Annotated in this window: 123 protein-coding genes, 5 pseudogenes, 1 riboswitch and 1 other annotated feature (1 of these 130 cut by a window edge); of the genes and pseudogenes, 92 read left to right on the top strand and 36 right to left on the bottom strand. The window is 37.3% G+C overall.

From position 1 onward, the window contains the following. The 4 genes from SB773_RS02900 to SB773_RS02885 all read left to right on the top strand — a co-directional run. Positions 1-167 carry the 3' portion of a helix-turn-helix transcriptional regulator gene (locus tag SB773_RS02900; protein ID WP_002067963.1) on the top strand. Its footprint begins 79 nt before the window's first position, so only the last 167 of its 246 coding nucleotides appear in the window; its start codon lies off the left edge, out of view; its stop codon occupies positions 165-167. Next, positions 157-864, top strand: coding sequence for a DUF3169 family protein (locus SB773_RS02895; protein WP_410588774.1), 708 nt, complete (start codon positions 157-159; stop codon positions 862-864). The genes SB773_RS02900 and SB773_RS02895 overlap by 11 nt, the downstream gene beginning before the upstream one ends. A gap of 42 nt (positions 865-906) precedes the next feature. After that, positions 907-1,959 (top strand): site-2 protease family protein, encoded by a 1,053-nt coding sequence (locus SB773_RS02890; RefSeq protein WP_410588772.1) that lies wholly within the window; start codon positions 907-909, stop codon positions 1,957-1,959. Between the two features lie 85 nt (positions 1,960-2,044). Beyond that, the gene (locus SB773_RS02885) at positions 2,045-2,185 is read left to right on the top strand and encodes a DUF3985 family protein (RefSeq protein WP_080784442.1); all 141 of its coding nucleotides are present in this window, start codon (positions 2,045-2,047) and stop codon (positions 2,183-2,185) included. A gap of 962 nt (positions 2,186-3,147) precedes the next feature. On the opposite strand, the pseudogene SB773_RS02880 reads toward SB773_RS02885, so the two are convergent. Continuing rightward, a pseudogene (locus SB773_RS02880) lies at positions 3,148-4,543 on the bottom strand (IS4 family transposase). 181 nt (positions 4,544-4,724) lie between these two features. Between SB773_RS02880 and SB773_RS02875 the strand changes: the two are divergent. After that, positions 4,725-5,264 carry a helicase gene (locus tag SB773_RS02875; RefSeq protein ID WP_410588501.1) on the top strand — a complete coding sequence of 180 codons (540 nt, stop codon included), beginning with the start codon at positions 4,725-4,727 and terminating at the stop codon, positions 5,262-5,264. Between the two features lie 280 nt (positions 5,265-5,544). On the opposite strand, the gene SB773_RS02870 is transcribed toward SB773_RS02875, so the two are convergent. Together SB773_RS02870 and SB773_RS02865 are read right to left on the bottom strand one after the other, a co-directional pair. After that, on the bottom strand, positions 5,545-5,931 hold the full coding sequence (locus SB773_RS02870; RefSeq protein ID WP_002192344.1) for a DUF3938 domain-containing protein: 387 nt from the start codon (positions 5,929-5,931) through the stop codon (positions 5,545-5,547). 341 nt (positions 5,932-6,272) lie between these two features. Then, on the bottom strand, positions 6,273-7,166 hold the full coding sequence (locus tag SB773_RS02865) for a YitT family protein (protein WP_410588499.1): 894 nt from the start codon (positions 7,164-7,166) through the stop codon (positions 6,273-6,275). Positions 7,167-7,440: 274 nt separating this feature from the next. Between SB773_RS02865 and SB773_RS02860 the strand changes: the two genes are divergently transcribed. The 3 genes from SB773_RS02860 (at position 7,441) to SB773_RS02850 (ending at position 9,628) form a co-directional block, all read left to right on the top strand. Further along, positions 7,441-7,725 carry a hypothetical protein gene (locus SB773_RS02860; protein WP_002015967.1) on the top strand — a complete coding sequence of 95 codons (285 nt, stop codon included), beginning with the start codon at positions 7,441-7,443 and terminating at the stop codon, positions 7,723-7,725. Positions 7,726-7,753: 28 nt separating this feature from the next. Next, the gene (gene yidC, locus SB773_RS02855; protein WP_002015966.1) at positions 7,754-8,536 is read left to right on the top strand and encodes a membrane protein insertase YidC; all 783 of its coding nucleotides are present in this window, start codon (positions 7,754-7,756) and stop codon (positions 8,534-8,536) included. 129 nt (positions 8,537-8,665) lie between these two features. Next, the gene (locus SB773_RS02850) at positions 8,666-9,628 is read left to right on the top strand and encodes a hypothetical protein (protein ID WP_410588496.1); all 963 of its coding nucleotides are present in this window, start codon (positions 8,666-8,668) and stop codon (positions 9,626-9,628) included. Between the two features lie 90 nt (positions 9,629-9,718). Here SB773_RS02850 and SB773_RS02845 read toward each other — a convergent pair whose 3' ends face one another. Further along, complete coding sequence (locus tag SB773_RS02845) at positions 9,719-9,946, bottom strand: hypothetical protein (RefSeq protein ID WP_002015964.1); 228 nt, start codon at positions 9,944-9,946, stop codon at positions 9,719-9,721. 165 nt (positions 9,947-10,111) lie between these two features. Then, positions 10,112-10,348 (top strand) — a binding site (T-box leader). A 65-nt stretch (positions 10,349-10,413) separates the two neighbouring features. On the opposite strand from SB773_RS02845, the gene SB773_RS02840 reads away from it, so the two are divergent. Together SB773_RS02840 and SB773_RS02835 are read left to right on the top strand one after the other, a co-directional pair. After that, a complete protein-coding gene (locus tag SB773_RS02840; RefSeq protein ID WP_002015963.1) occupies positions 10,414-11,727 on the top strand; it encodes an APC family permease in 1,314 nt (437 codons plus the stop codon). A gap of 110 nt (positions 11,728-11,837) precedes the next feature. Beyond that, positions 11,838-13,022, top strand: a complete 1,185-nt coding sequence (locus SB773_RS02835) for an MFS transporter (protein WP_113769703.1) — start codon at positions 11,838-11,840, stop codon at positions 13,020-13,022. A gap of 431 nt (positions 13,023-13,453) precedes the next feature. Here SB773_RS02835 and SB773_RS02830 read toward each other — a convergent pair whose 3' ends face one another. Continuing rightward, positions 13,454-14,212 (bottom strand): TrmB family transcriptional regulator, encoded by a 759-nt coding sequence (locus tag SB773_RS02830; RefSeq protein ID WP_016121009.1) that lies wholly within the window; start codon positions 14,210-14,212, stop codon positions 13,454-13,456. A gap of 208 nt (positions 14,213-14,420) precedes the next feature. Between SB773_RS02830 and SB773_RS02825 the strand changes: the two genes are divergently transcribed. From SB773_RS02825 to SB773_RS02810, 4 genes are all read left to right on the top strand, one after another. After that, positions 14,421-16,421: a methyl-accepting chemotaxis protein gene (locus SB773_RS02825; RefSeq protein WP_410588492.1), complete on the top strand. Its 2,001-nt coding sequence runs from the start codon at positions 14,421-14,423 to the stop codon at positions 16,419-16,421. Positions 16,422-16,498: 77 nt separating this feature from the next. Then, positions 16,499-16,801, top strand: coding sequence for an MTH1187 family thiamine-binding protein (locus SB773_RS02820; protein ID WP_002089423.1), 303 nt, complete (start codon positions 16,499-16,501; stop codon positions 16,799-16,801). 48 nt (positions 16,802-16,849) lie between these two features. Next, on the top strand, positions 16,850-17,095 hold the full coding sequence (locus tag SB773_RS02815; protein WP_001290599.1) for a YusU family protein: 246 nt from the start codon (positions 16,850-16,852) through the stop codon (positions 17,093-17,095). A 310-nt stretch (positions 17,096-17,405) separates the two neighbouring features. After that, the gene (locus SB773_RS02810) at positions 17,406-18,323 is read left to right on the top strand and encodes a proline dehydrogenase family protein (protein WP_002015957.1); all 918 of its coding nucleotides are present in this window, start codon (positions 17,406-17,408) and stop codon (positions 18,321-18,323) included. Between the two features lie 22 nt (positions 18,324-18,345). Here the strand turns inward: SB773_RS02810 and SB773_RS02805 are convergent, their stop codons facing one another. Together SB773_RS02805 and SB773_RS02800 are read right to left on the bottom strand one after the other, a co-directional pair. Then, complete coding sequence (locus SB773_RS02805; protein ID WP_410588489.1) at positions 18,346-19,185, bottom strand: D-alanyl-D-alanine carboxypeptidase family protein; 840 nt, start codon at positions 19,183-19,185, stop codon at positions 18,346-18,348. Between the two features lie 97 nt (positions 19,186-19,282). Further along, complete coding sequence (locus SB773_RS02800; RefSeq protein WP_002034611.1) at positions 19,283-19,429, bottom strand: YuzL family protein; 147 nt, start codon at positions 19,427-19,429, stop codon at positions 19,283-19,285. Positions 19,430-19,666: 237 nt separating this feature from the next. Here SB773_RS02800 and SB773_RS02795 point away from each other — a divergent pair, with 237 nt between their 5' ends. From SB773_RS02795 to SB773_RS02755, 9 genes and pseudogenes are all read left to right on the top strand, one after another. Beyond that, a complete protein-coding gene (locus SB773_RS02795) occupies positions 19,667-22,048 on the top strand; it encodes a 3-hydroxyacyl-CoA dehydrogenase/enoyl-CoA hydratase family protein (protein WP_410588487.1) in 2,382 nt (793 codons plus the stop codon). A gap of 21 nt (positions 22,049-22,069) precedes the next feature. Continuing rightward, complete coding sequence (locus tag SB773_RS02790; protein WP_001206340.1) at positions 22,070-23,242, top strand: acetyl-CoA C-acetyltransferase; 1,173 nt, start codon at positions 22,070-22,072, stop codon at positions 23,240-23,242. Positions 23,243-23,383: 141 nt separating this feature from the next. After that, positions 23,384-25,168 (top strand): acyl-CoA dehydrogenase family protein, encoded by a 1,785-nt coding sequence (locus SB773_RS02785; protein WP_002145035.1) that lies wholly within the window; start codon positions 23,384-23,386, stop codon positions 25,166-25,168. Positions 25,169-25,285: 117 nt separating this feature from the next. Beyond that, a complete protein-coding gene (locus tag SB773_RS02780) occupies positions 25,286-26,008 on the top strand; it encodes an MBL fold metallo-hydrolase (protein WP_410588484.1) in 723 nt (240 codons plus the stop codon). Between the two features lie 400 nt (positions 26,009-26,408). Then, positions 26,409-27,022: pseudogene (locus SB773_RS02775) on the top strand (CPBP family intramembrane glutamic endopeptidase); the annotation flags it as partial. Positions 27,023-27,174: 152 nt separating this feature from the next. Continuing rightward, a complete protein-coding gene (locus SB773_RS02770; protein WP_002112687.1) occupies positions 27,175-27,360 on the top strand; it encodes a hypothetical protein in 186 nt (61 codons plus the stop codon). Positions 27,361-27,373: 13 nt separating this feature from the next. Continuing rightward, complete coding sequence (locus SB773_RS02765) at positions 27,374-27,622, top strand: spore coat protein (protein ID WP_002015950.1); 249 nt, start codon at positions 27,374-27,376, stop codon at positions 27,620-27,622. A gap of 247 nt (positions 27,623-27,869) precedes the next feature. Continuing rightward, positions 27,870-28,820 (top strand): L-lactate dehydrogenase, encoded by a 951-nt coding sequence (locus SB773_RS02760; protein WP_410588481.1) that lies wholly within the window; start codon positions 27,870-27,872, stop codon positions 28,818-28,820. Between the two features lie 22 nt (positions 28,821-28,842). Continuing rightward, positions 28,843-29,856 carry a PTS sugar transporter subunit IIC gene (locus SB773_RS02755; protein WP_002089394.1) on the top strand — a complete coding sequence of 338 codons (1,014 nt, stop codon included), beginning with the start codon at positions 28,843-28,845 and terminating at the stop codon, positions 29,854-29,856. 53 nt (positions 29,857-29,909) lie between these two features. Here the strand turns inward: SB773_RS02755 and SB773_RS02750 are convergent, their stop codons facing one another. Then, positions 29,910-30,557, bottom strand: a complete 648-nt coding sequence (locus tag SB773_RS02750) for a phosphatase PAP2 family protein (RefSeq protein ID WP_131246973.1) — start codon at positions 30,555-30,557, stop codon at positions 29,910-29,912. A 144-nt stretch (positions 30,558-30,701) separates the two neighbouring features. On the opposite strand from SB773_RS02750, the gene SB773_RS02745 reads away from it, so the two are divergent. From SB773_RS02745 to sufB, 15 genes are all read left to right on the top strand, one after another. Beyond that, positions 30,702-31,229 carry a hypothetical protein gene (locus SB773_RS02745; protein ID WP_060749348.1) on the top strand — a complete coding sequence of 176 codons (528 nt, stop codon included), beginning with the start codon at positions 30,702-30,704 and terminating at the stop codon, positions 31,227-31,229. Positions 31,230-31,877: 648 nt separating this feature from the next. Then, complete coding sequence (locus SB773_RS02740; RefSeq protein WP_060749347.1) at positions 31,878-32,243, top strand: arsenate reductase family protein; 366 nt, start codon at positions 31,878-31,880, stop codon at positions 32,241-32,243. 41 nt (positions 32,244-32,284) lie between these two features. Beyond that, positions 32,285-32,668 carry a glycine cleavage system protein GcvH gene (gcvH, locus tag SB773_RS02735; protein ID WP_000026895.1) on the top strand — a complete coding sequence of 128 codons (384 nt, stop codon included), beginning with the start codon at positions 32,285-32,287 and terminating at the stop codon, positions 32,666-32,668. A gap of 860 nt (positions 32,669-33,528) precedes the next feature. Then, positions 33,529-33,873 carry a toprim domain-containing protein gene (locus tag SB773_RS02730; RefSeq protein WP_000640865.1) on the top strand — a complete coding sequence of 115 codons (345 nt, stop codon included), beginning with the start codon at positions 33,529-33,531 and terminating at the stop codon, positions 33,871-33,873. A gap of 3 nt (positions 33,874-33,876) precedes the next feature. After that, positions 33,877-34,185 (top strand): thioredoxin family protein, encoded by a 309-nt coding sequence (locus SB773_RS02725; RefSeq protein ID WP_002015940.1) that lies wholly within the window; start codon positions 33,877-33,879, stop codon positions 34,183-34,185. 152 nt (positions 34,186-34,337) lie between these two features. After that, a complete protein-coding gene (locus SB773_RS02720; protein ID WP_002015939.1) occupies positions 34,338-34,682 on the top strand; it encodes a hypothetical protein in 345 nt (114 codons plus the stop codon). Between the two features lie 125 nt (positions 34,683-34,807). After that, positions 34,808-34,915, top strand: a riboswitch (SAM riboswitch). Positions 34,916-35,225: 310 nt separating this feature from the next. After that, a complete protein-coding gene (locus SB773_RS02715; protein ID WP_002015938.1) occupies positions 35,226-36,251 on the top strand; it encodes a methionine ABC transporter ATP-binding protein in 1,026 nt (341 codons plus the stop codon). Further along, a complete protein-coding gene (locus tag SB773_RS02710) occupies positions 36,244-36,909 on the top strand; it encodes a methionine ABC transporter permease (protein ID WP_002129754.1) in 666 nt (221 codons plus the stop codon). The genes SB773_RS02715 and SB773_RS02710 overlap by 8 nt, the downstream gene beginning before the upstream one ends. Positions 36,910-36,931: 22 nt before the next feature. Further along, positions 36,932-37,744 carry a methionine ABC transporter substrate-binding lipoprotein MetQ gene (gene metQ, locus SB773_RS02705; RefSeq protein ID WP_044439212.1) on the top strand — a complete coding sequence of 271 codons (813 nt, stop codon included), beginning with the start codon at positions 36,932-36,934 and terminating at the stop codon, positions 37,742-37,744. Between the two features lie 70 nt (positions 37,745-37,814). Next, positions 37,815-38,621 (top strand): methionine ABC transporter substrate-binding lipoprotein MetQ, encoded by an 807-nt coding sequence (gene metQ / locus SB773_RS02700; RefSeq protein WP_410588475.1) that lies wholly within the window; start codon positions 37,815-37,817, stop codon positions 38,619-38,621. 237 nt (positions 38,622-38,858) lie between these two features. Then, entirely contained in the window at positions 38,859-39,644 is a 786-nt protein-coding gene (gene sufC / locus SB773_RS02695; RefSeq protein ID WP_002034576.1) for a Fe-S cluster assembly ATPase SufC, read from the top strand. Positions 39,645-39,659: 15 nt separating this feature from the next. Further along, complete coding sequence (gene sufD, locus SB773_RS02690; protein WP_193652092.1) at positions 39,660-40,952, top strand: Fe-S cluster assembly protein SufD; 1,293 nt, start codon at positions 39,660-39,662, stop codon at positions 40,950-40,952. Next, on the top strand, positions 40,952-42,172 hold the full coding sequence (gene sufS / locus SB773_RS02685) for a cysteine desulfurase SufS (RefSeq protein ID WP_410588472.1): 1,221 nt from the start codon (positions 40,952-40,954) through the stop codon (positions 42,170-42,172). Before sufD ends, sufS begins: the two co-directional genes overlap by 1 nt. Further along, a complete protein-coding gene (gene sufU / locus SB773_RS02680) occupies positions 42,162-42,593 on the top strand; it encodes a Fe-S cluster assembly sulfur transfer protein SufU (RefSeq protein ID WP_002089369.1) in 432 nt (143 codons plus the stop codon). The genes sufS and sufU overlap by 11 nt, the downstream gene beginning before the upstream one ends. Positions 42,594-42,641: 48 nt before the next feature. Beyond that, positions 42,642-44,039 carry a Fe-S cluster assembly protein SufB gene (sufB, locus tag SB773_RS02675; protein ID WP_002015928.1) on the top strand — a complete coding sequence of 466 codons (1,398 nt, stop codon included), beginning with the start codon at positions 42,642-42,644 and terminating at the stop codon, positions 44,037-44,039. Positions 44,040-44,366: 327 nt separating this feature from the next. Here sufB and SB773_RS02670 read toward each other — a convergent pair whose 3' ends face one another. After that, positions 44,367-45,113, bottom strand: coding sequence for a VanZ family protein (locus tag SB773_RS02670; RefSeq protein ID WP_410588469.1), 747 nt, complete (start codon positions 45,111-45,113; stop codon positions 44,367-44,369). Then, positions 45,113-45,442: a PadR family transcriptional regulator gene (locus tag SB773_RS02665; RefSeq protein WP_410588467.1), complete on the bottom strand. Its 330-nt coding sequence runs from the start codon at positions 45,440-45,442 to the stop codon at positions 45,113-45,115. Before SB773_RS02665 ends, SB773_RS02670 begins: the two co-directional genes overlap by 1 nt. A gap of 364 nt (positions 45,443-45,806) precedes the next feature. On the opposite strand from SB773_RS02665, the gene SB773_RS02660 reads away from it, so the two are divergent. From SB773_RS02660 to yunB, 3 genes are all read left to right on the top strand, one after another. Further along, positions 45,807-47,204, top strand: a complete 1,398-nt coding sequence (locus tag SB773_RS02660; RefSeq protein ID WP_410588465.1) for a bifunctional metallophosphatase/5'-nucleotidase — start codon at positions 45,807-45,809, stop codon at positions 47,202-47,204. 65 nt (positions 47,205-47,269) lie between these two features. Next, complete coding sequence (locus SB773_RS02655) at positions 47,270-47,572, top strand: YunC family protein (RefSeq protein WP_002015926.1); 303 nt, start codon at positions 47,270-47,272, stop codon at positions 47,570-47,572. Positions 47,573-47,627: 55 nt separating this feature from the next. After that, entirely contained in the window at positions 47,628-48,359 is a 732-nt protein-coding gene (gene yunB / locus SB773_RS02650; protein ID WP_088291923.1) for a sporulation protein YunB, read from the top strand. 37 nt (positions 48,360-48,396) lie between these two features. Here yunB and SB773_RS02645 read toward each other — a convergent pair whose 3' ends face one another. After that, positions 48,397-49,380 (bottom strand): M23 family metallopeptidase, encoded by a 984-nt coding sequence (locus SB773_RS02645; protein WP_341026032.1) that lies wholly within the window; start codon positions 49,378-49,380, stop codon positions 48,397-48,399. 189 nt (positions 49,381-49,569) lie between these two features. Here SB773_RS02645 and lipA point away from each other — a divergent pair, with 189 nt between their 5' ends. Beyond that, positions 49,570-50,466, top strand: coding sequence for a lipoyl synthase (gene lipA / locus SB773_RS02640; protein ID WP_002034580.1), 897 nt, complete (start codon positions 49,570-49,572; stop codon positions 50,464-50,466). Positions 50,467-50,486: 20 nt separating this feature from the next. On the opposite strand, the gene SB773_RS02635 is transcribed toward lipA, so the two are convergent. Together SB773_RS02635 and SB773_RS02630 are read right to left on the bottom strand one after the other, a co-directional pair. Then, positions 50,487-50,966 (bottom strand): YbaK/EbsC family protein, encoded by a 480-nt coding sequence (locus SB773_RS02635; RefSeq protein WP_002184734.1) that lies wholly within the window; start codon positions 50,964-50,966, stop codon positions 50,487-50,489. Between the two features lie 74 nt (positions 50,967-51,040). After that, entirely contained in the window at positions 51,041-51,595 is a 555-nt protein-coding gene (locus SB773_RS02630) for a histidine phosphatase family protein (protein ID WP_131246967.1), read from the bottom strand. 133 nt (positions 51,596-51,728) lie between these two features. Between SB773_RS02630 and SB773_RS02625 the strand changes: the two are divergent. After that, positions 51,729-52,040 (top strand): annotated as a pseudogene (locus tag SB773_RS02625) (hypothetical protein); the annotation flags it as partial. Positions 52,041-52,341: 301 nt separating this feature from the next. Here SB773_RS02625 and SB773_RS02620 read toward each other — a convergent pair. Further along, positions 52,342-53,157, bottom strand: coding sequence for a YhfC family intramembrane metalloprotease (locus SB773_RS02620; protein WP_410588461.1), 816 nt, complete (start codon positions 53,155-53,157; stop codon positions 52,342-52,344). Positions 53,158-53,256: 99 nt separating this feature from the next. Here SB773_RS02620 and SB773_RS02615 point away from each other — a divergent pair, with 99 nt between their 5' ends. Beyond that, positions 53,257-53,988 carry a MerR family transcriptional regulator gene (locus tag SB773_RS02615; protein WP_410588459.1) on the top strand — a complete coding sequence of 244 codons (732 nt, stop codon included), beginning with the start codon at positions 53,257-53,259 and terminating at the stop codon, positions 53,986-53,988. Positions 53,989-54,016: 28 nt separating this feature from the next. Here SB773_RS02615 and SB773_RS02610 read toward each other — a convergent pair whose 3' ends face one another. Then, entirely contained in the window at positions 54,017-54,604 is a 588-nt protein-coding gene (locus tag SB773_RS02610) for a YhcN/YlaJ family sporulation lipoprotein (protein WP_410588457.1), read from the bottom strand. A gap of 118 nt (positions 54,605-54,722) precedes the next feature. On the opposite strand from SB773_RS02610, the gene SB773_RS02605 reads away from it, so the two are divergent. Continuing rightward, positions 54,723-55,025, top strand: a complete 303-nt coding sequence (locus SB773_RS02605) for a YutD family protein (protein WP_410588455.1) — start codon at positions 54,723-54,725, stop codon at positions 55,023-55,025. 43 nt (positions 55,026-55,068) lie between these two features. On the opposite strand, the gene SB773_RS02600 is transcribed toward SB773_RS02605, so the two are convergent. Further along, entirely contained in the window at positions 55,069-55,527 is a 459-nt protein-coding gene (locus SB773_RS02600; protein ID WP_410588453.1) for an Hsp15 family protein, read from the bottom strand. A gap of 200 nt (positions 55,528-55,727) precedes the next feature. Here SB773_RS02600 and SB773_RS02595 point away from each other — a divergent pair. Both SB773_RS02595 and SB773_RS02590 read left to right on the top strand, forming a co-directional pair. Then, positions 55,728-55,917 (top strand): annotated as a pseudogene (locus tag SB773_RS02595) (transposase); the annotation flags it as partial. A 9-nt stretch (positions 55,918-55,926) separates the two neighbouring features. After that, positions 55,927-57,006 (top strand): RNA-guided endonuclease InsQ/TnpB family protein, encoded by a 1,080-nt coding sequence (locus tag SB773_RS02590; RefSeq protein WP_060749335.1) that lies wholly within the window; start codon positions 55,927-55,929, stop codon positions 57,004-57,006. Positions 57,007-57,298: 292 nt separating this feature from the next. On the opposite strand, the gene SB773_RS02585 is transcribed toward SB773_RS02590, so the two are convergent. Together SB773_RS02585 and glpX are read right to left on the bottom strand one after the other, a co-directional pair. Continuing rightward, on the bottom strand, positions 57,299-57,565 hold the full coding sequence (locus tag SB773_RS02585; protein ID WP_060749334.1) for a DUF3055 domain-containing protein: 267 nt from the start codon (positions 57,563-57,565) through the stop codon (positions 57,299-57,301). A gap of 16 nt (positions 57,566-57,581) precedes the next feature. Continuing rightward, the gene (gene glpX / locus SB773_RS02580) at positions 57,582-58,553 is read right to left on the bottom strand and encodes a class II fructose-bisphosphatase (RefSeq protein ID WP_002166523.1); all 972 of its coding nucleotides are present in this window, start codon (positions 58,551-58,553) and stop codon (positions 57,582-57,584) included. Positions 58,554-58,700: 147 nt separating this feature from the next. Between glpX and SB773_RS02575 the strand changes: the two genes are divergently transcribed. The 4 genes from SB773_RS02575 to SB773_RS02560 all read left to right on the top strand — a co-directional run bounded on the left by SB773_RS02575 (position 58,701) and on the right by SB773_RS02560 (position 61,369). Next, entirely contained in the window at positions 58,701-59,141 is a 441-nt protein-coding gene (locus tag SB773_RS02575) for a DUF86 domain-containing protein (protein WP_410588450.1), read from the top strand. A 78-nt stretch (positions 59,142-59,219) separates the two neighbouring features. Then, on the top strand, positions 59,220-59,852 hold the full coding sequence (locus SB773_RS02570) for a helix-turn-helix transcriptional regulator (RefSeq protein ID WP_410588448.1): 633 nt from the start codon (positions 59,220-59,222) through the stop codon (positions 59,850-59,852). A gap of 107 nt (positions 59,853-59,959) precedes the next feature. Next, the gene (locus tag SB773_RS02565; protein ID WP_410588446.1) at positions 59,960-60,724 is read left to right on the top strand and encodes a TIGR01457 family HAD-type hydrolase; all 765 of its coding nucleotides are present in this window, start codon (positions 59,960-59,962) and stop codon (positions 60,722-60,724) included. Positions 60,725-60,838: 114 nt separating this feature from the next. Further along, positions 60,839-61,369: a hypothetical protein gene (locus SB773_RS02560; protein WP_060749330.1), complete on the top strand. Its 531-nt coding sequence runs from the start codon at positions 60,839-60,841 to the stop codon at positions 61,367-61,369. Between the two features lie 32 nt (positions 61,370-61,401). Here the strand turns inward: SB773_RS02560 and SB773_RS02555 are convergent, their stop codons facing one another. After that, positions 61,402-61,983 (bottom strand): NAD(P)H-dependent oxidoreductase, encoded by a 582-nt coding sequence (locus tag SB773_RS02555; RefSeq protein WP_410588443.1) that lies wholly within the window; start codon positions 61,981-61,983, stop codon positions 61,402-61,404. Positions 61,984-62,185: 202 nt separating this feature from the next. On the opposite strand from SB773_RS02555, the gene SB773_RS02550 reads away from it, so the two are divergent. The 3 genes from SB773_RS02550 (at position 62,186) to SB773_RS02540 (ending at position 66,531) form a co-directional block, all read left to right on the top strand. Next, complete coding sequence (locus SB773_RS02550; protein WP_002129726.1) at positions 62,186-62,974, top strand: ABC transporter ATP-binding protein; 789 nt, start codon at positions 62,186-62,188, stop codon at positions 62,972-62,974. Further along, positions 62,958-65,531 carry an FtsX-like permease family protein gene (locus SB773_RS02545; protein WP_410588441.1) on the top strand — a complete coding sequence of 858 codons (2,574 nt, stop codon included), beginning with the start codon at positions 62,958-62,960 and terminating at the stop codon, positions 65,529-65,531. The genes SB773_RS02550 and SB773_RS02545 overlap by 17 nt, the downstream gene beginning before the upstream one ends. A 520-nt stretch (positions 65,532-66,051) precedes the next feature. Next, entirely contained in the window at positions 66,052-66,531 is a 480-nt protein-coding gene (locus SB773_RS02540) for a GNAT family N-acetyltransferase (protein ID WP_002015903.1), read from the top strand. Between the two features lie 19 nt (positions 66,532-66,550). Here the strand turns inward: SB773_RS02540 and SB773_RS02535 are convergent, their stop codons facing one another. After that, positions 66,551-67,042, bottom strand: a complete 492-nt coding sequence (locus SB773_RS02535) for a phosphatidylglycerophosphatase A family protein (protein ID WP_002015902.1) — start codon at positions 67,040-67,042, stop codon at positions 66,551-66,553. A gap of 120 nt (positions 67,043-67,162) precedes the next feature. Here SB773_RS02535 and yutH point away from each other — a divergent pair, with 120 nt between their 5' ends. Then, positions 67,163-68,164, top strand: coding sequence for a spore coat putative kinase YutH (gene yutH, locus SB773_RS02530; protein ID WP_002089339.1), 1,002 nt, complete (start codon positions 67,163-67,165; stop codon positions 68,162-68,164). A gap of 59 nt (positions 68,165-68,223) precedes the next feature. Here the strand turns inward: yutH and SB773_RS02525 are convergent, their stop codons facing one another. Beyond that, on the bottom strand, positions 68,224-68,439 hold the full coding sequence (locus SB773_RS02525) for a hypothetical protein (RefSeq protein ID WP_001137788.1): 216 nt from the start codon (positions 68,437-68,439) through the stop codon (positions 68,224-68,226). 312 nt (positions 68,440-68,751) lie between these two features. After that, complete coding sequence (locus SB773_RS02520; RefSeq protein ID WP_000431159.1) at positions 68,752-68,988, bottom strand: NifU family protein; 237 nt, start codon at positions 68,986-68,988, stop codon at positions 68,752-68,754. A 206-nt stretch (positions 68,989-69,194) separates the two neighbouring features. On the opposite strand from SB773_RS02520, the gene SB773_RS02515 reads away from it, so the two are divergent. Then, a complete protein-coding gene (locus tag SB773_RS02515) occupies positions 69,195-69,503 on the top strand; it encodes a YuzD family protein (RefSeq protein ID WP_000248586.1) in 309 nt (102 codons plus the stop codon). Between the two features lie 51 nt (positions 69,504-69,554). After that, complete coding sequence (locus tag SB773_RS02510) at positions 69,555-70,349, top strand: nucleotidyltransferase domain-containing protein (protein ID WP_410588437.1); 795 nt, start codon at positions 69,555-69,557, stop codon at positions 70,347-70,349. A gap of 348 nt (positions 70,350-70,697) precedes the next feature. Here SB773_RS02510 and SB773_RS02505 read toward each other — a convergent pair whose 3' ends face one another. Next, positions 70,698-71,174, bottom strand: coding sequence for an SMI1/KNR4 family protein (locus tag SB773_RS02505; RefSeq protein WP_328010042.1), 477 nt, complete (start codon positions 71,172-71,174; stop codon positions 70,698-70,700). Between the two features lie 88 nt (positions 71,175-71,262). Here SB773_RS02505 and SB773_RS02500 point away from each other — a divergent pair, with 88 nt between their 5' ends. The 4 genes from SB773_RS02500 to phnA all read left to right on the top strand — a co-directional run bounded on the left by SB773_RS02500 (position 71,263) and on the right by phnA (position 74,376). Next, the gene (locus SB773_RS02500; protein ID WP_410588435.1) at positions 71,263-71,634 is read left to right on the top strand and encodes a hypothetical protein; all 372 of its coding nucleotides are present in this window, start codon (positions 71,263-71,265) and stop codon (positions 71,632-71,634) included. Positions 71,635-71,767: 133 nt separating this feature from the next. Next, positions 71,768-72,706 (top strand): Rpn family recombination-promoting nuclease/putative transposase, encoded by a 939-nt coding sequence (locus SB773_RS02495; protein ID WP_410588433.1) that lies wholly within the window; start codon positions 71,768-71,770, stop codon positions 72,704-72,706. A 273-nt stretch (positions 72,707-72,979) separates the two neighbouring features. Further along, positions 72,980-73,753, top strand: coding sequence for a DUF2628 domain-containing protein (locus tag SB773_RS02490; protein WP_410588431.1), 774 nt, complete (start codon positions 72,980-72,982; stop codon positions 73,751-73,753). Positions 73,754-74,034: 281 nt separating this feature from the next. Next, positions 74,035-74,376 carry an alkylphosphonate utilization operon protein PhnA gene (phnA, locus tag SB773_RS02485; RefSeq protein WP_002089332.1) on the top strand — a complete coding sequence of 114 codons (342 nt, stop codon included), beginning with the start codon at positions 74,035-74,037 and terminating at the stop codon, positions 74,374-74,376. 50 nt (positions 74,377-74,426) lie between these two features. On the opposite strand, the gene SB773_RS02480 is transcribed toward phnA, so the two are convergent. From SB773_RS02480 to SB773_RS02470, 3 genes are all read right to left on the bottom strand, one after another. Beyond that, complete coding sequence (locus SB773_RS02480) at positions 74,427-75,221, bottom strand: ABC transporter permease (protein ID WP_002089330.1); 795 nt, start codon at positions 75,219-75,221, stop codon at positions 74,427-74,429. Then, positions 75,205-75,864 carry an ABC transporter ATP-binding protein gene (locus SB773_RS02475; protein ID WP_131246954.1) on the bottom strand — a complete coding sequence of 220 codons (660 nt, stop codon included), beginning with the start codon at positions 75,862-75,864 and terminating at the stop codon, positions 75,205-75,207. The genes SB773_RS02480 and SB773_RS02475 overlap by 17 nt, the downstream gene beginning before the upstream one ends. Before the next feature lie 263 nt (positions 75,865-76,127). Beyond that, entirely contained in the window at positions 76,128-77,198 is a 1,071-nt protein-coding gene (locus SB773_RS02470; protein WP_002192372.1) for an NAD(P)/FAD-dependent oxidoreductase, read from the bottom strand. A 428-nt stretch (positions 77,199-77,626) separates the two neighbouring features. Between SB773_RS02470 and SB773_RS02465 the strand changes: the two genes are divergently transcribed. The 9 genes from SB773_RS02465 (at position 77,627) to SB773_RS02425 (ending at position 83,619) form a co-directional block, all read left to right on the top strand. Beyond that, complete coding sequence (locus SB773_RS02465) at positions 77,627-77,866, top strand: YuzB family protein (RefSeq protein ID WP_002015892.1); 240 nt, start codon at positions 77,627-77,629, stop codon at positions 77,864-77,866. 329 nt (positions 77,867-78,195) lie between these two features. Beyond that, on the top strand, positions 78,196-79,062 hold the full coding sequence (dapF, locus tag SB773_RS02460; protein WP_002015893.1) for a diaminopimelate epimerase: 867 nt from the start codon (positions 78,196-78,198) through the stop codon (positions 79,060-79,062). Positions 79,063-79,103: 41 nt separating this feature from the next. Continuing rightward, positions 79,104-79,457: a HesB/IscA family protein gene (locus SB773_RS02455; protein WP_002034566.1), complete on the top strand. Its 354-nt coding sequence runs from the start codon at positions 79,104-79,106 to the stop codon at positions 79,455-79,457. Between the two features lie 37 nt (positions 79,458-79,494). After that, a complete protein-coding gene (locus SB773_RS02450) occupies positions 79,495-79,620 on the top strand; it encodes a hypothetical protein (RefSeq protein WP_410588426.1) in 126 nt (41 codons plus the stop codon). Between the two features lie 15 nt (positions 79,621-79,635). Beyond that, positions 79,636-80,661: a tyrosine-type recombinase/integrase gene (locus SB773_RS02445; RefSeq protein ID WP_410588424.1), complete on the top strand. Its 1,026-nt coding sequence runs from the start codon at positions 79,636-79,638 to the stop codon at positions 80,659-80,661. A 705-nt stretch (positions 80,662-81,366) separates the two neighbouring features. Next, positions 81,367-81,945, top strand: a complete 579-nt coding sequence (locus tag SB773_RS02440; RefSeq protein WP_410588422.1) for a hypothetical protein — start codon at positions 81,367-81,369, stop codon at positions 81,943-81,945. A 77-nt stretch (positions 81,946-82,022) separates the two neighbouring features. After that, a complete protein-coding gene (locus SB773_RS02435) occupies positions 82,023-82,340 on the top strand; it encodes a hypothetical protein (protein ID WP_410588420.1) in 318 nt (105 codons plus the stop codon). A gap of 13 nt (positions 82,341-82,353) precedes the next feature. After that, a complete protein-coding gene (locus SB773_RS02430; protein ID WP_410588418.1) occupies positions 82,354-82,533 on the top strand; it encodes a hypothetical protein in 180 nt (59 codons plus the stop codon). An 831-nt stretch (positions 82,534-83,364) separates the two neighbouring features. Continuing rightward, a complete protein-coding gene (locus SB773_RS02425; protein ID WP_410588416.1) occupies positions 83,365-83,619 on the top strand; it encodes a hypothetical protein in 255 nt (84 codons plus the stop codon). 288 nt (positions 83,620-83,907) lie between these two features. On the opposite strand, the gene SB773_RS02420 is transcribed toward SB773_RS02425, so the two are convergent. Beyond that, entirely contained in the window at positions 83,908-84,459 is a 552-nt protein-coding gene (locus tag SB773_RS02420; RefSeq protein WP_016136002.1) for a tyrosine-type recombinase/integrase, read from the bottom strand. Between the two features lie 1,604 nt (positions 84,460-86,063). Here SB773_RS02420 and SB773_RS02415 point away from each other — a divergent pair. The 12 genes and pseudogenes from SB773_RS02415 to SB773_RS02360 all read left to right on the top strand — a co-directional run bounded on the left by SB773_RS02415 (position 86,064) and on the right by SB773_RS02360 (position 95,760). Beyond that, the gene (locus SB773_RS02415) at positions 86,064-86,969 is read left to right on the top strand and encodes a hypothetical protein (protein ID WP_410588414.1); all 906 of its coding nucleotides are present in this window, start codon (positions 86,064-86,066) and stop codon (positions 86,967-86,969) included. A 400-nt stretch (positions 86,970-87,369) separates the two neighbouring features. Further along, positions 87,370-87,609, top strand: coding sequence for a hypothetical protein (locus SB773_RS02410; protein ID WP_410588412.1), 240 nt, complete (start codon positions 87,370-87,372; stop codon positions 87,607-87,609). Beyond that, positions 87,606-87,881: a helix-turn-helix domain-containing protein gene (locus tag SB773_RS02405; protein ID WP_016106257.1), complete on the top strand. Its 276-nt coding sequence runs from the start codon at positions 87,606-87,608 to the stop codon at positions 87,879-87,881. The genes SB773_RS02410 and SB773_RS02405 overlap by 4 nt, the downstream gene beginning before the upstream one ends. Positions 87,882-88,092: 211 nt before the next feature. Beyond that, positions 88,093-88,368, top strand: coding sequence for a helix-turn-helix domain-containing protein (locus SB773_RS02400; RefSeq protein ID WP_002184901.1), 276 nt, complete (start codon positions 88,093-88,095; stop codon positions 88,366-88,368). After that, positions 88,365-88,904: a hypothetical protein gene (locus SB773_RS02395; protein ID WP_149190944.1), complete on the top strand. Its 540-nt coding sequence runs from the start codon at positions 88,365-88,367 to the stop codon at positions 88,902-88,904. Before SB773_RS02400 ends, SB773_RS02395 begins: the two co-directional genes overlap by 4 nt. A 69-nt stretch (positions 88,905-88,973) precedes the next feature. Then, on the top strand, positions 88,974-89,753 hold the full coding sequence (locus SB773_RS02390) for a hypothetical protein (protein ID WP_215560743.1): 780 nt from the start codon (positions 88,974-88,976) through the stop codon (positions 89,751-89,753). A 170-nt stretch (positions 89,754-89,923) separates the two neighbouring features. Further along, complete coding sequence (locus SB773_RS02385; RefSeq protein WP_410588408.1) at positions 89,924-90,154, top strand: hypothetical protein; 231 nt, start codon at positions 89,924-89,926, stop codon at positions 90,152-90,154. Positions 90,155-90,250: 96 nt separating this feature from the next. Further along, positions 90,251-93,625, top strand: coding sequence for a phage tail tape measure protein (locus tag SB773_RS02380; RefSeq protein WP_410588406.1), 3,375 nt, complete (start codon positions 90,251-90,253; stop codon positions 93,623-93,625). A gap of 149 nt (positions 93,626-93,774) precedes the next feature. Then, positions 93,775-94,359 (top strand): CopG family transcriptional regulator, encoded by a 585-nt coding sequence (locus tag SB773_RS02375; RefSeq protein ID WP_410588404.1) that lies wholly within the window; start codon positions 93,775-93,777, stop codon positions 94,357-94,359. Positions 94,360-94,786: 427 nt separating this feature from the next. Beyond that, positions 94,787-94,879: pseudogene (locus SB773_RS02370) on the top strand (iron-sulfur cluster assembly accessory protein); the annotation flags it as partial. A 164-nt stretch (positions 94,880-95,043) separates the two neighbouring features. Beyond that, positions 95,044-95,223 (top strand): hypothetical protein, encoded by a 180-nt coding sequence (locus tag SB773_RS02365; protein ID WP_410588769.1) that lies wholly within the window; start codon positions 95,044-95,046, stop codon positions 95,221-95,223. A gap of 183 nt (positions 95,224-95,406) precedes the next feature. Then, positions 95,407-95,760: a YxeA family protein gene (locus SB773_RS02360; RefSeq protein WP_410588402.1), complete on the top strand. Its 354-nt coding sequence runs from the start codon at positions 95,407-95,409 to the stop codon at positions 95,758-95,760. A 28-nt stretch (positions 95,761-95,788) separates the two neighbouring features. Here the strand turns inward: SB773_RS02360 and SB773_RS02355 are convergent, their stop codons facing one another. After that, complete coding sequence (locus SB773_RS02355) at positions 95,789-96,250, bottom strand: 2-thiouracil desulfurase family protein (protein WP_088033137.1); 462 nt, start codon at positions 96,248-96,250, stop codon at positions 95,789-95,791. A 231-nt stretch (positions 96,251-96,481) separates the two neighbouring features. Between SB773_RS02355 and SB773_RS02350 the strand changes: the two genes are divergently transcribed. Next, a complete protein-coding gene (locus SB773_RS02350) occupies positions 96,482-97,363 on the top strand; it encodes a helix-turn-helix domain-containing protein (protein ID WP_410588400.1) in 882 nt (293 codons plus the stop codon). A 17-nt stretch (positions 97,364-97,380) separates the two neighbouring features. Here SB773_RS02350 and SB773_RS02345 read toward each other — a convergent pair whose 3' ends face one another. From SB773_RS02345 to SB773_RS02335, 3 genes are all read right to left on the bottom strand, one after another. Beyond that, positions 97,381-98,628, bottom strand: coding sequence for an MFS transporter (locus SB773_RS02345; RefSeq protein WP_002015879.1), 1,248 nt, complete (start codon positions 98,626-98,628; stop codon positions 97,381-97,383). 285 nt (positions 98,629-98,913) lie between these two features. After that, on the bottom strand, positions 98,914-99,390 hold the full coding sequence (locus SB773_RS02340) for a GyrI-like domain-containing protein (RefSeq protein WP_002191058.1): 477 nt from the start codon (positions 99,388-99,390) through the stop codon (positions 98,914-98,916). 178 nt (positions 99,391-99,568) lie between these two features. Further along, positions 99,569-100,558, bottom strand: a complete 990-nt coding sequence (locus tag SB773_RS02335; RefSeq protein ID WP_044439138.1) for an NAD(P)/FAD-dependent oxidoreductase — start codon at positions 100,556-100,558, stop codon at positions 99,569-99,571. A gap of 464 nt (positions 100,559-101,022) precedes the next feature. Between SB773_RS02335 and SB773_RS02330 the strand changes: the two genes are divergently transcribed. From SB773_RS02330 to pepA, 5 genes are all read left to right on the top strand, one after another. Then, positions 101,023-102,231 carry an NAD(P)/FAD-dependent oxidoreductase gene (locus tag SB773_RS02330; protein ID WP_002067919.1) on the top strand — a complete coding sequence of 403 codons (1,209 nt, stop codon included), beginning with the start codon at positions 101,023-101,025 and terminating at the stop codon, positions 102,229-102,231. A 120-nt stretch (positions 102,232-102,351) separates the two neighbouring features. Further along, positions 102,352-102,858: an NUDIX hydrolase gene (locus SB773_RS02325; RefSeq protein ID WP_002015875.1), complete on the top strand. Its 507-nt coding sequence runs from the start codon at positions 102,352-102,354 to the stop codon at positions 102,856-102,858. After that, complete coding sequence (locus tag SB773_RS02320; protein WP_002089308.1) at positions 102,855-103,172, top strand: YuiB family protein; 318 nt, start codon at positions 102,855-102,857, stop codon at positions 103,170-103,172. The genes SB773_RS02325 and SB773_RS02320 overlap by 4 nt, the downstream gene beginning before the upstream one ends. An 86-nt stretch (positions 103,173-103,258) precedes the next feature. Continuing rightward, a complete protein-coding gene (locus SB773_RS02315) occupies positions 103,259-103,885 on the top strand; it encodes a 3D domain-containing protein (RefSeq protein ID WP_002089307.1) in 627 nt (208 codons plus the stop codon). Positions 103,886-104,194: 309 nt separating this feature from the next. Beyond that, entirely contained in the window at positions 104,195-105,679 is a 1,485-nt protein-coding gene (gene pepA / locus SB773_RS02310) for a cytosol aminopeptidase (RefSeq protein WP_060749314.1), read from the top strand. A 168-nt stretch (positions 105,680-105,847) separates the two neighbouring features. Here the strand turns inward: pepA and cdaS are convergent, their stop codons facing one another. Next, positions 105,848-106,453: a sporulation-specific diadenylate cyclase CdaS gene (cdaS, locus tag SB773_RS02305; RefSeq protein WP_002067925.1), complete on the bottom strand. Its 606-nt coding sequence runs from the start codon at positions 106,451-106,453 to the stop codon at positions 105,848-105,850. Between the two features lie 143 nt (positions 106,454-106,596). On the opposite strand from cdaS, the gene SB773_RS02300 reads away from it, so the two are divergent. Together SB773_RS02300 and galU are read left to right on the top strand one after the other, a co-directional pair. Beyond that, on the top strand, positions 106,597-108,321 hold the full coding sequence (locus tag SB773_RS02300) for a phospho-sugar mutase (RefSeq protein ID WP_410588395.1): 1,725 nt from the start codon (positions 106,597-106,599) through the stop codon (positions 108,319-108,321). A 152-nt stretch (positions 108,322-108,473) separates the two neighbouring features. Then, complete coding sequence (galU, locus tag SB773_RS02295) at positions 108,474-109,361, top strand: UTP--glucose-1-phosphate uridylyltransferase GalU (RefSeq protein WP_060749312.1); 888 nt, start codon at positions 108,474-108,476, stop codon at positions 109,359-109,361. 45 nt (positions 109,362-109,406) lie between these two features. On the opposite strand, the gene SB773_RS02290 is transcribed toward galU, so the two are convergent. Then, positions 109,407-110,000, bottom strand: coding sequence for a biotin transporter BioY (locus SB773_RS02290; protein WP_002191054.1), 594 nt, complete (start codon positions 109,998-110,000; stop codon positions 109,407-109,409). Between the two features lie 50 nt (positions 110,001-110,050). Next, entirely contained in the window at positions 110,051-110,794 is a 744-nt protein-coding gene (locus SB773_RS02285; protein ID WP_016120983.1) for a DUF3298 and DUF4163 domain-containing protein, read from the bottom strand. A gap of 96 nt (positions 110,795-110,890) precedes the next feature. Here SB773_RS02285 and SB773_RS02280 point away from each other — a divergent pair, with 96 nt between their 5' ends. Next, positions 110,891-111,274: a hotdog fold thioesterase gene (locus SB773_RS02280; protein ID WP_002145111.1), complete on the top strand. Its 384-nt coding sequence runs from the start codon at positions 110,891-110,893 to the stop codon at positions 111,272-111,274. A 190-nt stretch (positions 111,275-111,464) separates the two neighbouring features. Here SB773_RS02280 and SB773_RS02275 read toward each other — a convergent pair whose 3' ends face one another. Together SB773_RS02275 and SB773_RS02270 are read right to left on the bottom strand one after the other, a co-directional pair. Then, a complete protein-coding gene (locus tag SB773_RS02275) occupies positions 111,465-112,841 on the bottom strand; it encodes a glycine--tRNA ligase (RefSeq protein WP_002015863.1) in 1,377 nt (458 codons plus the stop codon). A gap of 345 nt (positions 112,842-113,186) precedes the next feature. Beyond that, complete coding sequence (locus SB773_RS02270; RefSeq protein ID WP_410588391.1) at positions 113,187-113,900, bottom strand: DNA alkylation repair protein; 714 nt, start codon at positions 113,898-113,900, stop codon at positions 113,187-113,189. A 118-nt stretch (positions 113,901-114,018) separates the two neighbouring features. Here SB773_RS02270 and SB773_RS02265 point away from each other — a divergent pair, with 118 nt between their 5' ends. Further along, on the top strand, positions 114,019-114,486 hold the full coding sequence (locus tag SB773_RS02265; protein WP_002034556.1) for a hypothetical protein: 468 nt from the start codon (positions 114,019-114,021) through the stop codon (positions 114,484-114,486). The last annotated feature ends 163 nt before the right edge of the window (positions 114,487-114,649 follow it).

Here is a 114,649-nt window from a genome sequence, read left to right as displayed (position 1 = left end):
TAGGGAAAGCGATTGGCTCATCACGGCAAACCATTAGTTTAATTGAGCGCGGAGATTATGCACCATCTATTGTGTTATCGCTAAAAATCGCACAAATTTTTGGAGCGCCGGTGGAGGAGATATTTATGTTGGTGGAGGGGGAAGAGGACGATGAAGATGAAGAGTAAACGAAAAAAACAATTTGATTTTGTGGGGAAAATAGTATTAAGTATGATGGGTGGCTTTTTAACATCTTATATAGCTTTAAATTTACTCTCGAATGAACCGAGAAAATTATCATCTAATACATTTATAGGTGTATGTACTATTTTTGGAATCTTAATGATGTACTACACTTGGAAGAATACACGTATGTTAGCGGAGGCACGCGATGAAGAAGAGAGCGTACAAGGCAGAAAATTAGGCATTATAAGTATATATTTACGTGTAGGTGATATAGTTACGCAGGCATGGTTTGTATATGCAGTTATTACATGTAGACGTGCACTGTTACAGGATACAAATGTGTCATTTGCAGTGTGGAATTTAGTAGCTTCTATTGTCTGTTTAACTATTGTAGTGGTTATCGGGCTCATAACAAAAAATCGTTATAATAAGCTATATCCTGAACAAGGTGTAACATATATGGAATCTATGAAAATGTGGACGAAAAACGCAGATGAAGGATTAAAGCACATTGTGCATGAGGCTGGATATAAAGCATATGAATTTACGAATACAATATTGGCATATGTATGGTGGGCTGCCGTTATATATACAGCGGCTAGTGATATCGATTTTGTATTAATTGGCTTAATCTCATTTATTTGGATATTGCATCTCGGAAAATTCATGTACGAAATGCAGAGAAAAATGATTTATTAAGGGGAGAAAAAGGTGGATATTTTAAGAAGGCCAGCTGGTTCCATGACGGCGGCGCTAGTTCTGTCCATTTTATACGGAGTAATTCGAACTGGGAAATTAGAAGTAATGTTGAATATATGGGCAGTATTTGGAATTGTATTATTAGTGTTAGCCATTCATGAGCTAGGGCACGTAGTATTTGGTTTGATAGGTGGTTTGAATTTTAAATTTATGACAGTAGGACCTATCACTGTTCAAAAAGAAAAGGGGAAATTACGCATTCGAGAAAATAAATTATGGGCGTACTTTGGTGGCGTGGTGATGTTAGCACCGTCTTCTATAGAGACACCGAACCTTTCAAAGAAATGGGCGTGGATGACTTTAGGCGGACCAATTATGAGTTTATTATTCGGTATTACTTCAGGTTACATATACATGGTGAGCTATTATCAATATCTTTTATATTTTTCCGTTTTCCACTTTGTGATTTTTGTAGTTACAATCGTGCCGATAAAAGGAACGCTTCTGAGTGATGGCATGCAATTTCTCATTTTAATTAAAGATGATGAAAAAGCTAAGCAACATTTATATACGATTCAAATATCGAGTGAGTTATTTAGTTATAAAAGACCGAAAGATTGGGATGAGAGATTAGTAGAACTTAGTGAGGAAAAATTAAAAGAGGATAAAAGTATAAGAGAGATAATGAGCGGACTTATGCTCGTCTTTTATGCCCGAGCTGATCAAAAGGGAATAGAAAGAGCGATACCGTATATAGAACAAATTGTTCAGCTATCTGTAACGAAGGAAAATAGATTTTTCGTTGGTAGTTTTCATAGTTGGTATCTTTTATATAAAGCTCTTTATCAGATGGATAGCCTTTCTCTGCAAGAAGCAAAGGAACATGCAAAGGCCATTACCAAAATGGATTTAAACGGATATTACCGTACACAAGGAATTATTAAATATTTAGAGGACGATATGGAAGCTTCCCGCTTTTATATGAAGAAAGCTGATAAAGAATTGGAGAGTGCTGAGAAGAGTGGAATGGGATATTTACAAGTAGAGAGAGAATGGTTTGAGCAGCTACAGGCGAGGGTATCTTACGATGGGTGAGGTATCCTCTTTTTTATATGTCATCTTATCCGATTTCATAAAAAACGAAGTACAGGTAGAATAAAAGAGATAGGAGGAGATACATATGGAAATTTTATCGATTATTTTGATAGTCTTGCTCATTTATGCTGTTTTTAAAGTGGCGTATGTAGCATTAAAGGTACTCGCGATCCTATTAATTATCTTTTTAATCGTTGAGTTCGGCAGTAAGTTACTTGGGGGATAGGCATGTTGTGCGTTTTGAGTGTCGAACCGTCGATATAATGAAAAAATCGCTGATATAAGTGGAGAAACGATCGATATATTTTAAAAATCGTTGATATATTTAATTGAATACTAAGTGGGGTATATGGGAAAGAAGTTGCCGTGGAGGTAACTTCTTTTTATTTTGGTGATGGGGTATGAACACATCGCTATCAAGCTAATATTTTTAATTACCCCCATAACGAAAATTTTATGCATCGTTGACTATTGATAATGATACGTTATGTTAACCGATCATGTATGGAATATACAGGGATTTATAACTTGATATAGAACATAAAAGGAGGAGTTTATACTGTAAATAAGGAGACATACATGATGTGGTGAATCTTTACACCCTTATTATAGTAAACGTTTATATATATATATAATGATGTATTTTAATATGAAATATTGCATTTTTATACATTTAGACCTCTATTAGTCATCTCTTAATGGTATCATAGCGAGGTGAGAGTCTTCAAGGGTTCTCCTTAATAGGAGGAAACGATATATGGAAAGAGTGCAATCGATTGACAGTAATATGAAACTCAAGAGCTGGGGTAAACAGGTACTAGCTGTAGGCGGAATGTTAGGGTTCTGCTACTTGGTGTTATATGTTTTCAGTTTCTTAGTTGTTATATAAATACTATACAACTACACTAGTGGGGTCTTGCCTACAGAGGTAAGGCTCTTTTGTTGTACCTGAGGTAAACATACTATACACAATACCTCTCAAGATTTTCGGATTACCCTGTATGGTGCCTTGTTCCTCAGATGGTACAAATATAGGTTGATGGGCATGTGGCGGTACCCCATCGCTATCAAGCTAAGCTCATACAACGTCAATTATAGTAGAGAGTGTTTCTTTTTTCTAAAGGTTATGTGTAAGGAATTTAAAGATTTGCATACGAAATAAACCCTAGCGGGTTTCATTTTTTTGAATTAAGCCGCTTGATTATCAGACATGGTACAATTGTAAACGACACCTAATATATCAAAGACTGTTTTTTTCTCATATCGATGAAATTTTCTCCCGTTTTGCTGTAGGAGATTGAACAGGCGAAGTAACACCTTTGATAGCTCTTGGGTGTTTTTTTTGTATAGTTTGGAATAGAAGAAGGAAATAGTCTTTAATCATATATATGGCTTTATACTCACTAAGCTCTCGTTTTTTCTTCATGAGGAGCAATTGGCGCATTTGAAACATGATAGAAGAACAGAGTAGAATGGCAATCAATTGACCATATAAATGGCACTCCAATCGTTCTTGTTTTATCTTTTTACAATGATGGATTTGAAAGAATGACTTCCACGTTTTAAATAAAATTTCGATTTGCCAACGCAAAGAATACCAGTCATGTACATGTCCCATCGGGACAATATCTGTAGGGGTGTTTGTCATATATACATTGATACCACTGAGTCGTTTACTACGAGGAGAATACTTCATTCCTTTCTTTTTTTCTCTTACAGCTTGATCTTGTAATCGTTTTTGTTGCTGTTGTTTTGTTAATCGATGAACAATTACACGAGCTGGCACTTTATCAATCATTCCTACATAAGTATCAGCTATTTCACATGTTTTTCCTGGTTGAAGGGAGTTCATTAACGTCTCCATATCTATCTGTATATACTCTGTACCTTTCTTAATTCTTCCATCTTGAAAATAATCAGGGTTAGGATTTTTTTGATAAATACGCGTATTCGACTTGATACGAGAGATATAGTAGGCCTCTTTATCTTGTATATATTGAAGGTCTTTTAAATGAAAATAACCTAAATCTCGGATACATAAATCATTCGCTGTCACAGTTGGGGCACACAGAGAGCCGTAAGTGCGATCATGTTGTTTACCTGGTCCTGTATGAATATGGAGGAATTGTCCACTTAAAAGGTCATATTCAAGTTGAATTTTTACACCAGCCTTATGGCTACAACCTCCTGCACCAGGATAAACCGATGAAAATACATCTGGAAGTTGAAATGCAGTGGAATCTAAGATACGAATACGCTTAAAAATAGAAGTAAATGAAGAAGAAAACAACCTAGATGAAGATAATTTTTGGTTCAGAAGTTTAGCTAATACTTGTTGTAGAAACTGCACGGCTGCGGCATTAAATCGTTGATTTAGTCCTTCTGTTGATGCTTCTAAACAACTACATAACTGGATTAAGGAAGTTTTTGCTATCCATACGCATAAAGCTACTAAATCTTGTGCTTGATACTTACTTGTTCGCTGTACAAACCCAACATCCCTAGCTAGATTCTGTAAGATATTTGGGGATAAAAAATTCTGAATCTCCTGTGCAAATAGTTGTAACTCGTCAGATATCGACATATAAAAACACCATCCTTTCCTATGATTCTACAGAAAGAATAGCGTATTTTTTCATTTTAAGAAAGTTTAGTTTTGTTAGCTTAATAGCGATGGGTCTTTACTCCAACAAGGGGATTTATGGAAAATTGTAGAATGTATTAATTTTAAATTCTTATACCCAATTTTTTAGGAGTGACTACAAATGCGAATATACCCTGATTGTCCAATTATTACTAGAACAGTAGAGGTTGGCGGACTTACGAAATCACAGCTTATTCAGAAATTGCAACAATACTCCATTTTGATGAATGAGTATGGAGAAAGACTGCTAGCTGATGATAAATTTACGACTTCTAATACAAAGTACAGCCTGCAGACCGTTGAACTAACCGTTATAGACCTTGGCTTTCCTGATGGAGCTACTACGGCTCATCTCTTTAAAAGAGCGAGCGAACTTGGTTTGGAATTGTGTCCGCTTGAGCTGGGACCTCAACTAAGATTGGAGTATCTGGAACAGCCTGAAGGTTATTTGGGGAATGCCTCACAACAACATCAAGCTCCATCTGGCTCCATCACAATAGCATCGGAAATATTAACTAAAGACGATGATTTTCCGAAAGGCTTTTATCTTAGACGAATTAATGGCGTGTTGTGGCTACGCGGATACATCGCTGACCATCTGCACGTTTGGAAGCCTGAAGACCACTTTATCTTTGTCAAACAAAAAAATTTTAAGAAGTGAGAAATCATGAGAAACTTACCTGCTTTTGTTCAACTAAAGGGGGGCTTTACTTCATGAGACCGTCGTTAGACGGTCTTTTTTATTGTCCTTGTTTTTAGGAATCACCATATCACCATCAAGCTAAGAAAAGCAAATACCTCAAAACAAAAAAATAAGCTTTTTTTGTTACAAGTTAATACAAAATTTCGTTCTGGGGGTACTATAAAATATTAGCTTGATAGCAATGGGGTATGAACAGGAAAGAAGAGGAAACAAAAAAGCTGGAAGAATATCTTCCAGCCTACGAGTTACTTTCAATTTGACGACCATTTTCTTCTTCGTGGTCTTGTAGTAGGTTGAATACATCTGCTAGGCAGAATGCGATAAACCAAGTCCATAGACCGTGGAAGAAAGCTGAGCTTAATTGAAGTGGTAATGTATAGTTTGTCATTGAGTAGGAAATACATCCACCAACGATTCCGATCATTGTTAATAACATTGTTTTTTGAGCATTTTCTTCTGGATTGAAGAGGAAGAAAATGTATCCGCCTAAAATTGAAGCGCTTACAAGGGTTTCGATTCCATTAAAAATGATATTCTCTCCAAGCTCTGTGTTTGTCCAGAAACAGATCACGCCGCCGACGATCGCAAATAGGACAGCTAGTGTGTATCGTATATATTGATTCATATGTTCATCTCCTTATGTAATAAGATGATTTGGAAGTCAAAAAGGTAGGTATAGTATATTGAAGTGAATTTTAGTTGTACGTATCTTTTATAAAAAGATCAGTGAAGAATAACTAAGATGATCGGTTTTTTTTAAACCGTTACGTGTATGGTGTCTGAAATATACCCGACTGCTCGTTTCTTTTTGCTTATAAAAATAAGAGAAACTTCCAAGTCTATATACTCTTTTTTGTAAGTCTAGTTTTATTATAACATATTTAGTGATACAATAATAGAATTATCTGATTTTGTAATAAGTGTAAAAAATAAAAAGCGCAAGGAATTGTAGTTCCTTGCGCTTTTTTATATACGTTTGAAACGGCCGACAATTTCAACTGTTTCAGTAATGTTCATAAATGCTTTATTATCCACTTGGCGGATAATACGTTTCATTTCGCCCAACTCGTAGCGAGTTACGACAGTGTAGATCATTTTTTTCTTATGGTTTGTATAGCCGCCGACAGCATCTACCATTGTTACGCCACGTATGCCGTGATGTAATAGTGAGCTTTTTATTTCCTCACCTTTTTCTGTAATTGTCATTATCGTTAATTTAATATGTTTTGTATGCACGGCATCAATTACTTTGCTGACTACAAACCGACTAATTAACGTATAAAGCGTAATATCCCATCCGAAAATAAATCCTGCTGCAACAAGTAAGATTAAGTTGAATCCAAAGATGATTGCTCCAATTGAAACATCGCGATGTTTCGCTACAATCAATCCAACAACATCAAAACCACCTGTTGAAGAAGCAAATCGGAATATGATTCCTGAGGCAGCACCGCAGATGACACCACCGAATACAGAAGACAGTAAAATATCGTCTGAAACTTGGTGTACTGGGATAATGTTCATCGCTAAAGATGATACAGCCACAAAGTATGCCGTTAAAAAGGTTGTCTTCTTTCCTAAGTAAAAGTGACTAAAAATAAGAAGTGGAATGTTTAGTAAAAAGATAAGTGCTCCGATATTGTAGTGCATTAAATAACCGATAATCATCCCTACACCAGCGAACCCACCGCTAATCATATTATGCGGGATAAAAAACATATTCATAGAAATTGCATACAAAATAGAAGCTATAAAAATAACAACTAACTGTATGATAAATTCTAAATGAAATGTTTTAGCTGCTGGGAAGGATAAAAAGGCGGTGTCGGGAACGTAATCGGCGTCTCCTAGTTGACCCATAGTATGTTTCATCTCCATATTCATTTTTGATTACAAGAAGAGAATAAAGCTTTTTTCAAAAACTGGCAATAGTTTTATTATAATGCAAAAATTTTATAAATTTCTAACAAATTAAACCTATTCAAAGATACGTGTGAATATACTAAAGAAAGCGAATACATTGGTTTTCTAGCATAATTTTTTGAGAAAATATGCAAAAAAACTTTTGAGAACAAAAGGAAATAGAGAATGTTTGCTGAATATGCTAAAATGACTTTATTAAGGATGTGAAGCGATGGAATTTTTATTGCAGGATGCAATTCTATATATATCGTTTGTAACGACAGCGCTTTGTGTATTAGAAGTCTTTTTTCTTGCTAACGTTTCTCGCTTTGTGCGTCAGCAAGCATCGAGCGGTAGACAGAGAGCTTTTAAACTAGTAGATACGTGTGAAGAGGGTACAAGAAATGTACCGCTATTTTCTATTTTTTATAAATATGGAATGATTCGTTCTGTCCGCAGACAAGAATCGAGTGGAGAGAGTGACGAGGTAGGTCCGTATACACCAATGTTTCGCTAATTAATTACGAAACATTGGAGGAATGAACATGTTAAAATCATACCGAGCTAGGCTCATTAGTTTATCATTATTACTTGTTTTTGTTTTATCTGGCTGCAGCAATGCAGGTACAATTGATTCACATAGTACGGGAATTTGGAACCATTATTTCGTATATCCAATCTCATTTATGATTCAATTTGTTGCTCATCATATACCTGGAGCTAGCTTCGGGATTGCCATCATTATCATGACGCTCGTTATTCGTTCAGCAATGATTCCATTAGCTGTTTCGCAATATCGTAGCCAAGCGAAAATGAAAAAAATGCAACCTGAATTACAGAAGCTGAAACAGAAATACGGTGATGTGGGTAAAGATCTTGAAAAACAAAAGCAGTATCAAAAAGAAATGTCAGAACTAATGAAATCAGGCGGTTGGAATCCGTTAGCTGGGTGCTGGCCAATCTTTATACAAATGCCGATTTTCTCTGCTTTGTATTATGCCATTAGCCGAACTGAAGAGATTCGTACATCTTCATTTTTATGGGTGAACCTAGGACATGCAGATCCATATCATATATTACCGATTATCGCAGCGTTAACAACATTTATTCAAATGAAGGTGTTCCAATCAAATGTAACGCCTGGAGAACAAGTTCAAATGCTGAAAATACAGCAAATTATGATGCCTGCAATGATTCTATTTATGGGATTTGCGGCGCCATCAGGACTTGTGCTGTATTGGATTACAGGTAATTTATTTACAATGACGCAAACAATTGTATTAAGAAAAGTAATGGAACGTGAAGAATTACAATTACAAAAAGCTTAGAAAAACGCCGCTCGTGATGAGCGGTGTTTTTTATTTAAATCGTTAAGGAAATTTTAAGAAACCAACATTACTATTGGCATTGTATACGAAAGTGTACATGCTTTAGAACTATGAAGGAGGAAATTTCCTATGAAGAAGAAAACAGTTGGGTATTTAGTAATTGCAGGTGCTCTATCATTTGGAATTGTAGGAGGAGCTGGTATACCAGCGTTTGCGGCAACGAATACCCCGGCGGCTGAGCAGCCTACAAAAACTGCGAAGAAGGATTTAGATGAAGCAACAAAACAAAAAGTAAAAACAATTATGGATGATACAAAGAAACAGTTAGAGGGATTAGGTGTGAAATTGCCAGAGAAGGGTAAGCACAAGGAAATGTTTGCAGGACTAGATGATCAGGCGAAAGAAAAAGCAAAGTCGATTTTAGAACAAGAGAAGTCCGGAAAATTAACACGTGAACAAGCGCAAGAGGAATTAACAAAGTTAGGTGTGAAATTGCCAGAGAAGGGTAAGCACAAAGATATATTCGCGAATTTAGATGAGGCGACAAAAGAAAAAGCGAAGTCCATTTTTGAGCAAGAAAAGTCCGGAGCATTAACGCATGAGCAAGTGAAAGAGAAATTGAAAGAATTAGGCGTAACGCTTCCAGAGAAAGGGAAGCACGGTGACATGTTCGCGGATTTAGATGAGGCGACAAAAGAAAAAGCGGAAGCAATTTTGAAGAAAGAAAAGTCTGGAACACTAACTCGTGAGCAAGCGAAAGCGAAGTTGAAAGAACTAGGTGTGAAATTCCCAGAGAAAGGGAAGCACGGTGATATGTTCGCGAATCTAGATGAGGCGACAAAAGAAAAAGCGAAGTCCATTTTTGAGCAAGAAAAGTCCGGGAAATTAACTCGCGAGCAAGCGAAAGAAGAATTGACAAAACTAGGTGTGAATCTTCCAGAGAAAGGGAAGCATGAAGACATCTTTGCAAACTTAGATGAGGCGACAAAAGAAAAAGCGAAAGCGATTCTAGAAAAGGAAAAGAAACAATTAGCAGATTTAAATGTGGATCTTCCAAATCATAAATTTTTTATGAAAAAAGATGATAAATAATTGAACTATGTAGTATCTTTCGTGTGGGCAACCGAAAGGTACATACGACAAATGCGAGGACCGATTTCTGTAAGCAGAAATCGGTCCCTTTTAATGATTCATTGAAATTCTTTTCATTGTTAGTATGTATCCAAAGATGCAGTAGAAGATTGCAAAACCGATAAACACTTCAGTATATTGGTATTTACCTAATACGTAGAAGGAAGCAGCTGGTATAATAGCTACCGCTAAAATGCTATAACCAGGATACTTATATCGATACATGATAGCGAATATAAAAGAAAGAACCGTAGCGATGATACAAAAAATAGCAATCATTATTAGTACACCTCCTACATGAATTATACCATTTTTAGGGAATTAGAGAAGTGTCGGAACTTCTGTTATAATATAAGAAGAGAAATGTTTCTTATGTTATATAAAAAATATATTGATTTTTTATAACAATTCAATATAATGGGAAACAACTACAAAATTCGACATCAAGAAGTGATGATGAGGATATGATCAGTTTTTTACGATTATCAGAGAGGGAGGCCTTTGGCTGTGAGCTTCCTAATACGGGAAAATCGATTACCACCTCTGAACTGCAGCAGTGAACGGATATCTAGTAATTGCATGCCGGCAAAAACCGTTATTTAGACTTGAGAAATTGGTGAAGTGTGTCACTTTACTAATTGAAACAAGGGTGGAACCACGAATACAACACTCGTCCCTTTTTTAGGGAGGAGTGTTTTTTTATTTCATTTTTGCATCACACTAGAATTGGAAGGAGGATACGCAGCATGCATCATGATGAGAAAAACAAAATTGGTTTAACAGTAGCACTTTCTATCGTAGTAGGAACTATTATTGGGTCTGGTGTGTTTATGAAACCAGGGAGCGTATTAGATTACTCAGGGAGTTCTAATATGGCTATTCTTGCTTGGGTAATTGGTGGTCTGTTGACGTTAGCAAGTGGTTTAACAGTAGCTGAAATTGGAGCGCAAATTCCGAAAAATGGTGGGTTGTATACGTATTTAGAGGAGATTTACGGAAGTTTTTGGGGGTATTTATCTGGCTGGATGCAAACAATTGTTTATGGACCAGCTATTATTGGAACGTTAGGTTTATATTTTAGTTCTTTAATGATCAATTTTTTCTATTTAGATAAAGTCTGGAATTTACCAATCGCAATTGGAACAGTTGTGTTCCTAGGCGTTATAAATAGTTTGGGAACAAAATATGGGGGCATCGTCCAAACGGTTACGACAGTTGGGAAGATGATTCCAATTATATTAATTGTTGTGCTAGGGTTTTGGAAAGGGAATAGTGATATCTTCAACGTAGTTGTACCGATATCAGAAAATCAAAGTATCGGGATGGCAATTTTAGCAACTTTATTTGCCTATGATGGCTGGATTTTACTTGCTTCTATTGGCGGAGAAATGAAGAATCCAACAAAGTTATTACCAAAGGCAATGACAGTTGGGATTTTAATTGTAACAGCTGCTTACGTATTAATTAACTTAGCGTTACTAAATGTATTACCAGCAGCGAAAATTGTAGCCCTTGGAGAAAACGCAACGGCGACAGCTGCGGGAATGTTACTTGGAGAATATGGCGGGAAAATTATTAGTATCGGTATTATCATTTCTATTTTCGGTTGTTTAAATGGAAAGATTTTAACATTCCCACGTATTCCGATGTCGATGGCAGAGCGTGGACACCTTCCGTTTTCTAAGTTTATTGCAAAAGAAAATTCGAGATTTAAAACACCAGCAAATGCGATTACTGTTGAAATCATATTAGGAATTATTTTAATGATTATTAGTGATCCGAATAAGCTATCCGAGATTTCCGTATTCATTATTTATATTTTCTATGTAATGACATTTATAGGTGTCTTCATTTTAAGAAAACGTAACAAGAATAAAGAGCGTGCATACAGTGTACCGTTATTCCCAATCGTACCAATCGTCGCGATTTTAGGATCATTGTTTGTACTTGGAAGTGCTATTATTAACGATCCGGTAAGTTGCTTCTTATCAATTGGAATTGTATTTACTGGACTTCCGGTATATTGGTACTTAAATAAGAAGAAAGAAACTGGAGTTTAATGATTGAAGGGCAGGCGTATTATACGCCTGCTTTTTTGCTGTAAAAAAATTTGTACTTGCGTCCACTTTCTCTTTTGGTTACTATAATGGTAGTAACCAAAAGAGAAAGTGTGGGGAAAGGCTTGAATTTTCGTGTATATATTTTAGCTATTGCGGCTTTCGTAGTCGGAACGGTTGAGCTAATTATAGGAGGAACGCTTGATTTAGTTGCTAATGATTTAGGTGTATCGATTAGTGCAGCTGGTCAGCTTATTACAATATTTTCAGTAGTATTTGCTCTATCGGGGCCAGTTTTATTAGCATTAACAGGCAAGTTTGAAAGAAAGAAATTGTATGTTGTGGCATTATCAATTTTCTTAATTGGAAATATCATTTCGGCATTTAGTGTGAATTACGAGATGTTAATGTTCTCGAGAGTAATTTGTGCAGCGAGTGGTTCGCTTATTATTGCACTATCGGTAACACTTGCTTCTAGTGTAGTAGAGCCGCATTTTCGTGCGCGTGCAATTGGAATCATTTTCATGGGTATTAGTGGATCACTCGTACTTGGAGTACCGCTAGGTCTTGTGCTCGGAAATGCATATGGATGGCGTGCACCATTTGTATTAATTTCGGTATTAACAGTTATAGCAATCGCTTGTATTTCATTATTTTTAACGAAAGTACCACCGACATCAGTACTATCGATAAGAGAACAAATTGCTACGTTAAAGGATAAAAAAATTGTAAGCGCACAGTTAACATCATTTTTATTTTTAACAGGTCATTTAACGCTATACGCATATTTAACACCGTTTTTAAAAGATGTGATGCATGTTGAAGCAAATTGGATTAGTGTGTTTTACTTCATTTTCGGAATTGCAGCGGTACTTGGAGGTGGCCTTGGCGGCTGGCTTGCTGATAAATGGGGATCGAAGAAAAGTATTATTTCCATCATTATCGTATTTGCATGTGCAATCTTTATGTTGCCGATGATGACATTCTCATTCCCGCTCTTCATTATTATGATGGGGCTTTGGAGTATGCTAAGCTGGGCAATTTCGCCAGCACAGCAAAACTATTTAATTGAAATTGCGCCAGAATCAGCTGGTATTCAGCAAGGTTTAAATAACTCTGCACTTCATTTAGGAATTGCACTTGGCTCAACAGTGGGCGGAGTTGTTATTGAGAAATCATCTGTTATATATAACGCTTGGGTAGGCGGCGTTTTCATTATATTGGCACTGCTTTGTGCGATTTTCTCTATTACGAGAGGACGTTCGAATCAGCTTACAAAAGAAGAATCTATCATTTGATAGGTTCTTTTTTGTGTGAAAAATTGCAGGGGTTAGTAGAGAAATGGAGAAGGGAGTATATAGCGAGGTGATAGTATATGGAGTCTAATTTTTCAATTATTGGTTTTCTAATTTCTTTAGTCCCATTATTTCTTATTATTTTTGTATTTAGATGGATTCGTTTCATCTATCAAAATTCTGAGAAACAAGTAGAGCAAAATGAGAAGATTATTGAGCTTTTGATGGAGATAAAGGAGCAAAAAAAATCGTAAAATGAATGTTCTGTATTTACAAATCAAAACCATCCGAAAAACCAACTACATAAAATTGAATTAGCGAAAGCGTAAAAAAGAGCTGTACCAAATGAGTATGTAAAACTCCGTTTGGTACAGCTTTTTTTGTATAAAAAATTATATTATCTATTCAAATGGTAGAATCGATTTTGGGATTTGTTAATACCTCAACTTCATCAACAATTCCTTAATTTCCTCATCCTGCATAAAGAGATCATGGTGCTTCTCTGTAATCTTCGCAAGTGCAACGTCATGATAGAAGAACTCCGTAAAGAACTTCACGAAAGGTTGTGACATTGTTTTCATCGCTTGCCATGATTCTTGCTCTACACCAGCAAATAAAATTTCACGATCGTCAACGATGAGTAGTAAATAACGCTCTAATGCGTTAGGTTCTTGAGCTGGGATTAAAAAATGCATGTTTTCTAAGTCAGTTTCCACTTTTCCAACTATGAGGGACTCGACTTGGACGCCTTGTTTTTCTTTTTGTTCTAGTAAAGGAAGATATTCTAAAAGGGTATCGTTCCATGCGGAGATGCGTATGGATTCTTTCGCATCTTCTATAAGTTGCCTACTTTGTACTTTAATAGAAGACTGCATTTTTAAACTCCAAACGCGGTCATCTGTAAATGACTTTTTAGAAATATTATTTTCAAGTTCTTTAATATTAGATTGGAATTCTGTCGTTAACTTTTCAATTGCTAGCTTGAGTGGTAATGCTGTATACAATTTTTTCTTTTCAGAAACAGAATCCATTACCATCCCTTTATCAATGAGTCGTGCTAACACTTCGTATATTTTTGCTTTTGGAACACCTGAATGTTTAACGATAGTTGTTGCATCTAATGGGTCATTGCTTGATACGACAACTTCATAAGCTTGGCTTTCATATTGTGAGAAACCGAATTTTTGTAGCATAGTTCCCTCCGAACGAATGAGATTATATGTTAAGGATAATGAACTATTTGTTTTTACACAAGTGTTGAGATAACAAGTAAGTTGATTGAAATGAGAATAAATTTCAATTTTTTAAACTATATGGATTGAGCTTTCTGATTTATCTATTATACTTAATATAGTGATTAATACGATTGAATTTCACCGAGAAGGGGATGCTTGAGGGAATATGTTGAGAAGTTTACGTTTAAAAATTGCAGTAGTATTTTCGGTACTTATTTCTATGATGTTTGTAATATTAGGTACAGCTGTGTATCAATTGCAAAAAGAGAAAGAAACGCACTCATTAGACCAGTATTCTGAAAATACGATGGATCTTGTGACAGAGCAGTTAACTGCATTTATGCAGCGAATTGAAGAAGATATGGGTCATTATGGATCTCATGATGATATTCAAAACATGCTACAAGATGGGGTTACTCCAGAAGAGGAGAGTTTTATTTTAAAGGAATTTTCAAGGTTTAAAAAGAATCATCCTGATATTTTAGATGTCTACATTGGGACGAAAGATAAAAAAACGTTGAGTGCAAATCTTGCAGATGGTGGGACAGTTCCAGAAGGATATGATCCGACGAGTCGCCCTTGGTATAAAGCGTCAGAAGCAGCTACAGAATCGACTATTTGGGGAGAACCACAATATGAAATCGCGACGGGTAAGTTAAGTATTGGAGTTTCAAAAGCCATTGTCGGACAAGATGGTTCTGTGTTAGGTGTTGTAGCAATGGATGTATCACTAGGAACGATTCAAAAGCTACTCCATAATATTCAATATAATAATGGCGGAGAAATGTTTGTTATAAATGATAAAAATGTTGCCATTGTGTACCCGGAGAAAGTAGGAAAAGATGTTTCGAAAGAACCACTTGTTAAAAGTTTAAATAAAGATGAAACGAAATTTGCGGCGGCGACATTAGGTGGAAAAGATGTAGTAGCTTATAGTCAATTGTTTGATAAGATGAAATGGAAAATCGGGATTGTATATCCGAAAGAGTCCATTGATAACTTACTAATAGAAACAAGAAATACAGTTATTATAATGGCATGTATAAGTTTATTGATTGGAATATTAGCTTCATATGTATTCTCAAGAAGATTAGCAAGACCATTACAACTATTAACAAATCACGTTCAAAAAGTAGCGGAAGGTGATTTAACACTACAAATGAAGGTGACAAGTAAAGATGAGGTTGGTATGCTTACGACTCACTTTAATGATATGGTTGAGCAAATGAATGAAATGGTAAGTAAAATTAAAAATAGTGTATCGACAGTACAGAAATCGACTCACAATCTGCATTATTTAACGAATGAAACTGTAGCAGCTAGTAGAGAAGTATCAGGTGCAATGGATGATGTGAGCGGAGGAGCGTCCACTCTTGCTAATAGTGTAGATGAAGTTTCAGAACAGCTCGAGAATATGGCGCAGTCAGTGGAACAAATGAATAACTCCGTTGGTGAAATAAAAGGAGTGGCTGGCAAAGCTGAAGAGGCATCTAAGCAAGGATTAAATACGATGCGTAATTTAGTTCGTACAAGAGAACAATCATCTTCTATCGTTGTTCATACGGAAGAAGCGTCCGGTAAGTTAGAGCAAAGGGTTGGATCGATTCAAAATGTGGTAGAACTTATAAAAGGTCTTTCGGATCAAACGAATTTACTGGCTTTAAACGCTTCAATTGAAGCAGCACGTGCAGGTGAGCAAGGTAAGGGCTTTGCTGTTGTTGCTGAAGAGGTTCGGAAATTAGCTGAACAATCAAAAGAGGCAACGGGTGAGATTACAATAATGATTAGAGATGTGCAGTTAGAAGTAAAACGAGTTGTAGAAGTTGTAAGTAAATTGAAAGACATTGCGGATATACAAAATAAAGTTACGACAGAGGCGGAGACAGAATTCCGCACAATTATGTCAGTTGTAAATACTATTAGTACCTCAGTTGAAAAAATTGTAGAAGAGGTAAATAATATAGGTCACGAGCAAGAAGAAATTACAGAAGTTATGCAAACAATTGCTAGCACGAGTCAAGAGAGTGCAGCTGTTTCTGAAGAGGTAAATGCAGCAACTGAGTCACAAGTGAATCATTTAGAAAAAGTAGCTCATACGATGGAAAGTTTGACAGAGAATATGCAGGACTTAGAAAGATTGGTTGAGCAGTTTAAAGTAGAAGAGTAACGTATTAGTAAAATGATGAGAATTTCGGTAAAATAGACAATGGATATATAAGAAGCAGTAATAGGAGGAAGATTATTATGGCAATTGTTGATGTATCGATTATTCCAGTAGGAACAGGTAATCCAAGTGTTAGTGAATATGTAGCAGAAGTACAAAAGGTACTAGAGAAAAATGCTGATCGCGTGAAGTATCAATTAACACCGATGAATACAGTAATTGAAGGAGATCTTCCTGTCATTTTAGAAGTCATTCAACAAATGCATGAAGTTCCATACACGAAAGGTGCACAGCGCGTTGCGACAACAATTCGTATCGATGATCGCCGTGATAAAGTAAGTACGATGGAGAAGAAATTAAACTCTGTTCAATCAAAATTATAAGAAAAAGCAGCGATCTTCGCTGCTTTTTTCATATAGGAGGAAAATAAGATGAGTGAAAAGTTTAATGAGCAGTTTGATGGCTTGCTAGAGAAATACACGGAACTATTACTTGGAGAGAGCAACGAAGAGCGAAAAGAGCAGGTACAGAAATGGGCACTTTATTCTTATATGGCTAAGACGATGCCAGCTTTAGTGAAACATTGGAATGAGACGTATCCAGATGCAAAAGAAGAGATGGTACAGTTAATTACAAATATTAAAAAGCTGAATGATGAGAAGCGAAATGAGAAGTAAGAAGGCTTGAGAAAATGTTACCTCAAGTTTTTGTTATTAATATCCTCATATAATTTAGATGAAATATAAATGGTTTTGTGAGCATGTCGAATATTTTCGGCATGCTCATTTTTTCCCTAGTAAACTCGTTTTTTCTGAATGTCGAAAAATATTTTCTTCATATTTAGAAACGAGAATATAGGGTTTTAAATGTTTTGATAGTATTTTATAAATTATCTAAATAATTATTTGTATCAAATAATTTTAAACAATGATATAATTTCGAAGAGGGGTAAAAAACAGATAAATCATAGTCGTAGGGGTGAATTACATGGAACAATTAATGCGAAATTCGTTTCTTTTCTTGTCTAAAAATAAAGCGCTAACAAAACTGGCTAAAAAGTACGGTTTACGCTTTGGTGCAGGTCGTTTCGTCGCAGGGGAGACGATTGAATTAGCGACAGCTGCAATTAAAGCATTAAATAAGCAAGGGCTTTGTGTAACAATCGATTATTTGGGTGAATTCGTTGATAACGAAGCGGAAGCAAATGAAATGGCTAGCGAATCAATTGAAGCGATTCGTGCAATTGGAAGAGAAGGTCTTAATTCACAGCTTTCTTTAAAGATGACTTCTATGGGGTTAGATATCTCTGACGAAATCGTAATGAACAATATGCGCCGTATTTTAGAAGCTGCGAAAGAAAATGGTGTGTTTATTACAATTGATATGGAAGATTATACGCGCTGCGGAAAAACAATTGATATCTTTAAACAATTAAAATCTGAATACGATAATATTGGTACTGTTATTCAAGCTTATTTATATCGTACAGAAAAAGATATTGAAGATTTAAACGCTTACAATCCTAATTTACGTCTTGTAAAAGGGGCCTATAAAGAACCTGAAGAAGTAGCGTTCCCGGAAAAGAAAGATGTAGATGACAATTATAAAAAAATTATTAAAATGCACTTATTAAATGGAAATTACACTGCAATTGCTTCACATGACGAAGCGATTATTGAATATACGAAAAAACTTGCGGAAGAACACAATATTCCAAGGGATCAATTTGAATTCCAAATGTTATTTGGTATTCGTACAGAGCGTCAACTTGAGCTAGTAAAAGAAGGTTACAAAATGCGCGTTTACGTGCCTTATGGAAACGACTGGTATGGCTATTTCATGCGCCGTCTAGCAGAGCGCCCAGCAAACGTTGCGTTCGTATTAAAAGGTATGATCAAAAAATAACCAAGGAGAAAATTCTCCTTGGTTATTTTAATTGCTGAAATGCATAGTGTGCCATCTTCTTCGTATCAGGGTATAGCTGCGCGCGAGTAGAAGATAATACGACATTGATGACGTGTTTACCGTCTTTTTCATCAACAGTTACGACTGTATAGTTTCCGAGTGCAGATAAACCGCTTTTACTTCCAATTGCATATGGATCGTCATATAGTTCTTCCCGTCCATAGTTTGCAATTTTTGGAGAACGCTCTGAAGTATGTAGTGTTGTATGTATTGAATTCATATATTCTAAAACGATTGGATACTTTAATGCTTCTTTCGTAATAATAGCAATGTCATAAGGTGATACTTTATTTCCAAGTGCATCAGCACCACTTGCGTTTTTGAAAGTCGCATGCTTTGTACCAAGTTCCTTCGCTCTAGCATTCATCATTTTTACAAACTCTGCTTTTGATCCTGCAATATGTTCAGCGATTGACTCAGCGATTGGGTCTGCACTAATAATAAGCATAAGTTTTAACGCCTCATCACGTTTTAACTTTTCACCCGCGCGAAGCTTAATCTTCTTACTTTGACTTTCCGTTTTAATCGCATTCTCTGTAACCGTAATTTCCTCATCTTCTTTTACATTCTCTAGTAAGAGAAGAGTCGTCATCATTTTGGCTATACTAGCCGGATAAGAGCGTTCATCTTCACGTTTTCCATACAAAATTTTCCCTGTGTCTGCATCGATTGTAATCCCATATTGACCAGTAATGTTAGGTTGATCTACTCTTACATCTTTTTGCCTTTGCGCGTAAGAAAAGAAAATCATCCCTGTAAATAACGTGGCGATCATTACAATCATAATTATTGTTCGTTTCATCGTCGTTCCCTCTTTTGTTTTCCATATGTACAAATAAATTGGGCAGAAAAAGCAGCCATTAATCATTATGCCACGTTCTCTGCCCAAAAATATAGCGTTATTTTTCGCCCATATTATGCTTCTTATATTGTTGGTTATTACTTTGACGCCCTTTTTCAACACCGTGATTATGCGGACCTGCATTTCCAGTTACGCTTGCTGCGCTAATTCCAGCTTTTGAAGGGTTCTTCTTAAGTTTTGCCATATATATTCCTCCAGTTTCGTCAGATTATAAAAAGGGAAAGTGCATTTTAATGAAGAAAATACACATGTATAGCATAGCCAAATGAAAGAAATATATTTATTTCAGAAAATTTTATCAATAAATATATTGCGAAAATTCAAACTGTATCATATATTTATTAGTAGAGGCTCACTCATTGATTGCGACTTATGTCGAAAAATTGAATGAGCATTCATTCAAGAATAGGGGGAGAAATGGATGTTCCAAATTAAAAAGGCTGCTGTTCTAGGTTCAGGCGTAATGGGTTCAGGAATTGCGGCACACTTAGCTAATATTGGTATTCCGACATTATTGCTTGATATTGTACCACCGGCGCTTACGAAAGAAGAAGAAGCGAAGGGACTTACATTAGAACATAAAAGTGTGAGAAATCGTTTTAGTAATACGGCTTTGCAAAAACTAGTAAAGCAAAAACCAGCTCCTCTGACAGTGAAAGGTAATCTAGCACTGATTGAAGCAGGAAACTTTGAAGATGATCTTGAGCGTCTTGCTGATGTAGATTGGATTATTGAAGTAGTTGTTGAAAACTTAGATGTTAAAAAGACACTATTTGAAAAAGTAGATGCTGTTCGTAAACCTGGCTCAATTGTGAGCTCAAATACATCAGGCATTTCCGTTGAAAAAATGGCAGAAGGTCGTTCAGACGACTTCCAGAAACACTTCTTAGGAACACACTTTTTTAACCCACCACGATATTTAAAACTTCTAGAGGTAATACCGACGAAAGAAACTGATCCACAAGTATTAAGCTTCATGAAACTATTTGGCGAAGACGTTCTTGGAAAAGGCGTTGTTATCGCAAAAGACACACCAAACTTTATTGGAAACCGTATCGGTACGTATGGATTGCTTGTAACATTACAAGAAATGATTAAGCGTGGCTATAGCATTGGAGAAGTTGACTCTGTAACAGGTCCATTAATTGGTCGTCCGAAGAGCGCAACGTTCCGCACATTAGATGTTGTTGGTTTAGATACATTTGTACACGTTGCAAATAACGTATATGAAAATGTACAAGAAGAAGAGCGTGATGTATTTAAAGTACCTGCTTTCATGCATGACATGCTTGATAAAAAATGGCTTGGAAGTAAAACTGGTCAAGGTTTCTTCTTAAAACAAGGAAAAGAAATTTTAGAATTAAATCCTGAAACGATGGAATACGAAGCGCGCAAAAAATTAAAAGCTGCATCCGTAGAGTTAAGTAAACAAGAAAAAGGATTAGCGAATAAATTGAAAGCGCTTGTATACGCAAAAGATCGTGCAGGAGAGTTACTATGGAACATTATTACACCAACTCTTTTATACTCTGCAAAACTTCATAAAGAAATTGCTGACGATATCGTTGCAATTGACCAAGCGATGAAATGGGGCTTCGGCTGGGAGCAAGGACCATTCGAAATTTGGGATGCAATTGGCGTTGAAAAGTCCGTTCAAAAGATGGAAGAAAACGGTGCAGTTGTTCCGACTTGGGTGAAAGAAATGGTAGAGAAAGGTTTCACTACTTTCTACAAACATGATAACGGAGATAGCTACTATTACGATAATGGCGAATATAAGCTAATCGAACGTAATAAAAAGGCAATTTCTCTTAAGCAATTAAAAGCGAAAAATGGCGTATTAAAGAAAAATAGCGGAGCGAGCTTAATTGATTTAGGTGACGGCATCCTTTGCTTAGAATTCCATTCGAAGAGCAATGCAATCGGTATGGATATTACGCAAATGATTAACTACGCTGTTGATGAAGTAGAAAAGAATTATAAAGGTCTTGTTATCGGTAACCAATCGAAGAACTTCTGCGTTGGTGCGAACCTAGCAATGATCTTAATGGAAGCGCAAGATGACAACTACTTTGAAATTGAGTTGGTTGTGAAGAACTTCCAAGATGCAATGACGAAAATTAAATACTCTTCTAAGCCAGTTGTAGCAGCACCATACGGTATGACGCTTGGTGGAGGTACAGAAGTTTGCTTACCAGCAGCGAGCATTCAAGCTTCTAGTGAAACGTATATGGGCTTAGTAGAAGTTGGTGTTGGCTTAATCCCTGGCGGAGGCGGTAATAAAGAGCTATACATTAAACACTTAAATAAAATGCCAAACGGTGTAGAGTTTGATCTGCAAAAAGTTGCGAATAAAGTATTCGAATCTGTAGCGATGGCGAAAGTTTCTACATCAGCACAAGAAGCTGTATCGAATAACTTCTTAGGCGATAAAGACGGTATTAGTGTGAATGGTGATCACTTACTATATGATGCGAAACAAAAAGCACTTGCTTTATATGAAGCTGGCTATAAAGCACCAATCCGTAAAAAGATACCAGTTGTTGGTGAAACAGGATATGCAACTCTTGTACTTGGTGCAGAAGCAATGCACTTATCAGGTTACATTTCTGAACATGATCTTCACATTGCGAAGAAACTTGCATATGTCATCGCGGGCGGAAAAGTGCCGTACGGAACAGAAGTTGATGAGCAGTATTTATTAGATGTAGAACGTGAAGCATTTATTAGCTTAGTAAGTGAGATGAAATCACAAGCAAGAATGCAGCACATGCTTGTAAAAGGAAAACCATTACGTAACTAATAACGAGGGGAGATATCGTTCATGAGAGAAGCTGTCATTGTTGCGGGAGCAAGAACACCAATTGGAAAAGCAAAGAGGGGTTCATTAAAAACAGTTCGTCCTGACGATCTAGGGGCGTTAGTAGTAAAGGAAACATTAAAGCGTGCGAATTATGAAGGACCAATCGATGATTTAATTTTCGGTTGTGCGATGCCAGAAGCAGAGCAAGGGTTAAATATGGCTCGTAATATCGGCGGACTAGCAGGACTTTCTTACGATGTTCCAGCTATTACAATTAACCGTTACTGTTCTTCAGGGTTACAAAGTATTGCTTACGGAGCGGAGCGCATTATGCTTGGTCACTCGGAAGCTGTATTATCAGGCGGAGCGGAATCAATGAGTTTAGTTCCGATGATGGGACACGTTGTTCGTCCAAATAGTCGCCTTGTTGAAGCAGCTCCAGAATATTATATGGGTATGGGACATACAGCAGAGCAAGTTGCTGTGAAATATGGAATTTCTCGTGAAGAACAAGATGCATTTGCAGTAAGAAGTCATCAACGTGCTGCGAAAGCATTAGCTGCAGGGAACTTTGCTGATGAAACAGTATCTGTAGATGTAACGTTACGTACTGTTGGATCAAACAATAAACTGCAAGAAGAAACAATCATTTTCGCACAAGACGAAGGTGTAAGAGCAGAAACGTCGCTAGACATTTTAGGTAAATTACGTCCAGCATTTAACGTTCGCGGTTCTGTAACAGCTGGTAACTCTTCACAAATGAGCGACGGTGCAGCATCTGTACTATTAATGGATCGTGAAAAAGCAGTGAGCGATGGCATGAAGCCACTTGCAAAATTCCGTTCATTCGCAGTAGCTGGAGTACCACCAGAAGTAATGGGAATCGGCCCAATTGCTGCAATTCCGAAAGCGTTAAAATTAGCTGGTTTAGAGCTATCTGATATCGGTCTATTTGAACTAAATGAAGCATTCGCTTCTCAATCTATCCAAGTTATTCGTGAACTTGGTTTAGATGAAGAAAAAGTAAACGTAAACGGTGGTGCAATCGCACTTGGACATCCACTTGGCTGTACAGGAGCAAAACTAACACTATCTCTTATTCACGAAATGAAACGCCGCAACCAACAATTCGGTATCGTAACAATGTGTATCGGCGGCGGAATGGGAGCAGCGGGAGTGTTTGAATTACTATAAAAAAAGTGTAAGCGGCTCGCTCAGAACAAGAGGACGCTAAAGCAAAGAATGGAAGCAACAAACGGGTATAAAAAAAATTGAGAGCCAGCTTCTTGCAAAAAGAAAGAAGCGGCTCATGAAAATATGAAGGAGGAAATTTTCATGGAAAAAACAGTAGGAAATGCGGTTAAAGGCGGTAGCTTTTTAGTAGAGGAAATTACAATTGATCAAGTGTTTACGCCAGAAGATTTTTCATCTGAGCATAAAATGATTGCAAAAACGACAGAGGACTTTATCGTAAATGAAGTTCTTCCAGAGCTTGAATATTTAGAGCAACACGAGTTTGATCGTTCTGTTCGTCTTTTAAAAGAAGCTGGTGAACTTGGTTTACTAGGCGCTGACGTACCAGAAGAGTACGGCGGAATTGGTCTTGATAAAGTAAGCTCAGCGTTAATCGCAGAGAAATTCTCGCGCGCTGGTGGTTTTGCAATTACTCACGGTGCTCACGTTGGTATCGGATCTTTACCAATCGTATTATTCGGTAACGAAGAGCAAAAGAAAAAATATTTACCACTACTTGCAACTGGTGAAAAATTAGCTGCATATGCATTAACTGAGCCAGGTTCAGGATCTGACGCATTAGGTGCAAAAACAACGGCACGTTTAAATGCTGAAGGTACACATTACGTATTAAACGGTGAAAAACAATGGATTACAAACTCTGCATTCGCTGACGTATTTATCGTATACGCAAAAATAGATGGTGAGCACTTCTCAGCATTTATCGTAGAGAAAGAATACGCTGGTGTATCTACAAGCCCAGAAGAAAAGAAAATGGGTATTAAATGTTCTTCAACTCGTACGTTAATTTTAGAAGATGCATTAGTACCGAAAGAAAACTTACTTGGTGAAATCGGTAAAGGCCATATTATCGCGTTCAACATTTTAAATATCGGCCGTTATAAATTAGGTGTTGGTACAGTTGGATCTGCGAAACGTGCAGTAGAAATTTCAGCACAATATGCAAACCAACGTCAACAGTTCAAACAACCAATTGCTCGCTTCCCATTAATTCAAGAGAAACTTGCGAATATGGCAGCGAAAACATATGCAGCTGAAAGCTCTGTATATCGTACAGTAGGTTTATTCGAAAGCCGTATGAGCACATTATCTGAAGAAGAAGTAAAAGACGGTAAAGCAGTAGCAGCTTCTATCGCTGAATATGCAATCGAGTGCTCTTTAAATAAAGTATTCGGTTCTGAAGTGTTAGATTATACAGTAGATGAAGGTGTTCAAATTCATGGTGGTTACGGATTTATGGCAGAGTACGAGATTGAAAGAATGTACCGCGATTCTCGTATTAACCGTATTTTCGAAGGCACGAACGAAATTAACCGCCTAATCGTACCAGGTACGTTCTTACGTAAAGCGATGAAAGGTGAATTACCATTACTACAAAAAGCACAAAAATTACAAGAAGAGTTAATGATGATGATGCCAGAAGAAGTAGGCGATGAGCCATTAGCACTTCAAAAATATTTAGTAAAGAACGCGAAGAAAATTGGTTTAATGGTAGCTGGATTAGCTGCTCAAAAATACGGTAAAGCATTAGATAAAGAGCAAGAAATTCTTGTGAATATCGCTGACATCGTAAGCAATCTTTACGCAATGGAATCAGCTCTTCTTCGTACAGAAAAAGCAATTAAAACAACTGGTCTTGAAAAGAATAAACAAAAAGTGTTATACACTGAAGTATTCTGCCAAGAAGCATTCAACGAAATCGAAGCGGATGCGAAAGAAACACTTATCGCAGTTGAAAATGGCGACATGCTGCGCATGATGTTATCGTCATTACGCAAACTAACACGCCACACACCACTTAACGTAATTCCGAAGAAACGTGAAATCGCTGCGAAAATTTTAGAAGATGAGCGTTATACAGTTTAATAGATGAAAGAGAACCAGTGGCCGGTTGGCTGCTGGTTTTTTTATTGATGGATTCTTGAAAAGGGCTGTTTTACATATGTATTTGTAAACAGCTCTTTTTTAATGGAGGTAGAGGAGATGAAAGTAATAAAAGTAGGAACAGTTCATCAAATCGCATTTTTACCGCGTTTATTTCCAATCAACTGTTATTTTGTTGAGGAGGAAAAGGGATTAACTTTAATTGATGCAGCTTTACCATTTTGTGCAAAGAAGATTTTAGAAGCAGCTCGAAAAATAGGAAAACCGATTACGAATATTATTATTACTCATGCTCATGATGACCATATAGGAGCGCTCGATGCAATAAAACAAGAATTGCCGGATGTTCCGGTCTATATTTCTAATAGAGATGCTCGTTTACTTGAAGGAGATATGGAGCTGCAAAAGGGAGAACGAAACACGCCGATAAAAGTGGGGGTGTCAAAAAAGATAAAGACGATTCCAGATATTCTTCTTCAAGAGGGAGATAAAATTGGTTCTCTTGTAGCGATTGGAGCTCCAGGCCATACACCAGGATCAATGGCGTTTTTAGACACGAGAAATGATGCACTCATTGTTGGAGATGCATTTCAAACGAGAGGTGGAGTGGCGGTAGCAGGGCAATTAAATTGGCTTTTTCCGTTTCCTATGTTTGGTACTTGGGATGCAGAAGTTTCATTAACAAGTGCTCAGAAATTGCTGGATTATAAGCCTTCTATATTGGCGACAGGGCATGGGAAGATGATTAAAGATCCATTACCGCAAATGCAACGGGCGATTGAAGATGCAAAGCGGAATTTAACAAGGAAGAGCCTCAAATAATTTAGAGGCTCTTTTTGTTTTGCTAGATGATATTATTTTGCGGGTTTTAAAAATGTGTATATGGCTAAGGAAAAGCAAACGAAAATAAATGCGATAGGATCTTGATATGGATTAGGTTCAGAGCCCTTCTGGATTTCTGTAAGGAAGTCATGTGTTTTCATGTTCATTTCTCCTTTAATTAATAAGTTTTATATGATGCGAGGGTTATGGTGGATAGATAAGAAATTTTTGAAATTTCATCTAATAATTATTCTATAGTAATCTAATTCAACTATAGAATACAAAGCTTTCATGATATGTAAAATTGCATATTATTCTTTTTGGAAATTTTTTTATATTATCTATATATTTGTATTAAGGGTTTTTTGTTAAGATAAATGAAAACAAATGGAGGAATAGTATGAGTAAAACAGTATTAGACGCGTATAATGCGGAAAGAGAAGTAGATAACATAACATATAAAAATCTAGTTGTAATGATTGCAAGCATTCTAGGGTTCTCACTCTTAGGGGGATTATTTCTTGCTTTAGCTCTTGGAATTTTTGGAGAAGAGGTATTACGTGCTAATTTAGAGGGATATTATTTATTTCTATTTGATGCAGCTGTTGTTACTATTGTTTTATTTGCTTATAAACCAGTGCTTCATTTTATTAAGAACATTTGGGATGTATCTGTTTTAAAAAATGGGAAAACCTACTTGTATTTATTAATAGGTTTTATCGTCATTGCATTAACTCAGTATGTAATGTTAGAGTTGTTTAGCTTTGAAAGTGCAGAGCAGCAACGAGATCAATTAGGGGGAGAGACACTTCAAAATAGTTTGATACAAAGCAGTATATATGTGTTAAGTGTTGCTATAATTACACCAGTTAAAGAAGAGGTTTATATAGAGGTATTTTGTATCGGTTTTTTGAAAAGAAATATAGCTTTCTAGTTGGTATCATTAGTTCTTCCTTCATTTTTGGGATTCTTCATGGTGGTTTTCCAATTACGGCAATGATGATGGGGATTGTGTCTCCATGAAATTGAATCAATATTTTGCATAAAAGATGAATGGCCTAGCTATTCATCTTTTATTTTGTTTATAAGTAGGAAAAGTTAATGCATACAAACCAAAAAGAACCAAATACTAATGACGAATGAACAAAGAAAGGCAGGTATGATCTATGCAAAATTTAACAGAGCTTGAAGTGGAAAATTTACGTCATTTAATTGGTGGTCATGCGACGATTATTAACAAATTGGACCAGTATGCACAGGCTTGTACAGATCCAGAGTTGAAACAAATGCTACAAAAGGATGCACAAGATGCACGAAATACGAAACAGCAATTAATGACTTTTCTAGGATAGGAGGAAGAGAGAAATGAATGAAAAAGATATGGTAAATGATTATTTAGCAGGGTTAAACTCAAGTTTAACAAGTTATGCAAATTATATTTCTCAGTCTGATAATGAACAGTTACATCAAACGTTAATTCAAATTCGTAATCAAGATGAGATGCGTCAACGTAATATGTATGAATATGCAAAGCAAAAGAGTTATTACAAACCGGCAGCGCCTGCTAATCCAATGATTGTACAGCAATTGAAAAGTCAATTAAGTGCGGAATAGTGTGATGAAAAAAACGAGCGAATGGATTCGCTCGTTTTTTTGTTTGGTATATGTCAATAAATACATAAAAAATATTTTTCCGGTTGTAACCAATATGACGAAAATGTAATATGACAATTCACAAAAAGGACAAAAACTTTGCTCAATATTTCACAAAGTATCCATGGTTTCTATCGTGAGAACCTCTATAATTAGGGGTGTAAAGAACGAAAGAAATAGACTACATGATCAATTAGGAGAGATTGCTATGAAAAGAAATACAAGAAAAATTGCAATTATCGGTACTGGATTAGTTGGATCAAGTTGTGCATATTCCATTGTAAATCAAGGCATTTGCGAAGAGCTATTGTTAATTGATATAAATCATGAACGTGCAGTTGGAGAAGCAATGGATTTATCGCACTGCATTAACTTTACAAATACAAGAACAAAAGTATATGCAGGAAGCTATGAAGAATGCAAAGATATGGACATTGTTATTATTACAGCAGGACCAGCGCCGAAGCCTGGACAAAGTCGTTTAGACACTTTAGGAGCCAGCGCTAAGATTATGGAGGGTGTTGTTGGCGGCGTAATGGAAAGTGGATTTGATGGCATTTTCTTACTCGCATCGAACCCAGTTGACATTATTACATATCAAGTGTGGAAGCTATCTGGATTACCTAGAAATCGTGTGATTGGTACAGGTACATCACTAGATTCTTCTCGCTTAAGAACAATTTTATCTGAAATGTTACATGTAGACCCTCGTAGTATTCATGGGTATTCATTAGGAGAACATGGTGATTCTCAAATGGTTGCTTGGTCTCACGTAACTGTTGGTGGAAAACCGATTTTACAAATTTTAGAAGAGAAAAAAGACCAATTTGGTGAAATAGATTTAGATGAAATTGTTGAGAAGACTGCAAAAGCTGGATGGGAAATTTATAAGCGCAAAGGAACTACTTATTACGGAATCGGAAATTCTTTAGCTTATATTGCTCGCTCAATTTTCAATGATGATCACCGTGTTATCGCTGTTTCAGCTATTTTAGATGGTGAATATGGCGAATACGATATTTGTACAGGAGTACCAGCAATTATTACTAGAGATGGTATAAGAGAAGTGGTAGAACTAAACTTATCAGAAGATGAAGAAAGTCGCTTTGCAAAATCAAACGATGTTTTACGCGATTATATGAAAACAATTGGTTACTAAATTATAGGAGAAGGTGAAACAAATGAAGGAATATATAATGTCTCGTGTGTTTAAAGCTTCTGCCGGAATCGCACAGGGTATTTTCGTATCCCTTGGAATTGGTTTACTGATCGAAAATATAGGAAGAATTGTTGATATACCATTACTTATTACAATCGGAGTTGTTGCAAAATCACTTATGGCACCAGCAATTGGAGCCGGGATTGCCTTTATGCTCGGTGCAAACGGACTCGTAATTTTCTCAGCGATGGTAGCTGGAGCAATTGGAGCTGGTTCAATTTCAATTACTGAAGCTGGTCTTATCATTAAAACAGGTGAACCAATCGGTGCATTATTAACAGCGACTTTAGCAGTTTATATTGGTAAACGATTAAGTGGAAAAACTGCTTTAGATATGATGCTCGTTCCATTTGCAGCAATATTAGGTTCTGGTTTAGTCGGTATTTGGTTAGCTCAAAATATTAGCCCAGTTTTAAATACAGTTGGAGCATTCATTAAAGATAGTTCAGCTGGTAGCCCGTTTATCGCTTCTATCGTGATTGCTGTAGTTTGGGGATTGTTACTTATCTCTCCAGCTTCATCAGCTGCGTTAGCAATAGCACTTAGTTTAGACGGCGTTGCAGGCGGTGCAGCACTTGCAGGATGTGTTGCTCAATTTATCGGATTCTCTGTTATTTCAGCGAAAGAAAATAATTTAGGTGGCATATTAGCTCAGGCACTTTGTACTCCAAAAGTGCAGTTACCGAACATTACTAAAAATCCAATGATTCTCGTCCCAACTGTCGTCGCCAGTGCAATAGTTGGCCCAGTATCGGCACTAATTTTCCAACTGGAAGCAGGAAAAGAAATTGCAGGTCTTGGATTAAGCTCTCTTATCGCACCAATTAATTTAATTTCCAGCCAAGGGTGGGAAGTTGTCCCAGCGATGGTAATCACTTATATCATCATTCCAGTAGCTGTTTCTTATATACTGTACATTGCTCTTAAAAAAGCAGGTCGTATTCATTCTGGTGACATGACTGTACCACAATCTTAATTTGAAAATCTCCTTAATATAGAGAAAAGCAGACTGAAGCCACAGTCTGCTTTTTACATTTTTTGATTTTGTTTTACTGGAACACGTACGGTTTCTTTTGCTAATAACAACTGAACGCCGAAGTAAAGTACGCTTGCAAGCGTCATTCCAGAAACTGCATCTACAAAGGCATGCTGCTTCGTAAATAATGTTGATAAAATAATAAGCGTACCGAAGAAAGTAAGGATGTAATATTCCAAAGTATGCTGTTCTCTACGCTTAAAGGCAGCTAACATAATTACAAATGTCGTAAGGACATGAATGCTTGGGAAGCAGTTTACTGGATGATCAATACTATAAATATAGCGGACTAGTTCGGAAAATACATCTGTTCCAACGACGGTTGGGCGTGGTACAGTTGTCTGCCAAAAAAAATAAATCGAAAAACAAGCAAGTTTTCCAAGAATTACACTACTTAAAGTGACATAATATTGCTTTCGATCAGCAAAACAGTAATAAATAAGTGCACCGTATAAGTATGGAAACCAAAGTAAGTAAGGAATAATAAATGCTTTCACAAATGGAATCCAATCATCTACTACAGTTGTGACATCTACTGCGTGAACAGTAGATTTATTTAATACATCGTAAAGGGGACTTACGAGTACGAGTAGAAGTATATAACTTAACGGAAGAAGAGATGAAAGTTTAAATTTCTTCATGATAATCTCCTATGTTTTAGTAATGTAAATAAATTCAATTGATTATAATATAGAAAATCCAATTGGGCTATCGATTTTACTTACATTTTCTTGAATTCACCTTACATTTTTGTCACTTGACTTAAAAGAGGGGGAGGGTGCTATATGAAGCGTTCACTGTATTTCTTAGTTTTTATATTGTTATGCCTAGTGAGTACTGGGTGTGCAAAGGATAAAGAAGGAGAGAATTTAGAATATAACGGGAGAGCACTCGTCATTGGAGTTGTTGGTGAAAAGCCGAAAGATACATTTAGAAATATAAAGTTTGAAAACGTGAAGTTAGAAGAACTGAAAAAGGAATCTGGAGCAGTAGATGGTTTTCTAATAATGAAAGAGCACTTTCAAGAAGCTTCGAAAGAGCAGTATAAAGATTTATTTTTATCGTTAAAGAAACCAGTGTTTTTTATTGGCTTACAAGATAAATCATATTCGACTTTTATTACAAAAAATATAGAGTATAACAGTGCACCAAAAGATGTAAATGCTATGTATGCGCAAGGTTTTGCAAATATTGGAAGTGGCGAAGGGCAACAATGGGGAGTAGGTTTATCGAATGGTGGAAATACAGAAGAAAGTATTCATAATATGTATATAGTAGTGTTTCAAACCATTTCGGACTATTTAAGTCGATGATGAAGGAGCCTGTAAAAGGGCTTCTTATTTTTTAAATAAAGTGAAACTTTAATCAGTGGGGGTTTTGTCCATCCACACTGATTATTAGACCGCACCAATCAGGCTTTTACGGGCAGTTATCTCCCACCTAACTTCCTCGCATTTGCCGAATTTCGAGGTGGGAGTCTTACTGCCCGTTAATGCGGGATAAACGTTTGTTTAAGATATATGTTCGGTATAGAAAATCATGTATTCCAAAGGTGATATAGAAAAACATGAAATTAATCAAACGTTTGTTTAAGAGGTATGTTCGGTATGGAAGAATTCATGTATTCCAAAGGTTGGGGTAGAAAAACATGAAATTAATCAAACGTTTGTTTAAGGTATATGTTCGGTATAAAAGAATCTACGTATTCCGAAGGTTGAGGTAGAAAAATATGAAATTAATCAAACGTTTGTTTAAGATATATGTTCGGCATGGGATGAGAAAAAATTTTTAAAAAATTATATATTTATTTTTTCTTAATAAATGGCGGAAAAATAAGAAAAATTAGCAGGATTATTAAAAATTATCACGAAATAAGTAAAAGTTTAGCGAATAATCGTTTGAAATAATAAAATGTTTTCTATATGATAAAGGTAAAGGTTAGTAAAAAAGTAGGTGAATTTATGACAGTAACATTTTATTCATATCCAAAATGTGGCACATGTCAAAAAGCAAAGAAATGGTTTGAGGCAAACGATGTAGCATATGAGATGATTCATATTGTTGAAAATCCACCGTCAAAAGAAGATTTACGTAATTTACATGAGAAAAGTGAATTACCATTAAAAAAATTCTTTAATACAAGTGGAATGCGTTACCGCGAACTTGGTTTAAAAGATAAGTTAAAGGATGCAAGCGAAGAAGAAATGTATGAGCTTTTAGCATCTGATGGCATGTTAATTAAACGTCCAATTGTAACAGATGGAACGAGTGTAACACTTGGTTTTAACGAAGAGCAGTTTGAAAGTGTGTGGAAAAAGTACCAATAAGGTATTTTTACATAATTAATACATTCACTGGAGGTACAGTCATGAGCATTCCAAATAATTTACGTTACTCTGAAGAACACGAATGGGTAAAAACAGAAGGTAATGCGGTTGTTATCGGTATTACTCATTTTGCGCAAGGTGAGTTAGGCGATATCGTATTCGTTGAACTTCCTGAAGTAGGTGCAACAATCCAAGCTGACGAGCCATTCGGAAGCGTAGAATCTGTTAAAACAGTTTCTGAATTATACGCACCTGTAAGTGGTAAAGTTGTAGCAGTAAACGAAGAATTAAGTGACCAACCAGAACTAGTTAACGAATCTCCATACGAGGGTGCATGGATGGTTAAAGTTGAACTTTCTGATGCAAGCCAAGTTGAGAAGTTATTAACTGCAGAAAAATATGCAGAAATGACAAACCAAGACTAATTATAGTCGAAGAAAAGGACAGCCTTTGTGCTGTCCTTTTTTATGTTGTGTACATAATGAATTTAAAAACATATATATTAATTATTATGTAGGAGAACGTTTTTGAAAAACTTTTTTCATGGAGGCTTCATGCTGAGCGAGCCGCTTGCGCTTTTCATTGTCTAGCTCCACCTCCTAGCCCTTCACGTCTAAGAACCTTCCGTACGAGAAGACAAAAAGCGTCTTCTGTACGAAAGAACCTTAGCCAACAGGGCTAAACAGTCGGTTCCGCTTTTCTTTATTGTCCAGCTCCAGCGGCTAGATTGTTCGGTGGCTTCGCGTCTTCCTGTGAGGCAAAAGGCGCCTTTACGTCAGAAGCTCCATCCCCCTCACAATCTGAGCGAGCCGCTTGCGCTTTTCTTTGTGATCCAGCTCCAGCGGCTAGAACAGTCGGTCATTTCACTCCTTCACTTGAGGCAAAAAGCGCCTCTAGTTCAGGGGTTCCAATGCCCTCTTGTTCTGAGCGAGCCGCTTCCGCTTTTCATTGTCTAGCTCCACCTCCTAGCCCTTCATGGCTAAGGTTCTTCCGTACGAGAAGACAAAAAGCGTCTTCTGTACGAAAGAACCTTAGCCAACAGGGCTAAACAGTCGGTTCCGCTTTTCTTTATTGTCCAGCTTCAGCGGCTAGATTGTTCGGTGGCTTCGCTTCTTCCTACAAGGCAAAAAGCGCCTTTACGTCAGAAGCTCCATCCCCCTCACAATCTGAGCAAGCCGCTTCCGCTTTTCTTTTGCAAAAATAAACAGGAAACAACATGAAAATAACGAATATACTATATACTAAGTTAAAGGTTGTATAGTATATGGTGATCGGGTGATGACATATGATTTATGTGGAAAAAGTCATTATTGTAGAAGGTAAATCGGATAGAAGAAAGATTGAATCTATTATTCGTGAACCAGTGGAAATTGTTTGTACAAATGGTACAATTGGTTTGTCGAAAATGGATGAGCTCATTGATCAATTTTTTGATAAGGACGTATATGTGCTAGTGGATGCTGATGATGCAGGAGAAAAGTTAAGGAAACAATTCCGAAAAGAATTTCCGCAAGCAGAGCATATTTATATTGATCGCTCGTATCGCGAGGTGGCGACTGCACCTTCTTCACATTTAGCAAATGTATTATGGGGAGCAGACATTGACGTTTATACAGAATATTTACGGTAAGGAATGATAGAAGTGATTGATTGGACAGGTGCCGAAGCTACAGCCCTAATAGGAAATGAAGAAAAAACAGTGTTATATGTGTATACACCAATGTGTGGAACATGCCAATTGGCAAAGAAGATGTTAACGGTCGTTGAGATGACGATTGAAGATTTGAAAATTGGAATGTTAGATTTAAATTATGCCCCGCATTTAGCGAAAGAGTATGGGATAGAAAGTGTACCGTGTTTACTTATTTTTGAAAATGGGACACTGATGAAGAAAATATATGCATTTCATTCGGTTGAATATTTATATACGGAATTAAAGTAGGCGGCAAAGTTTTTGCCGCCTCGACATATTTCTCGGGAAATATGTCGACATGCGTGATAGATACAGTATTTGTCGAGCGAAAATAACAGGATTGCCCTTTAATAAGAGGGAATGGTATGTAATAGAAAGTGATATGAGGGATGTGGTTTAGGATGAAATTATATTCTTTGCTTCAATCATTTGTAAATTACGCTAATGGTCAATATCATTTAGAACCGCTTTTAAGGCAAGGAGAAAGAACTGTTAATTTTCGTTTTGGAGATGAATGCTGTTCGTTACAAATTTCAAGAGATTATATAGAACTTTTGAAAGAGGCGAGAGGAACGGAACAAATCGTTTGTTTAGAGGAAGAGGATGTACAAAAATTAGTGACTGGAAATATGAGGTTGCAAAAGTTAATGAGTGATGGACGGGTACAATATTCTGGAACGTATCGAACGATGTTATTAGTTGAATCGATGTTTCATATATGTAAACCGATGTCAGTCGGAGCTTAAAATTCTGAAGTTTCTTTTTTTACGAAAATTTCTGTTGACAGCGCGTGTGGATATTGATACAATTCAATTCATAAAATATAGACAATTTCATAAATTTTAAATCAGACGAAAATTTAATCTGATTTCTCTTATTAAGAGAGGTGGAGGGACTGTGCCCTGTGAAGCCCGGCAACCGTCAACTTATGTTGAAATGGTGCCAATTCCTGCAAAGCAAATGCTTTGAGAGATGAGAGAGAGGGATAATGTTGTTATATACGCATATAAACCTTTCTGCTTCTCTAGAAGCGGAAAGGTTTTTTGTCGTTTGAATGCGGAGGACATTCAAATAATAAGAGGAGCTATAACGATGGACTACACGCATGAAAAATAAAAAAATTGCAGAGTCTATCCAAATTTTTATGAAATCCAGCTCCAGCGGCTAGAATGTTCGATGGCTTCGCTTCTTCCTATGAGGCAAAAAGCGCCTCATAGGAAGAAGCTCCATCCACTTCACATTCTAAACGAGCCGCCTACGCTTTTTAAACAAAAATAGGGGTGAACATCATGATCTTATTAGAAAATGTAAAGAAAATATATAAGGCAAAAAGCGGTGATGTCACTGCTGTAGATAACGCCAACTTAAAAGTAGATAAGGGTGAAATATTTGGTGTTATTGGATATAGTGGCGCTGGGAAAAGTTCGTTAATTAGATTGTTTAATCAGTTAGAGAAACCAACTTCTGGCCAAATTACAATTGCGAATCGTGTGATTTCAGCGATTACTGGAAATGAACTTCGTAAGGCAAGACAAGAAATTGGAATGATTTTTCAGCATTTCAACTTACTTTGGTCACGAACTGTGCGTGAAAATATCGCATTCCCACTTGAAATTGCAGGTGTCGATAAGGCGGAGAGAAGAAAACGTGTCGATGAGTTAATTCATCTTGTTGGATTAGAAGGAAGAGGAGACGCGTACCCATCTCAGCTAAGTGGTGGACAAAAGCAGCGCGTCGGGATTGCAAGAGCGTTAGCAAATAATCCACAAGTACTTTTATGTGATGAAGCAACGTCAGCTCTTGATCCGGAAACGACAGATCAAATTTTAGATTTATTGTTAGATATTAATAAGCGTCTCGGCTTAACAATTGTATTGATTACGCATGAGATGCACGTTATTCGCAAAATTTGTAATCGAGTTGCTGTAATGGAGAAAGGGAAGATCGTAGAAACGGGTCCAGTACTTGACGTATTCCGTAATCCACAGCAAGACATTACAAAACGATTTGTACAGCAGTTAACTGATTCTGAAGATACAAATGAAACGATTGAAAGTTTAATAGAAAAGTATCCAGATGGAAAAGTAATTCGTTTGCAGTTTGTCGGTGAAGCGGTAGAAAGACCGGTACTTCAAAGGTTAATGCAGCGCGGTGATATAGAAGTTAGCATTTTGCAAGGAAATATCGCGCAAACGAATAACGGATCTTACGGAAGTTTAGTCGTTCATTTAAATGGTGAAGAAACAGCGATCCAGCAAGCAATAGAAGGGATTCATCAAGATCAAGTAGAGCTGGAGGTGATTGCACATGGATAAGTTAATCGCAAATATTGATTGGAATCAAATGTTAGAAGCAACTGGTGAAACGTTATATATGACGGCAATCGCAGCGCTTGCCACATTTGTTTTAGGACTTATTTTAGGATTATTACTCTTTATGACAGCGAAAGATAATTTATGGGAAAATAAAGCGATTAATACGGTGATTGGAGCGTTCGTAAACATTTTCCGTTCTATACCGTTCATCATTTTAATTATTTTATTAATCCCATTCACAAAGATTCTTCTTGGAACAATTCTCGGAGCGAGTGCAGCGCTGCCAGCTTTAATTATTGGAGCGGCACCATTTTACGCGAGAATGGTTGAAATCGCGCTTCGCGAGATTGATAAAGGTGTAATTGAAGCTTCAAAAGCAATGGGAGCAAAAACAAGCACAATCATTTTGAAAGTATTAATTCCAGAATCGTTACCAGCTTTAGTATCTGGTATTACGGTAACGACAATTGCTTTAGTAGGCTATACAGCAATGGCAGGTGTTGTTGGTGCTGGTGGCCTTGGAACACTTGCTTATTTAGAAGGGTTCCAGCGAGGAAATAACGATGTAACAATCGTTGCGACAATTTGTGTATTACTCGTTGTATTTTTAATTCAGTGGATTGGTGATAGTTTAACGACTCGAATAGATAAAAGATAATGAAAACAGGGGGATATTTCAAATGAAAAAATTATTACTTACAGCACTTATTTCAACTTCAATTTTTGGGTTAGCTGCTTGTGGCGGGAAAGATAAAGATGAAAAGAAACTTGTTGTTGGTGCTTCTAACGTACCGCACGCTGAAATTTTAGAAAAGGCAAAACCGTTACTTGAGAAAAAAGGAATTGAGTTAGAGATTAAAAAATTCCAAGACTACGTGTTACCGAATAAATCGTTAGCAGATAAAGAATTAGATGCAAACTACTTCCAGCACATTCCTTATTTAGAAAAAGAGATTAAAGATAAGAAATATGATTTTGAAATAGCAGGAAAAATTCATTTAGAACCGATTGGTGTGTATTCTCAAAAATATAAGAGCTTAAAAGAACTTCCAAACGGGGCGACAATTATTATGAGTAATTCTGTTACTGATCATGGTCGTGGTTTAGCAATTTTACAAAAAGAAGGCATTTTAAAAATTAAAGACGGAGTAGAGCCAGTTAAAGCAACTCCAAAAGATATTGCGGATAATCCGAAAAACTTAAAATTCAAAACAGATATCGAGCCGGGTCTATTGCCACAAGTGTATAACAATAAAGAAGGCGACGCTGTTCTAATTAATTCTAACTATGCAATTGATGCGAAATTAAACCCAGAAAAAGATGCAATTGCAATTGAAGGCGATGATTCTCCATACGCAAACGTAGTAGCTGTTCGTAAAGGCGATAAAGATAAAAAAGAGATTAAAGCTCTTATAGAAGTACTGCATTCTAAAGAAATTGAAGACTTTATTACTAAAGAATATAAAGGGGCAGTTGTTCCTGTAAAAGAATAATTGCGGAAAAAGGGCTGGTGTATGCCGGTCTTTTTTTACTACATAACTATAGGGGAGAAGGGGACATCATATGAAAAAGATTATATTGTCAGTTGTTACAGCATTATCTGTATTTACATTAGCCGCTTGCGGGGGGAAAGAGGAGAATAAGCTTGTTGTTGGAGCTTCTAACGTGCCGCACTCTGTTATTTTAGAGAAAGCACAGCCGATATTAGAGAAAAAGGGTATTAAATTAGAGATTAAAAAATTTCAGGACTATGTTCTGCCGAATAAAGCGTTAGCGGATAAAGAAATTGATGCGAACTACTTCCAGCACATTCCTTACTTAGATAAAGAAATTCAAGAAAAGGGATATAAAATTGTAAACGCAGGAAAAATCCATTTAGAGCCAATGGGCATTTATTCTAAGAAATATAAAAGTTTAAAAGAACTTCCAGATGGTGGAACAGTTATTATGAGTAATAACGTAGCGGAGCGTGGCCGTATGCTCGCATTGTTACAAAAAGGCGGCGTTATTAAATTAAAAGACGGTGTAGATGTTGTTAAAGCAACAGTAAAAGATGTTGTAGAAAATCCGAAAAATTTAAAGTTTAAAACAGATGTAGAACCTGGACTTTCACCGAAGCTGTACGAAAACAATGAAGGTGATGCTTTATTTATTAATTCAAACTATGCAATTGATGCGAAATTAAATCCAACAAAGGATGCAATTGCAATTGAAGGATCAGACTCTCCTTATGCAAATATTATCGCAGTTCGTAAAGGTGACGAGAAGAAAAAAGAAATTAAAGAGTTAGTAGACGTATTGCATTCAAAAGAAATTCAAGACTTTATCAATAAAGAATATAAAGGTGCTGTACTTCCAGTAAATGAATAGGTGCTGGGAAGGACTGGGAATAATCCAGTCCTTTTTTCTTTATATATATAAGAAGAAAGGTGTATCATAAGAGGATGTAAAGGAAATACTTATATACATTTGTGAAAAAATTGTTACATTTTCTTAGTGTTTGCGATATCATTTTATTTGATATAAGATTAGAATGAGAATAAAATGAGAATATGAACGTTTTAGTAATTTTTAAAATGTATATATAGGATTAATGGAGGTATTGAGATGGCTGGTTCTACATTAACGGTTAAAGACTTACACGTATCAATCGATGGCAAAGAAATTTTAAAAGGTGTAAACCTTGAAGTAAAAGGTGGAGAAATCCACGCAATTATGGGACCTAACGGAACAGGTAAATCAACTTTATCTTCTGCGATTATGGGTCACCCAAAGTATGAAGTAACAGAAGGTAGCATCATCATCGACGGTGAAGATGTATTAGAAATGGAAGTAGATGAGCGTGCGCTAGCAGGTCTATTCTTAGCAATGCAATATCCAAGTGAAATTAGCGGAGTAACAAACGCGGACTTCTTACGTTCTGCAATTAATGCACGTCGTGAAGAAGGCGATGAAATTTCTCTTATGAAATTTATCCGTACTTTAGATAAAAACATGGAATTCCTAGAAATGGATCCAGAAATGGCACAACGTTACTTAAACGAAGGTTTCTCTGGTGGAGAGAAAAAACGTAACGAAATTCTTCAATTAATGATGATTGAGCCAAAAATCGCAATCTTAGATGAAATCGACTCAGGTCTTGATATCGATGCATTAAAAGTTGTATCTAAAGGTATTAACCAAATGCGCGGCGAAGAGTTCGGCTGCCTAATGATTACGCATTACCAACGTTTATTAAACTACATCACTCCAGACTTCGTTCACGTTATGATGAACGGTCGTATCGTTAAATCTGGTGGCCCTGAGCTTGCACAACGTCTAGAAGCTGAAGGTTACGACTGGATTAAAAAAGAATTAGGTATTGAAGACGAAACAGCAGAGCAAGAAGCGTAAGAGAGGAGCATAAACATGACAATCGGTACATTACCTTTCGATCAAGAAACAATCCGTCAGCGCGCAAGCGAAGTAAACGAAGCTGCTTGGTTGACTGAGTTCCGCTTACAAGCTCTTGCACAAGCAACTGAACTTCCAATGCCAACGCCTGATAAAACGAAAATTGAAAAATGGGACTTTATCGGAAAAGGCGACGCTGCTAAGCAAGAGCCTGTAAGTTCTTTAACAGAGCTTCCAGAAGCAGTGAAAAACTTAATCGATGAAAATAACAGCGTATTAGTACAACGTACTGGTACAACTGCGTTCGTTTCTTTAGCAGACGAAGCAAAAGAAAAAGGTGTTATTTTTACAGACATCGTAACAGCTGCGACAGAGCATGCTGAACTAGTACAAAAGTACTTAATGAAAGACGGCGTGAAGGTAGACGAGCATCGTCTAACTGCACTTCATGCTGCATTAATCAACGGTGGTGCATTCGTATATGTTCCGAAAAACGTTGTTCTTGAAACTCCACTTCAAGCTGTATTCTTAGTAGACGGCGAAGAAGCTAACGTATATAACCACGTATTATTCGTAGCTGATGCGAACAGTACTGCAACATATGTAGAAAACTACGTTGCAAATGAAAATGCTAAAGGTATTGCAAATATCGTAGCAGAAGTAATCGTGGAACAAGGCGCACAAGTGAAATTCGGTGCGGTTGATCTATTAGCAAAAGAAGTAACAACTTACGTTAACCGCCGCGGCATTGTTGGACGCGACGGCCGTATTGATTGGGCTCTAGGCCTTATGAATGACGGAAACACAATCTCAGAGAACGTTACGAACTTAATGGGCGACGGTTCATATGCTGATACAAAAACAGTAACAATTGGCCGTGGTAACCAAACACAAAACTTTACAACTAAAGTTGTTCACTTCGGTAAACACTCTGAAGGTTGGATTTTAAAACACGGAGTACAAAAAGATAGTGCAACATCTATCTTTAACGGAATTGGTAAGATTGAACACGGTGCATCTAAATCAAATGCACAACAATCTTCTCGCGTTCTTATGTTAGATGAGAAAGCTCGCGGTGATGCAAACCCAATTCTTTTAATTGATGAAGATGATGTAATGGCAGGTCACGCAGCTTCAGTAGGCCGCGTAGATCCATACCAATTATACTACTTGATGAGCCGTGGGATTCCAAAACGCGAAGCGGAACGTTTAGTCATCCATGGATTCTTAGCACCTGTAGTAAATGAGCTTCCAATTGAAGGAGTAAAGGCACAGCTTGTTGAGGTAATTGAAAGGAAAGTTCGCTAATGAATATTCATGAAATACGCAAACAGTTTCCAATTCTTAATCAAAAAGTGAACGGCAAACAACTTGTTTATTTCGATAGTGCAGCAACTTCTCAAAAACCAATTCAAGTCATTGAAACGTTAGAACGTTACTATAAAGAATATAATTCTAACGTGCATCGCGGTGTTCATACGCTCGGTACGAAAGCTACCGACGCGTATGAAGGTGCACGTGAGAAAGTTCGCAAGTTTATTAATGCGAAATCAATGGAAGAGATTATTTTCACGCGCGGAACGACAACTGCATTAAATACAGTAGCAGCTAGTTATGGTCTTGATAATGTAAAAGAAGGCGATGAAATTGTCATCTCTTACATGGAGCACCATAGTAACATCATTCCGTGGCAACAAGTTGCGAAGAAAACTGGTGCAACTTTAAAATACCTTCCGCTTCAACTAGACGGTACAATTTCTTTAGAAGATGTTCGTCAAACAGTTACACCGAATACAAAAATCGTTTCTATCATGCACGTTTCTAACGTACTTGGAACGATTAACCCTGTAAAAGAAATCGGAGCAATCGCACATGAAAACGGTGCAATCATGATCGTTGATGGAGCACAAAGTGCACCTCATATGAAAGTGGATGTACAAGATTTAAACTGTGATTTCTACGCATTATCTGCTCATAAGATGTGCGGACCAACAGGTGTCGGCGTATTATATGGTAAGAAAGAATTGCTAAACAATATGGAACCAATTGAATTTGGTGGTGAAATGATTGATTTCGTAGACTTACAAGAGTCTACTTGGAAAGAGCTTCCGTGGAAGTTCGAAGCAGGTACACCGATTATCGGTAATGCAATCGGACTTGGTGCGGCAATTGATTTCCTAGAAGAAATCGGTCTTCATAATATTGAAAAGCATGAACATGAATTAGCGCAATACGCTTTAGAGAGACTATCAGAAGTAGATGGCGTTACAATTTATGGTCCAAAGCATCGCGCTGGTCTAGTTACATTTAATATTGAAGACGTACATCCTCACGATGTAGCAACTGTATTAGATGTAGAAGGCATTGCGGTTCGCGCAGGACATCACTGTGCACAACCGCTTATGAAGTGGCTAAAAGCTTCTTCTACAGCACGTGCGAGCTTCTATTTATATAATACAAAAGAAGAAATTGATACATTTGTTGAATCACTAATCAAGACAAAGGAGTATTTCACAAATGTCATTTAATAATTTAGATACGTTATATCGTCAAGTTATTATGGATCATTATAAAAATCCTCGTAACCATGGCGTGTTAGAAGATAGTGTTACCGTTAACTTGAACAATCCAACTTGTGGCGATCGTATTCAACTTACGATGAAAGTAGAAGAGGGTATTGTACAAGAAGCGAAGTTTGAAGGCGAAGGATGTTCAATTTCAATGTCTTCAGCTTCAATGATGACACAAGCAGTAAAAGGAAAGAAAATTGAAGAGGCCCTTAAGCTTTCTAAAATTTTCTCTGACATGATGCTAGGAAAAGAGTATGATGACAGCATTGATTTAGGAGATATTGAAGCATTACAAGGCGTATGCAAGTTCCCGGCACGTATTAAATGTGCAACATTAGCGTGGAAAGCGTTAGAAAAGGGCTTAAACGAAGATAAGTAATGTTAAAGGTTCCTAAAAACGAGGTTATATAAGGAGGGACACACCAACATGGCGAAGCAACTGCCAGATATCGGCGATTATAAATATGGTTTCAAGGATAAAGACGTTTCGATTTTCCGTGCTGGACGCGGTTTAACAAAAGAAATCGTTGAAGAGATTTCACGTATGAAAGAAGAACCACAGTGGATGTTAGACTTCCGTTTAAAATCACTGGATAAGTTCTATGAAATGCCAATGCCACAATGGGGCGGCGACTTAAACGACTTAGATTTCGATGAAATTACGTACTACGTAAAACCATCTGAGAAATCTGAGAAGTCTTGGGATGAAGTACCTGAGGAAATTAAAGCGACATTTGATAAATTAGGTATTCCTGAAGCTGAGCAAAAATATTTAGCTGGTGTATCTGCACAGTACGAATCTGAAGTTGTATACCACAACATGAAAGAAGACCTAGAAGATCTAGGAGTCGTCTTCAAAGATACAGATAGCGCATTAAAAGAGAACGAAGATATTTTCCGTGAGCATTTCGGAAAAGTAATCCCGCCAACAGACAACAAATTCTCTGCATTAAACTCTGCAGTTTGGTCTGGTGGATCATTCATCTACGTTCCAAAAGGTATTAAAGTTGATACACCACTTCAAGCGTATTTCCGTATTAACTCTGAAAATATGGGACAATTCGAGCGTACGCTTATCATCGTAGACGAAGGCGCACACGTACACTACGTAGAAGGTTGTACAGCACCTGTTTACACGACTAACTCACTTCATAGTGCGGTAGTAGAAATCATCATTAAAAAAGATGCATATTGCCGTTATACAACAATCCAAAACTGGGCGAACAACGTATACAACCTAGTTACAAAACGTGCGGTTTGTGAAGAAAACGCAACGATGGAATGGATTGACGGTAACATCGGATCTAAATTAACGATGAAATACCCAGCAGTTATCTTAAAAGGCGAAGGCGCTCGTGGTTTAACATTATCTATCGCGATTGCTGGTAAAGGCCAACACCAAGATGCTGGTGCGAAAATGATTCACTTAGCACCAAACACGTCTTCAACAATCGTTTCTAAATCGATTGCGAAGCATGGTGGTAAAGTAACTTACCGTGGTATCGTACAATTCGGACCAAAAGCGAAAAACTCTCGCTCTAACATCGAGTGTGACACGTTAATCATGGATAACCAATCTACATCTGATACAATTCCTTACAACGAAATCAAAAACGATTACGTTTCACTTGAGCACGAAGCGAAAGTATCTAAAGTATCAGAAGAACAATTATTCTACCTAATGAGCCGCGGTATTTCTGAGCAAGAAGCTACAGAAATGATCGTAATGGGCTTCATCGAGCCATTCACTCGCGAACTTCCAATGGAATACGCAGTTGAAATGAACCGCCTAATCAAGTTTGAGATGGAAGGTTCTATTGGTTAAATAGAAATGCGGAGCCGACTGTTCAGACCCGTTGGCTAAGGTTCTTTCGCACAGAAGATGCTTTTATCTTCTGGTGCGGAAGGTTCTTAGACATGAGGGTCTAGGAGGCGAAGCTGGACAGTATTTAAAGTGGAAGCGGCTCGTTCAGAATGTGAGGGGGATGGAGCTTCTGACGTAGAGGCGCTTTTTGCCTCATAGGAAGAAGTGAAGCCACCGAACATTCTAGCCGCTGGAACTGGATAATATATGTATGAAGAAAGCGCCCTGCTGTGCAGGGCGCTTTTTTATGTTGTGCTGGGTTCAGGGCAGGCTGGGATACCCCCGAACCTAAATCGTATCTACCTTATCCACAGATTTAATACGCTCCCAAATATGTTTCATCCCAATGAAGGAACCATATCCAATTAAAGCACCTAGCATATTCAATATGATGTCATCAATATCAAAAACACCAGTAAAAGTAAGGAGTTGTAACGATTCAATTAATAAAATAAACTTAATGAAAATTTTAGACGCCATTTTTACATTGTTAATTTGTTTAAATAATAAAGGTAGTAGGAATCCGAATGGGATAAATATGATGACGTTTCCTAATGTATTCATAAGTACGATGTCTATATTATAAGGATCTAGTAGATGTGTTAGATCGAATCCACTTAAATAGCGGATTGTACTTTTGAGCGGGATTAAGTTTATTAACCCACCGTGTATAGAATGCCAGTCACCTGTTTCAAAGAAGTACTTCAGATTACCAAAGTAAAAAGCTGGCCTCCCGAGCAACAGTTTAAATAATAAAACAAATGAATACGGTAAAAATAATCCCCAACCAATCCACTGTACATATTTTTGCGTAGAAGATTGCATCGCTTTTTCAATTTCAGTTCCTAAAGTAGAGGCTTCTCCGAAGTTTTGAATGGCTAATGTAGTAGCTTCTTCTTCAGATTTTCCTTGATCGAGAAATTCTTGTTTTAAACTTGTAAGATGATCGTAAATTTCGAAGTAAAGTTCGTCTCTATCAGATTGGGATAGGTTTGTTTTTTGAACGATACTCTTTATGTATTCTTCAATTGTCATTAATTTAAAGCTCCTTTCTGACAAGTTTTAATAAGAGCTGTAACTGAATCCCACGCTGTTAGTTTTTCTTCTAAAATTTTCTTGCCGCTCGTAGTAATGCGATAAAATTTTCGTTTCATACCAGTTTCAGATTCACCCCAGTAGGAATTGATTAAATCCTTTTGTTCCAAGCGCTTAAGTGCTGGATAGAGTGTACCTTGGCTCATCGTGTATAGATCATTGCTGTTTTCTTTTAGCCTTTGAATAATTTCATAGCCGTACGTATCGTGCTGTTTAATGATGGAGAGAAGTAAAATATCAATACTTCCTTTTAATATCTCTTTATCCATTTTATGGTTCACCACCTTATGATGAGATTGTAACACGACATATGTCGTGTTACAAGGTATATGTGTAGGATAATACTCATCTAGGAGGCAGCAAAAAGCTCTTCGCCAATCCATCCAACAAACTTCCTGACAAATAGGTCCCCACCACCGACTACAAAGAAAATCCTCTTCCAACTAATCCACAGATTATAAAAAATAAAGTTTTCCATATTAAAAGGGCAATCTTTGGCTTTTTCTTATAATGCGAGTACAATGTAGAATAGCAAGAAAAGACGAAAAGTATTTACAGGATTATTGCGTACGTATAGCGTAAATGGCAGTAAGGAACTGAGAGGAGGTTTTTTCTCTGAATATAAATAAAGAAATGATCATCCACCTTTATCATACAAACGATATACATAGTCATTTTGAAAATTGGCCGCAAATTTCTCGGTTTGTACGAGGGGAGAAAAAGCGAAGACAGGAAGCGGGAGAGACTGTTTTAACTGTGGATATTGGCGATCATGTGGATCGTTTTCATAGTATTTCGGAAGCGACAAATGGACTTGGGAATACAAAATTATTAAATGAGGCGTTATATGATTATGTAACGATCGGAAATAATGAAGGAATTACGTTAGCGAAAGAGCATTTGAATCGTCTATATGATGATGCTGGTTTTGAGGTGCTTGTAGCGAATTTATTTGAAAAAGAAGGTGTACGTCCGGCGTGGGCGCAGCCTTATAAATTACATACAACGACAGATGGGATTACGATTGCCTTTATTGGATTAACGGTAGCTTATCCAGAGTTTTATCATATGTTAGACTGGCATATTGAAGATCCAATCATCCATTTAGAGTCTATTTTAGAAGAAGTTAAGGATACAGCTCATATTACTGTTGTGCTTTCTCATCTTGGAAAAAGTATGGATGAGTATATGGCGGAGCATTATGATATAGATGTTATTTTAGGGGCACATACGCATCATTTATTTGAGCGCGGTGTTCTTGTGGATAATACTTTGCTTTGCTGTTGTGAAAAGTGGGGACATTACGTCGGTCACGTTCAGCTTACTGTGGATAAAGAGACGAAGAGACTGTTGAAAAAAGACGGTAGAGCGATTAAGACAGAACGGTTAGGTGCTTATAGCGAGCCGTTATCCACAATTGAAATGCTAAAGGAAGAAAGTAAACAGATAATGGCTGAGCCTGTCGTTCATTTAAAAGAATCATTGCCGGTCGATTGGTTTAAGGAGACGCCATTTTCTCATATGTTGGCAAGTGCACTTAAAGAGTGGTGTAATGCGGATGTTGGGATGGTGAACGCTGGTGTACTACTTGAGGGATTAAATGAAGGTGTTGTGACGCGCGGAGATATTCATCGGATTTGTCCACATCCAATTAATCCATGTATGTTAAAAGTACCAGGGAAAACGTTAAGAGAAGTTATTTTGAAAGCGCGCCGCCCGAATATGGAGAATCTTGAGGTGAAAGGATTCGGATTTCGTGGAAAAGTAATGGGGAAAATGATTTACGATGGTTTGGAAGTGATTCCAGATACGATTCCAGGGAATAAAATTTTACTAGAAGATGTATTGATTAACGGCGAATCGCTGGAATTAGACCGGATATATACGGTAGGAACGATTGATATGTTTACATTCGGATACTTATACCCAGAGCTATCCACACTTTCTGACAAACAATATTATATGCCGGAATTGCTTAGAGATGTACTAACAGACATGTTGATAACTTATACATCTTCAGTCAAACTATAGGCTAGTTAACTTGTAACACTCATTTTTCTCTTGTCATAAAGATAAGAAAGAGAGGAGTGTGAACTATGGTTAATGTAGAGCCAATTATAATTGATAACTATACGTTCATTGCTGTTAGCGTAAAACTTCCAAAGACAAATTTGCTAGCTGTAATGAGCGATAAAGGATATATTATGTGCGGTGCTTTAGATGTAGGTCTTCTAAATGAGAAGTTAGGTGATCGAGGAATTATTGCTGGCCGTGCGGTTGGTGTAAGAACGATTGAACAACTTCTTGAAGCACCGCTGGAATCAGTAACGACTGGAGCCGAAGCTTTAGGTATTCCGGTAGGCACAATCGGAAAAGATGCACTATTAAAAATGAGATAAGCATATATCATCCCTCTTTCTTGCATAGAAATAATATAAGAAGGAGGGTTTTCTTATGGGCATATTTCGTTCGAAAAATTCGCGGTTTCGAAGGGGACCGATTTCCTTTCGGTATATACTGCTTATTTCATTTATTATTTTTATCGTAATGGTAGTTCAAGGTTTATGGATTGTAAATAAAAGTATTCAGCCAACGTTAATTAAGTATGGGGAAACAGAGACTCATAAAATGGCAACAGCAGTTATGACGAAAGCGGTAAAAGACCGGATTAATGAAGGGTTTGATGTAGATTCATTAATGAAAGTACAAACGGATAGGAACGGGAAAGTATCTACAATTGATTTAAATACAAAACAAGTAAATGAAATATTAACATCGACTACTGCATACATAGAAAAATATTTACAACAAGTAGAAAAAGGGGATACGAAAGCACTTGGTATTTTTGAAGAGAATGGGGTATCTATGTCAGTTCCTTTTGGGCGCATAACTGATAATGCGCTTCTTGGTAATATAGGACCAGATATTCCGATTAATTTTACGCCAATTGGTCATGTGAATACGGATATTAAACAATTAGTTGAGCCGCAAGGAATTAATAATACGGCGATCAAAATTATTATGGAAGTGGAAGTGACGTTACAAGTTATGATTCCGTTACGCACGAAAGAAATTAAGGTGAAGCAAAACATTCCGATTGCAACGCGCATCGTTCAAGGTGAGGTGCCTACTTATTACGGAAGTGGCGGAGTTGTTGTACCAGATAAAAAGAAAACGGATAGTTAGCGAATATAAAAAAAATAACTGTAGCAATTTGCTACGGTTATTTTTTTGTATTTGCTCGTTCTTTTCGTTCCCAAAGGCTTAAATGCATGTATGGATCGAAAGCCCATTCTGTATAGCCATTGTCTTTATACATGCCGAAATGTAAGTGAGGCGGGAACTTTCCAGCTGTACCAGGAGGACCGTAGCCGGTACTACCGACAAATCCGATTACTTTTCCTGGTTCGACAATTTGTCCGAGCTGTATTTCTTTAGAGAACCCGCCTAAATGAGCGTAATAGTGGTAATTATTATGAAGGTCACGAATACCAATGCGCCATCCACCAAGGCGATTCCATCCTTTTGTTTCAATAACGCCATAGCAAGTTGATCGTACTGGTACGCCATATCCAGCAAAAATATCGGTTCCTTCATGAATCCTCCTGCCGCCAAAGCTTCTACCAGCACCGAAAGTACTACGATAGCTATGGTCACTGCGAATCGGGAGAGGGAAAGCATTACCTTCTAAATTAATGCGTCCATAATGTTTATAAATTCGGGCGTATTCTGTAATTAATTCAACTGTTTTTGCACGTCTATAATATTCCCAAAGCATAATGTTAATACGGTCTTCCGACGTTCCTTGTTTCTTTAAAATAGTTGCTGCTGTATGCAGAAGATCACGGTCGTTATTTGCATTTGCAAATCCATCTTTGTCACCATCTAAACCCATTCCGCCAAATAGAGAAATTGTATGGGGGAGAGTATCATTACTATTAACAGGTCCAGCCCATATTTCAGGTTTGAAATAAAGGGAAATGATGGCATCTGGTTTTTTCGGAATATTTTTTCTGACGCTCCGTATGTTTCTTTCGTATTGATCCATTGCGGCTAAGTAATACCACGGAATACCGGAAGATTGCTCAGTTTCTTTATATAGTGCCATGCGCTTTTCATATATGCTTTGCTGATTATCTTCACCGTAAGCGATGTTTTGGTGGAGAAGAAAGCAAATCGAAAGCAAAAGAGAAATTTTTCGAAGCATGAAATAGACTCCTTTCACAACATCACTCTTTTTAGTGTGGGATATACGGAGTATTTCATTATAGGGAACGATTGGAAAAAATCTTAGAATCTTCATTTGAGCAAATCGCTTTCATACGTTAGAATAGATATGTTACATTGAAAGAAGCGAACACGGTAAACTATTTCATATTGTGCGGAGTTGATAACCATGACAAAACAAACAGAGTATAAGCGCAAGCCCGAATGGTTGAAAATTAAGTTAAACACGAATGAAAACTATACAGGCTTAAAGAAAATGATGCGTTCTAAGAATCTTCATACAGTTTGTGAAGAGGCGAAATGTCCGAATATTCATGAATGCTGGGCTGTAAGGAAAACAGCAACATTTATGATCTTAGGTGCGGTTTGTACACGTGCTTGTCGTTTTTGTGCGGTTAAAACAGGCTTACCAACTGAGCTTGATTTACAAGAGCCAGAACGCGTAGCAGATTCTGTAGTACAAATGGGCTTAAAGCACGTTGTTATAACAGCGGTTGCACGTGATGATTTAAAGGACGGCGGAGCAGCTGTTTTTGCTGAAACAGTACGCGCTGTACGTCGTGAAAATCCATTCACGTCTATCGAAGTATTACCATCTGATATGGGTGGGGTAGAAGAAAACTTAAAAATGTTAATGGATGCAAAACCAGATATTTTGAACCATAACATTGAAACAGTACGTCGATTATCTAACCGAGTTCGCGCTAGAGCAAAATATGACCGTTCATTAGAGTTTTTACGTCGAGCAAAAGAAATGCAGCCTGATATTCCAACTAAATCGAGCATTATGCTGGGCTTAGGTGAAACGAGAGAAGATTTAATTGAAGCAATGGATGACTTACGTGCAAACAATGTGGATATTTTAACTCTTGGACAATACCTACAACCATCTAAGAAGCATTTACCAGTTATTAAATATTATCCACCAGCAGAATTTGCAGAGCTAAAAGAAATTGCACTTAGCAAAGGATTTAGCCACTGTGAAGCTGGTCCACTTGTACGTTCTTCTTATCATGCGGACGAGCAAGTACGTTCTGCAAAAGAAAAAACAGCAGAAGCGAAATAATGAAAAAAGAGAGCTAATCATTAGCTCTCTTTTTTCTTATACTCTAAAACTTTATTTTGACATGTGGATAAAATCTTTTTTAATTCCTCTGTGGATAATTCAATTGTAAATTCAGGTACACCAGGTGTAATTAAAATTTTATCGTAAGTATAAATTGAACTGTCCACAATAATCGTTACATTTTGTGAATAACCGAAAGGAGCTACACATCCAGGAGTGCAACCAGTCTCTTCTCTTAGCTCATTAGGAGAACAGAGAGATAAGCTCTCTCCTGTTATTTCCTTCATCTCTCCTCGGTTGAGGCGAGTGCCTTCTAACGTAAAGAATACGTAATGCTCCCCGGATTTTGATTTTAAAAATAAGCTTTTACTTGGAGTGCCTTGCAAACCAAGTCTTTCACGAACGATACGATCTGTTTCATAGTCAAGTACTGGTTCGTGTTCAAATTTTTCATAAGAAGCATTTGTTTTATGTAGTAAAGAAAGTACATCTTCATACATATGGAATGATACCCCTCTCTATTGTTAATACAGTCTCTTCTCGTGGCGTCAACTGAGTGTTTTGGAAAGGGATACTACTTGGACGATGCTTCCCATAATCGTTTTATGAAACTTTGTTCATCGATTGTAATTTCGTAAACATCAGGATTCGTTAAAGTTCTCCATTCACTAAAGCCGATCGTACGATCAAAGTGCTTTAAAATGAGCGTAAGTAAGTTTCCATGTGTAACGAGTAGTGTTGTAGTATGGTTTAACTTTAAAACGTCTTGGATAAGCGATATAGCACGGTCCGTTGCTTGTTTTGTTGACTCTCCGCCTGAAAAGGCAATATCTATGTTTGTAAAAGTAGATTCTAGTTTTTGCATCCAATCATCCATCGGAACGTTGCTTAATATACGTTCAGCTAATCGTTCATCCTCTTCGATAGATAGGTTAGCTTGAATGGAATAGGGCCGAATGGAATCGATAGCTCGGACAAATGGGCTCGAAATAATATGATCTATTTGTAGCTGATTTTCTAAGAGGAATGCAGCAAGGGTGTTAGCTTGATCTTTTCCGGCAAACGTTAATTCGGCATCACGTTTTTGTCCAGTTGCGGAACAATGTCGTATTACAATAATTTTCTTCATAATTCATCCCCATCTTTCAAGTTGACGCTATATACTTCGACAAATGTGGAAAAAATTCCTTTTTATTGGAAACGGAATAGTGATCTAAGTATGTGGAAAAGTAATGTGGATAATGAAAATTTGAGGTGCAATTATGAAAAAAATGATATGCATTGTATTCAGTATTTGTTTTCTCGCGCAATTGTCCACAACATATGCACAATCAAATCAAAAATTAGACTATCCGAGCAATCGAAATAAGCCATTTGTGAGTGAGGATGTGTTTTACGAACAGTTAGATAAAAAGGTGTATAAAGAATATAAAAATGCAGCATATAGTGTTCGGAAAAAGATTTTATTTAAAGAAGTGCCCGATGAAGAATTTTCTTTCAGACAAAAAACAGCCGTGGGTTGTCGGAGTAGCGTGGTGTTTCAAGATTTTTTTATTCACCCTGATCGCCAAGTTTACCCCGCATTAACGGGCAGTAAGACTCCCACCTCAAAATTCAGTTTTAAAGAAAAGTAGTTAAATGGGAGATCAACTGCCCGTAAAAGCCCGATTGGTTCAACTAATAATCAGTGGATAAACCCCCACTGATTAAAGTTTCACTTTATTTTTTTGCTTCCTTTTCTCAAAATGAAGCAGAAGAGTTTCATAAGTACATCGTTATAGATGCGGAAACAAAGAGGGAGCTGCAAGGGGGGAAAAGTTATCATCACTACGAAAATCCATATAAAAAATAACCCACCAACTGGTGGGTTATTTTTTACTCTGGCACACTTACTAATTTCGCTTTCATTTTACGAATAAGAATGAAACCACCAATCGCGAAGAGAAGAGTAATTCCTTCTGCAACAAAGATGTTAATTGTTTTTGTTTGGTAAAGTGCCGCGAAAAAGTCTACAAATGCGTGGAATAATATAGCGTAAACAAGGAAAATATATTTCTTCTGTTTTACAGCGTATAAGACAAGCATTGTGAAGGCAATTTGCAATACAAGAGCCATAATTCTTTCCAAGCTGCCAAGGAAGTATAAATAAGCAGGTTGTTCTATTAACATATCCTTTACAAGATTTAATTGTGGTAGTTTTTCTGCCATTTGAGCGAAGCTACCATTGTTAATAGCATTAGCGAATATAATTGTCTGCAATGCAGAGAATCCGCCAACTAAAATGGATTCAATCCCGCCATGACCAATTCCATAAGCGAAGCCATCTTTATATTCTAGATATTTTTTTAGTAGGAAGAAGAAGGCAACGAAGCGTCCTAATTCTTCAAAAATACCAGCAGTTAGTCCGCCATAAATTGCAAAGACATACGGATTTTCTAAAAATGGAGCGATTGCTGGATTACCACGCATAAATAGGTGGAACGGTGTTTCGAGAATTTGGGTAAATCCAATAAAGATAAGAACACCAACGCCGACCACTTTCCAATTAATATTATATTTTTTACGGAAATAAACGAGTACAATAATTGGGACCAGAACCGAAACAACGAGTTGAAATATGATACTGGCAATTACAATATTTGAAACCATACTTTCACCGCTTTCTAATATATGTACATATCTATTATGCATGAAATATGGGAGAGATGAAACTTTTAGAGATAAATGAATTTACTTATTGACTCTAACGTTGCGTCATACTTTATTGTATGTACTAAGGGGGAGATACACATGACAATGAAGGTAAAAGAAGTAGCTAATTTAGTTGGAATTAGTGTGCGCACACTGCATCATTACGATGAAATTGGGTTATTAACCCCAGACGAGACGACAGAGTCTGGATATCGTCTGTATTCCAATGAAAATTTAGAGACACTGCAGCAAATTTTATTTTTTAAAGAACTAGACTTCCCTTTGAAGAAGATTAAAGAAATTATCATGAGTCCATCATTTGACCACAAAGAAGCACTACAGCTTCATAAGAAAATGCTTCTTGAAAAGCGTGCCAGGTTAGATAAAGTGATAGCGACGATTAATAAAACAATTCAGCATACAAAAGGAGAGATTGATATGACGAATAAAGAGAAATTTGAAGGATTTGATTTTAGTCATAACCCGTACGAAGAAGAAGCACGTGAACGATGGGGAGATGAGGCTGTAGATAAAGCGAATAAAACAGCGAAGGGGATGTCTAAAGAGAAACAGGAGGAGTTTAATAATATTTACAGAAATCTAGCAACACTTCGAAATGGAGCACCGGATTCTAAAGAGGCGCAATCCGCAATCGGGGTATGGTACGATTACTTGCAAAACTTCGGTGAATATTCATTAGAGGCCTTTAAGGGACTCGGTCAAATGTATGTTGCTGATGAGCGTTTTACGAAAAATATTGATAAGTTTGGTGAAGGTTTAGCGCAGTTTATGTGTGATGCGATGGAGGTTTATGCGGATCGTAAGGAATAGTAAAAAGGTGGAGGTTTTCTCCACCTTTTTATTTTTTAATCATATCATTCAAAGTTTGATCCCCCGTATTGTTCAAATGAGGATTATCGCTCATTTCACGTTTTAACATATCAAGACTTTGTTCATATTCTTTATCGTTTAAGCTACCAGATTGAAGACCTTGAATTTGAGAAATCAACTTTTGGTTTGTTGATACATATGCTTTATAATAGCGAGGAACGATGGACAAAGCAGTTTTATATACTTGATCTGTTACGAGTTTCGGATCCGTTGTGTTTGCACGGTATACAACGAACACTTCGTCGTCGGTAACGAGTGTAGCGGCATTGGTGACGTCAGGAAGTTTGACTGTCATGCTTGTAATCATTTCAGCGACTTTCTCACGGTTAATGGCGCCTACTTGTTTGTTAGATACTTCATGTTTTTGTTTAGATGAATAGCCCACCCTTGTGAGCCGTGTATTTGTATTTTCCGTATGATACATGTCGTTTTTATTGGAAACAAGAACACGACTTCCTTCTTCACGCTCCATTTCGGCTTTATTAGTTGATTGGCAGCCTGCAAATAAGGAAAGAGAGAGAAGAGAGAGAAGAGAGAGTATAATTTGTTTTTTCACGATGTAGCACCTCCTTCTCCATAGCATGCACTAATTTTCAATTTTTTGTATTTGAAATTGTTGGTTGTTATGCTTTGTGATACGATAAAAAGAAGAATGCTTAGAGAGGAAGTTCATAATGGAGCAAAAGCAAGAGAGTCATACTACGGTGAGCGTTAATAATGTTCAGTACGAAGTAATTAAAAACTTTCGTGACGGTTTTAGTGAAGAAGCACTTAAAGAGCGCTATGCAGAAATTTTAAATAAATATGATTATATCGTTGGAGACTGGGGTTATGAGCAACTTAGATTGCGCGGATTCTTTGATGATAGTAATCAACGTTCGACATATGATACGAAAATTAGTACTTTATCAGAGTATTTATACGAGTACTGTAACTTCGGTTGTGCACACTTTGTATTACGAAAAGTGAAGAAATGAAAAAATCCTCTTACGATTGTAAGAGGATTTTTTTTATACTCGCTCACAAACAAATCGAAATATGATCGCCTTCAGAAAGTATTGCGTTTGGTTTCATTTGTTGTCGGTTCAATTGGATATGCCCATTTTTAATTTTATCCACAATGATAGTTCGGCTCCAATCTGAAATATATGTGGATAGCACTTTATCAATCCGGTGGGAACCGAAAACTATGTCTAATACGATCGTTATTTCGGCTATACCACTTTCTTTGTATTGTGTAATGGAAATGGTAGTACTTGTTTCCGTTTGTTCTTGCTGAGTCATATCGACAGTTTCGACGTGATCAGTAAATGATTTATAAATATGAAGTTTTTGATTCCACGTATGATCTTTCGGACATTTATAAATTGCAAATCCGTATATGTTTTTTCCGTTTGCGTTATGCCTGCGAATATTCGTATCAGTAAAAAGGGTAGTGTGTCTGCAATTTTTATAGCCCTTTCTGAACGAGTAGCCCATCTTTTTTAGGTATGGATTTAAAGTGAGGTTGGATACGGATTACTACTATGAAATCGTTTAAGTATCCAAAGTATATTTCTTAGAGCTTTTTTGTTATGATTTTTCGGAAATAACTGATAAATTATAAGTATGGTTAATGATTAGAGAAGAATGAAAACAATCGTATCATTTTGTATTTTGTAAATGATACAGAAGAAAGGTTTTTTAATATACTATCAACACTTAGTCCTGTTGATGCAATGGCAAATATAACACAGCGTTTGAGAGAAGGATCCTCTTATCTTCATGTAGTTGCAAAGTTTATGGACACGTTCCTTTTTTATTTCTCCTGCTGGAAATGTATCCAATGAGATAATCAAACAGTGTGTTGAAAATCAAAAAACAAGGGGGATGAAACGTATGTCACAAACCCTAACAGTAAAAGTGAAATTGATTCCAACAAAAGAACAAATCCGTTTATTGGAACAAAGTAGTCACGAATATATCAAAGTTATTAATACACTTGTATCGGAAATGGTTGAAGCAAAGAAAAGCACGAAAAAAAGTACGAAAGATATTGAAGCGAATATTCCAAGTGCGGTGAAGAATCAAGCAATCAAAGACGCGAAAAGTTTATTTGTTACAAAAGTAAAGAAAAGTAAGTATAAAATCATTCCGATTCTAAAGAAACCTGTTTGTGTATGGAACAATCAAAATTATTCATTTGATTCCAATTATATTTCAGTCCCGCTGATGATAAATGGAAAGTCAACTCGTTTAAAGGTACGTGCTTTATTAATCGATAAAAACAATCGCAATTTGGATTTGTTAACACATAAGTTAGGTACACTTCGTATCACAAAGAAATCGGATAAGTGGAGTGCCCAAATATCTGTTACGCTTCCTAGAAGTGAAAAAGCAGGTACGAAAATTTTAGGAGTAGACTTAGGTCTCAAAGTCCCCGCGGTAGCGATCACAGATAATGACAAGATTCGTTTCTTTGGGAATGGTAGGCAAAACAAATATAGGAAGCGTAAGTTTCGTAGTGCTCGTAAGAAGTTAGGAAGAGACAAAAAGGTGAATGCTATCCGGCGATTTAATGATAAAGAACAAAGATGGATGCAAGATAAAGATCACAAAATAAGTCGTGAAATCATTGATTTTGCGATAGAGAATCATATTTCTGTCATTCGATTAGAAAAACTAACGAATATAAGACAGACGGCAAGAACAAGCCGTAAAAACGAAAAAAATCTACATACTTGGTCATTCTATCGTTTGTCACAATTTATTGCGTATAAAGCGACATTAGCCGGTATTAAGATTGAATATGTGGATCCAGCTTATACAAGTCAAAGTTGTCCAAAATGCGCTGAAAAGAATAAGGCACAAGACAGAAAATACAAGTGTTCATGTGGGTTTGAGACACATCGTGATATCGTTGGGGCGATGAATATTCGTTACGCAACTGTGATTGATGGTAACAGTCAATCAGCCTAAGCACCTATATGGTCTGGTTTAGGAGGGGCAATGAGATGCCCTCATCTTGAAGACTGTTCAAAACAGAAATGGACTGCGAACGTTTAGTCATTCAAGAATCCCACCCGTAACTCCGTAAGGATTCGGGCTTGAGATTTTAGTCATGGGAGTCTCAAAAAGTAAATGTTGGCATACGTAGATAACGTCCTTTCTATCCAAATAGATTTGTTCATAAGTATAACATATAAGATTGAAAATTCGAAATATAAATTGTAAAAAAACACCAGCTAAAATAGCTGGTGCACCAGATAAATTATATAAGTTCAAATAAAAATGAGCGTAATTCTTCTGCAATTTCTTCAGACATCGAAAATGCATGCTCTAAGTAGCCTTGTTCATTTAAATCGTCAGGACCGATGATAGCAAATTTGTTGCTTTGCATATCAAGGACTATTGTTTTACCGTAATGACGATCGGAGTATAGAAGCGCTAAATCATGACGCTCATTTTCCCCCAAAAAGCTAACGAAACGCGTTTTTGTAGCGACTGTATCGTCGTACAGAAAGAAACGTTCTTCCATACACATGGCTCCTTTATTAAATATCTAAGTTTAAGTGTGGTTTATGATCTAAATGGTGATGCGTTTTAATGAAACGTACTGTTCTTGTTTTGTAACGCATTACGATAGAATATGTTTCAGCTAAATCTCCGCCAAGGAATTTCACGCCGTCTAATAATTCACCAGCAGATACACCTGTTGCTGAGAAGATTGCATCATCACCAGATACTAAGTCATCTAACATAAGAAGTTGACGAGGATCTTCTAATCCCATTTCACGACAACGAGCTTCTTCTTCTTCGTTCATTGGAACTAAGCGAGCTTGCATTTCACCTTCAAGGCATTTTAATGCTGCTGCAGAAATAACGCCTTCTGGAGCTCCGCCAATACCTACGAATAAGTCGATACCTGTTCCAGGTAAAGCTGTTGCGATTGATGCACCAACATCTCCATCACCAAATAGTTTTACGCGTGCACCTTTTGCACGAACACGGTCAATAATATCTTGATGACGTTCACGTTCTTGGATGATAACCGTTAGGTCACGAATTTTTTTATTGTTTGCTTCTGCTACAATATCAATTGTTTTTTCAATTGGATCATCTAAGCTAATTTTACCAGCTGCTTTTGGACCAACCGCGATTTTTTCCATGTACATATCCGGAGCATGAAGAAGGTTTCCTTTATCCGCGATTGCAATAACTGCCATTGCATTTGCAAGACCTTTTGCAACGATGTTTGTGCCTTCTAATGGGTCAACGGCGATATCTACTTCTGGACCGTTACCTGTTCCTAGTTCTTCACCAATATATAACATCGGTGCTTCATCAAGTTCTCCTTCACCAATTACAACTGTACCTGCCATGTTTACTGAATCGAACATATCACGCATAGCTGTAGTTGCTGCATCATCTGCTTCGTTTTTCTTTCCGCGGCCCATCCACTGTGCGGATGCTAAGGCTGCTGCTTCTGTTACACGGACAATTTCTAGTGCGAGTTCACGTTCCAAGGTTGCATTCCTCCAATTTCAAAAATCATACAAATATAACTATAACAAATAACGAGGAAAAGGTGAATTCGAAAAATTGTCGATTTTTTCAGAAGAAAGCGTTACAATTAAAATGTAAATGCTTTAATTTCCAGGTAGGTGACATTCATGTACTTCGTAGACAGAAAAAAAATAGAACAAATGCTAGTATGTTTAGAACGAGCAACAAATACATTTCAAGAGAAAAAGACATATGAAACCGAGTTTGAATTTTATGCATTAGAGCGCATGGCGCATCTTATTATCGATTGTATATTAGATGTAGGGAATGCGATGATTGATGGATTTATTATGCGCGATCCAGGAAGTTACGAAGATATTATTGATATTTTAATGGACGAGAGAGTTATAAGTGGAGAAGAGGGAGCGTATATTAAAGAAATTATTCTTCTTCGAAAAATGCTTACGCAAGATTATATTCAAATGAATCATGATGAATTATATAAGACGATTCAAAAACATATCGCGGTGGTAGAGAAATACCCAGCGAATATTTACAGTTATTTAGAAAAGGAATTAGGACCTGTATCTGCATTTGTACCAGAATAATTGTGCTTATAAGATCCCCGGGAATTCTTTTGGGGATCTTATATTGTATATGAGAAAGAAAAGGGAGAAGGGTGAGCTATGGGGGAAGCACGTACGACGAAAGAAGAGATTGTACAATTGTTGAAGGTAAAGGGCGAGCATACTGTAGCAGAATTAGCCGAAGTTTTAGAAATTACGGAAATGGCAATCCGAAGGCATTTAAGTAATCTTGAGAGAGATGAGCTAATTTATTCAAAGATGGTAAGACAGCATGTTGGACGACCAACATATTTGTATGGATTAAGTCAAAAGGGAGAAGATACATTCCCGAAAGAATATAAGCAGTTTGCTATTGAAATATTAGATGATTTAGCTCGAATGGGCGATGAAAAAATACTTCGTTACGTTTTACAAGCGAGAACGAAACGAATGGAAGAGCAGTTGCAAAAGAAGATAAGTAATCAAAGCAATTTAGCGTATAAAGTACAGGAAGTAGCTGCTATGCAAGAGAAAAATGGTTATATGGTTCAAATAAAAAGGGATGGGGAACGCTCTTTCATACTTGAAAAGCAAAACTGTCCGTTAAAGGAAATAGCGGAGAAATTCCCGCAAGTGTGTGAGGATGAAAAAGATATGTACAAGCGGTTATTTACAGGTGCAAATGTGAAGGCGTTAACGAACATTTGCGTGGGCGATTGTAATTGTTCGTACCAAATAAAAGAGAAAAAATGAACGTTATGGGACGCTTTAAGGTAAAGCGTTTTTTTCTTTTGAAAAAGGGGTTAATATAAGAGTGGTATGATAGGTGAGAACGTTAGCATAGAAGGAGAGACAAACAGATGTATAAAGGCTATTTAATTGACTTAGACGGTACGATGTATCGCGGAGAAGAACAAATTGAAGAAGCAAGCGACTTCGTAAAAGCGTTAGGAGAAAGAGGTATTCCATATTTATTTGTTACGAATAACTCAACTCGTAAACCAGAACAAGTTGCAGAAAAACTTGTTCGTTTCGATATTCCAGCGAAAGCGGAGCAAGTATTCACAACGAGCATGGCTACAGCGAACTTTATTTATGAGCGCAAACAAGATGCAACTGTATATATGATTGGTGAAGAGGGCTTACACGCTGCTCTTGTGGAAAAGGGATTTGAACTTGTGGATGAAAATCCTGATTTCGTCATTGTTGGTTTAGATCGCGATATCACATATGAAAAATTAGCAAAAGCATGTCTTGCTGTGCGTAACGGTGCAACGTTTATTTCAACAAATGGGGATATCGCAATTCCAACTGAGCGCGGATTATTACCAGGTAACGGTTCATTAACATCAGTTGTTGCAGTATCAACAGGTGTGGACCCAATCTTTATTGGTAAACCAGAATCAATCATTATGGAACAAGCGTTAAACGTGCTTGGCATAGGAAAAGAAGAAGCTTTAATGGTTGGGGATAACTACGATACAGATATTTTAGCGGGGATAAATGCTAGTATGCATACCCTTCTTGTCCACACTGGAGTAACAACTGTGGACAAGTTAACAGAATATGAAGTACAACCGACGCAAGTTGTGCACAACTTGACGGAGTGGATTGAGAAGATGTAATGAAAGGCAGGTAACCGGAAGAGGTTGCCTGTTTTTTTATGCACAATTGCATATGTACTATAGGGATTTAAAATGTAAAATTTATATGTAATGATGTGAAGGGGGAAAATAAGAGTGTACTGGATGTCATGTATTATGTTTATTTTTACATTATGTGTTTTATTCTTTGTTCTATGGAAGATATATAAAATAAATGAAATGAAAAAAAGTGCGGGAAAGCTTATTGCAGCATATCCTCGGGTGAAACGACGTTGGATTGCCTTACTTGGACCAGCGTACTTTATCGGACAATGTATGTATATATATGTTCAATACGTAAGTGGTGATATTGGTACATTTGAACAGTTTCTCATTCAGTCAGGTAGTTATGCTGTAGCAAGTTGTTTTATGATTTTAATAGCGATAAATCTTATTAAAAGTGTACAAATATATGAAAAAGGTGTAATAGACGGATTGAACTATTATTCATACGAAGAATTAAAAGGCTATAAAACATCAACATGGGAAAATCCAAAAGAAAATATATTTTTATATCGCGGGCGAGAAAAAATGAATGATAATGTGAATTTACTTATTAGACAGGAAGATATGAATGAATTAGAAAGCATTCTTCAAAGATATATTCCGAAATTGATGATGAAATAAAAACTCCGGTTGTTATAACCGGAGTTTTTTTATTAAAACGCACGATTCACTACGTCTTTAACTTCTTCAAGATATTGTTTACGCACACTGTCATCCACAGAAGGAACACTTGTATAGAATGTATGCTCCAGTGTTTCAATGCCTGTAAATTCAAACATACCAACATCCGCTGTTTTCTTCATTGCGTCAAACATACCGCCTGCTGTGTATGCTTCTTTTGTATTTCCCATTGTAGATAATAATAATCCTTTTTTACCGCTTAATAACTTTTCAATGCCATTTTCACCGTAAGCATAAGCGAAGCCGTGGCTAAATACGCGGTCAACATATCCTTTTAAAATAGCAGGAAGTCCTGCCCACCAAACGGGGTAAATGAATGTAATGCTATCAGCCCAAGAGATATGCTTTTGTTCTTCTTTAATATCTTCTGGTGTGTTTCCTTGGGAAAATGAGATGAAATCGGAAGCACCTAATACTGGATTGAAATTTAATTCGTATAGATCACGAACGCGTACTTCATGACCTTTTCCTTCTAATTCACTTTTTACAGTTTCTAAAATTGCATGGTTGAAGCTTTCTGTATTCGGGTGTGCATAAACGATCACATGTTTCATTGTTCTTCCTCCTAATTGTGGATATGTGAATAGTTTTTAACTTATTCGTGTAACTATTAGGGTTACTTTTTTTATTAGAGTCAATATTTTTGATGTGATAAACAAACGTTAGTATGTGACAAAAAAATACAAAATAGTAGGGAATTTGCATTTTCGAATAGAATATATAGATTGGTAAATAGAGAGAAAAGGGGATATCGGGATGAATATTATTGAAATTGAAGGGTTAGAAAAATCGTTTGATATTGGGGATAGTAAAGTAAAGATCTTAAAAGATATTAATGTTCAAATTCAAAAAGGTGACTTTGTTTGTATTATGGGGGCAAGTGGATCGGGTAAAACGACTTTACTTCAGCTGTTAGGTGGATTAGATATTCCATCGGTAGGTAGTATTCGAGTTGATGGTACGGAGATTTCAACATTAAAAGAAAAAGAGCTCGCTTTATTTAGAAGGCATAAAATCGGTTTTATTTTTCAGCAGTTTAATTTAATTCCAGTGTTTAATGCGGAGGAAAATGTAGGGTTGCCTTTACTATTAGATAATGTTTCGCAAAAGAAGGCAACGGTGACAGCAAATCGTTTATTAGAGCTCGTTGGATTGAAAGGAAAAGAAAAGCATTTACCAGCACAGTTATCAGGTGGGCAACAGCAAAGGGTTGCGATAGCAAGAGCTTTTGCAAATGAGCCGGCTATTATATTAGCAGATGAGCCAACAGGGGCGTTAGATTCAGAAAACAGCAAAAATATTATCGCGGCACTTCGCAATGCATGTGATGAATTAGGGCAAACAGCTGTCATTGTAACGCACGATCCGTTCGTAGCGGCCCATGCTGATAAAGTCGTTTTCTTATTAGATGGTGAGGTGATTCATGAGCATACTGAAAGTAAAGGGTGGAAATTTCGAAATATCCCGCAACAAGTTACTCAAATTCAAGAGATTATGAATCGTCACTTTAAAGTAGGAGGTAAAGGTGATGCGATGGGTAATTAAGTATGCGGTAAAATCGATGAAACAAAATTGGTTGCGAAATATGTTGATTGCCCTTGGAGCAGCTTTAGGTGTTATGTTAGCGACGATGTTATTACTAGGTAATCAATCAGTAGAGCAAAGTGTGAAGGAACAAGTAGTAAGTCGGTATGGAGATTATAATTTACAATTTGGCTATATAAAAAATGACATGTATTTAAATAATGAAAGTTTAAAAGGAATAGATGGCTTAGAAAATGCTGAAAAAATATCAAAAGCACTTATACCGTATCCTTTTCCACATTATAAAGAACTATCGGGAAAGCCATCTTATTGGGGTGTTGAGCAAGATTCTCCAGAAATGCATTCTTATAAAATATTAGAAGGACGATATCCGAAAGAAGGTGCTGAAGTAGCACTGACAAAAGGGTATACAGATCGTGAAAATATACGGGTAGGAGATACGATTAAACTGCCATTCCCGCCGCATGGTGAAAAGGCTGTGAAAGTTGTTGGTATTTTAAATCCACCGTTAATGGCGTCAATGGGGCATAGTGCTTATTTTCCAATCCATTGGCTTCAAAAAGAATTAAATTTACTAAATCAATTCAATCTCGTTCAAGTGAAAGTACAGGATGTAAATGTGAAAAAGGCAATTGCTTTCGATGTACATAAAAAGATTGAAAATATAAAGGTGGACCAACGTACTTATGTAGATAAGGCATTTGAACGACTAAATGTAATGAAGCCATTAATTTTTAGTTTAGGTGGTATTGCCTTATTTGTTGTAGCCCTTTTAATAATGGGAAGTTTCTTCTTATCTGTCAGAAGTCGATTTAAGCAATGGGCATTATTACGTGCACTTGGTAGTAATCCAAATCAAATTATATTAGTCGTTTTATTAGAGGCTTTATGTATTGGGGCAATCGGATCGCTAGCAGGAGTTATTTTTGGAGCGGGTACGCAAACAATCGCCGCATCATTTATTAATAAATGGGTGAATATTGAGGGTGCAGGGAAAGAAGCATTCTCGATTTCAGGTGAGATTTTACTCATTACGTTTTTACTAGGGATTGTTATGTCTATCATAGGGGCCATTATACCAGCTTTCATGGTTAGAAAGATTCCACCAGTTCAAGCACTTCGCCCAGGACTTCCTAGTAATGAGAAAAAAGAAAAAAGGTGGAGTGCTTTTAGCCTTAGCATTTTAATCATTGGTACTGTTATTGGACTAGCGGGTAACGTATTAGAGCGGTATATCGGTTTTAATCCAAGTGCGATAGGAGCACTTTTATTTGCGGTCGGTTTGTTATTTGCGATTCCGTTATTTATTCGGATGATAGCACCAGTGATTGCAAAACCACTTCAAATGATATTACGAATTGAAACGACGATTAGTAGCCGAAATGTAATTCGTTATCGAAATAAGGCAGCTGTATCGGTTGCTATACTAGCATTTGGTTTTATGTTAGCACTTGTTGGAACGATGTATATAAACTCTATTTACGAAGGCATGAAAGATGGGTTACAAAAACATTTACCAGCTGATTTAGTAATAAGAATTCCAATAGAGTCGCAAAGTACTGAAGTATTACCATTTAGTTGGATGGAGAAGGTTAAAAAAATTGATGGTGTAGAAGAGAGCGTAGCAAATGTTACTGACTTTACAGCGAAGCTTATAAATTATGATTTTAAAAAAGCGGATCAAGAGTGGTATGAAAATGTGAGGAAAGATGATTTTGAATATGATGTGATAGAAGTTGTGGGGAATGATATTGTTGCTTATCAAAAAGTAACAAAAGCGAAAGTGATTACAGGACAAGATTTAAATAAGCCATTACAAGATGGTGAGGGAGTCGTTACGAAGAGAACTGCTAAAACATTAGGGATTCAGTTGCATGATACGATTGAAGTACAAGGAAAAGGGAAAGAAAAACAAACGATTAAAGTCGTTTCGATTATTGAGCAAGGATTAAGGGGAAGAGGGTTAGATATTTTTGTAAATGAACAATGGGCTCGTGATAAGTTTCACGTGCAAGGATATGAAGCGATTCAAATTATGACAAATTCTAATCAATCATTTGAAGCGATTAAGAAGCAAGTAAAACAAATTACAAATAATAAAGAGAATGTAGAAGTTATAAACAGTTATGATTTATTAAAAGAACAGGAGCAGTTATTATCGCAAATGATGATGTTAATTCGCTTGTTAGTTGTAATTGTTTTCATTATTTCTGGTATAGGATTAATGAATGCAATTGTCTCAAGTTTACATGAAAGACGTGCTGAAATTAGTATGATTCGTGCGGTAGGAGCTATTCCGAAGCAAATGAGACGGATTGTTTTATTAGAGGGAACTTTACTTGGAGCGATAGCTGGTTGTATTGGCATTTTTGGTGGGGTTTTGTTTAGTTATATTGTGTTATCAAGCTTAGATCTAAAGGTTATTATCATTCCGTATAATCAAGTTTGTATATTAGCTTTTGCTAGTGTGGTACTTGGAGCAGGGGCAGCAATGATCGCTTCATTACAATTAAGAAAGTTCAAATTAAGTGATACTTTAAAGGAATTATCGGCATAAAAGATTGCTATACCCCACTCATACAAAGAACAAAGAAGACGAATAAAATGATAACAATACCAATGCCAAAGTTAAATACAAGAGTACTATCCATATATGTAACCTCCTTGTTTGAAAGTAAAAAGCACTCTGGCTGGAGTGCTTTTTATTATCCGAATCTGTCGCAACGAACGCTGCAACGTATAGAAAGGTAATAATGGGTTTAAGAGTTATATTAATTTATGCATTAATTTTGTAAATGAGCAGGTCCTGCTCAGGTATAGAAAAAAGACACTCTTTCGAGTGTCTTTCATGATGACAAAACGTGCCAATTGCTTGAGTTTGATAAGACGTTAATTTTCCGGTTAACAGTCTTTCTTAATCAAGAAGTGTAACAACAGCGATTCAAATAAATTTTAGCATTTTTTAAAGGGGTGTGCGTATGTAACTATGCATATTACGATTAGAGGAGAATCAAGTTTGGAAAATGAATGAGTAAATACATATAGATTAGTAGAGTATTTGATAAGGAGCGAGATGAATGGATATACATAAGTTAACAGAAGAAGAAGCGAAAGAAATAAATACGTGGAAGTATGAAAATCCCTATACGTTATATAGCTTTTCGGGAGATGCTGAAGTAATAGAAGAGTTGCTAGATGGAACGTATTACGGTTGTTGCGGAGAGAATGGAGAATTCATCGGCTATTTTTGTTTTGGAGAAAATGCACAAGTGCCAGGGGGAAGAGATGCTAATTTATATAGGGGAGAAGATGTAGTAGATATTGGGCTTGGAATGAAGCCGGAGTTAACAGGGAAAGGGATGGGGGAAATATTTTTTCAAGCGGGAATAGCATTTGCTACTGAGGAATTGAATTCGAAAATGTTTCGACTGAGTGTAGCGACATTCAATAAGAGAGCGATTAGGCTGTATAAAAACATTGGATTTCAAGTAGGACCTCTTTTTTTGAGCCGTGGAAGAGAGTTCATGCTTATGGAATATGAAAGGCCGTCAGTGTGAAACTGACGGCCTAGACCCCTTATTCCGAATGCTCAGCACGGTGCGCTAAACGACTTGAAGCAGCGGCAGCGATTCCGCCAACGATATCATCAAGGAATGTATGCACCTTTCCAGTTGATTTATCATTTAAGTATTCTAAAATACCTGGTTTTAATTTATCGATATATCCAAAGTTCGTGAAGCCAATTGACCCGTACACGTTAACGATTGAAAGTGCGATGACTTCATCAATTCCATATAGTCCTTCATCGCGTTTTACGATATCTTGTAACGGCTGACTTAACATTCCTTTTTCAGCAAGGACATCAAGTTCAATGCCTGTAATAAGAGCGTTTTGTACTTCTCGTTTTGATAGTACACGCTCAACGTTATAACGACATTCTGACATCTCTAAATTTGCATGGTATTTCTTTTGAAGAAAATGAACAAGATCAGCAATATCGTCAATTGTTACACCGCGCTCTTGTAATAGTTGTAATGCTCTTTCTTGTAGTTGATTTGAGTCTTTCATGTTTATCACCTTTTTTTCTTTTTAGTATTTGTATACGTTTCATTGCTTTATCATGTGCATAGGAATGAAAGGCGAGCACAAGCTCATATATATAAAGAAAAACCATAGGTGGCGACTGCGATGATTCAGCATATTTATGAGCATTATCACATGCATGTTAAAGAATTAATCCCCCTTGGCCCCTATAAAAGCTTTTGGATTCGCAACAAAATTTATGTACTTGTTCCAATTGGAGAAATGGAGGAAGAAGTACTTGTAGAGATGAAAAAGCTCAGTGATTATATGAACCAGCAAGGGGATATAACTGTTTCGACTTTCGTTCCGACTATACACGGCTACTATGTAAGTGAGATAGAAGAAAAAAATTACTGCTTATTAAAAGGTATGCGTATGTTAGAGCGACATGCTACATCATTAGGAAGTGAGCTTTCTATATTCCATAAACGTGGCGCATTCTTTCCAGAAGAAGTTGAGCAATTAAGCCGCATTGGTGAATGGAAAGCACTATGGGAAAAAAGGCTCGACCAATTAGAAAGGTTTTGGCAATCGCAAGTGATGAACCATCCTTCAGACGTATTCGATCAATTGTTTATTGAATCCTTCCCGTATTACTTAGGAGTTGCAGAAAATGCAATTCAATATGTTGTCGATACAGAAATGGACGATACACCACAAATAACTGACGCAGCAACAATTTGCCAAGAACGATTTACACCTTTATTATGGCAGCAAACGAAGCGTTTAAAACTTCCTTTTGATTGGGTATATGATCACCCAAGTAGAGATATAGCAGAATGTATTCGCTATATGATGATAGAAAAAAAGAAAGATTGGGAGCAAACGGTAGTTCAATTCATTACAGATTATGAACGTAATTATTCGCTCTCTTCATTTGGTTGGCGCTTATTATTCGCAAGGCTTCTGTTCCCGCTTCACTACTTTGAAACGATTGAACGATATTATCAAACAGGAAACGAAGAACAAAAAGGCATATATAGAGCCCGTTTAGAAATCATTTTACACGATGTGAAGCGCACTGAGCAATTTATGAATCATTTTTACGAGTCATTTCGTTTACCTGTTGATAAGTTAGGCATTAGGAAATTAGATTGGCTATCTTAAAACGAAAAAAGAGACCGGGTGAGGTCTCTTTTTTATATATCACAATTGTATGTAATACATTATGCCCCTACCTGTTGATCTGCACATATATTTAAAATGAATTGATGTCTTTCGATTTTTTCATTTACTTTACTCAATAATTCTTGCTGGATTTCTTTAAATAAAAATTGATAACTTGCATTCCATGTTGGTATAACGGATGAAAGGTCTAATAAATACTCTTTTTTCTTTTCTAGTTCTTGAATTGTTAAGAAAGTGTTCCCCATTCTTGGCATGTGTCGTCCCCCTATGTTTTTTTCTGTATATGTGTGAACGATTCTATAGTATTAATTATCGCACTTTTTGAGAAGGATTTCCAATTTTGTTTTATGATGTTAAAGGGGAAGTGTTATTTGAATAAAAAAAGAGACCCATTTGGGTCTCTTTCTAGGAAGCGATTCTGAACGAGCCGCTTCCGCTTTTAGATATTATCTAGCTCCAGCGGCTAAAATGTTCGGTGGCTTCGCTTCTTCCGCCGAGGCAAAAAGCGCCTCTATGTCAGAAGCTCCATCCTCCTCACATTTTGAACGAGCCGCTTCTGCTTTTAATTAAAATACTTGTTCTACTTCAATAACGCCTGGTACTTCTTCAAGTAGTGCGCGTTCGATACCAGCTTTTAGTGTGATTGTAGAACTTGGGCAGCTTCCGCATGCACCCATAAGGCGTAATTTTACGATACCTTCTTCAATGTCTACTAATTCAACGTCTCCGCCATCGCGAAGTAAGAATGGACGTAATTTATCTAATACTTCTAGTACTTGTTCTTGCATATGTGGGTTTTCCATTTTTATCGACTCCTTTCATCAGTTTTATTATAATCAAGATAGAGGGGAAAATCTATTTTTTCTCTTCTTGTTTTATTGTCGAAATATTGTATCATGTGTACAACGTGTTTTTTCAGTATAGGGGTATAGAATAAATTTGTAAAATGATGTGCTTATGAAATAAGACATCTGAATATACTGTTAGAACGAGAAGTGGGGGAGAAGAAATGGTTAATGTGCAAGTGTATGGGACGAAAGTAATTTGTGCGAGCTGCGTTGGAATGCCATCTTCAACAGAAACGTTTGAGTGGTTACAAGCGGCGATTGGTCGTAAATATGAAGGACAAGAAAATAAATTTAAGTTTGAGTATATTGATTTTCAAGAAGAACAAGAAGATGAAGATAAAAAAGCATTCGCAGAGCGAGTAGTGGAGGAAGATCTATTTTATCCAGTCGTTCTTGTAAATGGTGAAATCGTTGGGGAAGGAAATCCACGTTTGAAGGATGTTTATGAAGAAATCGAGAAATATTTATAAAGCATGAAGCCTTTGCGAATTTGCGAAGGCTTTTTTTATGGAGGGATAGATGTGGAGAATGGAATAAAACATGCTTTACCAGAAGAAGTAAAGCAATTAATGGAGCAGTACATAGTAGAATTAAAAGAAATTTTTTCGGATGAAAAAATAGTCGGGGTATATATTTACGGATCAATCGCGCTAGGAGCATTTCATATAGAAACGAGCGATGTTGACTTTGTTACGGTAATAAGTGATTCCGTGAATGAAGCTGAAAAACAACAAATTATAGAACTGCATAAAAAAATTAGTAAAAGTACGTTAGGTAAAAGAATGGACGGTATGTATATTCCGCTTGCTGACTTGGGGAAATACAATCATGAAATAAATGAGTACGTGTATTGTGCAGATGGTAAGGCTGATATTGGTCATTGGGATATTAACGCGGTCACATGGTGGACATTGAAAAATCAAGGTATTACAGTTAGCGGGAAAGAAGTAGAAGACCTTTCCTTTCAAATAAAGTGGGACGATGTAGTAAATACAATGAAATACAACGTAGAACATTACTGGCTTGAAAAAGCGAAGCGTCCTTATTTATTTTTCATAGAAGAATGGGTAGAATCAGCTGTCGTTACGATGGGACGTATTTTATATACGTTAGATCATAAAACAATTGTTTCAAAAGATAGAGGATTACAATACATGTTGGAAATTTACTCTCATAAGTGGGAGCCTTTATTAAGGGAAGTAGAGCGAATGCGGCATAATCCAGAAGAAAAGCGAAATCTCTCTCGTTGGAGACGGGCTGATATGACGAAGAGGTATTTGTTGTGTTTGATTGAAGAGTGCAGGGGGAAGTGGTAGGTGAATAGTAAAGCATCCTTTATATAAAGGATACTTTACTATTTTTATATAATGAAAAAGTACTTTGCAAGGAATGAGAAGTCGAAAGATAATCTAAAATATGGATAGTTTCATGTGAAACATTATGCAATAGACTGTTCTTTTTGATGTTTATCCCGCATTAACGGGCAGTAAGACTCTCACTTCAAAATTCGGCTGGAGCAAAGAAGTTAGATGGGAGATCAACTGCCCGTAAAAGCCCGATTGGTGAAGGCTAATAATCAGTGGGGGATGAACAAAACCCCCACTGATTAAAGTTTCACTTTATAATGAAATCTTGCACTATTGCGCACTCCTTTAGAGATAGGTTTACTCTTCATCTTCATCATAATTGTATGTAGTTAAGTTTTGTAAGAAGCTTTCAAAATTAGGTGCTAATTCAATAATTTCCTCAAACTCATTATCGATAAATATAACTGGAGGATTTTCAGCTACGTTTCGATAGTCTAGTGCAATCCATGTATGGCCGTCCCCAGATAAAAGTACGAGATTCTCAGGCATTTCCCATTCCTGAATTAAATAACGGCTCTCTAAAATGCTAGATTCATTTTCATCAAAAGAAATACCATATAAGCCAGAAACATTAACATGATCATCCGCCCAAGAATTTGGCTCTGAAGTAGGGTGAGCATCAAGGCGCAGCGTTCCTCCGTTTTGTTCTTTTAGAAGATTTATGTACGATTCCGGAAGCTTTACGTTTAGTACTTCTTCAGCTTTTTTTATTAGTTCGTCGTTAATTGGTGCTAATTTTAAATAGTCATCTTCTGTCCAAAGTGTAGTCTTCATATTTGGTCACCTCAAATAATAGTTTTATAAACTTTATTTTGTATACTATAGTTAATTAAAATATTGCGCAATAGAGAGGGAAGATATCATGATTAACCACAATAAAATTAAACAGCTGTTAGCACATGTAGATCGCGCTGAGGATAATAAAATTGAGTTAGAGTATGAATTTGAACCAATGACGATAGAATTGTTTAATAGTGAAGAAATAGAAGAAGGACAACTTGGTTATAGCTTTGATGAAGAAGGACAAAGCTTAACTGGGAATGAAGAAGGAGATTGGAAAAAAGGATGGGTTGTAATTGGGATAGATTCGTATCTTGGAGATCCAATCTTTGTAGATAGTAATGATGAGAATTGTCCAGTTTATACGGCAATGCACGGTGAGGGAGATTGGGAGCCGGAATGTATAGCTAAGCGTATAGAAGATGTTATTGAGAAAGTGAAGGGTAATGTGTGATAGTTGTGTGGTGATGAAGAAGAGCTCTAATTAGAGCTCTTTTTTGCTTTATTATTTCAAGCTCTTATTTGCCTGTTTTCGGTCTTGTTATGTAAAATGAAACTATAAATAAAATAAGCAGGTGAAAAGACACATGTCCAAGAAATTAGTTAATTTACGTATTGATTTTGCGTTTAAACAATTATTTGGTACAAGTGGTAGCGAAGATATTCTTATTACATTTTTGAATGCGATGTTACAGGAATCTTTGGAATCACCAATTGCTTCATTACAACTAGAGGATCCTCATTTGCATCGACAATATGAGGACGACAAATTATCGATTTTAGATGTTTTAGCTACATTAAATACGGGTACAAAGGTTAATGTAGAGATTCAGTTGAATAATAATCATCATATGATAAAACGAAGTTTATACTATTGGGGAAAATTATATACATCTCAACTGCAAAAAGGGATGGCGTATAGTGCACTTTGTAAAACAATTACTGTGAATTTATTGAATTTTAACATGTTTCCTGAGTATGGTGAGTTTCATACAACGGGGGTTCTTTGGGATAGGAAACAGAAAAGAATATTAAGTGATGACATAGAAATTCATATTGTCGAGATTCCAAAGTTAATGCGGCAGTGGAAAGCGGAAAAAATAAATCCTTGGGAAGATGCATTTGTACGTTGGTTGTTATTGTTACCGGCGAATGAAGATGAACAATTGACAGAACTATTGGAGGATATTGCGATGAGCCAAGACCCAATGTTACAAAAAGCGATAAATAAATGGGAAGATATGAGTCAAGATTCTTCTTTCAGGCAAGCATATGACGCCAGAGAAAAAGTCTTAATGGATGAGGCTGCGAAATTTGCGCATGCAGAACAGGAAGGACTTAAAAGAGGGATTGAAAAAGGGCTCGAAAAAGGGCTCGAAAAAGGAATGAAACAAGGGATTGAACAAGGAATCGAAAAAGGAAAAATACAGTTAATTCGTGGGATGTATGAGAAAGGGATGCCGATTGAAGATATCGCGAAGTTTACTGATTTAAATATAGTGGAAATTAGGGAGTTATTAAGGTAAGTAGTGCTCTTATAAGAAGGCTGCTGTAAAAAAAGGGATCCGCTAAAGGATTCCTTTTTTTATAAATTAAGAAAATAATTAATATGGTGTATTAAATGTCTTATACATAAGTATTTTAATATATTTAATAGTAAAATGGAATATAGAATGGATAATTGTCGGAATGTATTCGATTTCCGTTCAATTTTGTGAAATATATGTACTTTTTGTTAGATTCCTTCTTTTTATAGATATACAATAAAGTTATATAGAAATAAGAGAAGGATGATGTACGTGAAGGAAACAGTTTTACAGGAAGCGATAGCTCCTAAAGAGTTACATAAAGTTGTGAGAAATAATACTGCATATTACGACTTTAAGTGGGGGAAAGCAAAAAATCCCGAGAAGGGAAATAGTTGGAACTGGATAGCCTTTTTCTTCCCATTATTGTGGTTAGCTTATCGCAAGATGTATAAATTATTTATTATTATTGCATTAGTAGGAGTTCCTACTTTAATTGCCTCTGTTTTTATAGATATCCCGATGTGGATCGATTTTATTGTTTATTTCGGAACTATGCTATTTACTGGATGGCAAGGGAATCGTTTATATTACAAGCATACAGTTCGTGTTTTACATAAGGCAAAAGAGTTATCTGATGCACAACACAATTATTACTTCCAAACAAAGGGTGGCACTCATGTTGGGATTATGCTTGGATTAAATGCGTTATTATTTGTAGTATTTGGTGCAGCTGGTTATGGGTTATCGTATTTACCGACGGAACCGAATATAAAAGATGTAGTTCGTTTAAGTGATGAAGGGATTACATTGGAAGTTTTTACTGATGATCCAAAATGGACGTATGTAAAAAAAGAAGGACGTTTTGATATAGTAGAATTTACTGGTTATGATTATGAGGAAAAAAAGGATGTAAAGGTTAAGTTCGCTGTGTATTTAGATAAACAGAGATTTGAATGGAAAGAAATTTATTTAAACGATAAAAAGTTAAATGAAGAAGAAGCAGAAGAGTATCAATTTTATATTGAAGAAAATGCCTGGTATTAATATAAATAGATAATGATGTATCGCAAAAAGAAGAGTCTAATGAAGATTCTTCTTTTTATTTATGAGAAAGGATATGTAACAAGAAGAGAAAAACATTAGTAAACAAACGCCATACTAATTGAAATTTTGTAAAATACAATAAAAAATGAGAATTTGAGGTAGGCTTGTCAATAACGTGAGACTATGGCAGTATAAAGAAATGCTATACAAATTTTATTTATCGACATGTAAAAATTCGATTTGATTTTTACGTATAAATAATGAACGGAGGAAATGAATTTATGGCTACTTTACCAAATTGTCCAAAATGTAATTCAGAATATACGTATGAGGATGGCGCTCTTTTCGTATGTCCAGAATGTGCCCATGAGTGGGGTCAAGAAGCGGAAGCTGAAAGTAATGATGGTGCAAAAGTTGTAAAAGATGCGAACGGAAACGTTCTTCAAGATGGCGATGCTGTTACTGTAATTAAAGATTTAAAAGTAAAAGGAACTTCTTCAGTTGTAAAGATTGGTACGAAAGTAAAGAGTATCCGTCTAGTTGAGGGAGATCACGATATTGATTGTAAAATCGATGGTTTCGGAGCTATGAAGTTAAAATCACAGTTCGTTAAGAAAGCGTAAGATTAGCAAAGAAAAAAGACGCTCTGTAAGTAACTTGCAGAGCGTCTTTTTTATGATTGTACTTCAACTTCTTTCAACTGGCACCGCTTATTAAAGAACGTTTTATACCCAAGCTGTAAGAAGATAATAACAGAGAAAGCTGTACTTCCAGAAATGCCAAGTATAATCGCAATTTGATATTGGATAGCTGTAAATGGTGATACACCGGATAAAATTTGTCCTGTCATCATGCCTGGAAGACTTATAATTCCCATTCCGACCATGGAATTAATTGTTGGTAAAATAGCAGAATCGAAAGCGTCCCGTATGAGCGGAGCAGCTGCTTGTTTTGGAGTTGCGCCAAGCATAAGTGCACCTTCAATATGGTCTCTTTGTGATTTCATACTGTTTAAAAAGGTGTTTGCCCCGAGGCAAATACCTGTCATAGCGTTACCGATTAGCATGCCGGCAATAGGAACGATATACTGCGGAGCATACCAAGGATCGTGTCCGATAATGACAAAGATAAATAGTAGAAGAGGGCCAATTGATCCAGCAATCATGGAAATGGCAGCAACTCTTTTTAATTCTTTTGACATAGGAAGGTTTATTCGTTTATAAATGTTGAAAATAGCAAATGTAGTAATAGAAGTAATGAGAGCTATTGTATAAAACGGATTACTATTTTCAAATATGTATGTAAGAACATATGCAACTAGTACGAGCTGAATCGTCATACGTAATGTAGCAATTGTAATTTGTTTCTCACGCGGTATTCCTTTTAATTTCACAAGCCCGATTAAAATAAGGATGAAAATATATGCAGCTGCAAGTTGCCAAATTTGTAGTTCAATAACGCCCTTCAATTGATAGCACTTCCTTTCTAGTTGCACCGTTTGTTTTACTAATTTCAATAATATCGTCTGCGATTTCTTCTGGAAGTTGTTGCGAGTGCGTGATGAAGATAACTGTTTTTTTCTTTTCTCTTGCTAGCATAGTAAATTGTTTCATAACGCGGCGTTCTGTGTCACCATCTAGTGCCGAAGTTGGTTCATCTAATAAATAGACGGGCGGATCCATTAGTATAATACGAGCGAAAGCAAGTCTTTGTTTTTCGCCACCTGATAAAGAAGAGGCGTTATCTTCTAATTTTTTATCTAGGCTAACAGTCGTTAATGCGCCTTGCAGGGCGTCGTCATTTGGAAATGGCTTTTCAGAAAATCTAAGTCCCATTAATAAATTATCTTTAATTGTTCCATCAAAAATAGGCGGAGTTTGTCCGAGCATGACAACTTCACGGCGTAATTGAATGGGAGGATAATCTAAAATAGATTTTCCGTTATACTCAATTGTGCCAGATGTTGGTGATTGTAAATCGTTTAACATGCGAAGTAATGTGCTTTTACCACTACCACTTTCACCGATAATACAAGTTGTTTTTTCTTTTTGAATCTGTAAATAAGGAATGTGTAGAATCTCTTTATATGTGATGTCTTTTAATATAAACATAAATTGCTCCTTTCTGATTCTAGTTATATCGTATCAAAAAGAGAGAAAAATAGAAAAATAAAGTCTCTTTAGAAGGAACAGCTTTTTTCTTTGTTTTAAAACTTTGCGCGTGGCAGGAAAAGGTACTGACCGATCCTATACATAGCCAGTCCCTCTCGACTATTTAAAAAAATGCTTTTCTGTCGGTTTTTCATAGAATGACTGAGTAGTTACAAAAAATGAATAGAAAAAGGCTGTCTACTATGTAGGCAGCCTTTAAAGTATTAACCGTTATGATATTTGTACATCCAAAGAAGACCGGATTTTAATAATCTCGGTACACGTCCCATTAATGGTTGGTTTGCTAGTAAACCAAATCCGTGTTTTTTGCCGAGAGAACCGAGAACACCTTTTAATTTAATAACAGGCAGTTCATCAGGAAGGGGTTCATTATTCCAACGTTTTAATAATATTTGGACAATTTGTTCTCCTTGACCTTCAGCAAGTTGAGCAGATGGTGCGTGTGGAAGTGCTGCACAATCTCCTACGACATAAACGTGCTCGTTATTTGGAATATTGTGATATTTCGTTAAAACAACCCGTCCGCTACCATCTTGTTCTACTGGAAGGTTTCGAACAACTTCATTTGCTTGAATACCAGCTGTCCAGACGATTGCATCACATTCAAGTGGTTCATCATGGTTGTATACAATGTTTGGTTCCACTTTTGTAATGTTAGAGTTTCGTATAATGGTAACTTTATGTTTTACAAACCATTCTTCTACGTATCTACTTAATTTCTCTGGATATGGGAATAAAATTCTATCTTTTCGATCAAATAAATAGATTTTTAAATCTGAACGGCTTTCGCGAAGTTCACTTGCCACTTCAACGCCGCTTAAACCAGCCCCAACGACAGCTACTGTTGCATTTGGTTCTAAGCTATTTAATTGTTCATATGTCTTACGTGTTTGTTCAATTGATTGTAGGCTATGTGTATATTCCTTTGCCCCAGGAACGTTATGATATTTATCTTCACAGCCAAGCCCGATAATTAAATCATCATATTGAATCGTTTCACCGCCATCGAGATGAATGGCTTTCGTTTCGAGGTCAATATTTGTTACTGTTCCGTATTGAATATTGAGACGTGGGTGCTCAGGAAACGGTATGCGAATATGCGTTTCTGAAATTGTACCCGCAACTAATGCATAATATTCAGTTTTAAAGCAATGATATGGTACTTTGTCGATTAATGTCACTTGTACATCATCTGGAAGTTGGTTGCTTGGAAGTAGCCGCTGCAGAATTCTCATTCCACCGTAGCCACCACCTAGTAGTACGAGGTGTTTCATGATGGATTACCCCTTTTCTGTTGAAATATCCCCTAATCATACAATTTTATATTAATAAAATATTTTGACTTTACACAATCAAATTATATCGAATTTGTGAACAAATAACAATGCATGAATGAATACTCTGTTGTACAATAAGAAGAAAAGTAAAGTAAGTGGTTTTCATTTTCTAGTTACTATTTACTATTTCATTATGAGTAGTATGTTATATAAAGAAGACCATCTATTATGAAGTGAAATAGTGAAGTAACTAAATAGTTTAGAATATATAACGAAAACAACAAGAAACAGCTTAGTTTTCTTCTTATAAATAAAGTGGAATGGTAATAAGTAGAGAGGGTTACTTATCCGTTTCGCAAATTAGGTATGCACATACCATATAAAGTAAATGGTAATTTGTTTAGAGATACAGGGGGGAGAGAGTTTTGATTAAACCATTAATCGAATTTTGTGTAGGTAACCTTGCAAGCGGTTCGCAAGCAGCTTTAGAAAAATTAGAAAAAGATCCTAATTTAGACGTAATGGAATATGGTTGTTTAGGATATTGTGGCATCTGTTTTGAAGGTCCATTTGCACTTGTAAATGGTGAAGTGGTACAAGGTGCAACAGTAGAAGAACTTGTAAATAATGTATATGATTATATGGATGAAAATCCAATGTTTTAAAGCGTTGCAAACAGGCAACGTTTTTCTTTTTTCATTTATCCCGCTATTTGCGGGCAGTAAGACTCCCACCTCAAAATTCAGCTGAAGCAAAAAAGTTAGGTTGAAGCCCTGTTGCCCGTCCCCCACTGATTAAAGTTTCACTTTATTAGGAGTGTTTATTTCGAAAAAAAAAAAGCCCTTTTAGAAGGGCTTTTTTCTTACACGATTTGTGTAAGAACGGCTTATTGCCAAAACACTGTCAAATATGAGAAACGGGGGACATTCATATTGTGTTCTAAAAGCATGCATTTTATACTTGAAATAATAAATTATTTTTGGAGTGAATAAAAATGAGCCAATTTTCTTTTACAAAAATGCATGGTCTTGGAAATAGTTATATATATGTAAATATGTTTGAGGAACAAATTAGAGAAGAAGATTTAGCAATTGTAGCGGAAAAGGTTTCAAATATTAATACTGGTATTGGTGCAGATGGAATGATTTTAATTTGTCCTTCTGACGTGGCACCAGTAAAAATGCGCATGTTTAATAACGATGGCTCAGAAGGAAAGAGCTGTGGAAATGGTTTACGCTGCGTAGCGAAATATGCGTATGAGCATAAACTAGTAGAAGGTAAAGTTTTCACAATTGAAACGTTAGCTGGTATTGTTACGGCAGAAGTAACGGTAGAAGATGACAAAGTTACATTAGCGAAAATCGATATGGGAGCACCTCGTTTAACACGTGAAGAGATACCGATGCTTGGTGAAGGAGAAACACCATTTATTCGTGAAAACTTCTTATACAATAATCACCGTTATGCATTTACAGCTGTTTCAATGGGGAATCCACATGCGGTTATTTTTGTTGATGATGTAGAAAAAGCGCCTCTTACAACGTTAGGACCGGTTCTTGAGACGCATGAAATGTTCCCAGAGCGAGTGAATGTTGAATTCATCGAGATTTTGAATGATGAAGAGATGAATTTCCGCGTTTGGGAACGAGGATCTGGTGTAACACAAGCTTGCGGGACAGGAGCATGCGCAGCTGTCGTTGCGGCAATTTTAAATGGGAAAATGGAACACGGTAAAGAAATTACGGTTCACTTAGCAGGCGGCGACTTAATGATCGCATGGACAGAAGAAGGAAATGTATTAATGAAAGGACCTGCGGAAATAATTTGCCGCGGAGTGTATGAGTACAAGATAGAAGCGTAAAGATGTATAATAGAATGAGAACAGAAAGGATGGTGTATTTCATGATTGAAGTAACAGAACAAGCAGCTTTTCAAATTAAAGATATGTTAAAAGATGCTGAAGATGGAGAGAAGTACGTGCGCCTTGCTGTACATGGCGGCGGATGTAGTGGTCTTTCTTACGGCTTAGGATTTGAAGTAGAACCAAAAGAAGACGACACAGTTCTTGAGTTTTTCGGTGTTGAATTTGTTATCGATAAAGAAAGTGCTCCGATTGTAAAGGGAGTGAAAGTTGACTATAAGCAATCTATGCTTGGCGGCGGATTCACAATCGACAATCCAAATGCAATCGCATCATGTGGATGCGGATCATCTTTCCGTACAGCGTCGAATGCTGGTAAGCCAGAAGATTGCTAAGTTTTTGGCTGCGCTAGTCTAAGCGGAAACTGAATCGGTGGGTTACGAATTACACGGTTTAGACCGCATGAAAACAAGTTTCTTCGGGTATATAAACAACCCGAAAACGTTCAATATACGGTTGTGGACGACGACCTTCTTAGCGATGAAATTAAATCGTTAAGGGGGTCTTTTTGTTTTGCCGTTAAAAAAGAAAAAGCGCATTACAAAGATAGCGAATGCAAATAAAAAGTATCCGAAGTTAACTCTACAGCAAGCGCTGGACATTGTTATTTCGGGAAAACGTGCGGAAGGCTGTCGAGATAGGACGCTTAAAGACTATATGAAAATGTGGAGATATTTTACGGATTGGTTATTCGATAATTATGAAGTTGAATATATCGACGAGTTAACGACAGAGACGTTTCGCAACTATATCAATTATATGAAATACGATAAAAAGCGGTATGAAGGGCATAAGTTTATTGACGCTGATAACCAAGGGATTGGCTTATGTGATACGACAATAAACATTAATCTTCGCACATTACGAGCATTGCTTAATCATTTATATAGAGAGGAATTAATCGAAGTCAATCCGATGGAAAAGATTAAGCTACTGCGGCAGGATATCGATTTAACAAACTCGTTTGCCGATGAAGAAGTAAAAGAGATATTGCGGCAGCCTAATTTGCGGGACTTCGTAGGGTTTCGAGATTTTGTAGGAATAAATGTTCTACTAGATTCGGGACTACGCATACAGGAGCTAATGGGGTTACGTGCAGCGGATATTGATTTCCAAACACGCTTTATTACAATTTCAGCAGATAAAAGTAAAAATAGAAAGCCTCGTTTAGTACCTGTCTCCACTCATGTGATGAAGTTGTTACTACAGCTTATAAATGAGAACCAAGCGCATTTTAAAACAGATAGGATATTTTTGTCTAGCTATGGCGAGCCATTAGGTGCAAATCACTTTAATAAGCGCCTAAAGTATTACGCAGAGAAAGCTGGTATTAAAGATAAGAAAGTAACTGCGCATGTTTATCGTCATACATGGGCTAAGAATATGATCTTAAATGGTTGTGATGCGTTCACATTACAAAAGATTGGTGGCTGGTCGGATATTCGTACAATGCGGCGTTATATACAAATGGACGTTGAGGAGATGCGAAAGAGTCACGATGAGTATTCACCATTAACAAAATTAAGAAGAACAAGATAAAGAAAAAAGTCTCCAGTTGACGCTGGGGACTCAAAACATACGCAAATCTAAACTGAATACAGGACAAGCCGCATCAGTCCGATTATCTAGCTTTCATTCTATCGAAAAAATTCGAAGGGTGCAAGGCTTAGTTTCCTATTGTCTTTTTTAGGTACTGCTGCGGTGAATCACGACATGGAAGCCGTACCAAGTCGCTAAACTAAAAACGTAAAAGGGGAGCTGAACCGCCGCAAACATCAGCGCTATACAATCCAACGCATATCATTCCCCGTGTGTCGTATAGGTCTAGCCGATTGCGGGCATTGTACGGCAAGGGTGGAAATACGTTGTTACTACGGTAACAGGGTGTATCGAAAGATCTACGCACTATGGGACGTTTTGTAGTGTAGAAAGTCGATATGTGTGAAAGCACAAGGACGGGGAATGCGTTACTGAAAACCTCACACAACGAGCCGACGCTAGTTGCTAACGCCTTACCTCTATTCGCATAGAAACTATGAATTTATGACGAAGTTTAAACGCTTCGTTATTTTTTTATCTATGCGAAATAGGGGTTTAAACTGCGCCCAGCTTCCTACGACTTCCTCGCCTCTGCTAGTTGATGCGTCACCTACTGTCAAGTATAAAATCGAATATATTAGCCATTGGCAAAGAGTTGCGGAACTGCGCAGGTAAACACAATACGCAGCAAGGGGAAGTAACGCAATGGCAATCAACGTAATGGTAATCGACAGGCTAAACGCAGCAGCTATCGAGGCAAAGACGAGTGAAACGGTATTGTGGGAGATTAAAGCTTACTACATGCCGCTAATAGAACGGCTAGCATTTGAAAATTGGTACAAGATGAATAATGAAACGCATTTTATAGACGACTGTTATCGTAAAATAAGGTATGCGGTGAGGTCGTTTGATATAGATAAGGGAAACTTCGATAATAGAGTAAAGGTACTTATAAATCAGAGTGTAAGGCAATATTGTGGAAATAGGGGGAGGAAGCGCAAGGTATTACAGTTAGTAGGAGAAGAGCTATGCGCAATAGGTGGAATAGATATGAGTATAAAAGTAGAGGAGGAAGCGTTAGGTGCGATAGTAAGGGAAGAGATTTACAAGGAGCATTGTGATAGAGAAACCGACAAACTAATAGTGGATATCTTTTTTGATACGGATCACATAGAAAATAAGAGTGAAATTGCTAGAAGATTAGCGAAGAAAACAGGGCGTACATTTAATAGTGCGAGAGGTGCTGTGCGTTCGTTTATAAAGCGTAAGCGGAATGCGTCTTAGTGAATGAATAATTACATAAATTTACTGTGTGCATTACAATAAAGAGTAAAGTGTATAGGATTAAAGGGGGAGGACGTATGCATATCAGCGCAGAGAGAAAAGCAGAGTTGTTCCAAGGGATTTTAAACCGTTTACGAAGTGACCAAACTATTATGGTAGGAAGTCTTTCTCGGTTTAACTTATCTAATGTAAATACAATAAGAAAGCTACATATTATTCGCAATATGGATACTAAAACAATCTATTGTCGTAAATCGGGCGAGGCTAAGGGGTATATCCAACCTCTGAACTCAAAGGAAATACGTTTATTTTCGGGTGGGGTTTGTAGATTATGTATGAAAAGGTGGATTAAAGAAGAGTTTGAGAAGTTATTGCAGGAGGAAAAAGAGAGATAGGAGTGTAGCATCTATGAGCGAAGATAAGATAACTTTAACTATGCTAGCGGTACTAACTGTAGCGCTGGTGTTCGTCGGCGTCTCGTCTCAATTCGATAACCTAGTCGTTAGTATCGTCGCTGTACTGTTCCTGCTGGTATCTACCGCAGTAGGTGCAGCAATTGTAACTGAACGCAGGGTACGCAAGAAATAAGGTGAAGACATAGCGGATAGCGGCGGTATTTGCGGCGTATGTATAAAGAATAGCGTCTACGATTTGCAGTGAAAGCATTGCGCATGTGCAACGCATGTAAAATGAACTGTTAATGTTAATGTTAATGTTAATGTTAAGTTTAATGTTAATGTTGAAATATTGTTTAGAGCAACGTTATAATAGGAATAGTTGTACTTTAGTGTATTCTAGTGTGTTCTAGGGTAATCTAGTGCATGTGATTTCAATTAAATGCGCTAACTGCTTTTAAAGGTTACCAAATTTTAATGGTACTTAACGCACTTCTTAGAATAGTTATTATGATTTAAGAAATACTATATAAAGAAAAAAGCCTCTCAGTGCGCCAACACTGAAAGACTTTTATAAAATATTACTTTTTCCCTTTACTCATGTTAATCATTCCCATAACAACCATGAGTAAGGAACAAACCGCAGTAACGGTGATTGCATCCATATATGTATTCACCACCTTGCCAAAAGCCTTTCGTACGCCAATACGATGGGCTTTTTTTCATATACTTGTATTATAACCCATTCGGTTTATAGATTCCAAAAGTTATTTTCTATACAAAAAGATATACCTTGTGTCTCATTTTGAAACTATGGCTTACTATACTTCGCATTAGGCGTAATGGTATAATATAGGGGTTAGCACTTCTAACAAAGCGGTTTGTGTAGTTGTGGAAATGCTGCGTAGACTATGGGGTTGTGTACTTGCGATGCACAGCCCTAGCACTATTAAATGTGCGCAGCAAGTAAAAGCAAAGGACGACGATATAGAAGAGTTTGATATGTAGAAGGGGACGAGGAACTATGACAACATTTAAAGTAGTATTTAACTATCAAAACAGCCACACATATGCAATTGTAAAAACTGACAAGACACTTGTGCAACTTGTAAATCACTTTGGAAATAAACTAATTGACTGTAAAGCATTAGCTCATGGGTTTGAGTCGCAAGCTATTATAGTTAATCTTAATAACGTGATTAACATCACAGTTGAGGAGTTAGGGCAACAGCCACATAATGCTATCGACTTGAAAACCTTTAAGTATTATTCAGCATAACGCACACAATGGCGCTCACTACGAGCGTCTTTTTTTATGCCTAAAAATCGTAGCAGCTGCGCAAACTTCAATGTAAACTTGTGTGATTTTATCGGTGGAATGGCGAACTGCTCGCGGCTGTAGGGCTTAACTTACTTTTTGTTAGTTGCATTTGTTTACGGAAGTTTACATATATGCGGAAACAGGGGAGGTGTACACTTGCTCGCTCGTCTGCTGGAAGGAAGGTCTAGAAACTCGGGGGGTCACGCATACAATAAAAAAAGACGCTCGTAGTGAGCGCCTCGCTGTTTATAGTACGAAGTTATTTAAGCTATCTTCGATTTCTTCTTCGGTGATCCCGATGTAAGTAAGCGTAATTTGTGGGTGCGAATGGTTTAATATCGCTTGCAGCTTTGCAACATCTTTGTATTGCTTGTAGAACCAATACCCGAACGTCTTGCGCATAGTATGTGTTCCAATACCTTCTGTAATATCCGCCATTTCAGCCGCCTTATTTAGCTGTCTGTACGCTTGCGTCGTTGTGATAGGCTTGTCGCCTTTGCGGCTAGGGAATAGCCATTCTGAATCGACTGTATTCGCATATGCCTGCACTTCATCGTAAATCTTTTCTATCATAATTGTGCGAGGCTTCTTCGTCTTTCCTTCTTGAATAACGAATTTCTTCTTTCGTTTAACATCGCTAGTTTTTAATTTTAATAAATCACCGACACGCAGCCCTGTATTTAACCCGATTAGAAACATTATGTAGTCACGTTCCGAGCAGTGACGCTTTAAGCTCCATTTCATGTCTTCGATTTGTTCCTTGCTGCGAATCGGCTGCACGTCTTTAATTTGATTCATCAAAATCCCGTCCTTTGTAAGTGTAGTGAAATCAATGTTTTGAATGTACGTTTTTTTAAGATATTTATAGAATAACGCTATTTTTATCGAAAGTCAATGAAATAAACGAATTGAATGTAAGTTTTTATGTAGAAACGTACATTGGTGAAATAGGGCGATATACCCCTGCGCATCATCTATATTCAAATAGAGCGATATAACTACGCACAATAGGCGGTACTATGTTGAACATAGGGCGCTATATCCACACATGCCGATACATGGCTGCACAGGGCTGTATATGCGCCGTTCTATGAGTCTACGTAATGCATTATCGTTGTAATAACCTAACGTTGCTGTACGGCTCTCCTGCGTCCTTATATGGCGTGCGAGGCGTCATGTGAGCTGGTGTATACAGTACATGCGCAGGGGCTAGTACTACGTAGGTATACGGTACATACGTGCAGTACAGTGCATTGTTATGCGTGTAGTTTAGGTATCGCAGCTGTAAGTATCTTAGCTTAGAGTAATGCGAAGAGAAGCAGCGAGGCTCTTGTTTGTCGTTGCTCTTTCTCTATTCGTTATTGATTGCGAATCTCTCTGCCTTCGCTGCGTCGTCGTTGCTAATCAATAGACAAACGAAAGAAGATCATAACGCAAAGGAATTGTTAATCGTTTGATTCATTGTGCATTAAAGTATATTCATTCGAGATTCATTGCGATAAGAAACGCACTCAAAAGGAATCGTATTGAAACTATTAACAAAGTGAAGTGTAGCGAAGCTAGCGGACGAATCCTCTGCGAAGACAAGTGCAGCGCATCGAAGCCGACCGACCCCCAGCACACCACCGAAACGGCTTACATCAACCCCCGACAGAAAATATATATAAATTTTAATCTCATACCCTAATAAATGGTAATTACATTCCCTTCCCGCTTAAACTTGACGCACACCCCTAGCGAATCCCCTAATGCATTCTCTATCACATTATCTATTTGAATCCCAACGAAGAACATAGCACGCCATCATGTTTACCCAAACCTCTCTATCATACCGTAATCCTCACATCTAAAAAATTCGTATAAAAAATTTAAAACCCGATGCGTCTATATTATCGCAGCAAGATACCAATACGGCGACCTTAATGCGCCTATAAAACCGAAGAGCTAACGCAGCACATTACGCCCAATTACGAAGAGAAGCGCTCTTATGTTTTTACAGCGTATTAATCTCGCAAAAGTATACCGAATACTAGCGAGTACTTGCGCCTATCTCTTTGTAGGAGTTAAAAGCAAAATCGTAAATCGGCGCTATCGCTTCGAGTGTTCGCAGGCTCTCACAATAACTGTTACTGCGTATGATCTTTTTTAATTAAACGCATTACTCAACACCGTAAATCGGCAACGTTAAGGAAGCCGTGACGCTATGTAGTTGCTGCGTCAAAGATGTTTCGTTATCCACACAGATAACAGAGTACTTTGATAGGTAAATCCGTTTACATTGCTTGCGGCTCTAAGGATGAGGTCGATTTTTGAAGGTGTCAAATATGCTACAAATTCCGACGGGAAGGTGTCAAATATGCTACAAGTTTACATCCGATTACATCAAATAAGGGGGAAACATAATGAAAAGTAAAGTCAATCCATTCGAAGAACTCAATGCCATTGTATACGGTGGCTCAATCGAAGGACTAACAGAAGCACAACAAACAGAACTAAAGCAAGTAGTAGCAATCGCAGAATCTCAAAGAGTGCGTAAACCAGCCGAACTAGATGCGATTAGATACAAGCAGGAGCGCAAGGAAGATACAAGGCGCTTCGTAATGGTTAATGGTAACGAAGGAGAACGCTACAGCCACGTGACACTTAATCAGCTAGGTATATTCTTCAAACTATCGGTATACCTGCAAATGAATGCGGGCGGTTTATTAATGCGCGACACGGGGCGAGGTAAGTATGGTATTCGACCGTTAACAACAAAGGACATGCAGAAATTACTAAAGAGAGGTAAGAAATCGACGCTTAAGGCGCTAGAAGAATTAGAAAAGATTGGCGCAGTTATTCGAGATAACTCAACCCGTCCAACGCTCTACTACATTAACGAGGATTTAGTGAGATGCGGAAAGGGTGGCGAAGCATTCGATAACTTCACGAAGGTATATAAGGAAGAGGCGAAACAACTTCTATCGAAACTGTCAGACCGTCAAGCAGGTGCTATTTTCAAACTGATGCCATTCGCTCATAAGGATACATATGTATTATGTACGAATCCGCAGGAGTTCGAGCCGTCAAAAGTAGAGATTTTAAGTTCTCGTGAAATAGCAAAGATTCTAGGTATTGCATATCCGAGCGCTCGTACGTTGTTATCAACACTTATCAACGACGGGGCAATGATATCGGTAAGCGGTGCGAAGACTGGCGTTAAGGGGCGCGGCTACGTAATTAGTCCATTTATGTGTGACAGGGGCGTGTTAAATAATCCGTTAGAAAGCGAGATTAAGAGATTATACCGCCAATTCACGGAAAAGTAACCAACTAGACCACACTATGAATAATATAGCAAGTATACCAAAAAGACGCAGTACCTGCGCCTAGAGAACTGTAAAGGAAGGGTATTTTCCCCTCTTTTGGATCAACTGCGTAAAAATGAATAAATTTATTCATCGGACTATACACGTTTTACCTAGTCAGAAGTACATATAGGTGAAGGGAATAGGGTATACGTCTGTTCCTCGTCTAGTTAGGTAAGTACGCAAATTCGTATGCGCTTCGATTTAGGTATTACGAAAGCTGCTCGTATTTATTACGCCACTACATTCATTCTATCCAATGGCATTAGAGGGAGCGCTAGTTCTTCTAGCGTTCAGCGCTCTTTTTTAACTTCCGATGTATAAAACTATACGAAATAAAAAACGAAAGGAGATGAAAAATATGCGTATCAGACATGAGTATGATTATGCAATTATCGAAGGCGACGAAGATGTTATGCAACGTGCAACCATTAAAGGCACATGTATCGGTACAGAGCCGATGCCTGCTGGTGTAAATCTATACTATTTCTACGATAAGGCACAAAAGACCAAAACGAAAGGCGATACGAATGTTTATGTACTCTATCGTCAGATGTACTTAAATAAATTCGGCACGAAAGAAAAAGGAGCAACTAAATGACCAGTGACACTCTGCGTTTTATCAGAAAGACTATAGGTTACACAATGGAAGAATTCGCACAACTAGTAGGTGTCTCCATGGTTACAGTTTACCGTTGGGAATCTGGAATAAATGAACCGCCTAAAAGTAAGCAAAAGCGTATTCAGTCACAACTTAACCTTACAGATGAGGACATAGATGAGATTAACCGCCTACTGTCAGAGCGCCGCCATAGCAAGTTATGCACGAAGATACGTGCGCAGCTTTGTCAGCGGGAAGTATCGGATAGCTAGCGGTTTCTCCAAGCCGTCAACGCAAGGGTAGTTTTTCTTTCATTCGTGGCGTAGGCGTTATGTGCAGCGTAGCTAATGGCGTGGCATTTCCCTGTTTGTCCTGCGTCGCACCTCCTTTTTAAGAAACTAATAATCTTTTATTTAACTTCGAAGTGTGAAAAATACACATTTCCAGTGTGAAAAATACAACAACTAAGGAAGGGTGGTATAAATGCGACCACAGGATATTAAAGCGGTTAGACAAATAACAGGACTCAATCAAACGCAGTTCGGCGAGTTGTTAAATGTTTCATTTAATACCGTCAATAGGTGGGAACGGGGTCTTGTACAGCCGAAAAAAGAGAACATTAAGAAAATCGAGAGATTAATAGGAAGTGAAAACCTTCGAGTTATTCAAGCGAAGTTACTATATGATTTACCGTTGCTAGAAGCATCGGTAAGCTTACGAAAAAGAGTAAACGATAAGAAAGGAGAGATTAAGAAATGATTAATGATGCGATTCTAGACGCAGCACAAGGAAAGACGGGCATACAGCTAGGTAGAGCCAATCGACCACTAGTAATAGCTGATATTAAAAATTATCGTGGTCACTCGTTCTTAGTGGCTCATGTTACCGATAATGCGCGAACAGTGGGGCAGATTATAGCGCCTATGCAAGATATCACGAGCCTAGCTGGAAAGATTAACGAAATAGTCGAAGCTAGTTGCGATAGGGAAACGCCTATTGCCTACGATTTATACACACCTAATGACGCTATTTACAACGAGTCATTATCTAGTTTATACGCGCTGCCACAAATGAAACCTAAATCAGCGTGTAACGAATGTTCCGTAATTATGGACGATAAGCGAACGCAGGAAGCGATAGACGACATTTATATTAACGAAGTCGAGAGCGAGAAAGAGCAAGACAAACAAGAAATAAAAGGAAGATCAGTGCGAGAAAAGTTAAAGCAAGTCTTTAAAACGATGCGCGATAAGTTGGCAGGATTTATGCGCCGACTAGGCTTATCAGCCAAATAATAACGCAAGTTACCGACGGCATTGCCGTTTATATAAAACACTAAACTAACTCAAAGGGGAAATGAAAAAATGAAAAACACTAAGACAAGCCAAATGAAAGAAAAAATTATGAAAGCTGTAGATATCCAAAACGGATTAACAAGCTATCTCGCTCATGAGTACCTCCCGAAAGTACGCGAAGACCGAGCGAAGATTGTGCGCAATCTTAATCTAACTAAAATCGGTAAAGAAGGCGAGCGTGACAAGCTAGGAAGAAAGCAAGAAGTACTATTTCTTAATCATGTATCGGGGCAAAAGCGTGAATTTACGAAGTTACTCGAAGAGGTGCGAAGCATGGCACATCTTGAATTAACGCGAGAACCCGAAAAAGTGGACGCATTAAAACAGAAACTATTCGATTCTAGATTAGATTCGTTACGCGGAAAGATTGCATTCGCAACTAATCCCGACGCGGCTCTAAAACATCTAAACGAATTAGTATCACTAGCGGACGAGCCTGCACTAGCTCGACAAATTAATGAAATGGTTATGCAGCTATCGCAAGGTGTATTAAGTCAAGTCGCAGGAAGCGCAGAAGCATCGAAAAAAGTTCGCCACACATTAGGAAGCATTCACGCCGACCTTACCAAACGTTCCGAAGTGGGCGAAGATATGCACGAAGTTCGCGAGTTACTAGAATCGGCGGAACAAAGATTACAGCATGAGTTCGTTCGTACTGGCGTGCTAGGAAATGCGCTAATGGAAATCTCAAAAGATACGCTAGAGTATGCGAATGATATCGAGAGATACGAGCAAGTACATACGAAGCGCATCGAAGAAGTAGCGCAGGCTGTACAATTCGAGCGATAGGGGGCAAGCGAATATGAAAAAAGATCAGAAAACACATGACGACTTATGCGACATATTTATCGCGACGCAAGGAACAGGAAGAAAAGGCTAGATAACTGGGCGAGGTCTTAGCGGACTTTGCCCGCCATTTTCATATATTCATAAACATAAGCGAAGAGAGGACGAGGAGAATGACAACAACAACGAAGACAATTACTAAAACTAAAGCGCCAAATGTACATAAACTCTTGCCCGAAATTATTGCAAAAGCTTCCGACGAGTTCGGGGAGAACGGGTATTTAATCACGTATGACCACAATGCGGGCGAATGGAAAACGCATAAAAAGGTTAAAAAAGGTGACTGTGGTGTAACTGCGTACGAAATTCGGCAAAGAGGTTATGATGCGGAATTGCATCTTTAGGAGTTCGAGTATAGCAGAAATTAGCAAAGACACGGGGCTAATAACGCTCGTGTCTTATTTATGTGAAAAATATATAACAATAAAGGGGGAAAATAAATGGCAGGCGGAGCAAATGCGGGTGAGGTACGGGCTAGACTCGTCCTCGATAACGCCCAATTTAGACAAGGAGTGCAGCAAGCACGAAGCGATATGGGCGGATTAAGCAGCAGCGCAGCATCATCAGCGCAAGGAATGTCGTCATTAACGAAAGCAAGTGCGGCAGTAGGTACGGCAGTCGTAGCAGCAGTCGGCGCAAGTGTTGGCGCAGCAGCTAACTTCGAGCAAGGTATGGCTCGTGTAAAGGCGATTAGTGGAGCGACAGATACAGAGTTCGCCCAATTAACGAAGACAGCGAAAGACCTCGGAGCAAGTACGCAGTTCAGTGCGACACAGGCAGCGGAAGGACTTTCGTACTTATCTATGGCTGGTTTCAAAACAGAGCAGTCGATTAAAGCACTACCTTCGGTACTTAACTTAGCGGCAGCGGGTCAAATGGACTTAGGACGAAGTGCCGACATCGTTTCCAACATCATGACGGGGTTCGGTGTTTCAGCAGACGATACAGGACACGCAGTAGATGTACTTACTAAAACAATGACTACAGCAAACACCGACTTACCAATGTTAGGGGATGCGATGAAATACGTAGCACCAGTAGCATCTAGTTTAGGTATTTCGATGGAAGACACGGCGACAGCAGTAGCGAAAATGTCGGATGCAGGTATACAGGGTTCGATGGCAGGTACAGCATTACGTGCAGCGTTACTACAGCTAAACAGCCCGACAGGTGCAGCAGCTAAAGAAATGGAAAAGCTAGGTCTTAACGTTAAAGATGCGAACGGCAATATGCTACCGTTACCACAAATCATCGGTAAAGTCAACGAGAAGACAAAGGACATGACAGAATCGCAGAAGACAGCGACAGCAGCCCACTTAGTAGGTACAGAGGCAGCGAGTGGATTCGTAGCCCTATTAAAAGTAGGTGAGAAAGGTCTAGCGGATTACTCACAATCTCTAAAAGACAGCGCAGGCACAGCCGAGCGAGTAGCGAAGATTCAGCAAGAAACACTAAAAGGCGCATGGGATCAATTAACTAGTGCGGCGGAAGGTTTAGCTATCGGAATCGGTGAGAAGATGCTACCAGCATTTACAGCAGTAGTAAAAGGCGCAACGGGCTTCGTAGATATCTTAGCGCAACTAGACCCGAAAATGGTAAGCGCAGGACTAGCCGCAGCAGGTACGGCAGCAGGTGTCGCATTACTTGCGGTAGGTATTGGTAAAGCAATCACAGCGGTACGTGCATTTAGTGTAGCGCTAATAAGTAACCCAGCTACAGCGTGGATTGCAGGAATATCTATCGCAGTCGGTGCGTTAACGGGCGTACTCGTTGGTGCGAAAAAGGAAACCGAAGAGTACAAAGAGATTTCGTTCGATACGTATAAGTCGCTCGACGAGCAAAGCAAAACAGTTACAAAACTAGCGGACGACTACGACGCAATGCGAGGAAAAGTCAAGTTAAACAACGATGAACTTTTAAAATATCAGAGCTTACAAACGGAGCTAGAGCGAGCTACAGACCCAAGGGCAAAAGCAGAGATTCAAGCGGCATTAGATGCGTTAGTAGAGAAGAGCGGTGCGAATAATGAAGAAATTAAGAAGACAATCGACCTTTCGGACAAGCTTATAGAGCAATCACCAGCGACAGCTCGCTCGTTCAATGACAAAGGGCAAGCCATCGCTACAAGTACAGACGCAACACGCCAGTACGTAGATGAGTTAAACAAGGCGAAAGAAGCGGAGCTAGAGCTACAAAAAGCTAATGCTATGAAAAATCTACATAAAGACTTAACGACATACAAGGACTCGATAAAGACAGTAAATGACCTTATCGACGATACGCCGAACAAAGTTAAAAAAGTAGAAGAGGCGCAATCTAACCTTGCTACTCGTGAGGAAGTCTTGGCAAAGGTGCGACAGAACGGGTCAGAAAGACAGATAGCGTTACAGCAGCAAATCGTAGATAAAGCTAAAGATCAGCTAAGTACATCTAAGCAAGAGCTACAAGAACACAAAGCGAAAATCTACTCGAAACAAGCAGAGGTATCCCTAGCGGAACAAGCGTTACAAAAGGGTAACGCGTCATTCGACCAAATCGCATCTATCAAGATGGCACAAGCAGGCGTTAACTATGAAAAAGGAAAAGAAATCGAAGCAATCGACGCAGCTATTGCGAAAGAGCAGGAGAAAATCGGCAAGCTCAACGAGGTTAAAGAGGCTAACGGAGGTTTAAGCGAGGAACAAAAAAATCAGTTAGACGCAGCTAGCCAAAATGTAACCAAGTACGGGGAGTTAAAGGGCGCTATCGAACAAAACAAAAGCGAACAAGAAAACTTCAATATGACCGTACGCGATGGTAAAAGAGATGCGGACGAACTACAGGAGATTTTAGATAAACCCGTCGATAAAAAGGTTAATGCGGAGACTGAAGGTGCTAAAGAAGAGGTCAGCATTTTAGACCAAATCGCAGAGCAAGAAAAGACGAAGAAGGTTAACGCAGACACTTCGCAAGCCGATGGGAAAATCGACAACACAAACTCGAAAGCGGAAGAAGGCAAGACGAAGCCGCTAGACCTTAATCCATCTATAGCGAATCTAAAAATTATCGAAACAAATCTAAAAGCGGAAGAAGTGAAAACGAAGCCTATTCTAGGTAATCCATTCGACGCATTTAACAAAATAGCGCAAGTAGATAGCAAAGCGGAAAGAGAGAGAGTAAAAGCAATCCTTGCAAACCCAGCAGACGCATTCGCAAAGATTGCGGAAACTGACAAAAGAGCGCAGGAACAGAAAACGAAACCTATCGACGGAAATCCGACGCTAGCAAATGCTAAGATACTGGAAACGAATCGAAAGATAGAAGAAGGTAAAATTAAGCCAGTCGATGCGAATACTTCGAGCGGTGAGGCTAAGATACAGACAATGCACAATAACGCAGAGAAGCCAGCTAGTAAAGAAGTAAAGGTATGGTACAGCGGAATCGTAGAGGCGTTCGGTGGCGACCCAGTTTATAAGAAGCATAGCGGCGGTACTACGCAAGCCATGAAGACGAAATTTCATAATGGCGGAAGTCCAGCGATAAACCACCAGCCAAACAAAGCCAAGTTCGACGAAGTAGACGTACGACTACTTAAAAACGAAATGGTACTCACCGCAGGGCAGCAGGAGAATCTATTCAATATGATTCGAACGTTTAACGCAGGTACGGCAATGAGCGTAATGAAGGCGCAAGAAACGGCGACAAGTGGTAATAGTGGAGTCTCTATAACGAACCATATCCACGAAATGAACGTCCGTGACGATAATGATATAGAAAAAATCGCTAAAGAGCTAGGGCGCTTAGAAAGACAGCGACAACGTGCAAGAGGGTATTAAATCAACGGAAAATAAAGGAGGTGTGGCGCTATCTGCTACACCTTTTCCGCTTTTATATGTTATATTTAGGAATATGTATTTTAAAATTCGAATTATACAATATTACGCAAGTAGCGTAAATATAGTCGGAAAGGCGAGGTTAATAAGCTATGAAAATCCAAGAAGTAATAAAGGCACTAAGAACGAATAGCGCTAAGGTAGTCGGAAAAGGAGTTGGTATATCTGATAAGACGTTGTCAAAAGCCTTAAAAAACGCGGGTTATGCATATGAGAGTAAAGGCGGTAAAGGCTGGTACTATACAGGGCGTGGTGAAGCTGAAGCACCGTTGCATCAAAATATAAAAGATTTTATAGAAATTGCTAATAACGCACCCGAAAAGGTATCCAACGCCGATACGAGTAGTAGCTATACAAAAAGCGATATGAAAGTGTTACATGAAATAATAGGTGAGTTGGGAAGTATTAAAGAACTAGTCAATGCGCTTTCAAAGCGTAGAGATGGCGCTCTACAATCGGATGATTCTTCCGAAAACGTAGAGCCTCTTTACTCGCTATACATACGCACAAAAGAGCTTGCATCGAAAGAAAAAGTGCGTAGGACGATGAATTTAGACAAAAAACTATGTGTAATGTTAGATAACGTTGAAAATCAGTCCAGCTTAAATCGAGACGATATCGTAGAGGTTGCATTGCGGACATTCTTTGAGAAATATAGCCATGAATACAGAGCGTAAAGACTTAATTGTGAGTCTATGGTGTATAAGTACGTTAAAGAGAAAAAGAAAATTTGGGCGGGGTCTTTGTACTTACGTCTCTTTTTTATACATATGATTGCGTAAAGGTACGCCGAGATTCGCATTTTAAGACGATTAAGGTTTAGTTAACGAACTAGTATGCGTTTAAATGAGCCTTAGGTCGTTTTATGAAGACTACGAAGACCACGAAGAATACGCGAGAAGGCGCATAAATACTGGATTTCTTTTACATGATTCGATATATTTTTACTTGTCAATACGGAAGAGTTTGGGTAGAATGTAGATAACGAGGTACATCGTTAAGAATGCGTGATGTACACAACCTTATTGAACGAAAACAATCGCAGTAAAGCGCCTTAAATGCTAATATTACTGCGTTTTAGTCTAATGCAAACTGACCGTATAATTCACAATCGACAATCCAAACGCGATCGCATCATGTGGATGCGGATCATCTTTCCGTACAGCGTCGAATGCTGGTAAGCCAGAAGATTGCTAAGTTTTTTCATCCCTTTATTCTAAGTGGAAATTGAATGGGTAGGTTGCATATAAAGACCTTCTTAGCGATGAAACCAAATCGTTAGGAAGGTCTTTTCTTTTGCGCTAAAAAGAAAAAGAGCATGACAAAGATAACGAATATATGCAAGAAGAAGGGGACGCAAGATCGACGATATTTTTGAATTCGTAGGAAGATATGTGATTAAATCTATAATTAGATTCGTAAGTTACCTTGTAATTGATATCATAATAGAGTGCGTAATAGAAGGTGTAATAAGCAGTATAAGAAAATTATGTGATAAGATTCGTGACAAGTGGAAAAGTTGGCGTGGAAGACGTTATTAGCGTTAATAGATTGTCATGACTAGGCTAGATGAGTGTCAATAACGTTTTCAATGAAAAAAAACTGATTAAAGTTTTAATTTACTATCTTACAAAAGTGTAATGTTCATGTCATGTTTTTGAATTTCTTCTTTAAAGTTTAGGCTTTAAGATAACAATATAAGAAAAACACATGAGGTGAAGGAAATGAAAAGATATATTACACTTTTTAGTATTTTAGTTGTATTCGCAAGTTTGTTAGTTGGCTGTGATTTAAACCGTATGGGTAAAGATGAGTATTACGTTCAAATTACAGTAGATGGAAAAGAATATAATGGTAAAGCTGATAATGGTCAGCCGTATAAAGATTACGAATATAAACTAACTGGTTTTGATAAAGATGGTAAAGAGAAAGAATTAGAATTCATAGCGCAAAAAAATCTTCGTAAAGAAGCATTCCTACGCGTATACCACTCAGATAAAAAAGGTGTAACAGCTTGGGAAGAAGTGAAAAAGGACGAACTTCCTGCGAAAGTGAAAGAAAAATTAGGTGTGAAATAAGACAGAAAAAAGGAATTGACGAACAGGGTCAATTCCTTTTTTCGTTCTCAAAATCCTCTTCTGAAATTACTTTAAATCCATGCCTTTTGAATAAAGCAGTTGTCACTCCGTAACCAGTTTGTTTATTGCCGTTAAATTCCCCTGTGTAAATAGTGGAACTACCACAAGATGGACTGCGTTCTTTTAAAATTATATATTCTGGGTTTAAATCTTTTATTTGTTCTAATGCTTTATAAGCACCACGCACGAAAGCCTCCGTGACATCTTGTCCTTCTTTCGTCATTACTTTTGCTTTTCCATCTAAAACATCATCGCCATTACCGCCGATAATTTCAGCAGAAGGGCGTGGTGTTGGTAAACCGCCTAATACTTCGGGACAAACGAGGATGGTATCTTCCCTCTGTAATAACTCTTCTATTTGTGAAACGAGATTATCGTTACCGTCATACCGACAAGCAATACCACCTAAACAAGCACTAATTACAATCATATTTTCATCTCCAATAAAGTGAAATTTTAATCAGTGGGGGTTTTGTCCATCCCCCACTGATTATTAGTTGAACCAATCGGGCTTTTACGGGCAGTTGATCTCCCACCTAACCTCCTCGCATTCGCCGAATCTGGAGGTGGGAGTCTTACTGCCCGTTAATGCGGGATAAAAAATATTAAATATCACGCCAATTTCTCTTCCTATTTCTTACCTATAAGTGAGGTGATAAAAATGGGAAGCTTATATAACTTAATGAAACCATATAGTGAATTTCGAAGTAAAGAAGAGTTTAATACATATCAAAAACAAGTTTTTAAATGTTATCAGTTTCAACTAAATAAGACTGATTCTTTAGTTATTCATTTTTTAGGGAAATATGCGGTTAATGAGAAACAGAAAACAGTGGGAGTTGCTTGTCCGTTAATGGAGACGATTGCTACAAATGTTGGAAAGAGTATTCGTACGGTACGCCGCTCGATTGCAAAGTTAGAGGAACTAGGGATTATAAAACGTGTTGCGACAAAAGAAAGATATAAGCGCGGGGGATATAGTGCAAACTTATATGTATTTCTTAAATCTGCAATTGACCGCATGGATGACCGTATGAAAATGTCCGCATGTGAAAGTGATGATCGTACAGATGGCTGTAGTGGAAACGAGCAAAAACGCGCGGGAGAAACAATTCTTTCTAAAAACATTCCACAAATAAAAGAGAAAAGAAAAGTAACGTACGAGCTTGATGAAACGTATTGTCGTCACGATATACCGAAGCCTTTTATATACGCACTGGTGCCGATGACGAGTAATCCGAAGAAGATTAATATATTTTGGAGTAAGGTGGAACTTGCTTATAAAAAGAGCGGATTACTAGAGCAAGGTGCTTTATTAGAGGGAATATTAGCTGATGAAGAAGTGCGTGGAAATTTAATTTGGAGGGTGAAAAGTGTTGTGAGAGCGTATAAGTACGGAGAAATTCGTAAAGATGTTGGAGCACTATTGTATAGTACGATGCGAGATTTATTTTTAGAAATTGGATTAGAGTGGGGAGCGGCATTAAGGAGAAGTAAGGGAATACCGTTATTCGATCCATTTAAAAAAGAGCCATGCGTATAATACATGACTCCAAGTAGCTAATCGAACTTTCTTACAACTGGAACACGAATTGCTACAAATAGTACAAAGACGATAACAGCGATTGCACCGCTTTTCATAACCGTTACAATTGGAATGCCTATCCCAAGTGCAAGCGATGTAAATGCGTAAGAGAGCGGAATGAATCCCATCGATGAAAGCATCAGTAAGCTCATAACGCGTCCCATCATCTCTTCTTTTACTGTTGATTGAATCATTGCCATAAGTGGAACGATAGCCATCGCAATTGTAATACCATAAAACATTCCAGCTAATAACGCTTGCCAAAGTACGGTGCTAAAGTTGATGGCTAGGAAGAATACACCAGACAGTAGCATCATGATAATACAAAATAGACCACGTCTGCGGTTAATGTTTTTTAATCCGACAATGACAGCTCCTATCGCCATCCCGCCGCCAACAGACGCTTCTAAGTAACTAAACTGAAGTGAATCACCGTGCAGAACGTTTTTGACGAAGAGCGGGAAGCCTACTTGCATTGGGCCGATTAAAAATAAATTTAAAAAGGCGCTACATATAAGGAAAGTTGAAAGAAATGGTGATTCTTTTACATATGAAATTCCCTCTTTAATAGAAGTAAACATGCCTTTATCTGTTTCATTTTTTTCGGGTACTGTAAATTGTATTTTTTGAACGAGTATCGCAGCGATAATGAGTAGCAGGATTGTGATTGAAAAAATTGTTTCATAGTTCGTAAATTTAATGAGAATACCGCCAAGTACAGGTCCTAAAATGACAGATGCTTGGTTTGTCATTTGAGTAAGTGAATTTGCTTGTGTTAAACGGCTTTTTTCTACAAGTTCAGGCAGAATAGATCCATCTGCTGACCAGAAGAAAGCGTCAGCAAGTCCGAAGAACAAAGCAAACAAAGCAAATGTATATAGTGTTACATCACCGACGATGAACCAGGTGAGAATGGTTGCGACAAGAATAGCGCGAATAATATTAGAGTAAAACATAATATTTTTTTTCGGGAATTTATCAGCTAATGCTCCGCCGATAATCATAAAGATGAGTCTTGGAACACTAAGAGCCACGAAAACAATACCGAGTGAAGCCTCAAGGTTTAATGTTTTTGCTATGTACCATGTTTGTGAAAAAGTAAAAAAGGCTAAAGCAAAACTTGAAAAGAGAGTAGCTGCCCAAAGAAAAAGGAAGTTCGTATTTTTTAATAACGGTTTTCCGCTTCCTTCTAAAGCAGATTTATTTTGTTGTAGTTCCTCCATATTGCTTCCTTTCTATGTACCAAATTTAGACTAAAAAACTTATTAACAATCGTTTTATCCCGCTATTTGCGGGCAGTAAAACTCCCACCTCAAAATTGGGCTAGGGCAAAGAAGTTAGGCGGGAGACCAACTGCCCGTAAACCCCCACTGAGTATAGTTTCACTTTATACAGTTTCTAATATTTCTATACTGCACTTTCTCATTGTAGACAATAATAATGAATTTGCACAGTGGCTATTTAACGACAAAAAAGAAGATACCAAAGGGTATCTTCTTTTTTGTCATTCACGCTAAAGCAATATAAATATCCACTTGTACGTTATTTGGATCTACTGCATTTTCGTCATAAAGCTCAAAGTCTGTTGTAAAAGCACGTTTGTTTTCTTTCGACCATTGCCAAATATATTCCCAAGTTTCACAAATGACTTCAGACACAGGACCTTTTCTCGTTGTAAATACCGCATACGTTGCGGCAGGTATTGTTAAGGCTGTCATATTTTCAGGAACGTCTTCTAATGAAGAAACAGGCATGCCAATAGTAAATTGATATGTACCAGTTTCATCTGATTCATAGTTTGAGTAGAAAGCGAATGTTTCTTTTGTTTGTTGATTTGGGATGTGATGCATGATTTGTTCTTGGAAGTATTGGTTCCAAAGTTGTGGGATTTTTCCTTCAGTAGATGCCTCTTTTTCATTTGTCGTCGTAATAGAAACGCCGATTGCTTGGAAAGCTTCTTTCTTAATGATAATAGGTTCTTTCATTATAAAATTCCCCTCCATTGGATGAAACATACGTTCTGTTTTATTGTAACATATTTTAGGAGTATGTGGTATTTTTTTCTAAAGTACATAGCTGTGAAGAAAGAGAGGTAATTTGGATTAGGGATTTTTATAACAAAAGAACTCCTTTCATGTAAAAGGAGCTCTTTTCATTTCTATATTAAAACATACTTGAGCTATGCATTGGTTGAAGTTTTGCGTTTGGATCGAAGTAAGCTTTTGCATTGTTTACTGCTGTCGGTGCTTCACCAAAGCCGCAAGCAATGAGTTTTACTTTTCCTTCATATGTACAAATGTCACCAGCAGCGTAAATGCCAGGAATATTTGTTTCCATTTTTGAGTTCACGAGGATGCTGTTTTTTTGAATATCTAAGCCCCAATTTTTAATTGGACCAAGTGAAGAAACGAAGCCGTAGTTTACGATTACGTCATCAACATCGATGATAATTTTTTCTTCTGTTTTTACGTGCTGAAGAACAACTTGTTCAATAGTATCATCACCGATAAGTTCAACTGGAACGTAAGGTGTGCTTACTTCTGCACGGGAATTCATTAAGCTTTCTACGCTATGTTCATGTGCACGGAATTTGTCGCGGCGATGAGCAATTGTAACTTTGTCCGCAATCGGTTCTAACATCATTGTCCAATCTACTGCTGAGTCACCGCCGCCGAATACAACGACGCGTTTTTCAGCAAATTTATTCATATCATCAACGAAATAATGTAAGTTTTTCTTTTCGTATTTTGCTGTGCCTTCTAATTCTAAGCGGCGTGGTTGGAAAGCACCATTACCAGCAGTAATAATGACAGATTTAGAGTAGTGAGTTTGTTTATTTGTAACAAGTTTAAATATACCGTCAGCTTGTTTTTCAAGCGTATCAACAGCTTCCTCTAAGCAAACAGTTGGATCGAACCTTTTCATTTGTTCTTTTAAGTTATCAACTAACTCTTGTGCGCGCACTTTTGGGAATCCAGCTACATCATAAATATATTTTTCGGGATATAGTGCGGATAATTGCCCTCCAAGTTGAGGTAAGCTTTCAATAATTTTTACACTTGCTTGTCTCATTCCGCCATAAAATGCGGTGAATAGTCCTGTTGGGCCACCACCAATAATCGTTATGTCGTAAACTTTTTGATTTTCTGTCATTTTCATTCCCCCTATAGATGATGGAATTTTAATATTGATTTCATATATTGTTCATATGTACATGAAAATCCTGCAAATGATGACACTTTCAAATAAATGATAGCATATTTCAGTTAGTAATACTTCTGAAAACGACTGAATAATAAGTAAGTTTGCGCATAGATGTTTTAGAATTGTATAAAATATAGCGGAAGGAAAATACATGAAAAAAAGGATGAAAAACCCTTGAAAACGCTATGTTATTTTAAAATATTGATAATTCTCTAGGTGCTTGAATTATGGAATGAAACCGACTAATATAGGGAAGTATTATGTTAAATTTCTATGACAAATTTCGTACGATTTTTTGACTGCGTTTTGTTATGATATAGAATGTGATAAATTCCACATTCTTGACAAATAGAGTTTTTAGTACTTGGTATTATTTTTTATTACTATTATATAAAGAAAAGGGTTGTGATTTAGTGAAGACTCCAAAAATCGTAGTTTTAGGTGCAGGTTATGGCGGGATGATTACGACTGTTCGTCTGCAAAAAACATTATCTGTAAGTGAAGCTGAAATTACGTTAGTAAACAACAACAGCTATCACTACCAAGCAACTTGGTTACATGAGAGTGCAGCTGGTACATTACAAGATGATAAAATCTGTCTAGATATTCAAGACGTTATCGATACAAATAAAGTGAACTTTGTACAAGATACAGTAGTAGAGATTAAAGCTGCTGAAAAACGTATTATCTTAAAAGATGGTGAATTAGAGTATGATTACTTAGTAATCGGTCTTGGTTTCGAATCAGAAACGTTCGGAATTAAAGGATTAAAAGAGCATGCATTCTCAATCACTAACATTAATGCAACTCGTCAAATTCGTGAGCATATGGAAGAAAAATTCGCTCAATATGCGACTGAAAAACGTGATGAGTTAGTAACAATCGTTGTTGGTGGCGCTGGATTTACTGGTATCGAGTACGTAGGTGAGCTTGCAAACCGTATTCCTGAACTTTGCAAAGAGTACGATGTTCCACGTGAAAAAGCACGTATCATCTGTGTAGAAGCTGCTCCAACAGCACTTCCTGGTTTCGATCCAGCATTAGTAGAGTACGCTGTAAAACAACTTGAGAAAAAAGGTGTAGAATTCCGCATCGGTACAGCAATTAAGGAAGCAACTGAAGAAGGTATTATCGTTGCCAACGGTGATGATGCTGAACTTCTTAAATCTGAAACTGTAGTTTGGGCTGCAGGTGTTCGTGGTAATGGTATTGTGGAAGAGTCTGGATTTGAAGCAATGCGCGGACGTATTAAAGTGGATGAGTACATGCACGCTCCGGGTCATGAAGATGTATTCATGGTTGGCGATGCAGCGTTAATCATCAACGAAGAAATTAACCGTCCATACCCACCAACAGCACAGATTGCAATTCAAGAAGGTTATAATATTGCACACAATTTAACTGTGTTAGTTCGCGGCAAAGGTGAAATGAAAAAGTTCGCATTTGATAATAAAGGATCTGTATGTTCATTAGGTCATGACGATGCAATGGGCGTTGTTATGGGTAAAAAGTTAACAGGTTGGAAAGCTTCATTCATGAAGAAAGTAATCGACAACCGTTACTTATTCTTACTAGGCGGACCTTTATTAGTTCTTAAAAAAGGTAAATTGAAGTTCTTTTAATATATAGTAGAAAAAGCAGAAACGGCTATGAGCTGTTTCTGCTTTTTTCGTATTGAAAATATAGTATAATATATAAAAAAGAAAGAATATTCTGTTCGTTTTGATGGAGGAGGTTATATCATGGGGAAGCGAGGGAAAGTGTGGTTAGCTGTCAGTGGCTTAGTAGCTACAGAAGATGGGAGATGGCTATTCGTTAAGAAAAAATACGGTGGATTGAAAGGGCAATGGTCTTTACCTGCTGGTTTTGTTAATGAAGGCGAGACTGTTGATGAAGCTGTGAAACGTGAAATTTTGGAAGAGACAGGCATTGTTGCTCATGTAAAGGGGATTATTGGTATTCGCTCAGGTGTTATTCATAATGAAATTAGTGATAATATGATTATTTTTCTTCTAGAGCCAGAGGGAGAAGACGTTATCGTACAGGAGAAAGAATTGTCGGAAGTAGCTTTTTTACATCCAGAAAATATTGCAGATGATCAAAATACTTCTGTACTCATCAAATATTTATTAGAAGGAAGAGCAGAGTCGCATTTTGAAATGGACAAAACATTAAATCCAGGAGAGCAATTTGGTTATACGGCTTATCATGTGTTTACGGCGTATGCGAAGGAGAGGGAGAAGAAGTGAGTATACCGGTACTACTTATTTCAATGATGTTGTTCTTTATTTTATTTTTTGGAATTGGATTTTTACTCAACATGATTTTGCGAGCTACGTGGGTAATGGTTATTGTATATCCGATTATTTGTATGCTTATTATTAATAAAGCGAGTGTATGGGACTACTTTTCAAAGCCAAAAGAAACATTTTCTTCATTTGGGACAAGTGTATCGCATTTAGGACACGCAGATGTGTTTATTCTATCTACTGGATTAGTAGGTGCTGCTTTAGCAGGAATTATAATTAAAAAACTTCGGAAAAGTGGATATCAAATGTTTTAATCTCCAATCAATTTGGAGATTATTTTTTTGCATATTCCTTCATCTTATAGGGAATGATTAACGATGAAGGAGTGTGGAATATAAAAATGTTAAAACGATATTGTATTCGCATTATGATGACTTGTTTACTTGCATTCGCATTATGCGTAACATGGCAGGCTTTCACAGGAGTTTCTTTATTAGAGATTATAAAATCATATGAAGGAACAAGTGTAAAAGAAGTACATGCAGCAGAAATTGAGAAAAAAGTTGCTCCGAGTAAAGAAGTGATAAATGCTTTAGAGCAGGCAAATGACTGGTCTAAATATCGTGTTATAGAAATGACTGCAACTGGTTATACATCAGGTATAGAGTCGACTGGAAAGAGGCCGGGGCATCCAGAGTATGGCATTACATATTCAGGTGTTAAAGCAAAAAGGGATTTATATTCCACAATCGCTGCCGATTTACGCGTATTCCCGCTTGGGACAATTCTATTCGTGCCAGGTTACGGATATGGTGTTGTAGCTGATAAGGGCGGTGCTATAAAAGGAAATCGTCTCGATTTATATTATGATACGGTGAAAGATGTTTATAGCCAATGGGGTAAGAAAAAAGTAAATGTGTATATAGTGAAAATAGGAAATGGCAAGTTTTCGGAAGAAGAGTTAACGATGTTAAATCAAGACGAAACGATGCAAGTGTTTCGTGGACAATATTTAAAACAAAGATAGTCTAGTGGTAGTAACGCTAGACTTTTTTCTTGTCTTATTTCACCATAGAAGATATTGGAGATAGCATCTTTATCCTGCTATTTGCGGCCGGTAAACCCCCCACCTCAAAATTCAGCTGGAGCAAAGAAGGTAGGTGGGAGCCCTGCTGCGCGTAAACGCCCGATTGGTGCGGGCTGATAATCAGTGGGGGATGAACAAAACCCCTGTTAATTAAAGTTTCACTTTATATGAAATAACAGAATTTAGAATTGTCGCATTTTATCGAAAATAAAGTTATAATGGACGTAGAGAAATTTAGGGGGTCTGAACATGTTTCAAGTACAAAAAGAATTAGTAAGTCATGAAGCGGTAATTGTTGCCTTATTTGAAGAAGATAAAAAGAGTAGCTTTGTACAAGAGCTGGATAAAGCGTTTGAAGGACAATTACAAGTTTTATTAGAAGAAAAAGAACTTTCAACTAAGAAGAAAGCCATTTCAAAAGTACATAGCTTAGGAAAAACAAATGTTAAACGTTATTATTTTGTTGGTTTAGGTAAGAAAGAGTCATATACAACAGAAACGTTACGTGCGGCTCTTGGTAAGGCGTTTAAAGCGTTACAAGCAGCAAAAGTGCAAGATGCAGCAATCTTACTTGATTCTTTCGTGACAGATAAATTAGATGCGATTGATGTAGCTCATATTGCGGCAGAAGTACAAGGTCTTGGTACATATGAATTACAAACGTATAAAGCAGATAAAAAGGATCGTGTAGAATTAGAGAAGTTTACGGCTATTACAGCAGAAGATGCACAAGAAATTGAAGCAGCATTAACGGTAGGATACGTACATGGACGTGCAACGAATTCAGCTCGTACGCTTGTAAATATGCCGCCAAACGTATTAACAGCGACAAAGCTTGCTGAGTATGCAGTTGAATTAGCAGAAAAATACGATATGGATTATAAGGTTCTTGAGAAAGAAGAGATGGAAGAGCTTGGTATGGGTGCATTACTTGCAGTAAACCAAGGATCTACTGAACCGCCAAAAATGATCGCTCTTATTTATAAAGGAAAAGAAGAGTGGAAAGATGTAATTGGATTTGTTGGAAAAGGGATTACATATGATACAGGCGGTTATTCTTTAAAACCACGTGAAGGCATGGTTGGTATGAAAGGTGATATGGGCGGAGCTGCAGCTGTTCTTGGCGCGATGGAGATCATCGGTGAACTTCGCCCAGAGCAAAATGTAATTGCTGTTATTCCATCAACTGACAACGTTGTAAGTGGTACAGCATTTAAGCCAGATGATGTTATTACATCTATGAGCGGAAAAACAATTGAAGTATTAAATACAGATGCAGAAGGTCGCCTAGCGTTAGCTGACGGTATTACGTATGCGAAGAAACTTGGCGCAAATTACTTAGTTGATGTTGCAACATTAACAGGCGGTGTAATTGTTGCACTTGGAAATCATACAACAGGCGCGATGACAAATAATGAAGAATTGTTTGAACAAGTGTTAGAGGCTTCTATGGAAACGGATGAGCCAATTTGGCAATTGCCGATTTTTGAACGTGATAAAGAACGTGTCAAGAACAGTAAATTTGCTGATTTAAATAACTCACCAGGCCGTGAAGGACATGCGGTTATGGCTGGGACATTCCTTGGTGAATTTGCAGAAGAAACACCATGGGTACACTTAGATATCGCTGGAACATCTGAAACATCAGGAGCACATGATTTAGGACCATCTGGAGCAACAGGTGCAATGGTGCGTACACTTGCAACACTTGTTGAACGTTTCGGAGAAGAATAATTTTTGAAGAAAAGGCTGTCTCAAATTTTTGGGATAGCCTTTTCTTATTGATATGGTATGACTATTGTAAGTTTTTGTCGGTAAGTCGATATATTTGGAGTTACGGTTAATATAATTTCATTTACTATTTTACAGTTCCAAAAAGTGCTACATAGCTAAAGATTCGTCCTATAAAGAAATCGTATATAACGTCCCACCTAAAGCGAATGAAGTACGCCCTGTTTCCTCAGAGACAACTAATATAAGTGCATCAATTTTCTCGGATAAGCCAATTGCAGCCCTATGACGTGTTCCTAGCTCAGGATTGATTTCCATGCTTTTTGTTAATGGAAGAATATTAGCTGCTGAGACAATATGATTATTTTTAATGAGAACGGCTCCGTCATGAAGAGGGTTCCCTGGATAAAAAATCGATTCAAGTAGTGGCGCGGTTAAGTGTGCGTTTAATGTCGTTCCAGTTTGAATGAAAGAATCAAGAGCGTCACTTCGTTCCACAATAATAAGAGCACCGTGTTTTCGAGCGCTTAAATGTTGGACAGCTGTAGTGATGAAATGTGAACTTTCCGTATAAGGTGATAAATATGCTTGAATATAATATGTAGCTGCTAACGTCTGTACATTTGTTAACATATGATGAATATCTTCCATTTTACATAGAATACATTCATCTTCTTTATCGATTGCATGCTTCATGTTTGATAATTCTTTTTCAGCAATTTCAATCATCTGCTTTGTTTTTATTTTGAGCTCTTCTGACAAGCCCCATTCTTGCATAATCCTCATTCCCTTTGGTGGAGTATTTAACCATAGTGTATACAAATATTTATAGTAAAATCCTGCTAGATTTTAAAAAATATTGAGATTCAGGTTGTTTTTTTCATATAATGAAGGTACGACAGGCGAGAGGAGATGGAAGTATGAATTGGAAACAAGAATTTAGTCGCTGGCTTTCATATGCAGAATTAGACGCAGAATTAAAAGAACAGCTAGAAAACATGAAGCAAGATGAGAAGAAAGTCGAGGATAGCTTTTATAAAAATCTAGAGTTCGGTACAGGTGGTATGCGTGGTGAACTTGGTGCTGGTACGAACCGTTTAAATGTATATACAGTTCGTAAAGCAACAAAAGGATTAGCTATGTTTATTGAAAAATTAGGTGAAGAAGCGAAAAAACGCGGTGTTGTTGTCGCGTATGATTCTCGTCATAAATCACCTGAATTCGCAATGGAAGTAGCTGCTACTCTTGGTGCACACGGTATTACAACATATGTATTTGAAAGCTTACGTCCAACACCAGTGCTTTCTTTCGCAGTTCGTCATTTACATACAGCAAGTGGAATCGTTCTTACGGCAAGCCATAATCCGCCCGAATATAACGGTTATAAAGTATATGGTGAAGATGGTGGCCAGTTGCCTCCAAAGGAAGCTGATGAGTTAATTAGCTACGTAAATGCAGTAGAGAATGAATTAACAGTTGAAGTTGCTGATGTTGAGCAATTAAAAGCTGACGGTTTATTACATATAATTGGACAAGAAGTAGATGATGCGTATGCAGCAGAATTGAACAATGTCATTATTAATAAAGAGATGGTGAAAGAAGTAGGAAAAGATTTAAAAATCGTCTTTACACCATTGCATGGAACATCAAATATTTCGGTACGCCGTGGTTTAGAAGAAGTTGGATTTACAGATGTAACAGCTGTAAAAGAGCAAGAGTTACCAGATCCAAATTTCTCTACAGTAAAATCACCAAACCCAGAAGAGCATGCAGCGTTTGAGTATGCAATTCGCGACGGTGAAAAAGTAGGCGCAGACGTGCTAATCGCAACAGATCCTGATGCAGACCGTCTAGGTGTAGCAGTTCGCAATCACGATGGTGAGTTCCAAGTATTAACTGGTAACCAAACAGGTGCGTTAATGCTTGATTACTTATTATCACAAAAGAAGGAAAACGGAACGCTTCCAGAAAACGGTGTTGTTTTAAAAACAATCGTAACGTCTGAAATTGGCCGTACAATCGCAAAAGCATACGGTTTAGATACAGTTGATACGTTAACTGGATTTAAATTTATCGGTGAAAAAATTAAACAGTATGAAGAAAGCGGACAATATGAATTCCAATTCGGTTATGAGGAAAGCTACGGTTATTTAATCCGTCCATTCTGCCGTGATAAAGATGCGGTGCAATCCGTCCTATTTGCATGTGAAGTAGCTGCATACTACAAATCACAAGGTAAAACGTTATACGATGGTCTGCTAGAAGTATTTAAGAAGTATGGGTTCTTCCGTGAGGACCTTGTATCGTTAACGTTAAAAGGAAAAGATGGTGCCGAACAGATTCAAAAGATGATGGCAACATTCCGTGAGAATCCTCCGAAAGAAGTAGCTGGTTTAACAGTCGTTGCAGTTGAGGATTATAAAGAAAGCATCATTACAACGTTACAAGATGGAAATAAGGAAGAGATTCACTTACCGAAATCAAATGTGTTAAAATATCAATTAGAAGATGGTTCTTGGTTCTGCTTACGTCCATCTGGAACAGAGCCGAAAATTAAATTCTACTTTGGTGTACAAGATGATTCCTTACAAAATAGCGAACAAAAGTTACTTACTATTAAAGAAGATATTATGAATCGTTTATAATAGAATAGAATGCTACTGATAGGAAAAGAGGAGAACGGAGAACGGCCTCCTCTTTTCTTGTAGTTTTGTTTGATGTAGAGGATTATTACGAGCGAGTGTTATAAATTTACACTTTACTAAGAGAATTAGAATGAAAAGCGAGGGTATTTGTCATGAAAAAAGTGAGAAAAGCAATTATCCCGGCAGCGGGATTAGGAACACGCTTTTTACCAGCAACGAAAGCAATGCCAAAAGAAATGCTTCCAATTGTAGATAAACCAACGATTCAATACATCGTAGAAGAAGCAGTAAAATCAGGCATCGAAGATATTATTATCGTTACTGGTAAAGGAAAGCGCTCTATCGAAGATCATTTTGATAACGCATTTGAATTAGAGCAAAACTTATTAGAGAAGAAAAAGTATGAGTTACTTGAAAAAGTACAAGCTTCTTCTAAAATGGTAGATATCCATTACATTCGACAAAAAGAACCAAAAGGATTAGGACATGCTGTTTGGTGCGCACGTAAATTCATTGGTGATGAGCCGTTTGCAGTATTATTAGGCGATGATATCGTTCAAGCTGAAAAACCATGTTTACGTCAATTAATGGACGAGTATGACAAAACACTTTCTTCTGTTATTGGTGTACAAACTGTTCCTGAAGCAGAAACACATCGCTACGGAATTATTGATCCGTTAGAGCAAGAGGGACGTCGTTATCAAGTTCGTAAATTCGTTGAAAAACCAGCGCAAGGTACTGCGCCTTCCAACTTAGCGATTATGGGACGTTACATTTTAACTCCTGAAATCTTTATGTTCTTGGAACAGCAACAAGTTGGAGCGGGTGGCGAAATTCAGTTAACGGATGCAATTCAAAGCTTAAATGAAATTCAACGTGTATTTGCATATGATTTTGAAGGAAAGCGTTATGACGTTGGTGAAAAATTAGGATTCGTTCAAACGACAATTGAAATGGCATTGCAGCACCCAGAATTACGTGATGATATGCTAGTAATGATGAAGAAAGTTTTAGAAGAGCAAATGAAGCAAGAGTCTTAATATAATAAACAAGGAGCTGTTCCTATAGGAACAGCTCCTTGTTTATTATGAAATCGTCGAATGAGAATGCTGATAAGCGGAACGACGTACAGCATAGTATATGCGAGGTGCGATAATAGCGCCGATAATTGTAAACGCAATATCCTTTACTGCGAACCACATCATAATCATCCAGGCAGCTTTATAACTCATATTACCACCCATGAAAATATTGACTGCCCCGTACATATAAGTAGTACCGATAATATACGTTAAAATGATTCCGACGAAAGAAGCAATTGCAAAGGTGCTGAATGTTGGTCGTTCTTTTTGTTCTACTAGTTTTCCTGATACGTAAGCAACGATAATAAATGCGATAATAAAACCACCAGTAGGATCTAAAAGTGCTCCAAATCCAGCTTTGAAGTTAGCGAAGATTGGCGCACCTGCTACTCCAACAAGCATGTAAACAGTCATTGATAATGCCCCAAGTCTACTCCCAAGAAGAAGACCTCCTAAAATTGCGAAAAATGGTTGCATAGATAATGGAATGCCAGCTATTTGTAAGAATGGTGCCCACGATACAATATTTGCACCAATAGCCATAAGAGCGACGAACATGGCAGCTAATGCTAAATCTAAAACATGAAGCTTCTTCATAATGTTAACCTCCAGTTGTGTTTAGGTTAACATTATCGTAGCGAAAATATTTACTTGTTGTCAATCAAAATATTTTGATAAGAAGGCTTTAAATAGTCTCTAAGCAATGTGTATGGAATACGAAACTGCGGAATTCCGCTTGAATAAGGAGCAATTTCATATAAAGAGAAATAAATTACAAGATTATCCGGTTCTAAAAAGTAGTGAAACTTTTTAGTGCTCGTTACTTTTTCGACTGCATCAGGAAAATAAATGCTTTCATTTTGTTTAATTTGTCTTACAATCTCTGTGCGAATTATTTCTTTATATTTATCCTCTTGTTGAAATAAATCGTCTAAGTGTAATAATTTTTTTTCGTTTAAATCAAATGTATTTGCCTTCCACGTATACAGTCCGTGCGCTCCGCCTGTATATTGATAGTAATTCACATATAGACTTAGGAAAGGTGATTTGTTTAAAGCTACTTTATAGTCAACATTTGCAACGTATGGATGAAAAGGTGTGCTAGATCCTTCTGTTTCTTCATAATATTTCTTCGCTTCTTTTTCTAATTTACTTTTAAATTTAGTAGTAGAGTTTTTGTAATAGGAATTCAGCTTATTTTGAAATTTTGAATCAGAAAAGTTGTGAAAGGAAGGCCTATTAATTTGATATTCTATATAAGGTTTCTTACCTTTTTGCGTTACAGTCTTAACATTGATTGTCAGGTTGGATGCTTTGGCTGCTATTGCACAATTTGGTACAATAGTCAGCAAGGAGAACATAAGCAATAGTATACAAAATTTCTGTTTCATTTAGGTGAAACCTCCTTATATAAGTGTTATAGGTAGTTTGAAATTAAACAGGTAAAATTATACATTTGATCTAAAGTGAGAGAGGTTGAAAACGATATGTCAAAAACTTTAATGGATTCGCTTGGAATTGAGTTGTTAGAAATGACAGAGGATAAAGTAGTTGCTACAATGCCTGTTGATGAACGTACGCATCAGCCGTTTGGATTTTTACATGGCGGTGCATCTGTTGCATTAGCAGAAACTGTGGCAAGTGTTGGTTCATACAATTTAATTGATCAAGAAAAATGTATTTGTTTCGGATTAGAAATTAATGCAAATCATATTCGCTCAAAGCAAGATGGAATTGTAACAGCAATTGGAACACCGATACATAGAGGACAATCGACAATGGTTTGGGATATTCGCATCATTGATGAAAATGATGATTTACTATGCATATCAAGATGTACAGTAGCAATTAAAGAAAAACGTGAAAAATAGAAAAGAGGCAGCTCTTATGAGCTGCCTCTTTTTTATCCCGCATTAACGGGCAGTAAAACTCCCACCTCAAAATTCAGGTGGAGCAAAGAAGTTAGGTGGGAGATCAACTGCCCGTAAACGCCCGATTGGTTCAACTAATAATCAGTGGGGGATGAACAAAACCCCCACTGATTAAAGTTTCACTTTATAATTAGAACTGGATTTTTTTCTCTAAGAAACCTTTTAGTTCGCTAATTGGCATACGAACTTGTTCCATTGTGTCACGGTCACGTACTGTAACAGCTTTGTCTTCAACAGAGTCGAAGTCGTATGTGATACAGAATGGAGTACCGATTTCGTCTTGACGACGGTAACGTTTACCGATAGAACCAGTTTCATCAAAGTCTACCATGAAGTCTTTAGCTAGTTCTGCGAATACTTCAGTAGCACCTTCAGATAGCTTTTTAGATAATGGTAAGATAGCTGCTTTATATGGTGCTAAAGCAGGGTGGAAACGAAGAACTGTACGAGAATCGTTTTCTAATTGCTCTTCTTCATATGCATCACATAAGAATGCTAATGTTACACGGTCTGCACCTAGAGATGGCTCGATGCAGTAAGGCACGTAACGCTCATTCGTTTGTGGATCGATATAGTTAAAGTCTTCGTTAGAGTGTTCCATGTGACGTTTTAAATCGAAGTCTGTACGAGATGCAACGCCCCATAGTTCGCCCCAACCGAATGGGAATCTGAATTCAATATCAGTTGTTGCGTTACTGTAGTGAGATAATTCGTCTTCACCGTGGTCACGAAGACGCATGCTTTCTTCAGTCATACCAAGTGAAAGTAACCAGTTTTTACAAGTTTCACGCCAAAATGCGAACCACTCTAAATCTTCACCAGGCTTACAGAAGAATTCAAGTTCCATTTGTTCGAATTCACGTGTACGGAATGTGAAGTTACCAGGTGTGATTTCGTTACGGAAACTTTTACCGATTTGGCCGATACCAAATGGAAGTTTCTTACGCATAGAGCGTTGTACGTTTTTAAAGTTTACGAAAATACCTTGTGCTGTTTCAGGACGAAGGAAGATTTCGTTTGTGCTAGACTCTGTAACACCTTGGAATGTTTTGAACATTAAGTTGAACTGACGGATTTCCGTGAATTCTTGGCTACCGCAATCTGGGCATTTTACTTCATGTTCTTTCATTAAGTCAGCCATTTGGTCGAAAGTAAGACCGTCAACGACCATTTCGATACCTTTTGCGTCTAATGCATCTTCAATTAATTTGTCAGCACGGTGACGAGCTTTACATTTTTTACAGTCAATCATTGGATCATTAAAGTTACCAACGTGACCAGAAGCGATCCAAGTTTTTGGGTTCATTAAAATAGCAGCATCTAAACCAACGTTGTGTGGAGATTCTTGAATGAATTTTTTCCACCAAGCTTTTTTGACGTTATTTTTTAATTCGATTCCAAGTGGACCGTAATCCCATGTGTTTGCAAGACCACCGTAAATTTCAGAACCAGGGAAAACGAAACCGCGATGTTTCGCTAAGTTTACAACTTGTTCCATTGAATACATAATAAAATCCTCCTTTTGAAAGTTAACGTATTTGCGATGACGTGATGGGTACTTTGGAAACGAGCAATATATGCTTTAAAAAACATAAAAAAACGCTCATCCCAAGGCTTAATCGCCTAGGGACGAGCGTTTGCCCGCGGTTCCACCCTAGTTGATACACAAAATGTGCATCCACTTTATCACGTATTGCTCGAGACTGCCGTTTCCTCGCAGCTTCAGGCTTTCACTATCCCTGAATCGCTTTTTATGCAAGTACTTATAAGTCCGTCATCGCTACTTATATTAATAATAATGAACATATTTTAACACGTTCTTTTTTAAATCTCAATAGAGGAACGTGCCCATCTAGGATAGAGTCTCGCCTATTTCTTCGTTATTTATTCCGTAATTTTGCTTAATATGCTTAATTGCTTCACGTTTACTTAATGGAGCGAGTTCGTTGTTTTGAACGTATTCCCATACTACATCTGGTTTTGTTTTTGCATATTCGCGAAGGACCCAGCCGATTGCTTTTTGAATGAAAAATTCTTTTGAGGAATGTAGTTGTCCGATAATCCAGAAAAGGAGTTCTTCATCCATTTTTTGTTTATATTTCAGCTGGAATAAAATAGCGGCACGTTGTAACCATATGTTTTCTGATGCAATCCATTTTGGAATATATGCAGAAATTAATTCTGGATGTTTTAAAAAGATAGCACCTAAAAATGTAGGGACGATGCTATCGACAGAGTCCCACCAAGATTTTGTGACAATAAGTTCTTCTAAAAATGGGATGTGAGTTTCATTTATGTGTTTTTTATATTTTTGCATGATATCGAGTGCGGCAGCTTGAAATTCACGTTCTGGTAGGTCCCAAAGTTCACGGACGATAATTTGGAAGTCCTTTTTATCTGGGAGAGTATGTATTTGAATTACGTCTTTCAATAACTGTCTTCTCTCAGGAGTTTGAATACCGAGAAACGGGAAGTGATTTTTCATATAACGTGCCATCGGTTCTGCTTTTTCGGGATTTTGATGAGCTGTAAAATGCTCTTGTAATGCCTTTACAAATGGATGCATAGGTATGTACTCCTCTCTCATTATCTTTCTCTTCTTATTATACAAAGAGTTTGGTTAAATTTTAAAACATAACTTGCACTGTAATGAAATATGTTGAGAAGAGAGAGGAGAGGATAAGATGGAAGATCAAGGCGTACTAGCAGGTTTCTTTGCTCTTAGTTTTGCGTTTATGCTTGTTATAATAATTTGGGCAATTATTTCGTATTTGTTAACGGCTTTTGCACTTTATACGATGGCGAAAAATGATGGTGCAACTGATGGTGTTCTTGCTTTTATTCCGTTTATAAATAGTAAGATATGGGGTGATTTAGCGAAAGATAAATTACCAGATTTCTTGAAAGAAGAAGCAGGGTGGAAAGTATTTGGCATATATGTTGGATGCTTCATCTTTAATTTCGTACCAATTCTATATATATTAGCAACAGCTGTATCACTTGTACTGTCTATTTATCTTATCTATGCTATTTTGGATAGATACGGAACGAATTCCATACTATTTACGATCATTCATACAATCACGTTTTCGGTTTTCTTGCCGATTCATTTGTTCATTATTCGGAATGAGCCGGTGAGGTATAACGAGTAGGCGTATCAAAGTTGTCGAGCGGTCGATATATTTGGTTCTATAATAATTCGGATATGCTGAAAAAAGAACGAAAGCGCCCTGCTGAGTGAACTGCACCCCAATTGTTAGACACAGTCTAACAATTGGAGGTGCAGTTTTTCTATGGCTAAATTTACAGCTGATA

This window comes from Bacillus sp. SIMBA_074, assembly GCF_046534555.1.
GTDB classification, from domain to species: domain Bacteria; phylum Bacillota; class Bacilli; order Bacillales; family Bacillaceae_G; genus Bacillus_A; species Bacillus_A mycoides.
Note: the sequence above shows the minus strand (reverse complement) of the source record. Positions and strands in the feature narration are given on the sequence as shown.

What these genes read in the sequence shown, in the direction of transcription:
- SB773_RS02860 (WP_002015967.1), top strand. Translation starts at nt 7,441, where the DNA reads ATGGAATTTTTATTGCAGGATGCAATTCTATATATATCGTTTGTAACG.
- SB773_RS02325 (WP_002015875.1), top strand. Translation starts at nt 102,352, where the DNA reads ATGGGGAAGCGAGGGAAAGTGTGGTTAGCTGTCAGTGGCTTAGTAGCT.
- SB773_RS02355 (WP_088033137.1), bottom strand. Translation starts at nt 96,250, where the DNA reads ATGATTGTAATTAGTGCTTGTTTAGGTGGTATTGCTTGTCGGTATGAC.
- SB773_RS02435 (WP_410588420.1), top strand. Translation starts at nt 82,023, where the DNA reads ATGCATATCAGCGCAGAGAGAAAAGCAGAGTTGTTCCAAGGGATTTTA.
- SB773_RS02885 (WP_080784442.1), top strand. Translation starts at nt 2,045, where the DNA reads ATGGAAATTTTATCGATTATTTTGATAGTCTTGCTCATTTATGCTGTT.
- SB773_RS02850 (WP_410588496.1), top strand. Translation starts at nt 8,666, where the DNA reads ATGAAGAAGAAAACAGTTGGGTATTTAGTAATTGCAGGTGCTCTATCA.
- SB773_RS02590 (WP_060749335.1), top strand. Translation starts at nt 55,927, where the DNA reads ATGTCACAAACCCTAACAGTAAAAGTGAAATTGATTCCAACAAAAGAA.
- SB773_RS02455 (WP_002034566.1), top strand. Translation starts at nt 79,104, where the DNA reads ATGATTGAAGTAACAGAACAAGCAGCTTTTCAAATTAAAGATATGTTA.
- SB773_RS02335 (WP_044439138.1), bottom strand. Translation starts at nt 100,558, where the DNA reads ATGACAGAAAATCAAAAAGTTTACGACATAACGATTATTGGTGGTGGC.
- SB773_RS02500 (WP_410588435.1), top strand. Translation starts at nt 71,263, where the DNA reads ATGATTAACCACAATAAAATTAAACAGCTGTTAGCACATGTAGATCGC.
- SB773_RS02585 (WP_060749334.1), bottom strand. Translation starts at nt 57,565, where the DNA reads ATGGAAGAACGTTTCTTTCTGTACGACGATACAGTCGCTACAAAAACG.
- SB773_RS02565 (WP_410588446.1), top strand. Translation starts at nt 59,960, where the DNA reads ATGTATAAAGGCTATTTAATTGACTTAGACGGTACGATGTATCGCGGA.
- SB773_RS02430 (WP_410588418.1), top strand. Translation starts at nt 82,354, where the DNA reads ATGAGCGAAGATAAGATAACTTTAACTATGCTAGCGGTACTAACTGTA.
- SB773_RS02615 (WP_410588459.1), top strand. Translation starts at nt 53,257, where the DNA reads ATGACAATGAAGGTAAAAGAAGTAGCTAATTTAGTTGGAATTAGTGTG.
- SB773_RS02765 (WP_002015950.1), top strand. Translation starts at nt 27,374, where the DNA reads ATGAATGAAAAAGATATGGTAAATGATTATTTAGCAGGGTTAAACTCA.
- SB773_RS02760 (WP_410588481.1), top strand. Translation starts at nt 27,870, where the DNA reads ATGAAAAGAAATACAAGAAAAATTGCAATTATCGGTACTGGATTAGTT.
- SB773_RS02300 (WP_410588395.1), top strand. Translation starts at nt 106,597, where the DNA reads ATGAATTGGAAACAAGAATTTAGTCGCTGGCTTTCATATGCAGAATTA.
- SB773_RS02720 (WP_002015939.1), top strand. Translation starts at nt 34,338, where the DNA reads ATGAAATTATATTCTTTGCTTCAATCATTTGTAAATTACGCTAATGGT.
- SB773_RS02865 (WP_410588499.1), bottom strand. Translation starts at nt 7,166, where the DNA reads ATGGGTCAACTAGGAGACGCCGATTACGTTCCCGACACCGCCTTTTTA.
- SB773_RS02730 (WP_000640865.1), top strand. Translation starts at nt 33,529, where the DNA reads ATGATTTATGTGGAAAAAGTCATTATTGTAGAAGGTAAATCGGATAGA.
- SB773_RS02620 (WP_410588461.1), bottom strand. Translation starts at nt 53,157, where the DNA reads ATGCATAATAGATATGTACATATATTAGAAAGCGGTGAAAGTATGGTT.
- SB773_RS02535 (WP_002015902.1), bottom strand. Translation starts at nt 67,042, where the DNA reads ATGAAAGACTCAAATCAACTACAAGAAAGAGCATTACAACTATTACAA.
- SB773_RS02350 (WP_410588400.1), top strand. Translation starts at nt 96,482, where the DNA reads ATGGGAAGCTTATATAACTTAATGAAACCATATAGTGAATTTCGAAGT.
- SB773_RS02265 (WP_002034556.1), top strand. Translation starts at nt 114,019, where the DNA reads ATGGAAGATCAAGGCGTACTAGCAGGTTTCTTTGCTCTTAGTTTTGCG.
- SB773_RS02670 (WP_410588469.1), bottom strand. Translation starts at nt 45,113, where the DNA reads ATGACAATTGAAGAATACATAAAGAGTATCGTTCAAAAAACAAACCTA.
- SB773_RS02340 (WP_002191058.1), bottom strand. Translation starts at nt 99,390, where the DNA reads ATGAAAGAACCTATTATCATTAAGAAAGAAGCTTTCCAAGCAATCGGC.
- SB773_RS02845 (WP_002015964.1), bottom strand. Translation starts at nt 9,946, where the DNA reads ATGATTGCTATTTTTTGTATCATCGCTACGGTTCTTTCTTTTATATTC.
- SB773_RS02600 (WP_410588453.1), bottom strand. Translation starts at nt 55,527, where the DNA reads ATGGGCTACTCGTTCAGAAAGGGCTATAAAAATTGCAGACACACTACC.
- SB773_RS02740 (WP_060749347.1), top strand. Translation starts at nt 31,878, where the DNA reads ATGACAGTAACATTTTATTCATATCCAAAATGTGGCACATGTCAAAAA.
- SB773_RS02830 (WP_016121009.1), bottom strand. Translation starts at nt 14,212, where the DNA reads ATGCTACAAAAATTCGGTTTCTCACAATATGAAAGCCAAGCTTATGAA.
- SB773_RS02315 (WP_002089307.1), top strand. Translation starts at nt 103,259, where the DNA reads ATGTTAAAACGATATTGTATTCGCATTATGATGACTTGTTTACTTGCA.
- SB773_RS02795 (WP_410588487.1), top strand. Translation starts at nt 19,667, where the DNA reads ATGTTCCAAATTAAAAAGGCTGCTGTTCTAGGTTCAGGCGTAATGGGT.
- SB773_RS02780 (WP_410588484.1), top strand. Translation starts at nt 25,286, where the DNA reads ATGAAAGTAATAAAAGTAGGAACAGTTCATCAAATCGCATTTTTACCG.
- SB773_RS02425 (WP_410588416.1), top strand. Translation starts at nt 83,365, where the DNA reads ATGACAACATTTAAAGTAGTATTTAACTATCAAAACAGCCACACATAT.
- SB773_RS02540 (WP_002015903.1), top strand. Translation starts at nt 66,052, where the DNA reads ATGGATATACATAAGTTAACAGAAGAAGAAGCGAAAGAAATAAATACG.
- SB773_RS02815 (WP_001290599.1), top strand. Translation starts at nt 16,850, where the DNA reads ATGAGTGAAAAGTTTAATGAGCAGTTTGATGGCTTGCTAGAGAAATAC.
- SB773_RS02405 (WP_016106257.1), top strand. Translation starts at nt 87,606, where the DNA reads ATGACCAGTGACACTCTGCGTTTTATCAGAAAGACTATAGGTTACACA.
- metQ (WP_044439212.1), top strand. Translation starts at nt 36,932, where the DNA reads ATGAAAAAATTATTACTTACAGCACTTATTTCAACTTCAATTTTTGGG.
- SB773_RS02555 (WP_410588443.1), bottom strand. Translation starts at nt 61,983, where the DNA reads ATGAAACATGTGATCGTTTATGCACACCCGAATACAGAAAGCTTCAAC.
- sufD (WP_193652092.1), top strand. Translation starts at nt 39,660, where the DNA reads ATGACAATCGGTACATTACCTTTCGATCAAGAAACAATCCGTCAGCGC.
- SB773_RS02420 (WP_016136002.1), bottom strand. Translation starts at nt 84,459, where the DNA reads ATGAATCAAATTAAAGACGTGCAGCCGATTCGCAGCAAGGAACAAATC.
- sufC (WP_002034576.1), top strand. Translation starts at nt 38,859, where the DNA reads ATGGCTGGTTCTACATTAACGGTTAAAGACTTACACGTATCAATCGAT.
- SB773_RS02805 (WP_410588489.1), bottom strand. Translation starts at nt 19,185, where the DNA reads ATGAAACGAACAATAATTATGATTGTAATGATCGCCACGTTATTTACA.
- yutH (WP_002089339.1), top strand. Translation starts at nt 67,163, where the DNA reads ATGATTCAGCATATTTATGAGCATTATCACATGCATGTTAAAGAATTA.
- SB773_RS02890 (WP_410588772.1), top strand. Translation starts at nt 907, where the DNA reads ATGACGGCGGCGCTAGTTCTGTCCATTTTATACGGAGTAATTCGAACT.
- SB773_RS02545 (WP_410588441.1), top strand. Translation starts at nt 62,958, where the DNA reads ATGCGATGGGTAATTAAGTATGCGGTAAAATCGATGAAACAAAATTGG.
- pepA (WP_060749314.1), top strand. Translation starts at nt 104,195, where the DNA reads ATGTTTCAAGTACAAAAAGAATTAGTAAGTCATGAAGCGGTAATTGTT.
- sufB (WP_002015928.1), top strand. Translation starts at nt 42,642, where the DNA reads ATGGCGAAGCAACTGCCAGATATCGGCGATTATAAATATGGTTTCAAG.
- SB773_RS02475 (WP_131246954.1), bottom strand. Translation starts at nt 75,864, where the DNA reads ATGTTTATATTAAAAGACATCACATATAAAGAGATTCTACACATTCCT.
- cdaS (WP_002067925.1), bottom strand. Translation starts at nt 106,453, where the DNA reads ATGCAAGAATGGGGCTTGTCAGAAGAGCTCAAAATAAAAACAAAGCAG.
- SB773_RS02495 (WP_410588433.1), top strand. Translation starts at nt 71,768, where the DNA reads ATGTCCAAGAAATTAGTTAATTTACGTATTGATTTTGCGTTTAAACAA.
- dapF (WP_002015893.1), top strand. Translation starts at nt 78,196, where the DNA reads ATGAGCCAATTTTCTTTTACAAAAATGCATGGTCTTGGAAATAGTTAT.
- SB773_RS02645 (WP_341026032.1), bottom strand. Translation starts at nt 49,380, where the DNA reads ATGCTTCGAAAAATTTCTCTTTTGCTTTCGATTTGCTTTCTTCTCCAC.
- SB773_RS02800 (WP_002034611.1), bottom strand. Translation starts at nt 19,429, where the DNA reads ATGGCAAAACTTAAGAAGAACCCTTCAAAAGCTGGAATTAGCGCAGCA.
- SB773_RS02575 (WP_410588450.1), top strand. Translation starts at nt 58,701, where the DNA reads ATGTACTTCGTAGACAGAAAAAAAATAGAACAAATGCTAGTATGTTTA.
- SB773_RS02895 (WP_410588774.1), top strand. Translation starts at nt 157, where the DNA reads ATGAAGAGTAAACGAAAAAAACAATTTGATTTTGTGGGGAAAATAGTA.
- SB773_RS02605 (WP_410588455.1), top strand. Translation starts at nt 54,723, where the DNA reads ATGGAGCAAAAGCAAGAGAGTCATACTACGGTGAGCGTTAATAATGTT.
- SB773_RS02665 (WP_410588467.1), bottom strand. Translation starts at nt 45,442, where the DNA reads ATGGATAAAGAGATATTAAAAGGAAGTATTGATATTTTACTTCTCTCC.
- SB773_RS02400 (WP_002184901.1), top strand. Translation starts at nt 88,093, where the DNA reads ATGCGACCACAGGATATTAAAGCGGTTAGACAAATAACAGGACTCAAT.
- yidC (WP_002015966.1), top strand. Translation starts at nt 7,754, where the DNA reads ATGTTAAAATCATACCGAGCTAGGCTCATTAGTTTATCATTATTACTT.
- lipA (WP_002034580.1), top strand. Translation starts at nt 49,570, where the DNA reads ATGACAAAACAAACAGAGTATAAGCGCAAGCCCGAATGGTTGAAAATT.
- SB773_RS02280 (WP_002145111.1), top strand. Translation starts at nt 110,891, where the DNA reads ATGTCAAAAACTTTAATGGATTCGCTTGGAATTGAGTTGTTAGAAATG.
- gcvH (WP_000026895.1), top strand. Translation starts at nt 32,285, where the DNA reads ATGAGCATTCCAAATAATTTACGTTACTCTGAAGAACACGAATGGGTA.
- SB773_RS02270 (WP_410588391.1), bottom strand. Translation starts at nt 113,900, where the DNA reads ATGCATCCATTTGTAAAGGCATTACAAGAGCATTTTACAGCTCATCAA.
- SB773_RS02570 (WP_410588448.1), top strand. Translation starts at nt 59,220, where the DNA reads ATGGGGGAAGCACGTACGACGAAAGAAGAGATTGTACAATTGTTGAAG.
- SB773_RS02520 (WP_000431159.1), bottom strand. Translation starts at nt 68,988, where the DNA reads ATGGAAAACCCACATATGCAAGAACAAGTACTAGAAGTATTAGATAAA.
- SB773_RS02630 (WP_131246967.1), bottom strand. Translation starts at nt 51,595, where the DNA reads ATGAAGAAAATTATTGTAATACGACATTGTTCCGCAACTGGACAAAAA.
- SB773_RS02875 (WP_410588501.1), top strand. Translation starts at nt 4,725, where the DNA reads ATGCGAATATACCCTGATTGTCCAATTATTACTAGAACAGTAGAGGTT.
- SB773_RS02755 (WP_002089394.1), top strand. Translation starts at nt 28,843, where the DNA reads ATGAAGGAATATATAATGTCTCGTGTGTTTAAAGCTTCTGCCGGAATC.
- SB773_RS02745 (WP_060749348.1), top strand. Translation starts at nt 30,702, where the DNA reads ATGAAGCGTTCACTGTATTTCTTAGTTTTTATATTGTTATGCCTAGTG.
- SB773_RS02395 (WP_149190944.1), top strand. Translation starts at nt 88,365, where the DNA reads ATGATTAATGATGCGATTCTAGACGCAGCACAAGGAAAGACGGGCATA.
- SB773_RS02380 (WP_410588406.1), top strand. Translation starts at nt 90,251, where the DNA reads ATGGCAGGCGGAGCAAATGCGGGTGAGGTACGGGCTAGACTCGTCCTC.
- SB773_RS02415 (WP_410588414.1), top strand. Translation starts at nt 86,064, where the DNA reads ATGAAAAGTAAAGTCAATCCATTCGAAGAACTCAATGCCATTGTATAC.
- metQ (WP_410588475.1), top strand. Translation starts at nt 37,815, where the DNA reads ATGAAAAAGATTATATTGTCAGTTGTTACAGCATTATCTGTATTTACA.
- SB773_RS02710 (WP_002129754.1), top strand. Translation starts at nt 36,244, where the DNA reads ATGGATAAGTTAATCGCAAATATTGATTGGAATCAAATGTTAGAAGCA.
- SB773_RS02550 (WP_002129726.1), top strand. Translation starts at nt 62,186, where the DNA reads ATGAATATTATTGAAATTGAAGGGTTAGAAAAATCGTTTGATATTGGG.
- SB773_RS02790 (WP_001206340.1), top strand. Translation starts at nt 22,070, where the DNA reads ATGAGAGAAGCTGTCATTGTTGCGGGAGCAAGAACACCAATTGGAAAA.
- phnA (WP_002089332.1), top strand. Translation starts at nt 74,035, where the DNA reads ATGGCTACTTTACCAAATTGTCCAAAATGTAATTCAGAATATACGTAT.
- SB773_RS02345 (WP_002015879.1), bottom strand. Translation starts at nt 98,628, where the DNA reads ATGGAGGAACTACAACAAAATAAATCTGCTTTAGAAGGAAGCGGAAAA.
- SB773_RS02470 (WP_002192372.1), bottom strand. Translation starts at nt 77,198, where the DNA reads ATGAAACACCTCGTACTACTAGGTGGTGGCTACGGTGGAATGAGAATT.
- SB773_RS02810 (WP_002015957.1), top strand. Translation starts at nt 17,406, where the DNA reads ATGGAACAATTAATGCGAAATTCGTTTCTTTTCTTGTCTAAAAATAAA.
- yunB (WP_088291923.1), top strand. Translation starts at nt 47,628, where the DNA reads ATGGGCATATTTCGTTCGAAAAATTCGCGGTTTCGAAGGGGACCGATT.
- SB773_RS02285 (WP_016120983.1), bottom strand. Translation starts at nt 110,794, where the DNA reads ATGAAACAGAAATTTTGTATACTATTGCTTATGTTCTCCTTGCTGACT.
- SB773_RS02390 (WP_215560743.1), top strand. Translation starts at nt 88,974, where the DNA reads ATGAAAAACACTAAGACAAGCCAAATGAAAGAAAAAATTATGAAAGCT.
- SB773_RS02660 (WP_410588465.1), top strand. Translation starts at nt 45,807, where the DNA reads ATGATCATCCACCTTTATCATACAAACGATATACATAGTCATTTTGAA.
- galU (WP_060749312.1), top strand. Translation starts at nt 108,474, where the DNA reads ATGAAAAAAGTGAGAAAAGCAATTATCCCGGCAGCGGGATTAGGAACA.
- sufU (WP_002089369.1), top strand. Translation starts at nt 42,162, where the DNA reads ATGTCATTTAATAATTTAGATACGTTATATCGTCAAGTTATTATGGAT.
- SB773_RS02360 (WP_410588402.1), top strand. Translation starts at nt 95,407, where the DNA reads ATGAAAAGATATATTACACTTTTTAGTATTTTAGTTGTATTCGCAAGT.
- SB773_RS02410 (WP_410588412.1), top strand. Translation starts at nt 87,370, where the DNA reads ATGCGTATCAGACATGAGTATGATTATGCAATTATCGAAGGCGACGAA.
- SB773_RS02715 (WP_002015938.1), top strand. Translation starts at nt 35,226, where the DNA reads ATGATCTTATTAGAAAATGTAAAGAAAATATATAAGGCAAAAAGCGGT.
- SB773_RS02820 (WP_002089423.1), top strand. Translation starts at nt 16,499, where the DNA reads ATGGCAATTGTTGATGTATCGATTATTCCAGTAGGAACAGGTAATCCA.
- SB773_RS02725 (WP_002015940.1), top strand. Translation starts at nt 33,877, where the DNA reads ATGATAGAAGTGATTGATTGGACAGGTGCCGAAGCTACAGCCCTAATA.
- SB773_RS02750 (WP_131246973.1), bottom strand. Translation starts at nt 30,557, where the DNA reads ATGAAGAAATTTAAACTTTCATCTCTTCTTCCGTTAAGTTATATACTT.
- SB773_RS02785 (WP_002145035.1), top strand. Translation starts at nt 23,384, where the DNA reads ATGGAAAAAACAGTAGGAAATGCGGTTAAAGGCGGTAGCTTTTTAGTA.
- sufS (WP_410588472.1), top strand. Translation starts at nt 40,952, where the DNA reads ATGAATATTCATGAAATACGCAAACAGTTTCCAATTCTTAATCAAAAA.
- SB773_RS02505 (WP_328010042.1), bottom strand. Translation starts at nt 71,174, where the DNA reads ATGAAGACTACACTTTGGACAGAAGATGACTATTTAAAATTAGCACCA.
- SB773_RS02840 (WP_002015963.1), top strand. Translation starts at nt 10,414, where the DNA reads ATGCATCATGATGAGAAAAACAAAATTGGTTTAACAGTAGCACTTTCT.
- SB773_RS02440 (WP_410588422.1), top strand. Translation starts at nt 81,367, where the DNA reads ATGGCAATCAACGTAATGGTAATCGACAGGCTAAACGCAGCAGCTATC.
- SB773_RS02275 (WP_002015863.1), bottom strand. Translation starts at nt 112,841, where the DNA reads ATGTATTCAATGGAACAAGTTGTAAACTTAGCGAAACATCGCGGTTTC.
- SB773_RS02515 (WP_000248586.1), top strand. Translation starts at nt 69,195, where the DNA reads ATGGTTAATGTGCAAGTGTATGGGACGAAAGTAATTTGTGCGAGCTGC.
- SB773_RS02870 (WP_002192344.1), bottom strand. Translation starts at nt 5,931, where the DNA reads ATGAATCAATATATACGATACACACTAGCTGTCCTATTTGCGATCGTC.
- SB773_RS02770 (WP_002112687.1), top strand. Translation starts at nt 27,175, where the DNA reads ATGCAAAATTTAACAGAGCTTGAAGTGGAAAATTTACGTCATTTAATT.
- SB773_RS02290 (WP_002191054.1), bottom strand. Translation starts at nt 110,000, where the DNA reads ATGAAGAAGCTTCATGTTTTAGATTTAGCATTAGCTGCCATGTTCGTC.
- SB773_RS02655 (WP_002015926.1), top strand. Translation starts at nt 47,270, where the DNA reads ATGGTTAATGTAGAGCCAATTATAATTGATAACTATACGTTCATTGCT.
- SB773_RS02635 (WP_002184734.1), bottom strand. Translation starts at nt 50,966, where the DNA reads ATGTATGAAGATGTACTTTCTTTACTACATAAAACAAATGCTTCTTAT.
- SB773_RS02385 (WP_410588408.1), top strand. Translation starts at nt 89,924, where the DNA reads ATGACAACAACAACGAAGACAATTACTAAAACTAAAGCGCCAAATGTA.
- SB773_RS02825 (WP_410588492.1), top strand. Translation starts at nt 14,421, where the DNA reads ATGTTGAGAAGTTTACGTTTAAAAATTGCAGTAGTATTTTCGGTACTT.
- SB773_RS02525 (WP_001137788.1), bottom strand. Translation starts at nt 68,439, where the DNA reads ATGCCAAGAATGGGGAACACTTTCTTAACAATTCAAGAACTAGAAAAG.
- SB773_RS02375 (WP_410588404.1), top strand. Translation starts at nt 93,775, where the DNA reads ATGAAAATCCAAGAAGTAATAAAGGCACTAAGAACGAATAGCGCTAAG.